Annotated in this window: 124 protein-coding genes, 1 pseudogene and 1 riboswitch (1 of these 126 running past the window's edge); of the genes and pseudogenes, 38 read left to right on the top strand and 87 right to left on the bottom strand. The window is 39.0% G+C overall.

Annotation, left to right across the window (positions count from 1 at the left end; genetic code table 11):
• From ERX29_RS02125 to ERX29_RS02085, 9 genes are all read right to left on the bottom strand, one after another.
• Positions 1-874: the 5' portion of an ABC transporter ATP-binding protein gene (locus ERX29_RS02125; protein WP_133443037.1), read on the bottom strand. It extends 284 nt beyond the left edge of the window; the window shows 874 of its 1,158 coding nt (coding positions 1-874); the start codon lies at positions 872-874; its stop codon lies beyond the left edge, outside the window.
• Positions 875-886: 12 nt separating this feature from the next.
• Positions 887-1,855: a sugar phosphate isomerase/epimerase family protein gene (locus ERX29_RS02120; protein WP_133443036.1), complete on the bottom strand. Its 969-nt coding sequence runs from the start codon at positions 1,853-1,855 to the stop codon at positions 887-889.
• Positions 1,856-1,866: 11 nt separating this feature from the next.
• Positions 1,867-2,901 carry a Gfo/Idh/MocA family protein gene (locus tag ERX29_RS02115; RefSeq protein WP_133443035.1) on the bottom strand — a complete coding sequence of 345 codons (1,035 nt, stop codon included), beginning with the start codon at positions 2,899-2,901 and terminating at the stop codon, positions 1,867-1,869.
• Between the two features lie 12 nt (positions 2,902-2,913).
• A complete protein-coding gene (locus tag ERX29_RS02110; RefSeq protein ID WP_133443034.1) occupies positions 2,914-3,936 on the bottom strand; it encodes a Gfo/Idh/MocA family protein in 1,023 nt (340 codons plus the stop codon).
• 4 nt (positions 3,937-3,940) lie between these two features.
• The gene (locus tag ERX29_RS02105; protein ID WP_133443033.1) at positions 3,941-4,657 is read right to left on the bottom strand and encodes a ThuA domain-containing protein; all 717 of its coding nucleotides are present in this window, start codon (positions 4,655-4,657) and stop codon (positions 3,941-3,943) included.
• The gene (locus tag ERX29_RS02100) at positions 4,654-5,676 is read right to left on the bottom strand and encodes a LacI family DNA-binding transcriptional regulator (protein ID WP_133443032.1); all 1,023 of its coding nucleotides are present in this window, start codon (positions 5,674-5,676) and stop codon (positions 4,654-4,656) included. The genes ERX29_RS02105 and ERX29_RS02100 overlap by 4 nt, the downstream gene beginning before the upstream one ends.
• Positions 5,677-5,684: 8 nt before the next feature.
• Positions 5,685-6,494, bottom strand: coding sequence for a carbohydrate ABC transporter permease (locus ERX29_RS02095; protein ID WP_133443031.1), 810 nt, complete (start codon positions 6,492-6,494; stop codon positions 5,685-5,687).
• Positions 6,494-7,360, bottom strand: coding sequence for a carbohydrate ABC transporter permease (locus tag ERX29_RS02090; RefSeq protein ID WP_133443030.1), 867 nt, complete (start codon positions 7,358-7,360; stop codon positions 6,494-6,496). Before ERX29_RS02090 ends, ERX29_RS02095 begins: the two co-directional genes overlap by 1 nt.
• A 73-nt stretch (positions 7,361-7,433) precedes the next feature.
• Positions 7,434-8,735, bottom strand: coding sequence for an ABC transporter substrate-binding protein (locus ERX29_RS02085; RefSeq protein WP_133443029.1), 1,302 nt, complete (start codon positions 8,733-8,735; stop codon positions 7,434-7,436).
• Between the two features lie 376 nt (positions 8,736-9,111).
• On the opposite strand from ERX29_RS02085, the gene ERX29_RS02080 reads away from it, so the two are divergent.
• Entirely contained in the window at positions 9,112-10,032 is a 921-nt protein-coding gene (locus tag ERX29_RS02080; RefSeq protein ID WP_133443028.1) for a VOC family protein, read from the top strand.
• A 75-nt stretch (positions 10,033-10,107) separates the two neighbouring features.
• On the opposite strand, the gene ERX29_RS02075 is transcribed toward ERX29_RS02080, so the two are convergent.
• On the bottom strand, positions 10,108-11,154 hold the full coding sequence (locus tag ERX29_RS02075) for a GTPase domain-containing protein (RefSeq protein WP_133443027.1): 1,047 nt from the start codon (positions 11,152-11,154) through the stop codon (positions 10,108-10,110).
• Positions 11,155-11,212: 58 nt separating this feature from the next.
• Positions 11,213-12,274 (bottom strand): acyltransferase, encoded by a 1,062-nt coding sequence (locus ERX29_RS02070; protein ID WP_243719946.1) that lies wholly within the window; start codon positions 12,272-12,274, stop codon positions 11,213-11,215.
• Positions 12,275-12,408: 134 nt separating this feature from the next.
• Between ERX29_RS02070 and ERX29_RS02065 the strand changes: the two genes are divergently transcribed.
• On the top strand, positions 12,409-13,854 hold the full coding sequence (locus ERX29_RS02065) for a YhgE/Pip domain-containing protein (RefSeq protein ID WP_165981034.1): 1,446 nt from the start codon (positions 12,409-12,411) through the stop codon (positions 13,852-13,854).
• Positions 13,855-13,926: 72 nt separating this feature from the next.
• Here the strand turns inward: ERX29_RS02065 and ERX29_RS02060 are convergent, their stop codons facing one another.
• Genes ERX29_RS02060 through ERX29_RS02050 form a run of 3 tightly spaced genes read right to left on the bottom strand, consistent with a single transcriptional unit; the run spans position 13,927 to position 16,754 of the window.
• A complete protein-coding gene (locus ERX29_RS02060) occupies positions 13,927-14,943 on the bottom strand; it encodes a FecCD family ABC transporter permease (protein ID WP_133443024.1) in 1,017 nt (338 codons plus the stop codon).
• Positions 14,940-15,938: a FecCD family ABC transporter permease gene (locus tag ERX29_RS02055; protein WP_133443023.1), complete on the bottom strand. Its 999-nt coding sequence runs from the start codon at positions 15,936-15,938 to the stop codon at positions 14,940-14,942. The genes ERX29_RS02060 and ERX29_RS02055 overlap by 4 nt, the downstream gene beginning before the upstream one ends.
• A 12-nt stretch (positions 15,939-15,950) precedes the next feature.
• Positions 15,951-16,754, bottom strand: a complete 804-nt coding sequence (locus ERX29_RS02050) for an ABC transporter ATP-binding protein (RefSeq protein ID WP_133443022.1) — start codon at positions 16,752-16,754, stop codon at positions 15,951-15,953.
• Between the two features lie 110 nt (positions 16,755-16,864).
• Here ERX29_RS02050 and ERX29_RS02045 point away from each other — a divergent pair, with 110 nt between their 5' ends.
• Positions 16,865-17,896, top strand: a complete 1,032-nt coding sequence (locus ERX29_RS02045; RefSeq protein WP_133443021.1) for an NAD(P)/FAD-dependent oxidoreductase — start codon at positions 16,865-16,867, stop codon at positions 17,894-17,896.
• 53 nt (positions 17,897-17,949) lie between these two features.
• Here ERX29_RS02045 and ERX29_RS02040 read toward each other — a convergent pair whose 3' ends face one another.
• The 4 genes from ERX29_RS02040 to ERX29_RS02025 form a co-directional block, all read right to left on the bottom strand.
• Entirely contained in the window at positions 17,950-18,684 is a 735-nt protein-coding gene (locus ERX29_RS02040; protein WP_133443020.1) for a glucosamine-6-phosphate deaminase, read from the bottom strand.
• A 12-nt stretch (positions 18,685-18,696) separates the two neighbouring features.
• Positions 18,697-19,530, bottom strand: coding sequence for a YitT family protein (locus ERX29_RS02035; RefSeq protein ID WP_133443019.1), 834 nt, complete (start codon positions 19,528-19,530; stop codon positions 18,697-18,699).
• 129 nt (positions 19,531-19,659) lie between these two features.
• Positions 19,660-20,607 (bottom strand): L-lactate dehydrogenase, encoded by a 948-nt coding sequence (locus ERX29_RS02030; RefSeq protein WP_133443018.1) that lies wholly within the window; start codon positions 20,605-20,607, stop codon positions 19,660-19,662.
• A 344-nt stretch (positions 20,608-20,951) separates the two neighbouring features.
• Positions 20,952-22,169, bottom strand: a complete 1,218-nt coding sequence (locus ERX29_RS02025) for a NupC/NupG family nucleoside CNT transporter (RefSeq protein WP_133443017.1) — start codon at positions 22,167-22,169, stop codon at positions 20,952-20,954.
• Positions 22,170-22,460: 291 nt separating this feature from the next.
• Here ERX29_RS02025 and ERX29_RS02020 point away from each other — a divergent pair, with 291 nt between their 5' ends.
• Positions 22,461-23,747, top strand: coding sequence for a DUF1958 domain-containing protein (locus ERX29_RS02020; protein WP_133443016.1), 1,287 nt, complete (start codon positions 22,461-22,463; stop codon positions 23,745-23,747).
• Positions 23,748-23,795: 48 nt separating this feature from the next.
• Here ERX29_RS02020 and ERX29_RS02015 read toward each other — a convergent pair whose 3' ends face one another.
• From ERX29_RS02015 to ERX29_RS02005, 3 genes are all read right to left on the bottom strand, one after another.
• Complete coding sequence (locus ERX29_RS02015) at positions 23,796-25,370, bottom strand: putative ABC transporter permease subunit (RefSeq protein ID WP_133443015.1); 1,575 nt, start codon at positions 25,368-25,370, stop codon at positions 23,796-23,798.
• Positions 25,367-26,119 (bottom strand): ABC transporter ATP-binding protein, encoded by a 753-nt coding sequence (locus ERX29_RS02010; RefSeq protein ID WP_243719944.1) that lies wholly within the window; start codon positions 26,117-26,119, stop codon positions 25,367-25,369. The genes ERX29_RS02015 and ERX29_RS02010 overlap by 4 nt, the downstream gene beginning before the upstream one ends.
• An 87-nt stretch (positions 26,120-26,206) precedes the next feature.
• Positions 26,207-27,421 (bottom strand): putative multidrug effflux MFS transporter TcaB, encoded by a 1,215-nt coding sequence (locus tag ERX29_RS02005; RefSeq protein ID WP_133443013.1) that lies wholly within the window; start codon positions 27,419-27,421, stop codon positions 26,207-26,209.
• Between the two features lie 113 nt (positions 27,422-27,534).
• On the opposite strand from ERX29_RS02005, the gene ERX29_RS02000 reads away from it, so the two are divergent.
• The 3 genes from ERX29_RS02000 to ERX29_RS01990 all read left to right on the top strand — a co-directional run bounded on the left by ERX29_RS02000 (position 27,535) and on the right by ERX29_RS01990 (position 30,732).
• Positions 27,535-28,992, top strand: a complete 1,458-nt coding sequence (locus ERX29_RS02000; RefSeq protein ID WP_133443012.1) for an NAD-dependent succinate-semialdehyde dehydrogenase — start codon at positions 27,535-27,537, stop codon at positions 28,990-28,992.
• 188 nt (positions 28,993-29,180) lie between these two features.
• Positions 29,181-29,564, top strand: coding sequence for a MarR family winged helix-turn-helix transcriptional regulator (locus ERX29_RS01995; RefSeq protein ID WP_165981033.1), 384 nt, complete (start codon positions 29,181-29,183; stop codon positions 29,562-29,564).
• The gene (locus ERX29_RS01990) at positions 29,548-30,732 is read left to right on the top strand and encodes an MFS transporter (protein WP_243719943.1); all 1,185 of its coding nucleotides are present in this window, start codon (positions 29,548-29,550) and stop codon (positions 30,730-30,732) included. Before ERX29_RS01995 ends, ERX29_RS01990 begins: the two co-directional genes overlap by 17 nt.
• 13 nt (positions 30,733-30,745) lie before the next feature.
• Here the strand turns inward: ERX29_RS01990 and desA are convergent, their stop codons facing one another.
• From desA to ERX29_RS01955, 7 genes are all read right to left on the bottom strand, one after another.
• On the bottom strand, positions 30,746-31,747 hold the full coding sequence (gene desA, locus ERX29_RS01985) for a Delta(5) desaturase DesA (RefSeq protein ID WP_133443010.1): 1,002 nt from the start codon (positions 31,745-31,747) through the stop codon (positions 30,746-30,748).
• A 246-nt stretch (positions 31,748-31,993) separates the two neighbouring features.
• Positions 31,994-33,007 carry a GTP 3',8-cyclase MoaA gene (gene moaA, locus ERX29_RS01980; protein WP_133443105.1) on the bottom strand — a complete coding sequence of 338 codons (1,014 nt, stop codon included), beginning with the start codon at positions 33,005-33,007 and terminating at the stop codon, positions 31,994-31,996.
• Positions 32,985-33,575, bottom strand: coding sequence for a molybdenum cofactor guanylyltransferase (gene mobA, locus ERX29_RS01975; protein ID WP_165981032.1), 591 nt, complete (start codon positions 33,573-33,575; stop codon positions 32,985-32,987). Before mobA ends, moaA begins: the two co-directional genes overlap by 23 nt.
• A complete protein-coding gene (gene moaD, locus ERX29_RS01970) occupies positions 33,572-33,805 on the bottom strand; it encodes a molybdopterin converting factor subunit 1 (protein ID WP_133443008.1) in 234 nt (77 codons plus the stop codon). Before moaD ends, mobA begins: the two co-directional genes overlap by 4 nt.
• Entirely contained in the window at positions 33,802-34,251 is a 450-nt protein-coding gene (locus tag ERX29_RS01965) for a molybdenum cofactor biosynthesis protein MoaE (RefSeq protein ID WP_133443104.1), read from the bottom strand. Before ERX29_RS01965 ends, moaD begins: the two co-directional genes overlap by 4 nt.
• The gene (gene mobB / locus ERX29_RS01960; protein WP_133443007.1) at positions 34,238-34,705 is read right to left on the bottom strand and encodes a molybdopterin-guanine dinucleotide biosynthesis protein B; all 468 of its coding nucleotides are present in this window, start codon (positions 34,703-34,705) and stop codon (positions 34,238-34,240) included. The genes ERX29_RS01965 and mobB overlap by 14 nt, the downstream gene beginning before the upstream one ends.
• Positions 34,699-35,940 (bottom strand): molybdopterin molybdotransferase MoeA, encoded by a 1,242-nt coding sequence (locus tag ERX29_RS01955; RefSeq protein WP_133443006.1) that lies wholly within the window; start codon positions 35,938-35,940, stop codon positions 34,699-34,701. Before ERX29_RS01955 ends, mobB begins: the two co-directional genes overlap by 7 nt.
• 65 nt (positions 35,941-36,005) lie before the next feature.
• Here ERX29_RS01955 and moaC point away from each other — a divergent pair, with 65 nt between their 5' ends.
• On the top strand, positions 36,006-36,482 hold the full coding sequence (gene moaC, locus ERX29_RS01950) for a cyclic pyranopterin monophosphate synthase MoaC (protein ID WP_133443005.1): 477 nt from the start codon (positions 36,006-36,008) through the stop codon (positions 36,480-36,482).
• Here moaC and ERX29_RS01945 read toward each other — a convergent pair whose 3' ends face one another.
• Complete coding sequence (locus tag ERX29_RS01945; RefSeq protein WP_133443004.1) at positions 36,483-36,968, bottom strand: MogA/MoaB family molybdenum cofactor biosynthesis protein; 486 nt, start codon at positions 36,966-36,968, stop codon at positions 36,483-36,485. It lies immediately after the preceding gene.
• Positions 36,969-36,976: 8 nt separating this feature from the next.
• Complete coding sequence (locus tag ERX29_RS01940) at positions 36,977-37,969, bottom strand: ThiF family adenylyltransferase (protein WP_133443003.1); 993 nt, start codon at positions 37,967-37,969, stop codon at positions 36,977-36,979.
• Between the two features lie 143 nt (positions 37,970-38,112).
• Here ERX29_RS01940 and fdhD point away from each other — a divergent pair, with 143 nt between their 5' ends.
• On the top strand, positions 38,113-38,901 hold the full coding sequence (fdhD, locus tag ERX29_RS01935) for a formate dehydrogenase accessory sulfurtransferase FdhD (RefSeq protein WP_133443002.1): 789 nt from the start codon (positions 38,113-38,115) through the stop codon (positions 38,899-38,901).
• Between the two features lie 24 nt (positions 38,902-38,925).
• On the opposite strand, the gene ERX29_RS01930 is transcribed toward fdhD, so the two are convergent.
• From ERX29_RS01930 to ERX29_RS01905, 6 genes are all read right to left on the bottom strand, one after another.
• The gene (locus ERX29_RS01930) at positions 38,926-39,675 is read right to left on the bottom strand and encodes a GNAT family N-acetyltransferase (protein WP_133443001.1); all 750 of its coding nucleotides are present in this window, start codon (positions 39,673-39,675) and stop codon (positions 38,926-38,928) included.
• A gap of 1 nt (position 39,676) precedes the next feature.
• Positions 39,677-39,973, bottom strand: coding sequence for a hypothetical protein (locus ERX29_RS01925; protein WP_133443000.1), 297 nt, complete (start codon positions 39,971-39,973; stop codon positions 39,677-39,679).
• Positions 39,963-40,283, bottom strand: a complete 321-nt coding sequence (locus ERX29_RS01920) for a hypothetical protein (RefSeq protein WP_133442999.1) — start codon at positions 40,281-40,283, stop codon at positions 39,963-39,965. The genes ERX29_RS01925 and ERX29_RS01920 overlap by 11 nt, the downstream gene beginning before the upstream one ends.
• Before the next feature lie 261 nt (positions 40,284-40,544).
• The gene (locus ERX29_RS01915; RefSeq protein ID WP_133442998.1) at positions 40,545-41,117 is read right to left on the bottom strand and encodes a biotin transporter BioY; all 573 of its coding nucleotides are present in this window, start codon (positions 41,115-41,117) and stop codon (positions 40,545-40,547) included.
• A gap of 119 nt (positions 41,118-41,236) precedes the next feature.
• Positions 41,237-42,169 carry an iron-hydroxamate ABC transporter substrate-binding protein gene (locus tag ERX29_RS01910; protein ID WP_133442997.1) on the bottom strand — a complete coding sequence of 311 codons (933 nt, stop codon included), beginning with the start codon at positions 42,167-42,169 and terminating at the stop codon, positions 41,237-41,239.
• Between the two features lie 126 nt (positions 42,170-42,295).
• A complete protein-coding gene (locus ERX29_RS01905; RefSeq protein ID WP_133442996.1) occupies positions 42,296-43,444 on the bottom strand; it encodes a zinc-dependent alcohol dehydrogenase in 1,149 nt (382 codons plus the stop codon).
• A gap of 169 nt (positions 43,445-43,613) precedes the next feature.
• Here ERX29_RS01905 and modA point away from each other — a divergent pair, with 169 nt between their 5' ends.
• Both modA and modB read left to right on the top strand, forming a co-directional pair.
• The gene (modA, locus tag ERX29_RS01900) at positions 43,614-44,324 is read left to right on the top strand and encodes a molybdate ABC transporter substrate-binding protein (RefSeq protein WP_133443103.1); all 711 of its coding nucleotides are present in this window, start codon (positions 43,614-43,616) and stop codon (positions 44,322-44,324) included.
• Positions 44,305-44,982, top strand: coding sequence for a molybdate ABC transporter permease subunit (gene modB, locus ERX29_RS01895; RefSeq protein WP_133442995.1), 678 nt, complete (start codon positions 44,305-44,307; stop codon positions 44,980-44,982). The genes modA and modB overlap by 20 nt, the downstream gene beginning before the upstream one ends.
• 38 nt (positions 44,983-45,020) lie before the next feature.
• Here modB and ERX29_RS01890 read toward each other — a convergent pair whose 3' ends face one another.
• Entirely contained in the window at positions 45,021-45,905 is an 885-nt protein-coding gene (locus ERX29_RS01890; protein ID WP_133442994.1) for an SDR family oxidoreductase, read from the bottom strand.
• A gap of 178 nt (positions 45,906-46,083) precedes the next feature.
• On the opposite strand from ERX29_RS01890, the gene deoD reads away from it, so the two are divergent.
• Positions 46,084-46,800: a purine-nucleoside phosphorylase gene (deoD, locus tag ERX29_RS01885; RefSeq protein WP_133442993.1), complete on the top strand. Its 717-nt coding sequence runs from the start codon at positions 46,084-46,086 to the stop codon at positions 46,798-46,800.
• Between the two features lie 63 nt (positions 46,801-46,863).
• Here the strand turns inward: deoD and ERX29_RS01880 are convergent, their stop codons facing one another.
• Complete coding sequence (locus tag ERX29_RS01880; RefSeq protein ID WP_133442992.1) at positions 46,864-47,184, bottom strand: PH domain-containing protein; 321 nt, start codon at positions 47,182-47,184, stop codon at positions 46,864-46,866.
• A gap of 174 nt (positions 47,185-47,358) precedes the next feature.
• On the opposite strand from ERX29_RS01880, the gene ERX29_RS01875 reads away from it, so the two are divergent.
• On the top strand, positions 47,359-47,964 hold the full coding sequence (locus ERX29_RS01875) for a DedA family protein (protein ID WP_133442991.1): 606 nt from the start codon (positions 47,359-47,361) through the stop codon (positions 47,962-47,964).
• A 13-nt stretch (positions 47,965-47,977) separates the two neighbouring features.
• Complete coding sequence (locus tag ERX29_RS01870) at positions 47,978-49,165, top strand: NAD(P)/FAD-dependent oxidoreductase (RefSeq protein WP_133442990.1); 1,188 nt, start codon at positions 47,978-47,980, stop codon at positions 49,163-49,165.
• A 75-nt stretch (positions 49,166-49,240) separates the two neighbouring features.
• Here ERX29_RS01870 and ERX29_RS01865 read toward each other — a convergent pair whose 3' ends face one another.
• Positions 49,241-51,241: a catalase gene (locus tag ERX29_RS01865; RefSeq protein WP_133442989.1), complete on the bottom strand. Its 2,001-nt coding sequence runs from the start codon at positions 51,239-51,241 to the stop codon at positions 49,241-49,243.
• A 147-nt stretch (positions 51,242-51,388) separates the two neighbouring features.
• A complete protein-coding gene (locus ERX29_RS01860; RefSeq protein WP_133442988.1) occupies positions 51,389-51,805 on the bottom strand; it encodes an SRPBCC domain-containing protein in 417 nt (138 codons plus the stop codon).
• 268 nt (positions 51,806-52,073) lie between these two features.
• Between ERX29_RS01860 and ERX29_RS01855 the strand changes: the two genes are divergently transcribed.
• Positions 52,074-52,856, top strand: coding sequence for a TerC family protein (locus ERX29_RS01855; RefSeq protein ID WP_133442987.1), 783 nt, complete (start codon positions 52,074-52,076; stop codon positions 52,854-52,856).
• Between the two features lie 86 nt (positions 52,857-52,942).
• Here ERX29_RS01855 and ERX29_RS01850 read toward each other — a convergent pair whose 3' ends face one another.
• Both ERX29_RS01850 and ERX29_RS01845 read right to left on the bottom strand, forming a co-directional pair.
• Positions 52,943-53,272: a hypothetical protein gene (locus ERX29_RS01850; RefSeq protein WP_133442986.1), complete on the bottom strand. Its 330-nt coding sequence runs from the start codon at positions 53,270-53,272 to the stop codon at positions 52,943-52,945.
• Positions 53,265-54,065 (bottom strand): hypothetical protein, encoded by an 801-nt coding sequence (locus ERX29_RS01845; protein ID WP_133442985.1) that lies wholly within the window; start codon positions 54,063-54,065, stop codon positions 53,265-53,267. Before ERX29_RS01845 ends, ERX29_RS01850 begins: the two co-directional genes overlap by 8 nt.
• Before the next feature lie 115 nt (positions 54,066-54,180).
• Here ERX29_RS01845 and ERX29_RS01840 point away from each other — a divergent pair, with 115 nt between their 5' ends.
• The 3 genes from ERX29_RS01840 to ERX29_RS01830 are packed head-to-tail and all read left to right on the top strand — an operon-like array spanning position 54,181 to position 56,059.
• Positions 54,181-54,792, top strand: coding sequence for a TetR/AcrR family transcriptional regulator (locus ERX29_RS01840; protein ID WP_133442984.1), 612 nt, complete (start codon positions 54,181-54,183; stop codon positions 54,790-54,792).
• Positions 54,793-54,797: 5 nt separating this feature from the next.
• Positions 54,798-55,691, top strand: a complete 894-nt coding sequence (locus ERX29_RS01835; RefSeq protein ID WP_243719940.1) for a TIGR01777 family oxidoreductase — start codon at positions 54,798-54,800, stop codon at positions 55,689-55,691.
• Entirely contained in the window at positions 55,688-56,059 is a 372-nt protein-coding gene (locus tag ERX29_RS01830; protein WP_133442983.1) for a DUF1722 domain-containing protein, read from the top strand. Before ERX29_RS01835 ends, ERX29_RS01830 begins: the two co-directional genes overlap by 4 nt.
• On the opposite strand, the gene ERX29_RS10930 is transcribed toward ERX29_RS01830, so the two are convergent.
• The 5 genes from ERX29_RS10930 to ERX29_RS01810 form a co-directional block, all read right to left on the bottom strand.
• Entirely contained in the window at positions 56,043-56,216 is a 174-nt protein-coding gene (locus tag ERX29_RS10930; protein WP_165981031.1) for a hypothetical protein, read from the bottom strand. The genes ERX29_RS01830 and ERX29_RS10930 overlap by 17 nt on opposite strands.
• 1 nt (position 56,217) lies before the next feature.
• Positions 56,218-56,898: an ABC transporter ATP-binding protein gene (locus tag ERX29_RS01825; protein WP_133442982.1), complete on the bottom strand. Its 681-nt coding sequence runs from the start codon at positions 56,896-56,898 to the stop codon at positions 56,218-56,220.
• Between the two features lie 10 nt (positions 56,899-56,908).
• Positions 56,909-57,958 carry an ABC transporter permease gene (locus tag ERX29_RS01820; protein ID WP_133442981.1) on the bottom strand — a complete coding sequence of 350 codons (1,050 nt, stop codon included), beginning with the start codon at positions 57,956-57,958 and terminating at the stop codon, positions 56,909-56,911.
• A 26-nt stretch (positions 57,959-57,984) separates the two neighbouring features.
• A complete protein-coding gene (locus ERX29_RS01815) occupies positions 57,985-59,478 on the bottom strand; it encodes an FAD-dependent oxidoreductase (RefSeq protein WP_165981030.1) in 1,494 nt (497 codons plus the stop codon).
• Between the two features lie 124 nt (positions 59,479-59,602).
• Complete coding sequence (locus ERX29_RS01810) at positions 59,603-59,884, bottom strand: hypothetical protein (protein ID WP_133442979.1); 282 nt, start codon at positions 59,882-59,884, stop codon at positions 59,603-59,605.
• Between the two features lie 384 nt (positions 59,885-60,268).
• Here ERX29_RS01810 and ERX29_RS01805 point away from each other — a divergent pair, with 384 nt between their 5' ends.
• Together ERX29_RS01805 and ERX29_RS01800 are read left to right on the top strand one after the other, a co-directional pair.
• The gene (locus ERX29_RS01805; protein WP_133442978.1) at positions 60,269-61,606 is read left to right on the top strand and encodes a sodium-dependent transporter; all 1,338 of its coding nucleotides are present in this window, start codon (positions 60,269-60,271) and stop codon (positions 61,604-61,606) included.
• Between the two features lie 64 nt (positions 61,607-61,670).
• A complete protein-coding gene (locus tag ERX29_RS01800; RefSeq protein ID WP_133442977.1) occupies positions 61,671-62,498 on the top strand; it encodes a YitT family protein in 828 nt (275 codons plus the stop codon).
• 123 nt (positions 62,499-62,621) lie between these two features.
• On the opposite strand, the gene lepB is transcribed toward ERX29_RS01800, so the two are convergent.
• The 9 genes and pseudogenes from lepB to ERX29_RS01755 all read right to left on the bottom strand — a co-directional run bounded on the left by lepB (position 62,622) and on the right by ERX29_RS01755 (position 69,424).
• Positions 62,622-63,200: a signal peptidase I gene (gene lepB / locus ERX29_RS01795; RefSeq protein ID WP_133442976.1), complete on the bottom strand. Its 579-nt coding sequence runs from the start codon at positions 63,198-63,200 to the stop codon at positions 62,622-62,624.
• Positions 63,201-63,273: 73 nt separating this feature from the next.
• A pseudogene (locus tag ERX29_RS01790) lies at positions 63,274-63,591 on the bottom strand (Na+/H+ antiporter subunit G); the annotation flags it as partial.
• On the bottom strand, positions 63,569-63,853 hold the full coding sequence (locus ERX29_RS01785; RefSeq protein ID WP_133442974.1) for a Na(+)/H(+) antiporter subunit F1: 285 nt from the start codon (positions 63,851-63,853) through the stop codon (positions 63,569-63,571). The pseudogene ERX29_RS01790 and the gene ERX29_RS01785, both read right to left, overlap by 23 nt.
• Positions 63,850-64,335, bottom strand: a complete 486-nt coding sequence (locus ERX29_RS01780) for a Na+/H+ antiporter subunit E (protein WP_133442973.1) — start codon at positions 64,333-64,335, stop codon at positions 63,850-63,852. The genes ERX29_RS01785 and ERX29_RS01780 overlap by 4 nt, the downstream gene beginning before the upstream one ends.
• Positions 64,335-65,786 carry a proton-conducting transporter transmembrane domain-containing protein gene (locus ERX29_RS01775; RefSeq protein WP_165981029.1) on the bottom strand — a complete coding sequence of 484 codons (1,452 nt, stop codon included), beginning with the start codon at positions 65,784-65,786 and terminating at the stop codon, positions 64,335-64,337. The genes ERX29_RS01780 and ERX29_RS01775 overlap by 1 nt, the downstream gene beginning before the upstream one ends.
• The gene (locus ERX29_RS01770; protein WP_133442971.1) at positions 65,779-66,111 is read right to left on the bottom strand and encodes a Na(+)/H(+) antiporter subunit C; all 333 of its coding nucleotides are present in this window, start codon (positions 66,109-66,111) and stop codon (positions 65,779-65,781) included. The genes ERX29_RS01775 and ERX29_RS01770 overlap by 8 nt, the downstream gene beginning before the upstream one ends.
• Positions 66,108-66,533, bottom strand: a complete 426-nt coding sequence (locus ERX29_RS01765; protein ID WP_133442970.1) for a monovalent cation/H+ antiporter subunit B — start codon at positions 66,531-66,533, stop codon at positions 66,108-66,110. The genes ERX29_RS01770 and ERX29_RS01765 overlap by 4 nt, the downstream gene beginning before the upstream one ends.
• A complete protein-coding gene (gene mbhE / locus ERX29_RS01760; RefSeq protein WP_133442969.1) occupies positions 66,520-68,871 on the bottom strand; it encodes a hydrogen gas-evolving membrane-bound hydrogenase subunit E in 2,352 nt (783 codons plus the stop codon). The genes ERX29_RS01765 and mbhE overlap by 14 nt, the downstream gene beginning before the upstream one ends.
• A gap of 16 nt (positions 68,872-68,887) precedes the next feature.
• The gene (locus tag ERX29_RS01755; RefSeq protein ID WP_133442968.1) at positions 68,888-69,424 is read right to left on the bottom strand and encodes a tyrosine-type recombinase/integrase; all 537 of its coding nucleotides are present in this window, start codon (positions 69,422-69,424) and stop codon (positions 68,888-68,890) included.
• Positions 69,425-69,563: 139 nt separating this feature from the next.
• Here ERX29_RS01755 and ERX29_RS01750 point away from each other — a divergent pair, with 139 nt between their 5' ends.
• On the top strand, positions 69,564-70,118 hold the full coding sequence (locus ERX29_RS01750; protein WP_133442967.1) for a GXWXG domain-containing protein: 555 nt from the start codon (positions 69,564-69,566) through the stop codon (positions 70,116-70,118).
• Here ERX29_RS01750 and ERX29_RS01745 read toward each other — a convergent pair.
• Both ERX29_RS01745 and ERX29_RS01740 read right to left on the bottom strand, forming a co-directional pair.
• A complete protein-coding gene (locus ERX29_RS01745; protein ID WP_165981028.1) occupies positions 70,115-70,960 on the bottom strand; it encodes an alpha/beta hydrolase in 846 nt (281 codons plus the stop codon). The genes ERX29_RS01750 and ERX29_RS01745 overlap by 4 nt on opposite strands.
• Positions 70,961-71,003: 43 nt before the next feature.
• Positions 71,004-71,480, bottom strand: a complete 477-nt coding sequence (locus ERX29_RS01740) for a pyrimidine dimer DNA glycosylase/endonuclease V (RefSeq protein WP_133442965.1) — start codon at positions 71,478-71,480, stop codon at positions 71,004-71,006.
• Between the two features lie 188 nt (positions 71,481-71,668).
• Between ERX29_RS01740 and ERX29_RS01735 the strand changes: the two genes are divergently transcribed.
• On the top strand, positions 71,669-72,157 hold the full coding sequence (locus ERX29_RS01735) for a pyridoxamine 5'-phosphate oxidase family protein (protein ID WP_133442964.1): 489 nt from the start codon (positions 71,669-71,671) through the stop codon (positions 72,155-72,157).
• A 54-nt stretch (positions 72,158-72,211) separates the two neighbouring features.
• Here the strand turns inward: ERX29_RS01735 and ERX29_RS01730 are convergent, their stop codons facing one another.
• The 7 genes from ERX29_RS01730 to ERX29_RS01700 are packed head-to-tail and all read right to left on the bottom strand — an operon-like array spanning position 72,212 to position 79,561.
• A complete protein-coding gene (locus tag ERX29_RS01730; RefSeq protein ID WP_165981027.1) occupies positions 72,212-73,036 on the bottom strand; it encodes an alpha/beta fold hydrolase in 825 nt (274 codons plus the stop codon).
• Between the two features lie 15 nt (positions 73,037-73,051).
• Complete coding sequence (locus tag ERX29_RS01725) at positions 73,052-74,137, bottom strand: glycosyltransferase family 2 protein (RefSeq protein ID WP_133442962.1); 1,086 nt, start codon at positions 74,135-74,137, stop codon at positions 73,052-73,054.
• A complete protein-coding gene (locus ERX29_RS01720; RefSeq protein WP_133442961.1) occupies positions 74,138-75,622 on the bottom strand; it encodes a phytoene desaturase family protein in 1,485 nt (494 codons plus the stop codon).
• Between the two features lie 8 nt (positions 75,623-75,630).
• Positions 75,631-76,497: a phytoene/squalene synthase family protein gene (locus ERX29_RS01715; RefSeq protein ID WP_133442960.1), complete on the bottom strand. Its 867-nt coding sequence runs from the start codon at positions 76,495-76,497 to the stop codon at positions 75,631-75,633.
• Positions 76,498-76,502: 5 nt separating this feature from the next.
• Positions 76,503-78,008: a phytoene desaturase family protein gene (locus tag ERX29_RS01710; RefSeq protein WP_341777592.1), complete on the bottom strand. Its 1,506-nt coding sequence runs from the start codon at positions 78,006-78,008 to the stop codon at positions 76,503-76,505.
• An 11-nt stretch (positions 78,009-78,019) separates the two neighbouring features.
• On the bottom strand, positions 78,020-79,060 hold the full coding sequence (gene fni / locus ERX29_RS01705; protein ID WP_133442959.1) for a type 2 isopentenyl-diphosphate Delta-isomerase: 1,041 nt from the start codon (positions 79,058-79,060) through the stop codon (positions 78,020-78,022).
• An 18-nt stretch (positions 79,061-79,078) separates the two neighbouring features.
• Complete coding sequence (locus tag ERX29_RS01700; protein WP_133442958.1) at positions 79,079-79,561, bottom strand: glycosyl-4,4'-diaponeurosporenoate acyltransferase CrtO family protein; 483 nt, start codon at positions 79,559-79,561, stop codon at positions 79,079-79,081.
• A gap of 216 nt (positions 79,562-79,777) precedes the next feature.
• Here ERX29_RS01700 and ERX29_RS01695 point away from each other — a divergent pair, with 216 nt between their 5' ends.
• The 4 genes from ERX29_RS01695 to kynA all read left to right on the top strand — a co-directional run bounded on the left by ERX29_RS01695 (position 79,778) and on the right by kynA (position 84,079).
• A complete protein-coding gene (locus ERX29_RS01695) occupies positions 79,778-81,211 on the top strand; it encodes a protein adenylyltransferase SelO (protein WP_133442957.1) in 1,434 nt (477 codons plus the stop codon).
• A 126-nt stretch (positions 81,212-81,337) separates the two neighbouring features.
• Positions 81,338-82,609, top strand: a complete 1,272-nt coding sequence (kynU, locus tag ERX29_RS01690; RefSeq protein ID WP_207999146.1) for a kynureninase — start codon at positions 81,338-81,340, stop codon at positions 82,607-82,609.
• Positions 82,609-83,244 (top strand): arylformamidase, encoded by a 636-nt coding sequence (gene kynB / locus ERX29_RS01685; RefSeq protein ID WP_133442955.1) that lies wholly within the window; start codon positions 82,609-82,611, stop codon positions 83,242-83,244. The genes kynU and kynB overlap by 1 nt, the downstream gene beginning before the upstream one ends.
• On the top strand, positions 83,237-84,079 hold the full coding sequence (gene kynA, locus ERX29_RS01680) for a tryptophan 2,3-dioxygenase (protein WP_133442954.1): 843 nt from the start codon (positions 83,237-83,239) through the stop codon (positions 84,077-84,079). The genes kynB and kynA overlap by 8 nt, the downstream gene beginning before the upstream one ends.
• 65 nt (positions 84,080-84,144) lie before the next feature.
• Here kynA and ERX29_RS01675 read toward each other — a convergent pair whose 3' ends face one another.
• From ERX29_RS01675 to ERX29_RS01650, 6 genes are all read right to left on the bottom strand, one after another.
• Complete coding sequence (locus ERX29_RS01675) at positions 84,145-84,441, bottom strand: hypothetical protein (RefSeq protein ID WP_133442953.1); 297 nt, start codon at positions 84,439-84,441, stop codon at positions 84,145-84,147.
• Between the two features lie 74 nt (positions 84,442-84,515).
• Positions 84,516-84,615: riboswitch (SAM riboswitch) on the bottom strand.
• Between the two features lie 55 nt (positions 84,616-84,670).
• Complete coding sequence (locus ERX29_RS01670; protein ID WP_133442952.1) at positions 84,671-85,306, bottom strand: FMN-dependent NADH-azoreductase; 636 nt, start codon at positions 85,304-85,306, stop codon at positions 84,671-84,673.
• A 262-nt stretch (positions 85,307-85,568) separates the two neighbouring features.
• Positions 85,569-85,940 carry an iron chaperone gene (locus ERX29_RS01665; RefSeq protein WP_133442951.1) on the bottom strand — a complete coding sequence of 124 codons (372 nt, stop codon included), beginning with the start codon at positions 85,938-85,940 and terminating at the stop codon, positions 85,569-85,571.
• A gap of 22 nt (positions 85,941-85,962) precedes the next feature.
• Positions 85,963-86,823, bottom strand: coding sequence for a PPK2 family polyphosphate kinase (locus ERX29_RS01660; RefSeq protein WP_133442950.1), 861 nt, complete (start codon positions 86,821-86,823; stop codon positions 85,963-85,965).
• A gap of 95 nt (positions 86,824-86,918) precedes the next feature.
• Positions 86,919-87,722 (bottom strand): metallophosphoesterase, encoded by an 804-nt coding sequence (locus tag ERX29_RS01655; RefSeq protein WP_133442949.1) that lies wholly within the window; start codon positions 87,720-87,722, stop codon positions 86,919-86,921.
• Between the two features lie 24 nt (positions 87,723-87,746).
• Positions 87,747-89,039, bottom strand: coding sequence for an MFS transporter (locus tag ERX29_RS01650; RefSeq protein WP_133442948.1), 1,293 nt, complete (start codon positions 89,037-89,039; stop codon positions 87,747-87,749).
• 146 nt (positions 89,040-89,185) lie between these two features.
• Between ERX29_RS01650 and ERX29_RS01645 the strand changes: the two genes are divergently transcribed.
• From ERX29_RS01645 to mprF, 3 genes are read left to right on the top strand one after another with little or no spacing between them, the layout of a single operon-like run.
• On the top strand, positions 89,186-89,812 hold the full coding sequence (locus tag ERX29_RS01645) for a C39 family peptidase (protein ID WP_133442947.1): 627 nt from the start codon (positions 89,186-89,188) through the stop codon (positions 89,810-89,812).
• A gap of 3 nt (positions 89,813-89,815) precedes the next feature.
• Positions 89,816-90,226 (top strand): hypothetical protein, encoded by a 411-nt coding sequence (locus tag ERX29_RS11060; RefSeq protein ID WP_243719939.1) that lies wholly within the window; start codon positions 89,816-89,818, stop codon positions 90,224-90,226.
• Positions 90,227-90,238: 12 nt separating this feature from the next.
• A complete protein-coding gene (gene mprF / locus ERX29_RS01640; RefSeq protein WP_341777599.1) occupies positions 90,239-92,350 on the top strand; it encodes a bifunctional lysylphosphatidylglycerol flippase/synthetase MprF in 2,112 nt (703 codons plus the stop codon).
• Positions 92,351-92,359: 9 nt separating this feature from the next.
• Here the strand turns inward: mprF and ERX29_RS01635 are convergent, their stop codons facing one another.
• The 4 genes from ERX29_RS01635 to ERX29_RS01620 form a co-directional block, all read right to left on the bottom strand.
• On the bottom strand, positions 92,360-93,136 hold the full coding sequence (locus tag ERX29_RS01635; RefSeq protein WP_243719935.1) for a cytochrome c oxidase assembly protein: 777 nt from the start codon (positions 93,134-93,136) through the stop codon (positions 92,360-92,362).
• A 12-nt stretch (positions 93,137-93,148) separates the two neighbouring features.
• Entirely contained in the window at positions 93,149-93,622 is a 474-nt protein-coding gene (locus ERX29_RS01630; protein ID WP_133442946.1) for a DUF2243 domain-containing protein, read from the bottom strand.
• Positions 93,623-93,664: 42 nt separating this feature from the next.
• A complete protein-coding gene (locus ERX29_RS01625; RefSeq protein WP_133442945.1) occupies positions 93,665-95,275 on the bottom strand; it encodes a M20/M25/M40 family metallo-hydrolase in 1,611 nt (536 codons plus the stop codon).
• Positions 95,276-95,370: 95 nt separating this feature from the next.
• On the bottom strand, positions 95,371-95,967 hold the full coding sequence (locus tag ERX29_RS01620; protein WP_133442944.1) for a YdeI/OmpD-associated family protein: 597 nt from the start codon (positions 95,965-95,967) through the stop codon (positions 95,371-95,373).
• Positions 95,968-96,124: 157 nt separating this feature from the next.
• On the opposite strand from ERX29_RS01620, the gene ERX29_RS01615 reads away from it, so the two are divergent.
• Positions 96,125-96,463 (top strand): PH domain-containing protein, encoded by a 339-nt coding sequence (locus ERX29_RS01615; RefSeq protein ID WP_133442943.1) that lies wholly within the window; start codon positions 96,125-96,127, stop codon positions 96,461-96,463.
• A gap of 110 nt (positions 96,464-96,573) precedes the next feature.
• Here the strand turns inward: ERX29_RS01615 and ERX29_RS01610 are convergent, their stop codons facing one another.
• Both ERX29_RS01610 and ERX29_RS01605 read right to left on the bottom strand, forming a co-directional pair.
• Positions 96,574-97,905, bottom strand: coding sequence for an MBL fold metallo-hydrolase (locus tag ERX29_RS01610; protein ID WP_133442942.1), 1,332 nt, complete (start codon positions 97,903-97,905; stop codon positions 96,574-96,576).
• Positions 97,906-97,929: 24 nt separating this feature from the next.
• Positions 97,930-98,976, bottom strand: a complete 1,047-nt coding sequence (locus tag ERX29_RS01605; RefSeq protein WP_133442941.1) for a DsrE/DsrF/DrsH-like family protein — start codon at positions 98,974-98,976, stop codon at positions 97,930-97,932.
• 146 nt (positions 98,977-99,122) lie between these two features.
• Here ERX29_RS01605 and ERX29_RS01600 point away from each other — a divergent pair, with 146 nt between their 5' ends.
• From ERX29_RS01600 to ERX29_RS01590, 3 genes are read left to right on the top strand one after another with little or no spacing between them, the layout of a single operon-like run.
• Positions 99,123-99,383 (top strand): metal-sensitive transcriptional regulator, encoded by a 261-nt coding sequence (locus tag ERX29_RS01600; protein WP_133443099.1) that lies wholly within the window; start codon positions 99,123-99,125, stop codon positions 99,381-99,383.
• 39 nt (positions 99,384-99,422) lie between these two features.
• Positions 99,423-100,193: a sulfite exporter TauE/SafE family protein gene (locus tag ERX29_RS01595; RefSeq protein ID WP_133442940.1), complete on the top strand. Its 771-nt coding sequence runs from the start codon at positions 99,423-99,425 to the stop codon at positions 100,191-100,193.
• Between the two features lie 60 nt (positions 100,194-100,253).
• The gene (locus ERX29_RS01590) at positions 100,254-100,745 is read left to right on the top strand and encodes a CHAP domain-containing protein (protein WP_133442939.1); all 492 of its coding nucleotides are present in this window, start codon (positions 100,254-100,256) and stop codon (positions 100,743-100,745) included.
• 63 nt (positions 100,746-100,808) lie between these two features.
• On the opposite strand, the gene ERX29_RS01585 is transcribed toward ERX29_RS01590, so the two are convergent.
• Positions 100,809-102,059, bottom strand: coding sequence for an aminoacyltransferase (locus ERX29_RS01585; RefSeq protein ID WP_133442938.1), 1,251 nt, complete (start codon positions 102,057-102,059; stop codon positions 100,809-100,811).
• Positions 102,060-102,253: 194 nt separating this feature from the next.
• On the opposite strand from ERX29_RS01585, the gene ERX29_RS01580 reads away from it, so the two are divergent.
• Entirely contained in the window at positions 102,254-102,730 is a 477-nt protein-coding gene (locus tag ERX29_RS01580; RefSeq protein WP_133442937.1) for a GNAT family N-acetyltransferase, read from the top strand.
• Positions 102,731-102,761: 31 nt separating this feature from the next.
• Here the strand turns inward: ERX29_RS01580 and ERX29_RS01575 are convergent, their stop codons facing one another.
• From ERX29_RS01575 to ERX29_RS01540, 8 genes are all read right to left on the bottom strand, one after another.
• A complete protein-coding gene (locus ERX29_RS01575) occupies positions 102,762-104,141 on the bottom strand; it encodes an amino acid permease (RefSeq protein ID WP_133442936.1) in 1,380 nt (459 codons plus the stop codon).
• A 211-nt stretch (positions 104,142-104,352) separates the two neighbouring features.
• Entirely contained in the window at positions 104,353-105,900 is a 1,548-nt protein-coding gene (locus ERX29_RS01570; protein WP_133442935.1) for a solute symporter family protein, read from the bottom strand.
• Positions 105,897-106,205: a DUF485 domain-containing protein gene (locus ERX29_RS01565; protein WP_133442934.1), complete on the bottom strand. Its 309-nt coding sequence runs from the start codon at positions 106,203-106,205 to the stop codon at positions 105,897-105,899. Before ERX29_RS01565 ends, ERX29_RS01570 begins: the two co-directional genes overlap by 4 nt.
• Before the next feature lie 133 nt (positions 106,206-106,338).
• Complete coding sequence (locus ERX29_RS01560) at positions 106,339-107,046, bottom strand: DNA alkylation repair protein (protein WP_133442933.1); 708 nt, start codon at positions 107,044-107,046, stop codon at positions 106,339-106,341.
• A gap of 15 nt (positions 107,047-107,061) precedes the next feature.
• On the bottom strand, positions 107,062-107,838 hold the full coding sequence (locus tag ERX29_RS01555) for a prephenate dehydratase (RefSeq protein ID WP_165981026.1): 777 nt from the start codon (positions 107,836-107,838) through the stop codon (positions 107,062-107,064).
• Between the two features lie 94 nt (positions 107,839-107,932).
• Positions 107,933-109,501: an alanine/glycine:cation symporter family protein gene (locus ERX29_RS01550; RefSeq protein WP_133442931.1), complete on the bottom strand. Its 1,569-nt coding sequence runs from the start codon at positions 109,499-109,501 to the stop codon at positions 107,933-107,935.
• Between the two features lie 341 nt (positions 109,502-109,842).
• Complete coding sequence (locus ERX29_RS01545) at positions 109,843-110,658, bottom strand: NmrA/HSCARG family protein (protein WP_133442930.1); 816 nt, start codon at positions 110,656-110,658, stop codon at positions 109,843-109,845.
• Between the two features lie 13 nt (positions 110,659-110,671).
• Positions 110,672-110,956: a DUF2316 family protein gene (locus ERX29_RS01540; protein WP_133442929.1), complete on the bottom strand. Its 285-nt coding sequence runs from the start codon at positions 110,954-110,956 to the stop codon at positions 110,672-110,674.
• 95 nt (positions 110,957-111,051) lie between these two features.
• Between ERX29_RS01540 and ERX29_RS01535 the strand changes: the two genes are divergently transcribed.
• The 4 genes from ERX29_RS01535 (at position 111,052) to ERX29_RS01520 (ending at position 114,760) form a co-directional block, all read left to right on the top strand.
• Complete coding sequence (locus tag ERX29_RS01535; protein ID WP_133442928.1) at positions 111,052-111,588, top strand: TetR/AcrR family transcriptional regulator; 537 nt, start codon at positions 111,052-111,054, stop codon at positions 111,586-111,588.
• 24 nt (positions 111,589-111,612) lie between these two features.
• Complete coding sequence (locus ERX29_RS01530; protein ID WP_133442927.1) at positions 111,613-112,314, top strand: SDR family NAD(P)-dependent oxidoreductase; 702 nt, start codon at positions 111,613-111,615, stop codon at positions 112,312-112,314.
• 36 nt (positions 112,315-112,350) lie between these two features.
• Complete coding sequence (locus ERX29_RS01525) at positions 112,351-113,184, top strand: alpha/beta fold hydrolase (protein WP_133442926.1); 834 nt, start codon at positions 112,351-112,353, stop codon at positions 113,182-113,184.
• A gap of 220 nt (positions 113,185-113,404) precedes the next feature.
• Positions 113,405-114,760, top strand: a complete 1,356-nt coding sequence (locus tag ERX29_RS01520) for an alanine/glycine:cation symporter family protein (protein WP_133442925.1) — start codon at positions 113,405-113,407, stop codon at positions 114,758-114,760.
• 132 nt (positions 114,761-114,892) lie between these two features.
• Here ERX29_RS01520 and ERX29_RS01515 read toward each other — a convergent pair.
• Positions 114,893-115,343 (bottom strand): transposase (locus tag ERX29_RS01515; RefSeq protein WP_207999144.1); only part of this gene is annotated, 451 nt, incomplete at its 5' end.

The following is a 115,343-nucleotide window of genomic DNA, read 5'->3' as shown; positions in this document are numbered from 1 at the left end:
GTTCATCATGTATATCTTCCGGGCGAATACCAAACTTGATATCTTTCCCTACGTATCCTTTATTTTTCAATGAACGCATAATACCTTCAGGCACATCGAATTCATAGTTACCTACAAAAATAGATTTTTCTGATAATTTTGCGTTAAAGATATTCATAGGTGGCGAGCCGATAAATTCAGCTACGAAAATATTTTCCGGGAAATCATAAACTTCTTTCGGTGTCCCTACCTGCATAATATCGCCGTCTTTTAATACAACGATACGAGTAGCCATCGTCAATGCTTCTGTCTGGTCATGCGTTACATAAATTGTCGTCGTCTGCAGACGATTATGTAATTTAGAAATTTCAGCACGCATCTGCACACGCAGCTTAGCATCGAGATTTGATAAAGGTTCATCCATCAGGAAGACTTTCGCTTCGCGAACAATGGCACGACCTAAAGCTACACGTTGACGCTGACCACCTGATAATGCTTTCGGTTTACGTTTTAAATAATCAGTCAGTCCTAATATTTCAGCCGCTTCTTCAACACGGCGCTTAATTTCATCTTTTGGTGTTTTCCGTAATTTAAGACCGAATGCCATATTATCATATACAGTCATATGCGGATATAGCGCATAGTTCTGGAATACCATCGCGATATCACGATTTTTAGGTGCAACGTCATTCATTCGAACACCATCGATAGTAAACTCACCATCAGTGATATCTTCTAGACCGGCGATCATCCGTAATGTCGTAGACTTACCACAGCCTGATGGACCGACAAATACGATAAATTCCTTGTCGTGAATATGAAGATTGAAGTCTTTAACAACCGTATTGCCACCTTCGTAAGTCTTTTTAATGTGATCTAATTTAATCTCTGCCATTGTATTTCCTCCTTATACCCACCACATATCAGTCGGTGTATGTTTGATGATGACCTGTTTCAAATTACGAACTGCTGTCTGAAATCCTTCTTCGATAGACATCAATGGATCTTCGTGCTCAATGCTGACGATATAATCATAATCATATGTTCTTAATGCACTCATCATCGCTGTCCATTCTTTCAGATCATGACCACAGCCCACACTTCTGAATGTCCAGCTTCTTGTTTTGACGTTACTATAAGGCTGCATATCAAGCAGTCCGTACATATTGACATTATCCTGATCTATAAATGTATCTTTAGCATGAAAATGATGAATCGCATTGTGTTCACCAAGAATTTTAATTGCAGCTACCGGATCAATACCTTGCCACCACATATGACTCGGATCGAGGTTAGCGCCGATGTATTCATTTGTCGCTTCCCTTAATTTCAGCAGTGTATACGGTGAATGAACAAGGAAACCACCGTGCAGCTCAAGACCGATTTTTACATCATGTTCTTTTGCAAGTTCTGCAATCTCTTTCCAGTAAGGAATTAATTTCTGTTCCCATTGCCAGTCATAAATATCCTTATATTCATTCGGCCACGGTGCTACCGGCCAGTTAGGCAGTTTTGCATCTAGCGAATCACCTGCTGTACCGCTGAAGCAGTTGACGACAGGCACCTTCATCAGACTCGCGAGTTTAATTGTTTTACGTAGTATTATATCTGATTCTTCTCTAAAGGCTGTTTCAGGTGAAATAGGGTTACCATGGCAGCTGAATGATGAAATGAAGAGCCCTCTTTCTGCAAAAGCTTTCAAATAAGCTTCTCGTGCACTTTCATCTGACAGTAGACCATCAAGGTCGATATGCTTATCTCCAGGATAGCATCCCGTGCCTACTTCAACGGCTTCTACACCTGAGGCTTGAACATAATCAAGCATCTCCTCAAATGATTTATCATTGAATAAAGGATTGAATACACCTAATTTCATCGTACGTCCTCCTAGATTAATATTGCCTTATTATTTGATGCGCTTAAATATACTGCTTCAATGATGCGTGAAACTTCTCTTGCTTCAGTAGATTTGACACGGAGCGGTGTATGATGAATGATGGACGATAAGAAGTTCTCTGTCTGTAAATATTCAAATGGATGTTCTACTTGAATATAATCGATATTAAGTGTCGTCATCAATGTATCATCCGCTTGATTCACTTTCATTTCAAAGACGTTCAGACCGCCTTTAGTTCCCGAGATGCTGATATGCTCTTCATCGCTTTCAACATTAGCGGCCCAGCTTGTTTCAAACAGCATCGTGATATTATTTTCAAATCTTATAAAAGCTGTGACATGATCATCAACTTCAAATGTTTCGGGATTAAATGATCCCCATTCATTGACTGGATTCGGCATACGGCTCAGTTGATTGTACGTCTGAGCGGATACTTCAATAGGTTTTCTGCTGCCGACAAGCCACATGGCAAGATCGAGGAGATGACAGCCGTAATCAATTAATGCGCCGCCGCCTTGCAGCTCCTTATTAGTAAACACACCCCATCCAGGGACTTTACGTCGCCTCATCGCTTTGACACGAATGACAAGAGGCTCACCAATGATGCCTTTGTTGATAATCTTCTTCGCTGCGATGGCTTCCTTCATAAAACGGTAATGGTAAGCGATATGAAGTCTGCCTTTACTATTTCTCTCGGCCTCAATCATTGCATCACACTCTTCAGTCGTCAATGCCATCGGTTTTTCGCACAACACAGATTTATCATGATTCAAAGCTTCAATCGCAAACGGCGCATGAAATTTATTCGGTGTCGTAATGACTACAGCATCCACCTGTTCAAGCATCTCCTGGTAATTTTTAGCGACATGTGGAATACCGAACTGATTAGCAACAATCATCGCCCGTTCTGTATTAATATCATGAACATGAGTGATTTCGACATTATCAAATTCTTTAAATGCAGGAATATGACGTTCTGTAGCGATTCCACCGACGCCAACAATTCCGATTCGGACTTTACTCATGATGTCTGCTCCTTAGATTCGAGTTATTGTGTTTGTTTCTGCTGATTCAATCGCTTTCATGATAACGTTAAGAGAAGCCATGCCTTCTTCGCCATCACAAATAGGTGTTGTATCTTCTGTAATTGACTGAATGAATGCATCGATTGTATGAGAGTTGATCTGTCCGCCTTCATCATTCGTCTGCATTTCGCCTAGCTGCTGTTTGTCTGCTTCACCATCAGCATTAATGAAAATATAGCTGTATTCAGGATCTGCATTTAATTTAAGGACGCCTTTTTCACTATAGATAACTGTGCTGTTATCTTCTTCTCCATTATACGCCCACGATGCGCTTAATGTCCCGATAATACCACTTTCAGTTTTTAGAATTAACACAGCATTATCATCTACTGTCGCATTAGCTTTTGCTGATGTTTCAATCATTGCACCTACTTCTTTAAACTCTTCTCCAAGAATGTAGCGCATTAAGTCTGCTTTATGAACTCCAAGATCTCCCATCGCACCAATAAATGCACGTTTTTTATCAAAGAACCAGCTGTCAGGACCGTCAACACTCCAGCCTTCGGGTCCAGGATGTCCAAACGTCGTTTTGAATGAATAGATCTTCCCAAGTTGTCCGCTTTCTACTACTTGTTTTGCTGCTTGATGAGCTTCGTTGATTCGCTGGTTATGGCCGATCATCAGCTTAGTACCACTTGCCTTAGCTGCCGCGATCATCTGTTCAGCATCTTCAAGTGACGTTGCCATCGGTTTTTCACATAAAACATGCTTACCTGCTTTTAAGGCGGCAATCGTCATTTCTGCATGCAGATAGTTAGGGGTGCAGATGCTTACTGCTTCAACCGCTTCATCTGCAAGCAGCGCGTGATAATCACTATAGCTGCTGCCTCCAAATTCTGCAGCCAGTTCATCACTTCGCTCCTGTACAATATCACAGTATGCAACAATTTCAGCACTGCTGTTTTCCTGATATTCCGGAATGTGACGATGTGTTGAAATACTACCGCATCCAATGATGCCTACTTTAATAGTCATATGTTTACTCCTTTTCAGAAATAGATTCTAGCGGTTGATAGTTACCGTAAGTCGGATAGTTATTCGTGCTCGGTTTTGCCCAGTGCACTGCATTATTAATCACACGCTGCACATTCTTATCATAATACGTCGGATAAGTTTCATGACCAGGTCGGAAGTAGAAAATTTTCCCGTTGCCACGTTTAAATGTCGCACCTGACCGGAACACTTCTCCTCCTTCAAACCAGCTGATGAACACTAATTCTTCCGGAGCAGGAATATCAAAATGCTCTCCGTACATTTCTTCTTTAGGTAATTCAAAGAACTCAGGCAGTCCTTCTGCAATCGGATGGCCAGGCATGACAGTCCATATACGTTCTTTATCATCAGCTTCACGCCACTTCAGATCGCAGCCCGTACCCATCAGACGTTTGAATATCTTTGAGAAGTGACCGGAATGCAGAACGACAAGACCCATCCCTTCAAGCACACGTTTCTGGACACGATCGACGATTACATCATTCACTTCGTCATGTGCTTTATGACCCCACCATATAAGTACATCCGTCTGATTCAAAACATCTTCTGTCAGACCATGCTCGGGTTCGTCCAGTGTTGCTGTCGTGACTTCTGCATTTTCAATAAAAGATGCAATCTGTTCATGTATCCCTTCAGGATATATATCTCTGACAATATCAGATTCTTTCTCGTGTCTGAATTCGTTCCATACAGTTACTTTCACAGCACTCTCTCCTTTAAAGGTTTTGTTGATGAGCGTTCAATAATAGAAGTCGGTATAATAATATTTTTTTTAATCATATCAGGATTGTGCAAGTATTCTATCAAACTATTACCCGCTTCAGCTCCAAGTGATTCAGGATAAATATTGACGACTGTCTGCGGAGGACATGCAGCTTCATTGAAGTATGAATCATTAAACGTTGCAGTCTGGATATCATCAGGTACTTTCAGCTGCTGCTGATACAATTCACTCAGCACATTTAAATTCATCATACTGTCAGATGTAATAATAGCAGTCGGAGAAGGTTCAAGCGTTCTTATTTCAGCAATAATATGTTTGACTTCTTCTGTTCCGGCTGCCCCTTCAAATACTCTTGGAATAAGACCTGCTTTCAGACAAGCTCTTTCATAACCCTGCACTCGATCTTCGTTGACTGCATACGATGCATTTTCAGCGATGAAGACAATTGTGTTATGACCGAGTTCTATCATATGATCTGTTAATTGATAAGCTGCCATGATATTATCATTATCAATATAGATTTCATTCGATAGCGGGCTTAATTTCTTGCCAAGTATAACAAACGGAAAGTTGATAGACTGCAAATAGTTGATGACTTTATCATTGCTTTTTGAATATAGTAATATGAATCCGTCAACTGAATTACTTTTTACTAACTGCTTTACTTCAGTCAGCAATTCTTCTTCGTTCATACTGGTTGATATTACTGTTGAGTAATGATTGTCTTTGCAGATTTTAGAAATACTCATCAATACATCAGTGAAAAAAGGATTCTGCGTCATTTCTTTAGACGCTGTCTTGAGCAGCAGACCAATCGTATGTGACTGCTGCGTGACAAGACGTCTGGCGGAAACGTTCGGAATATACCCCAGTTCTACCATAACCTTACGAACCTTATCACGTGTCTTCTCACTGATTGCAGGATGATTGCTGATAACTCTTGATACTGTGGAAGGTGCAACACCAGCACGTTTCGCCACATCTTTGATCGTAATCATTTTCTCACCTACTTAACAGCACCTTCAGAAACACCTTTAATAATTTGTTTCTGTGCAAAGAAATAGCCTATGATGACTGGAATAATTGAAATCGTTAAACCTGCAAGTGCTAAGTGCCATTGTTTCGTATACTGTCCAAAGAACAGGAATAACTTCAGTGGAATCGTCTCTTGTCCTGGTCCAAGAACTAAGTTAGGTAACAGGAAGTCGTTCCAAATCCAGATCACATTTAAAATACCGACCGTAACAGAAATTGATTTTAGCAGCGGGAAAATTACATGCCAGTAAATCTGCCATTTACTTGCACCGTCAATCATCGCAGCCTCATCAAGTGACTTTGAAATCCCTTGCAGTGAACCATGATATAAGAAAATAGATAGGCTTGCACCAAATCCTAAATACATGAAAATAAGTCCCCATCTATTCAAGCTTTCTAAATCACCGAATATTTTAACAAGCGGAATCATTACTGATTGAAATGGGATAAGCATCGCAGCGACAAACAAGAAGAATATCGCATTAGACACTTTACCTTTATTACGACTGAGCGCATAAGCCGCCATACTTGAAAAAATTATTATCAAAGCAACACTCAGCACAGTGACAATCAATGAGTTAAGAAAAGTCTGCATGAAATTCAATTGCTCAAAAGCATCTATAAAGTTCTGGAAAGACCATTCTTTAGGTAATCCCAATGTATCATCAAAAATTTGAAGCTTTGTTTTAAAGGAATTGACAATCATTAAATAAAACGGAGACAGCCAGAGCAAACCAATGACAAGCCCAATAATTTCAAATAACAGCCATTTACTCTTCATTACATCTCCACCTCACGTTTCTTATTGTAATAAACCTGTACTAAACTAATGAGCATAACAATCAGGAAGAACACTACTGCTTTAGCCTGTGCTGAACCCATCAAGTTCATTTTAAATGCTGTATCTACGATATCCATCGCAACCATTTTAGTTGAGTTACCTGGGCCACCGTTTGTCAATGATAAGTTTTGATCGTACACTTTGAACGCGCCGGATAACGTCAGAAACATACTGACAGTGAATGCTGGAGCAACTAACGGAAATGTAATGTTTTTAAACTTCTGCCATGAATTCGCTCCATCAATTTCAGCAGCTTCCAGTAAATCTTCCGGTACATTTTCCAAATAGGCAATGTAAATAATCATAATATAACCAGCCATCTGCCAAGTTGACAGAATGACCATTCCCCAGAAACCTGTTGTTGTATCACTCAACCAGCCCTGCATCCATTCGGAACCAATTGCCTCACCAATCGTTGCAAACACTTTAGTGAAAATAAACTGCCAGATGAATCCGAGAATTAAACCCCCGATTAAGTTTGGCATGAAGAATACAGTTCGTAATACGTTTTTAGATTTGATTTTACTCGTAACGAGTAAAGCAAGTCCTAGACCAATTAAGTTGATGATGATGACTGCTGCAATAGAATACTTGAATGTAAACCAGAGTGCATGTTTGAAACTGTCATCTTTCAATAAGTTCATATAGTTATCGAAACCGATAAAATCAGGAACTAATGTTGTATCCCCGTTCCAGTTGGTAAATGAATAATAGATTCCATAGAGGAACGGTATAATGATAACCATGAACAATGCGACAAGGACCGGCATAAGCATGAGCCAGAACGCTAAACTTTTTGTTTTCACTGTATAACTCCTCACTTTTTAAAAAAAGGGATAGACATTCTCAAATATTCGAATGTTTATCCCCTTTGTTCTATTATTTACGAGCTTTTTCCCAGGCATCCTGAGATTTTTTGATTGCTTCATCAAAAGTCAGTTTACCTGTTAAATAATCCTGCAGGTAAGCACCTAAAGCATCATCAGTATAACCAGTCGGATATCCTTTGAATACCCATGCAGTTGTTTTTCCTTCTTCTGAATACTTGTAGATTTCTTTTGATAGTGGATCTGCGATTTTAGATGTATCGTAGTCTTTGTATGCTGGAATGAATTTGAAGTCTTCCATTACAATGTTTTTACCTTCGTCTGAAGTATATAACCAGTCAAGGAAGTCTTTTGCTGCTTTTTGAACTTTTTCATCAGATTTCTTGTTGACTGCCCAGTTATTTGCAACCCCTACTGGAATTGTCAATTCTTTTGAATCTGTTGGTACTGCAATTAATCCTACTTTTTCAGCAATTTCAGGATTAACACTTTCTATAGTTGGATATGCCCAGTTACCTTGCTGAATCATTGCTACTTTGCCTGTAGAGAATAACTCTTCTACTTGTTGAGAGTAATCAAGAGATGCTACAGGTTTTTTAGAATATTCGTTTTGAATGTCTAAATACTGTTTAAATAAATCTTTGTTTTTGAAAGGTAATGTTTTTGCATCTGCTGCTTTTTGAATATCATTGTCAAAGTCAGAAGCTAAGAACATGCTCGCACCGTGATCAGCTAATACCCATTTTTCTTTACCAGGTAAAGCATATACTGCTGTTAATCCTAATTTATCTTTTTGTGAATCGATTTTTTTAGAAACTTCTTCTAAATCATCAAGTGTTTTAATATCTTCTGCTTTAACGCCTGCTTTTTCAAAGATATCTTTGTTGTAAATTAAACCATAACCTTCCTGGTTCATCGGAATACCATAAGTTTTTCCGTCTTTTTGAACCGGCGACAGTAATGATTCATCGACTACATTTTTAGTTGCTTTCATATCTGATAGATCAGCTAAACGACTTGCATGCTGTTTTAAATCTTCAGGACCACCAATGTTAAAAATATCAGGCTCATTTTTAGAAGCAATTTTAGCTTTCAGCGCTTGGCCATAGTCATTACCGCCGCCGACTGTTTCAACATTGATTTTTACATTTGGATGTTCTTCCATGTATTTTTTTGCAGTGTCTTCAAACTGTTGTTTGAACTCTACTTTAAATTGGAAGATGTTCACTGTAACCGCGTCTTCACTTTTTCCTTTTGACGCTGTGCCGCCACCTGAACCTGAGTTACCACAGGCTGCAAGAATTGATGCAAAAAATAAAACGAATACTAACATCAAACTTGAATGTTTTTTCATATTCTTTTCTCCTTTAGAATTGTTTTAGAAAGCGTTTTCAATAACGATTTTATTTTATCACAGTATTTTTTCCACTGTCAACAACTTTTTGCAAACGATTGCATTAAAATTGCACTTGTTATTTAAAGCGATATTAAAACATGTTTGTTTGCTTACATCTATAATCCATGCAAACGTTTTGACAATCGACTGATAGTTGCTTAAATAAAAAAGGAAACTGCTCATTCAGCTTCCTTTTAATCGATTCATTTGATTAACTACCTTCATATATTATAATTAGTATATCAAGTCTCAATAAATATACTATTCTTAGTCTCGATGCTGTTCTGATCACTGTTGCCAGTTTTAACAACTTAGTTAGAAAAGAGGAATGATAATGAAGATCAATGGACATCATCACATCTCGATGTATACAAAAGATGTACAGGCTAATAAAGATTTTTATACTCAAGTACTGGGACTACGTTTAGTAGAAAAATCAGTGAATCAGGATAACCCTTCTATGTATCATTTCTTCTATGGAGATGAAGAAGGTTCTCCAGGCACTCTACTTAGCTTCTTTGAAATACCGCAATCAGGACAGACGCGTAAAGGAACTAACAGTATTTATCGTCTGTCTCTACTTGTGCCTTCGATCGAAGCAATTGATTATTTCGAACAGCGTTTGACAGATTATCATATTATCAGCAAACGTATTAATTACGCCGGTCAGTCAGCATTATCATTCGAAGATATCGATCAGCTTGAAATAGTCCTGATTGATAATAATCAGCAAAATTATCCGTCTTTCTGGAAAAAGAATAGTTACAGCGATGTTCCAGAAACTTATCAAATACTTGGAATGGGGCCGGTCGAACTCCGCCTTTCAAAACCAGAATCAACTATCCAATTCCTAACAGATGTGTTGGGTTATCATCATAAAGACGAACATACTGTCACACTTGATAATACTGGATTGTACAGTGACTTCATCATCAAACATCAAGATGGGGATTCTGTCCGCCCAGGACGCGGCTATATCCACCATATAGCAGTTGATATACCTGACGATGCAGCACTTGAAGACATTCAGGCTATATTGAGTCTGCAGCCTGGCAATAACTCTGGTATTATTGACCGTTATTTCTTTAAAGCACTCTATTATAGACAAAACACCATTCTGTATGAATTTGCAACTTCAAGGCCAGGATTTATGGTTGATACTACTAAAGAGCATCTAGGTATGGAATTGAACCTTCCTAATTTCTTAGAAGAAAAACGTGCTGAAATCGAACATAATTTACCGCCGTTAAAATAAAATCATTTAATTGTCACTAAAAGACTGTAGACTCATCTCTGAAGGAGACGAGTCTACAGTCTTTTAGGAAGCTGCTTATTCAGCTTCCTCTTGAGATGATTTTATAATATTTCTTGCGATATCTTTAATTTCACTAATATAATTCGTTAATCCTTGGAGCATAGGGAATGCGTTTACAGCACCTGATTCAAGCAATGCTCCTATTCCTGTCGTAACAGGGTTGAGTGTTTTCAACTTAAACGCCGTCCGTAGCAACTGAGCAATCTTTGCAATTTCCTTTAAAGTGGATACTTTTTCTTTCGTTTCTTCATTATCAAACTTATCCATATGGTTCTGAATCGTCGGCCATTCTTTGTTATGAATCATTATGTCGTCTTCCTGAAGTTTGAAATGGTTCAAAATCGTTCGTTCGAGTGACTGATAATTTTTCTTCATAACGATTTCCTTGAAACTCGGTGTGAATAGTTTTGGCAGCAGCGAATTTGTCTTATAATTTAAAAAGCTTTCAAGCATTTCTTCAGTTTTATATTTCTCGTTATAATCTTGTTGCTGCCTCTCAAATAATTCAGCTATTTCCTGTTTAATGAGTTCGATTCCTTCATTCGTCAGTGTACTGATGAAAAAATAGGACAATGGATTTTTTATATAAGGTTTCAATGTCACTTTCAACTCAGTATCTTTATCCCGTTTCAGATCGTCTACGCTATCTTGATTTGTTATATCCACTAACGCATCTGTTTTATTATAGGCGAAGATGATATGCTTTTCATTTTTAGCCAGATACTTAAACAGTTCTATATCCGCCTCTTTTATCTTGCTTTCAAAAACATAGACAAAATCATTGATTCCGCTTTGCTGAATTAACTTCTTATAATGAGCAGCAGTTACTTCTTCAGTTCCTACACCTGGAAAGTCTACGAGAGTGCCATACGTATTGAATGAATAATCTTTAGTTTCAAGAGTCGCATCCGTATGGACAGATGTATGCGCGCCTGCATTCTTAACTAAAGCATTGATGAGACTGCTTTTACCGGCATCCGGCTGACCAATAACTCCTATTTTATGATCAGACCGATTAGCTACAAATCGTTGATATGATGTCACTAACGGATGAATTTCCATGTCCTCACTCCATCGCTTTTTTTGTCTTTATTCCCATTAATATAGCGTTCCACACTCATTATCTCACATAAAATGAATGCTTGATGAGTTCCTGTCTGTTTATAGTGATGCGTTTTGACACTGGAAAGACATAGTAGCTTTTTGGAATCGTAACAATGATTTCAGTGACGGCTAACGTACATAGAATGACAAGTATATAATGAATGAACATAAAATCCGGATTCCAGAATGATGCCGGCAGAATATTCCCCATTACACCGATGACGAGTAGATGAACTAAATAAATGCCCATTGAACGGTCACCAATGTATTCCAGTATACTTTTCCATCTATCGTTTGCTTTTACATGGAAGAGTGACATGAAAAATGCAGTAAACACGGGTACAAACAACAAATTTGCGACACGATCTGATTGATAGAGATGAGGTAGCTTCATCTCTGCCAGCATTAAAATAATACTGACTAGCACTGCGATACTAAGACTGCTGAAGTGTTGGCTGCACCATATTTTAACTTTATCCATATGCAATGCCATAAAGCCACCCATAAAAAAGTAGGCTAGCCAGTTCAGTAAAAATGCACGATGCAAGAACAAGTCAAATGGTTGATCATTTCTTATTAAATACCATCCAGCAGTGAAAGCCGTAGTGATTAATGTGACGACTAATATATTGTTTCTATTAATGAACTTCGTAATCAACGGAAAAAGTAAATAAAATTGAATGACAACAACCATAAAATAAAGGTGAACATAGCCTTCTCCTAGAAAAATATAACGCATCATATCTTTCATCTGAAAAGATTGCGCATGAGTCAGTTTCACTAAAATAAGGTATATTATTGTCCAGAATAAATAGGGGATCACTATTTTATCGAAGCGGGTCTTATAAAATGTTTTAATGTTTAATTTTTTATTTTTTGAAGAGTTAAATAGCAATAAACCGCTGATTAATGCAAAGATAGGGGTTCCTACCCGGGCCAGCTGATTGATGAGCAGAGTAAATAAAGTTGGAGAATTCAAGTGTTCTATTGGATATGCAAGTGTTACATGCGTTAAGATAACCAAAAGGCATGCAATCGCCCTGACAAAAGAAATTTCTGGAAAGTAAGTTTTTTTCATAGAATTAAACCTTTCTTTCATGAAAAAATTTTTATACAGTATCCATTACAACAAAAAAAACAATTAAAATCAAATCATTTTCCATGCCTTTTGGAAAAACATTATACCATTGGAATAAAAAGGAGGACCAACAATTGTTCAAAGATTTAAAGTATATTGTCAGTAAAAAGTTTCTGTTAATCGCGTTATCCGTCTTATTATTCCTTCCTATTATTTATAGTGCAGTATTCATTTATTCAATGTGGGATCCGTACGGGCAGACCCGGGATCTTCCTATTGCTGTCGTCAATGAGGACAACGGTGCAAAAATTCAGGGAAATAATGAAAACTTAGGTGAACAGGTTGTCAACAAACTGAAGAAAAATGACAACTTCAAGTGGACTTTTGTTGACAGAGAGAGCGCTTCAAGAGGAATTACAGAAGGGAAGTACTTCGCTGTTATTCGTCTTCCTGAAGATTTTTCAGAACATGCCGGTACGATGCTTGAAGATAACCCGGAACAAGTGACTATTTTAGTTAAGAAAAACCCGGGTTACAGTTATTCCGGCCAGAGCATCGGGGATAAAAGTGCTCAGGCAGTGAAAGAAAATGTGTCCCTCGCTATTCGAGAACTTTACTTGAAGAAAATCTTCAAGTCAGTAAATGATATGGAACAGAACTCGGAAAAACTTTCCCGCAACTTAAAGAATATGCAAGAGAGCGAACGACAGCTTGCTGACGGAAATAACGAAGTGACAAATGGGCTGGAAACTTTGCAGGCTGTACTTCCTTCTCCGCAAAATCAGAGTGTCATTCAACTGACTGAAGGCTCAAAACGAATCACTTCCGGATTAACATCACTTGCTTCAGGGACTGACCAAATGACTGCACAGCTTGATAATAGTGTTAAACAGCTGGAAACGCGCTCATTTCAGAAAATCAATGCTGAAACAATCAGTGATCCTGTGAAACTAACTGAAAATGACGTCACTCAAGTAGAAAACTACGGGCAAAGTTTTGCACCATATGTTCTGAGCTTAAGTCTCTACGTCGGCGCCATTGCATTTGTCTCCATCTATCCCGTCGATAAACGAATCGGCATACGAGAACGCGCACACAGCTGGTGGGCAAGTAAATCACTGCTTATTGCAGGCTACGGATTGTTGCAAGGGTTACTGCTCGCGCTATTCACCATTTTCGTCATGAAGATAGAAATTGATAATACAATGCACTTTACACTGACTCTCATCCTATGGTCTCTTACAGCGATGTTTATCGTTTGCTTCCTGACTGCTGCGTTCAGCAATATCGGCAAATTCCTTGCTATTATCATTCTGATTTTACAGCTCGGGTCAAGTGAAGGAACGTTCCCTATTCAGCTGACCAGCCCGTTCTTTCAAACACTGCATGTATTTTCACCGATGACTTATGTCATTAAAGCACTTAGAGAATCAATATTCGGCTTTGAAGGAAATGTGCCATTTACAACTTCTATTACTATTATTGCTTCCATCGGGCTATTGATGCTTGGGCTGCTGTACATCAGCTATATTGTTAAGAACAGAATTCCGTGGTTGTATAAAGCAAGTGAAATCAAATAAATAACGCGAATGGAATTTTTCAGTTCCATTCGCGTTATTTATATTTGAACCAACTATCTGTATTGAGTTGAGCTAAAATTGCGTCTTCCTGCTCATCAAATATAAGAAGTAAGGAGCACCGATAATACTTACGATGATTCCTGCCGGTATACCTTGAGGCTGAAGCAGCACTCTACCAAGCGTATCAGAAAGCGCCAGCAATATTGCACCGATCAGCAGTGCAAGAGGCATAAACAGCTGATGTCTTGGTCCAACCATACTTCTTGCAATATGTGGACCGAGAAGCCCGATGAACCCAATCCCTCCGCTTACTGCAACAGCACTAGAACTCAGAAGAACAGCGAGCAGCACTATGATGATATTCTGTCTTCCTACATTGATACCGACACCACGCGATATATGATCATGTGTGTTCAATATATTAAGGATATTCGCTCGCATAAATACAAACGGAACGATTATCAGAATTATAATTCCCAGCATCATTGCAAAAGGCCATGTATCTCCCCAAATACTTCCCGCAAACCATGTGGATACAAACTCAATCTGGTCCTTGTTAAATGTAGTCGTCATCATAATAGATGCACCGCTAAGTGCTGTAGCCAATCCGACACCCATCAGAACCATCCGGACCGGATTGATCCCTTCCAGTTTTTTATAGCTCAGAACAAATATGATCAGTGCCGTTAACACACCACCAAGTAAACTGAATAACGGTAATGTGTAGATGAATGTAGTACTGTCTACCGGGATGAACATAATAAGAAATACGATGGCAAAACCACTGCCGGCGTTAATTCCGATAATTCCAGGATCAGCGAGTGGATTCTTCGTAATGCTTTGCAGAAGCCCTCCGCTCAGCGCCAGCGCAGCACCACTTAATATAGTGACAAGCAGCCGCGGCATACGAAATTCATAAAGAATCATCTGCTCAGTTGACGTTCCCTGACCCAATAATGTTCTGAAAAACTCAGTGAAGCTCATTTTAAAATCACCAGTCGTCATACTGAGCGCCATTACACCGAGCAGTAGAATCGATAAGATGATGAAATAAATATTTTGACGTCTTTTTTTATGTGCTTCTATCATAAGATTTTACCGTCCCTTCTTACTAGGTAGATAAAGAATGGGACACCGACCAGAGATATAATGGCGCCTAGCGGGTTTTCACCGGTCATTCGAGCAACAATGTCAGCTATAACGATGAATGTTCCGCCGATCAGCGCTGAAAAAGGAATGATCAGACGGTAATCGGTGCCAACTATAAAACGAGCAATATGAGGAACCATCAGACCGACAAACGCGAGTGATCCTACTAACGCAACAGCAACACCGGCAAGGATCATCGTCAGAATTGAGAATACTGTTCTAATAACACCTGTATTCACTCCTAATCCTTGTGCCATTTCTTCTCCAAGACTGAGAGCGGTGAGTTGTCTTGCACCTATTGTAGTAATAAGCAGCACACTTATAATGACCGGTGCCGCATAAAAGATTTGCTGCCACGTTGTGCCGGCAACACCGCCGGCTATAAAAAATGTAATACTTTGATTAATTTTAAAGAACAATGCAATGCCATCAGCAAGAGCAGTGAGTAAGGCAGTGACAGCGGCCCCAGCTAATATAATACGCATCGTATTAAAGCCGCCGCGTCGCGACATACCGATCAACATGACAATCGAGCCTCCAATAACAGCACCGATGAAACCAGCAATCATCAGAGCCAGAAAATTCGCTCCAGAGTTAATAGCAAGGAGAATACTGATCACCATTGAAGCGCCTGCATTCAATCCAAGAAGTGATGGATCAGCAAGGGCGTTCTTTGTAACTCCTTGCATAATCGCACCGCTGCATGCTAGAGCCATACCAACAAGTACTGCTGCAATTTCCCGGGGAATACGAATATCCCTGATAATGTTATGACTCTCAATATTACGGTAGTTGAACAGTGCGTTATAAACCTCCTGCAATGAATAATTTTCACTGCCAAGACAGAATGACAGGATCAGTAATAGCAGCAGGACTGCAAGCAGGATAACACCCCATAATTTTATTGGTAACTTTCTTCTATTATTCAGCTTCATTGATGGGACTCCTTAAATCCGTGTGTAATGCTTACAAAGTAAATCATAAGTAACGAGCATAGGTTTTCCGGTTCTAGGGTCTGTGCTCAGTTCAGCATCAATATTAAAGACTTCTTCAAGTACTTCGTTAGTCAATACATCCGTAATGGCACCTTGAGTCACAATTTTACCTTTTTTCATCGCGATGATATGGTCAGAAAATCTGACTGCCTGATTGATATCATGAAGCACCATAATAATAGTCGTGCCGCGTTCTTTATTCAATGATTGAACCAGTTCGAGAATTTCAAGTTGATGGGAGATATCAAGATAAGTGGTCGGTTCATCAAGAAAAATGATCTCTGTTTCTTGAGCGAGCGCCATAGCAATCCAGACTCGCTGCCTTTGACCGCCGCTTAATCCGTTGACAGGTCGATATCTGAATTCATATGTCCCAGTAGAACGCAAGGCCCAGTCAATCGTCTGTTTGTCTTCTTTCGTCAATCTGCCAAAGCCCTTCTGGTACGGGAAACGACCGTAACTTACAAGCTCACTCACTGTTAATCCATCAGCCACAACAGGTGACTGAGGGAGAATTGCAATCTTTTTTGCCACTTCCTTAGTGGAAGATTGATGGATGTTTGTGCCATCGAGCATGACTTGTCCGTGTTTTACTTCTATAATACGTGACAGTGCTTTTAATAAAGTTGATTTTCCGCACCCATTCGGACCGATAATAGAAGTAATTTTATGATCAGCAATATCGACGCTCAAACCTCTGATAATCTCATGGTCATCATAGCTTACCGTAATATTATCTCCTCTTAATCTCCCCATAAATATCCTTCTTTCACAATTTTGTAAATGATAATCATTATCAATGCATTCATTTTATAGTATAATATATATCAAATCAAGATAACTTACCTTTAAAGGAGCTATTTCCTATGAACAATATATTGGATGTCACAGTAATTGGCGGCGGTCCAGCAGGTCTTTACTCAGCGTTCTATGCAGGATTACGAGGAATGAAAGTGCGCATTATTGAATATCATGACAAGCTCGGCGGCAAGGTTAATCTGTACCCTGAGAAATTCATATGGGATATCGGCGGTATTGCGCCAAAACCTGCAGCAATGATTGCACCGGAAATGATTATGCAGGGTCTGACTTTTAACCCGGAAGTCAATTTGAATGAAAAAGTCGTGAATATTATTAAACACGGACATCAGCACTTCGAAGTCGTTACAGAGAAGACGAGCTTCTACTCCAGAGCCGTGATTATAGCAGTCGGCAGCGGAATCATCTCGCCGATGAAACTTGCGATTGAAGGCTGTGAACGTTATGAAGTGAATAACCTTCACTACGTCGTGCCATCATTGAAGCGCTTCGAACACAAACGTGTATTAATTTCTGGCGGCGGTAATGCAGCAGTAGACTGGGCTTATGAAATTGCGCCATTTGCGAAAAGTGTTCATATTCTGTGTCGCAAAGACGATTTCAAAGGGCACGAGGAAATGGTCCGCAAATTAGACGACCGCGGCGTGAATAAAGTGATGAGTCATTCCATTAGTTCACTGCAGGCAACAGATGATCATATAGAATCCGTAATCATTGAACATTGCCGGACGCGAGAAAAATCCGAATTGTTCATTGACGATGTGATTATCAATCATGGTTTCCATATGGAATGCGATATGCTGGATAACTGTGACGTCAAATTAGAACGTAAAGATAATTTCTATATTAAAGGAAATGCAGATTCATCAACTAATGTTGAAGGAGTATACGCAGTCGGAGATATTTTATCTCATGACAGTAAAGTTCAGTTAATCGCAGGCTGTTTCCATGATGCAGCAAATGCGGCGAATCTGGCAAAAACTTATATCAATCCTGAGGCACAGGAAGCTGGAACTGTATCAAGCCATAACGAAGTATTCAATGAAAAAAATGAAGAACTCATGCAGATGTTCACATAAAAGATATCAACCGGTCGGCAATACAGATTGCCGACCGGTTTTCATTAATATCCTTATCTTTTAATTAACCTCGCAGTAGCATTGTCCATAACAATCTCTACATTTTTATGAGTCAGCAGACTGCTCGCGGGTATAAGTTCATCAGGTGCTTTCATACTGTATAGTTTAGCCATGATCTCTGCTTTCTTCTCCCCTAATGCGAGTAGAATGATACGTTCTGAAGATAGGATGGTATCAATTCCCATAGAAATAGCTTTTGTCGGTACTTCTTCCTCATCTTCAAAATAACGTGAATTCGCTGCTATCGTCGTTTCTGTCAAATCAACGAGTCTTGTTTTACTATTGAACGGCGTGCCAGGTTCATTGAAACCGATATGCCCGTTCTCCCCTATTCCGAGCAGCTGAATATGAAGCGGTCCTTTTTCTCTAATTGCCTGGTCGTAAGCTTCATTATCTTCTTCAACATCAATTTCGTCATTATCCGGCAGATGAAACTGTGATTCTTTCATCCCTATTTTATCGAATAAATGCTGTTTCATATAAGTCATATAGCTATTTGGATCGTTTTTATCAAGCATAAAGTACTCGTCCAGATTAAATGTTTCAAGACAGCTGATATCCGTATGATTCACTTGCAATAATTCAACCAGCTTAAGATAGACGTCTTTCATTGTACCACCCGTTGCCAGTCCAAGAAGTGTACACTTGTTGTAATGTATTTCTTTAAACATCTCGATTGCTACGTAATGACTCGCATCCTGTCTGCTGCCTAAATTAATGAATCTCATAACTGCCTCCTTTTAATCTTCTGGTATAAAGCCGTTTCCGAGCACATCCCGCACATCATGGACAACAACAAAGGCCTCTGCATCTATTTTTCGGATCATGCGTTTTGCCCGGGTAAGCTGTATTTTATTAATAACGCAGTATAGTACATCTGTTTCTCTCTTTGTATAATACCCTTTACCGTTAAGCAAAGTCACACCCCGACCGATATCTTCGTCCAGCATTTTAGCAATGGGTTCAGGATTCTGTGAAATAATAGTGACGGCTTTCTTAGGGTTCAGACCTTCGATCATGAAATCCATCGCTTTTGTCCCGATGTAAAGTCCAAGTGTTGTCAGCAGAGCTTTTTCGACCGGAATAACTGTGAGGGAAATCACTACGACTATCAGATCAAAAAACAATAGGGCATAAGACGTGCTGACGTCTAGATATTTATGAGCTATACGCGCGAGAATAGTCGTCCCGGCAGTTGTGCCTCCGACGATAACAATCAGTCCGATACCGATACCTACCAAAAATCCTCCGAATACAGTGCTGACAAGCACTTCATCCAGATGAAGCTGCCAGCTTTCTGTTACTTTCAGGAATACTGCAAGAGTGATAACCGCGACAATAGTAAGAACCATTGAGCGCTTAGAAAGAAATTTATAGCCGACTACAAGCAATACTAAGTTCATCAGCAAAGTAGTCCAGGCCGGGGACCAGCCAAATGCATATAATAATGTCAGTGATAATCCCGTGACGCCCCCTTCCCCGAGATGGGCAGGTATAATAAATGTATTCACTCCTATTGAAAAGATAAAACAACCTAGTATGACAATCATGACAGTTTTAAATGAAATGTTCATAATACTCCTCTCTCTTGATCAATTAATATAGTTTTTATTTTAATAAATAGTCAATCTATGACTTCTTCATTATAAAAAAGGTGCCGGCTAAAAGCCAACACCTTCTGTTTTATTATCTTTAAGTCATTGTCAATTAAAGAATGACGATTGAATGCCTTTTAATGTATCAACAGAATGATCAAACTTTTGTTGTTCTTCTTCTGATAAAGGCGATTCAATGATTTGTCTGATACCGTTTCTGTTAATCACTGCCGGCACACCGATATAAACATCGTCATGACTATATTGACCATCCAGTTTAGCTGATACAGTGAGAACAACATCCTGGTTATTTAAGATTGCTTTAGTGATACGCATCAACCCCATCGCTACACCGTAATAAGTGGCACCTTTAGCTTCAATGATATCATAAGCTGCATGACGGACACGATTAAAGATATCATCCATACAGTCTTCTTTTTCGGGCTGTTCTTTCAACAAATCTTTAAGTGAAATGCCTGCAATGTTCGCACCGCTCCACACAGCAAGCTCTGAGTCGCCATGTTCACCAATGATATTGGCATGAACACTTGAAGGTGCGACATTGAACTCTTCACTAAGTAAGTATCTGAAACGCGCCGTATCAAGTATAGTGCCGGAACCAATTACACGATCATATGGCAGCCCTGAAAATTTCCAAGTTGCGTAAGTTAATATATCAACCGGGTTAGTAGCGACAATGAAAATACCGTCAAAACCTGACGTCATAATCTCATCAATAATAGATTTGAAAATCTTCATATTTTTGCTCACTAAATCCAGTCGTGTTTCACCCGGTTTCTGAGCAGCACCTGCACATAGCACAACAATCGAAGCATCATGGCAGTCTGCATACGTTCCAGCATAAATCTTCATAGGATTTGGAGCATAAAGCAACCCATGATTTAAATCCATCACATCACCGCGTGCTTTTTCAGTATTGAGATCGATAATGACGAATTCATCACATAGCCCTTGATTCAAGACAGAAAATGCAAAGCTTGAACCGACAGCCCCATTACCGACGAGCACTACTTTATTTCCTTTAATATTTTTCATTATAAAGACTCCCTTAAACCTATATTATAAAATATCGTATTAAGTTGTTATATACTTCACAATTTAATTATAAATTTTTCCATTTATGAAAGCAATAAATTTGTGATTTATTTCACAAATATTTCAACAATCAATTCAAAAAAAAACTGGTTCTAAAAAGAACCAGTTCCGTTTCATTCAGCGGCTACATTTTTCTTCGGCAATAATGCGCGTTGTAACTTACGTCTTAGATCTCTAAGCGTCCGAGTTTTCATGAAAAAGCCCCCTTTTTCATCTATCTCTATCAGTTACATTTTACCACTTTATTGTTAATATTTCATCAATTTAATTTAAGTCTTTGTAAATTACCAGCTGAATAATCCAACAAATGCAGCTGATAACAAGGATACTAAAATACCTGCAAGCAGCATCATTGGCACATATTTACTAATGAAGTCAGAAGTCTTTTCATCGACAATACCTTTTAATGTCCCAATAATCATACCGACAGTTGAGAAGTTAGCAAACGAAATCAAGAATGTGACAAGAACAGCTGTCATATGTGGAGAAAATGTTTTCAGTGAATCCTTAATCCCTAACATAACAACGAATTCGTTAGTAATGATTTTCGTCGCCATATGACCGCCGACTACCTTCGCCTCATTCCATGGAAGTCCAAGCAGCATGGCAAACGGTGCCATATAGAAGCCGAGAATATCAGCGAGACGTACTTTTTCGTGTGTGAAGCGATCCAGTAATGAGAGCAACATATCAACAAAGTGTGCCAGTGCAACGAATGCAATCAAGAACGCGATGATGATTAAAACTAATTTACCTGCACCGAGTACTGAGTCTCCGAGGAATGAGAAGAATGGCTGACGTTTTTCCTCTTTAATCTCAACTACATAATCTTCTTCCGGTGCTAACTTCACAGGATTAAGAATTGTACTGATGATAATCGCATTGATGATGTTAAGTGGAATCGCTGTTAATACAAGCTCACCCGGCACCATCGTGACATAAGCACCGACGATTGACCCCGAAATACAGCTCATTGACATTAAAGCGATTGTCAGTACACGCGCGGCATTCATTTCTCGAACTTGCGCTTGAGACACTGCCAGTGCTTCTGTATTTCCGAGCACCATCATCTCCACTGAGAAGAATGATTCAAATTTCGGCTGACCTGTAACCTTACCGATTAACCAGCCCATCCATTTGATGATGAACGGCAGCACACCGATATACATTAAAATATCAAACAATGGTACGACGAATAATATAGGAAGTAATGCAGATACAGCCATATCCATTTTGCCTGGACCAGGTGCAGTCCAGCTACCGAACGGCATGCCGATACCGACATAAGCAGCCTGCAGCATCCAGCTGAAACCATCTGCTACCCATTTAACTGCATCTCGTCCCCATGGAAACTGCGTGAAAAACCATGCCAAAAATAAGTTGACAACAAGCATAATAACAACAGATTTCCAGTCGATATTCTTTTTGTCGCGTGAAAATAAATAAGCTACTAGAATAAAAACAAAAATACCTAAAACATTAAGTAATAAATAGAGATTCATAATTTCCACCTTTACATTTTTTGAGTGTAGAAAGATTATAGCATTATAAAAGTTTAAATGGATATATATTTTTTCAAAAAAACGAACAATATTTTAAAAAATTAAGTAAATATCATTTAAAAATCGAATGATATGATTAATAACACCGCTTACATTACTATAACATACAGTATTAATCAGAATTAAGTGTTATCCTTATTTAGCAGTGTCATTTCAATAATGATACAAATACTGTGTATATGTTAATATAAGTAGATATCATCGATCATCCATAGTAAAGAGGAAATTAAAATGAAAACTATTTTTACAAAATTTCTGTTCATACTGATACTGAGCCAGCTCCTTATCACACCGGTTTATGCTAAGTCTCCAGTAGAAATTGCTAATCAGCAAGGTTACAATCTTGATTCAAAGTATAATCCTCAAGGGACTATCGTGATTGCCGCTAAAAATGGTCAGGTTCTTTATGCAGATCACCCAGATACAAAGTGGCCGCCTGCATCTATGTCCAAATTAATGACACTGTACTTGGTCTTTAAAGCAATGGATGAAGGAAAGTTTGACTTAAACACTAAAGTAACGGTGAACGATAAGTTTTATGGAATTTCTAAACTGCCGATGCTCAGTAATAATCACTTCAGAAAAGGATCAGTTTATACCGTAGACGAACTCCTGCACATTATGCTGACAGCATCATCAAATTCAGCAACGTTCATGTTGTCATCGTTAGTTAAAAAAGATGATTCTGACTTTGTAGACTTAATGAACAGCACCGCTACAGAGCTCGAGATGAAGAATACATACTATTACAATCCAGCCGGTCCTCCTAATAATCTGCTGCTGCAGTACAAACCGAAGCGCTATCAGAAAGATGATGACAATATTTCTACAGCACGCGATTATGCCATACTAGGACAGCACATCGTCAATGAATTCCCAGAAGTGCTGGAATACACTAAACAATTGAATGTCACTGTTAAAAAGGGAACCCCTGATGAAGAAACTTTTGGAACGTATAACCATTCATTAGAAGGGGCAAAACTTGGTTACAAAGGAGTAGACGGTCTGAAAACAGGGTCCAGCGATACAGCGGGATTTGATACTACAATTACCGGCAAACAAAATGGAATGCGTATCGTGCAGGTAATCATGGGAGTTGAAGACTGGTACGATTTGCCGGCAGAATTCAATCGCAATAAAATTGCAAATGCTATTATGGACGATGTCTATAGTCAGTATAGTTATAAGAAAGTTCTAAATAAAGGTCGCTATCAGCACGGTGATAGAGAATACTATATACATAATGACTTGTATGATGTAGTAAAAAAAGGAACTACGGGGAAACTTAACTTTGAGAACGGTAAAGCTTCCTATCAGTATGATCGAAAGTTTGTCACGTCTGACAGTACTTCAGCGAGTGTTACTTATGAAGATTACAGGCAGTATCAAATCAAGAAATTTATCGACGATCATTTCGTCTGGATTGTAATTAGTATTACCTTATCCATCATTCTCGGAGTTCTTCTCATGCTGTACTATTTCAAACCGAATATGTTCACTAACTTATGGGAACAATAAATAAACCCAGACATCCTTTCAACAAGCCAAGGATGTCTGGGTTTATTTTTAATCTACATATTTGACATCTAGGCCGAACTCATAGCTTTCGCACGCTTTCTTCATCATCGTCTTGTAGAAGAAAAATCCTGCTACTGCCATAATCACAGTGAATATTAAGAAACGGATGTTGAGTGGTAAATTAAAGATGCCAAGCAATGTCTGCATAATAACAACAAACAATATAATACCCCCTACACAAAACAGCATGAGAAATGATGTTCCCATCCCTACTCTTTTACTTGGTGTCTTCTTACTTATCTGTGGTTCTTTCGTGCCAAAGTAAATTCCAAGAGGCGTAAGTGCAAAAGAAGTAATCACGCACAGAATCACTCCGTATATAATATGCAACGGTTCAGCTTTTACTACAATACCAAAAATGATGATGGGGATAGCGAAACAAAATGCTGATCCGACCGACACAAGTTTCCACTTAGCATTCACCACATCTTTAAAATTAATAGGCAGACTGTAGAGAATATCCTGCTGTTCTGCATCTTTAGCAGTCAACCGAGCTGCAATCATAGTTGCTACATAACTTGTTCCACCAATGGCCAGACCAATCAACAGCACGCCTATCGACAGCTCAGAAATCGCTCGAAGCTCCTGAACACCACCACTCTGCATGATGATAAAAACAACGTAAGGGACGGGGATGATGATTTGCGGTAGAATTGCTGAGATTTCCTTGAAATCTCTGACAATAAGTTTAAAATCTTTCTTCATCAATGATCGTTCAGCTGTATCGATACCTTCCTGAACTTTAGGTGAGCGAACTTTAGTCGAAGATTCCACTGTGAAATCCTGCTGTCCGTATCGCATTAAAAGCTGGGTGAGTAAGTAAAATAATAAGACACCGAGCAGCAGAACTCCGACTGCAATGCATACGTCAATAGTAGAATGCTGTTTTTTAATCACAGCGTCTGACACCCAGTTGAATGGAAGATAATCTGTTAACGGTGTTAACTTTTTGCCGATCGAATTCGCCGGCCCTATAATGATAAAATAAAACAGGGCGCCTGCTATCCCTAAAAGTCCGGTCATTATTTCGTTAATTTTGTTTTTCGGCAGTACCTTTGTCAGTAAGAAGATAAAGCAGAAGGTTAAAGAAAGATAAAAAAGAATAAATCCTAATAAACTGACCATTACTAATATACCAATTGTCATACTCTGATAATCTTTATAAAGAAGTATTGAAATTGTCAGTCCGATTAGTAGATAGACCCATAAGACTGATGATAGAAAAAGCTTAATCATCTTCACTAAAAAAATCTGATGAATACTTATCGGTAATAACAGCAGCTGTTTAATGTCATTTGCTATAAAGAAGTCCTTAATAATAATGGTGACCGTACTAATGAATACGATTATCCCGCCGTACAAAAAGATATAGCTTAAGAAGGTTCTCTGAAAATCCAGCGATTGATTAGCGAAACCGAATGATAGCACAGAAATTATTAGAGGCACTCCAATGATTGCTATAAAGACATAGGCAAGGATCGTCCATAATTTAGTCGTATCAGACAAACCTTTGAATGAATTTATAAGGCTCTGCCACTCCATCTTCAACATCGCAAAAATCATATAGAGACTCCCTTGGTCAGTTCCAGGAAAACATCTTCAAGTGTGGCATCCGGCAGGTGACTCATTTCCTGCAGCTCACTTAAATTACCTTCCACCTTAATACTGCCATTGTATACGATAGCAATACGGTCAGCCATCTGCTCAGCTATTTCCAGTATATGTGTCGTTAAAAAAACCGTCTTCCCTTGATCACACTGCATTCTTAAATAATTTTTTAAATTGCGAGTACTAAGTGGATCCAATCCTACTGTGGGTTCATCAAGAAAAATAATATCAGGGTCATGCATCAGGCTGGCTACCAGCACAATCTTTTGTTTCATTCCATGTGAGTATCCTTCTATCAACTGTCCGGTCTTTCCTTCAAGATCAAACAGTTGGAGTAGTTCATCTCTTTTAGAAAGATAATAATCTTGGTCCATCTTAAAAATAGAAGCAATGAAATTCAAATATTCATCTCCCGTCAGCTTTCCTAACGTGTGAGGAGTATCTGGAATAAAGCTGAATCGTTCCTTTAATTCTAAAGCATGCCGTTCAAAATCCATGCCGAACATCTTAACTGAACCAGAGTCAGGCTTTAACAATCCGATTAACATTTTGATGGTTGTCGACTTTCCTGAACCATTTGGTCCTAAAAAGGCAAATAATTCTCCGTAGTCTACCTTCAAGTCAATGTTCCGTACCGCTGCTGTTCCATTAAAAGACTTCCCAAGACTATGTGCTTCGATTGCATAATTATAGCGCTCGTCCAACCCGCTTCCCCCTCTTACCATATTAAGATAAGTTTATCCTAACAGTTAAAAACTGTAAATATCATCGCATAATAAAAATAGGGAGGGTTATTTATCCGATTCAAGAGCGAAACGATTTAATACGAAGATCCTCAGAAGCTGAGCGATAACGCTTACTGTTATGATAATGATCAAAAACGGTATAAAACTATCTTCGCCCATCAATCCGACTAATGGAGACAATAATCCGCCTATTAAAAATTGCGTGAGTCCAAGTATTGCTGAAGCACTGCCCGCACCTTGCTGCTGTACTTGCATTGCCAATGAAAATCCCGTTGTCCCGATCATACTGACTGGTGCAATCAGCAGAAAAAATGATACGAAAAGCAACCACACTGGAAGATGGAGTAGCAGCACTATGGCTGTCATTATCATTCCAATAAATTGTATATTCTGTCCCAGTTTCAAAATTCTCAGCTCAGATATACGATCAACGAGACGAGAAGTTATTTGACTAAAAAGGATAAGACCTACTCCATTTACTGCAAACATCAGACTGAACTGCTGAGCAGAAATATGATAGATTTCCTGGGTGATAAACGGTGATCCTGCTATATAGCTGAACAATACTCCATAAGTTAATGCTTGAAGTGCAAGTAAGATGAGGAATTTGTGGTTACTCAGCAATGCTTTGAAATCATAAAAAATAGATGTAAAATCTGCGTTCTTAAGACTCGATTTCGGGAGACTTTCCTTTAAGAATAAAATGCTCATTACAAACATGAGGATGCCATAACCAGCCAGGATGTAAAACACTGTCTGCCACACTGAAAAGCTCAAAATCAAACCACCGATAATCGGTGCAAGTATCGGTGCAAGTCCATTGACAAGCATCAACATACTCATGAACTTTGTTAAGTCTTTCCCTTTATACAGATCTGCTGAAATTGCCCGCGCAATCACTGCTCCTGCTCCACCGGCAAAACCTTGAAAAAATCTGAAGAGAGTAAGTAATTCCACCGTTGATGCAATGGCACACAATAAAGACATTAAGGCATAAACTATCAATACGATAAGCAATGGTCCTTTTCGTCCTGTTACATCAGTGATAGGTCCGACAAACAATTGTCCGACAGCAAGACCAATCATGCATGCTGTCAAGCTCAGTTGAATACTTGAAGTCGTTGCTCCAAAGTCATCTGCCACACTGGGCAGAGCAGGCAGATACATATCTAGTGATAACGGACCAAAAGCAGCAAGCAGTCCAAGCACAATGACTAGCTTCCATTGAGTTTTTGTGTGATTAGAATAAGAATTCATCATGCTTAGCTCCTTTACTGCATTATACAATAAATAGTTACTAAGCTGATTGTTTGTTTGATGAATTTCTATAAGGGAAAATATAATTAACAAACAAATGGAAGAAGGGTCATTAAATGAGTGAAGTAATTAACAAAGTTCATACACAATTATTCATAGACGGTCAGTGGATGGATGGAGATAACCAAGAAACTAAAGAAGTCATCAATCCTGCGACTGGCGAAGTTATAGCCCATACTGCCCAGGCAGGAGAAACAGAAACAACACGTGCGATTGAAGCAGCGAGCATTGCCTTCAAAGAATGGAGTAGCTTAGAATTAAAGGACCGTGTCAGCATTTTACGAAAAGCGGCAGATTTAATTGAAGAAAACGCCGATTATATCGCTGAAGTCATGACAACCGAACAAGGCAAACCTCTTGCTGAAGCTAGACTGGAAGTCATCGATGGTGCTGAAACATTCAGATGGAATGCTGAGGAAGCGAGAAGGCTTTATGGCGATACGATTCCAGCTCCGAACGCCCATCATTACGAGATTATGTATCAGCCAATAGGTGTTGTTGCAGCTATCACTCCGTGGAACTTCCCATCAGGTATGGTGACACGTAAAATCGCACCAGCACTTGCAGCTGGTAACACTGTAGTATTGAAGCCCTCAGGTGATACGCCACTGACGGCAATTGCCATATTTGAACAGCTGGAACAAGCAGGTTTCCCTGCCGGAGCAGTTAATTTAGTGATGGGCAGCTCAGAAGTCATCGGTAAGACAATGACAGATTCAGATACGGTTAGAAAGCTGACGTTTACCGGATCAACGCCAATCGGTAAAGAGCTGTATAAACAATCTGCAGCTACACTGAAAAAACTTTCACTAGAATTAGGCGGTCACGCACCGTTCATCATTCATTCAGATGCTGATGTCAAAGCAAGTATCGAAGGATTGATAGGTGCAAAGTTCCGCAACAACGGCCAAGTGTGTATCGCGCCTAACCGAGTGTTCGTTCATGAAGAGATTAAAGAAGAATTTATGGCTCAGTTGAAGACTGCTGTCTTGAATCTTAAAGTCGGCAATGGTCTTGAAAAGGATACAAAAGTTGGTCCTCTAATCCGTGAAGATGCCATCGACAAGATTAAAAAGCAGCTTGACGATGCAATGGATAAAGGTGCTAAAGTGATCACGGGTGGTGGACGTCTGACAGATGGTGACTATGCAAAAGGTTTCTTCTTCCAGCCAACAGTCATCGATCATGTCGATCAATCCATGAATATATTCTATGAAGAAACATTCGGTCCTGTTGTTCCTATCATTTCGTTTAACGATTTGGATCAAGTGATCGAAATGGCTAATGATACAGAATTCGGCCTGGCGTCATATGCTTACGCTTCTTCTGCAAAAGCTATTTATCAGCTGTCTACTCAACTGGAATATGGTATGGTCGGTATTAATGAAGTGAAAATCTCAAACCCGGAAACACCATTCGGTGGTGTCAAACATTCTGGATTCGGTCGAGAGAACAGCCACCTCGGATTAAAAGAATATGTCGTAGAAAAATTTATTAATACACATTATATTTAATAATATTCAATGGATAGGAAACGTCGGGGCAAATGCCCAGGCGTTTTTTTATTCATAAAATTTCAGTTGAAATTAAATTCTGCAAATGATATAGTTAGTTTTGCTAACTAACTATATTGGAGGTTAATATGAAAACCCAGTTATTTTTTGAGGTCCTCCTTGACTTAAGGCGTACTTATGTCAGCGAAATGGACAAGATCGTAAATCACTACCAGTTATCTTCTGCTCAGTGGTTTATCTTTAAAACTATTGCTCAGACTGCTCCTACAACACTGGTTGAAGTTGCAAAGATCCGGGCTATTGAAAAACCGACAGCGACTAAAATTATCCACCGCTTAGTAGAACTTAACCTTATTCAAACAGCTGAAGGTAAAGATAAACGCGAGAAAATACTTTCTCTAACCCCTCACGGAAATACCATTTACGAAGATATACAGCAGCAGGTCTCAAGCACACAGCAAAAATCTCTGTCGAATATCAACGTGCCGGTTGAAGAACTGACAGAACAGCTTGTCAGCATTACTCAATATTATAAGAATAGGAGGGACGACCGTTTTGGACAAACAGATTAATGAACCATTATGGACAAAAAACTTTATATTAGTCTCTTTAACTAACTTCATCATAATGCTATCCATGTATTTACTACTGGTAACTATCGGAGGATACGCCGTCTCAGAATATCATGTATCAACAAGTCTGGCCGGTCTTGTATCAGGCATTTTCATTGTCGGCAGTTTATTTGGTCGCTTCTGGGCGGGAAAATATATCGATATTCTAGGTCAGAAGAAGATTCTTGTCATTGGAGGAATCATCTTCACTGCAACAACCGCCCTATATTTTCTGTCATCCAATCTGCCTTTATTACTCGCAGCTAGATTTTTAAACGGTATCGGCAGTGGTATCGCTTCTACGGCAACTGGGACTATCGCTGCATTTATCACACCTGTCGACCGCCGTGGCGAAGGAATCAGCTATTTCAGTATGAGTACTGTATTATCTACAGCAATAGGACCATTTCTGGGAATGTTTCTGCTGCAGTTCATTACCTATCAGCAGCTATTTATCATCTGTTTTATTATTGCAGTAGTAGCGCTGAGTTTTATTCCTTTGATTAAAATTGCACCGCATATTGAACCTGTAAAATCCAATATGCCGAAAGGATTTCATCTCGGTGACTTTATCGATAAGAATGCACTTCCTATCGGTATTGTTGTATTAATCACGTGTACCGCCTATTCCAGCGTTTTGAGTTTTATCTCCTTTTTTACTAAAGAGAACAACTTAGTCACAGCAGGAAGTTTCTTTTTCCTTGTTTATGCCATCACTGTCCTGATTTCCCGTCCAATCACTGGTCGAATGATGGATACTAAGGGAACTAACGTTGTGATGATTCCTTCATTCATAAGTTTCATCATTGGGCTTGCACTGCTCAGCATCACACATAATGCCTTGCTGTTATGGATCAGCGCGGTGTTCATCGGTTTTGGTTATGGTAACTTCCAGTCTATTGCTCAGGCGACAGCGGTCAAAGTCACGGAACCTCATAAAATCGGCCTTGCGACCTCAACATTCTTCATCTGTCTTGATTTTGCTCTTGGCTTTGGGCCTTACGTTCTCGGAGCAGTTATTCCTACGACAGGTATGCACGGCCTTTATGGTGTAATGAGTTTTGTTGTAGTGATCGGCTTAATTGCATATATATTTTTACACGGAAAAAAAGCACATCTTTATCGATAAGATGTGCTTTCTGCTATTTTGCGAATCGTCTATTGAATTCGCTGAATGTAATAAATCCTTTATTTTCTTCATCATATAATTTGTACTTTAATGATTTCAGACTTTCTCTTATACCGATTGTCGTTGCATGATGTAACGGCGGTGTTTCATTATGTGCCTGTTCAAGAAGATAATTTGGAATTCTCGGACTTAAATGATGTACATGGTGGAAACCAATGTTTCCTGTCAGCCACTGGAATAATTTTGGCAGACGGTAGTAAGAACTTCCTTCTACAGCTGCTTTAACATAATCCCACTGTGTTTCGTCCTCAAAATAAGAGTCTTCAAATGTATGCTGAATATAGAACAGCCAAATCCCTAATAATCCACCTACAAATAATACTGGAGCCATCACGCTGAAGAAACGCCCAGGTCCAAGCAGATAGATAAGCAGACCATATACTACAATAACAGCAATATTATGAATATATGTGTTATTACGTTCTTTCGCTTTTGCGCCCTTCGCATTCATACGATTAGAAATAAAGAGCAGATAAATCGGTCCAAGCACAAACATGACGAACGGGTGTCTGTAAGCACGGTAGATAAAACGCTGCATCGGCGTTGCTTCTCTATATTCTTCAATGGTCATCATCCAGATATCGCCTGTTCCTTTTTTGTCGAGATTACCACTTGTTGCATGATGGGTAATATGCTCACGACGCCACTTTTCATAAGGAAATAATGTCAGAAATCCTGAAATATTACCGAGAATTTTATTTGCTTTCTTATCTTTGAAAAAAGAACCATGACAACAGTCGTGGAAGATAATGAAACTTCTGATGAGGAAAAATGCACCGACTGTTCCACATAAGATAGACAGCCACGGTGAGATCTCGTATACAATGAATCCTGTAACAATCAGAAGAATGTATGGAACCAAAGTATTAATGATCTGCATGACACTAATTTGTAATTCTGATTTTTCAAACGGCTTGACTGACTTTCTTAACTGTAATTTCTTATCTCTATCCATTGGTCACCTCTAAAAATTAATATATGAAACCGTTAAACTACCATGAATTGATAATTATTATTTGTTAATAGTATCTAGTCATAATTTCATTATACCCGATTTTCTCAATAATAACAGTGGCGTTTAATAGTATATTTAACAGTATTTTTATTAATATTATCAGTATATAATAATTTTATATGGTCAATGTATGAAATAAACATATTCTTTTATTTTTCTGTATATTAAGATAATAAAAAAGAGGCATCAGCCTCCGATATAATTCATATTTATTTTTTTCCGTTGTCTATTATTCACTGTTTCAGCCGTTCTTTCATCTGAATAACGGTCGTCTCTCTCTTGCCAGATTTTAATAATCTGCGATTTCAGTTCTTCATCAGTAACACCTTGACGAACAAACGATTTCAAATCAAAACCACTGCCCGCAAATAAACAGCCGTAAATTTTACCGTCAGAACTTAATCTGACCCTCGTGCAGCTGGAGCAGAATGATTCTGATACACTAGTGATAAAGCCAATTTTTGTGCCGTTATCATGTTCGTAGTACTTAGCTACTTCACCAAAATATTTTGGCAATACTGGTTTAATTATGTAATGCTGCTCTATCAATTGAATCATTTCTGACTTTGTGACTACTTGATCAAAGTTCCAGCCATTGTCATTACCCACATCCATAAATTCAATAAATCTTAGCGTTATCTGCTGTTCTTTGAAATATTCTGTCATTGCCAGCAGTTGATGATCATTCATGCCTTTTTGGACGACCATATTGACTTTAATTTGAAAACCCAGACGTTTCGCGTAGTCAATCTGCTCAATAATAGCATCTGCTTTTACGCCGCGGCCATTCACTTCTTCAAATACATGATCCAGCGCGTCAAGGCTGATATTCAATCGTCTCAGCCCGGCATTGTATAATGCCTGTCCATGTTTTTTCAGCAGCAATCCATTCGTAGTCATCCCGATGTCTTCAATCCCCGGAATATCATTTAACGCTTTGATCAATTGCGGCAAGTCACGTCTTAACAGCGGTTCCCCGCCCGTAATTCTGATTTTCTTTACACCAAGCTGCGCATATTGGTCAGCAATTCTAATCAGTTCCTCAAATGTCAGCAATTCATCCTTCGCTAAAAACAGAAAATCATCTCCGAAAATTTCTTTCGGCATACAATAAGCGCATCTGAAGTTACAACGGTCAGTGACAGAAATCCGAAGATCCCGGATTGGCCGCCCTAGTTTATCTGTTATTTGTGCGGTCATCAAGTTCGCCTGCTTTCTTTGCAGCCAGATCTCCCGGCGTATTAATGTTCGCATACCAGTTACCCGGTACTTGAGTCACATTGACATACTTAGTGTCTTCAGTAAATAAGTTTCGTATGGCAAGCCTCTTCTCATCAAGCAGCCGATGTATCGTCGGTTTTAAATCATTCGGATATATTCCAATTGTCCCGTGGATCTGTATATTGTCCTTATATACCGTCAGATTCCCCTTATATTCTCCTGCTAGAACATTGATTGCGGCTGTAGTGATATAGGGGGTGTCCACTGAGATAACCATATAGGCATCAGCAGGACACGTTTCCATCACAGCATATATACCTGCTAATGGACCATGATTTATATAACAGTCATGATCAATAATGACAGGATATCCTTCAAAATGGTCAGCAATTGTTGTATTAGAACTGATGACGATGCGGCTGAATTGTTCACTCGCTTCCATCACTCGTGCTATTCGTCGATAAAACGGCTGTCCGTCAAGTTTGTGGAAGGCTTTCTGACTACCGAACCTTCGTGATTCTCCTCCAGCTAATATAATACCTATCAACCACCACTCACCGGTGGAATCAATGCCACAACATCCTGATTGGTAATAGTCTCTGAATCATTGACGACTTCTTCATTCACTGCAATCTGAAACTTCTCTCCTTGCAGAAAAGGATACGTTTCATTTAAATGCTTTCTGAATTCATCTACTGTCAGTTCATTGCCAAAAGAAAAGTTGTCCTGATCACGGTTGACCAGTTCTTTAATGTGTGCAAAATAGAGTACTTTCATGAATGGTCCTCCTTATATGATGAATGGCCGCCTTTTTGTCCACCTATCCATTGTTCGCCGTCTTTCCATATTTCCTTCTTCCAAATAGGGACAATTTCCTTAATACGTTCGATGGCGTATTCATTTGCTGCATAACTGTCTTTCCGGTGTGGTGAAGAGACAGCAATAACGACTGCTATATCTGAAATCTGTAAAATACCTAATCTATGAGCAATTGCTGTTACAGTACCAGGCCACTTCTCACTGATTTCTTCACCTATCTGTTCCAGTTTCTTCTCAGCCATAGGAATATATCCTTCATACTCAAGATACTCTGTCTTTACCCCTTTTGTCCATTCACGAACGATACCCGTAAAGACACATACTGCTCCCTGGTTTGGATTAACGGTATATTTCCTATAAGTTTCCGGTTCAAGCGGAGTTGTTACTACTTCAAATGGTTTCATCATTAATCAGTCCCTGTATGATTTCTGTATAATTTATATGAGTAAGGTCAGCAGTATGTATTATTTTGATGATATGCTTTAAACCTGACAATTCTTTATCGCTTTCATTTCGTAGGAGAACAATTTTTGGATAATCTGCCCGTTTGTATCCTTCCACTAAGATGAGGTCAGGATCGGTCGATACTTCTTTAATCAGATCATCTAGTGTCTGTTCACGGGATGTCATCAGCTTATGAATATACTGATAGCCTTGAATAATACTTTCATCAGCTCCGCCTGCCATATAAGTCAAATGATCTCTTTCGAGTGGAATATCAATTTCATTGCCTGAATTGTCCCCATGATGTTTTATCACTGCTATTTGTAATCCAAGCTGTTTTGCTGCGCCTATCAACTGGTTGATCACAGTCGTTTTCCCGCTTTTTTTATAGCCGACGACCTGAAGGATTACCATGTCGTGACGTCCGTCAGTCTAGTGATAATGACTTTTACTCGATCGCCTGATTTAAATCCTCGCGTTCCACCTGGCAGCATTATCATACTATTGCTCCTGGCAATCGCAATCACAGCATTGCTTTTATTGAATCCGGCTGGTCTGACAGTCCGATTGATGAGGTCAAGTTCTGCACGTATAAAGCGAGTAAATGGATTAGCTTTCAGAAAATCTTCTGTCAGTTTTACTTCAATAATCGGTGCATAACATTGAGAGGCACCAATCATTTTCTTAATAACCGGTTTAGCAAACAACTCAAACCCCGTATAACATGCTGATGGATTCCCCGAGAGCCCAAAGAGCAGCTGACTGCCCAGTGCTGCGACAGTCGTGACACTGCCGGGACGCATCGCCACTTTATTGAACAAGATATCGGCTTTCAATGCATTATATATTTTAGGCATATAATCGTAGTCGCCTACTGATACACCGCCTGTCGTAATAATGATGTCATGACTTTGGAGCGCTTCTCTCATAATAGCAAGCAGATGTTCATAGTCATCTGCTGTGACTTGATAAATCGTCGGTTTAATACCAAGATCAGCAAGCTGCCCTGCAATCATCGGACCGTTAGAGTTACGGATTTTCCCGGGTAGTAACGGTTCATCAATTGAAGTCAACTCTGTACCTGTAGAAATTAGTGCGACGTCAGGTTTCTTTCTGACATTAACCATACTATATGAAAATGTAGCGAGTACTGCCTGTACACCTGGTGTAATCAACGTGCCAGCTGACAGAACCAACTCGCCCTGCCTGCACTCTTCTCCTTGAACTGAGATATTTTCGCCTGGTGAGAAAGATTTTCTAAGAGTGAAGCCTTCCGCTGTTTCAACTGTCTGTTCGAGCATAACGACAGCATCTGCGCCTTGCGGGATGGGAGCACCGGTCATGATTCGCACCGCTTCATTCTGCTGCAGCGCTTCGCGACTCACTGCTCCTGCTCCGATATGGTCAATCATACGGAAACTGATCCGGTTGTCTCCACTGGCTCCTGCTGTATCTGCACTTCTCACTGCATAGCCATCATAAGGTGATTTATTGAACATTGGAATATCATAAGTTGCAATTGTATCTTCTGCTGTATAGAAGTTAAGGCTATCTGCAAGTGGTACTGTAATGATAGGTGCAGATTGTGTGTGTGCCATACAGCGGGCGATTGCTTCATCGACAGGTAAAGGGGTTCTTTTATCAAGCATCGTCATCCTTCTTTCTCATTTAGCGTAGGTCCTTTATACTGATTATAAAGGAAAGGGTGAAGTGAATGAATCATTTGACACATTTTAACGATGAAGGTCATGCACGGATGGTAGATGTTTCCGATAAAAATGTAACTGCTCGCACTGCTGTGGCTGCAAGTTCTATCGAAGTCAACGACGTGATATATGACCAGATCGTCAATCAGTCCAATCGTAAAGGAGACGTCCTTGCTGTAGCACAAGTAGCAGGTATTATGGCCGCAAAGGATACGTCTCGTATTATACCGATGTGCCACCCGCTGGCACTGAGCGGCATCGATATCAGTTTCCGTTGGGAGAAGAGTGAAAAATACGTGCTGCATATTGAATGCACTGTTAAGACTAAAGGACTAACTGGAGTTGAAATGGAAGCTCTGACCGGTGCTTCTGTCACTGCCCTGACAGTTTATGATATGACGAAAGCAGTCGATAAAGGAATGATTATCGGTCCGACTTATCTTGTCCATAAATCGGGTGGCAAAAACGGCGATTTTAACCGTTGATTATTTATTAAGCTCATTCACAATGTGGAAGATTTCCTGAGTGATGAGCTTTTTCATTGCAAGATTAACTGCACCGACTGATCCTGGAATACAAAATAAGACTTTGTTATCTATAGTTCCGCAAAAAGCACGTGATAACATCGATTTTGTTCCGACGTCTTCTGTAAAACTCAAATATCTGAACAGTTCACCGAATCCATCCAGCTCTTTATCGACCAGTGGTCTGACTGCTTCAATAGTCACATCACGCTGAGCGACGCCAGTACCTCCGGTCGTGATGACTGCATCCACGTCAGGAAACATCTGTGTGACTGCTTGCTGAATAATCGTGACGTCATCAATGACGATGTCATAATGTTTGATGATAATATTGTTATTTTTAAGATGGTCAATCACTGCCTGACCACCTTTATCAGTTTCTTTAGTTCGTGTGTCACTAATAGTCAGAACGCCAGCTGAAACAGCTCTGTCTGTACGATGATGCATCGTTTCACCTACCCGAATAATTGATGATATACTACTTTAGCCTCGTTGATGGACTTGACATCATGAATGAGCAGACGCCCGCCCGGAAACCACATGAAACGCTTAGAGTTAAATGAGAAACGGATAAAATAAGATGTCTTCTGAAATTCGATGTGCCGGTTATTCAAAAACTGTTCAAGTTCCAGCTGCTTCTCAGTTACCTTTCGAAACTGCACAGTATCCCGGCCGCAGAGCATTGTTTCGTGTTGATGGTCAGAAAGATAAGGGAAAATCGGAAGACTGCACGTCGGACAGTCTGACTTTTTTGTCCGGCTAAACTTAAGAGCTGTCTGTTCATAGTTCCAAACCTCTCCGAATATTAGTTTTGACTCGAACAATTCTTCTGTCAGCAGTTTCAAGGCATACATCGACTGAAAGCTCGCCGCCATGCTTACGGCGGGTTCAATGATGCCAACTGTATCGCAAGTGCGATTCATGACCGGCAGACTTCCTAACGCACAGTTGAAACACGGTGTTGTACCTGGAATAAAAGCACATGCTGCATAAGTCGCTTCAACACACGCTCCGTAAATCCATGGAATTCCGGTTTTATAGCTGAAATCATTAATGACTTGACGCGTATCAAAGTTATCTGTACCATCGATGAGCACGTCACATGTCATGAAATAATCATGCAGGACTGCTGAATCGCAGTGATCGATATAAGTCTCTATCGTGACATCAGATCTAATCTGCTCAAGCTGCCGCTTTGCTGCCACCACTTTCGGCAGTGATAGCAGCGCGTCCTCCTCAGTAAACAACGTCTGCCGCTGCAAGTTGGATAACTCCACATAATCACGGTCAATAATAACCAGTTGTCTGACTCCCGCTCTTACAAGCGTACTTGCAGTATGAGTCCCTAGTGCTCCCATACCGACGATTCCTACTTTTTTCGACTCAATTAGCGACTGACCCATCTGTCCGATTTTATTGAATTTTTCCTGTCTGTCATAACGATTCATTGGTCTTCCTCAATTTCCTGTAATTAATGCTGTCAAAGCTGATCAAACTCTTGTCTGTCATAGTCCATTCTACTCTTTCTATAAAACCTTTCAATATATATGATAATGGTACTGAGGTATACTAAGGCAAAGGGGGGGCCCGTATGAAAGAAGAAATTGCTGGACAGCAGTCCATCATTAAATATCATCATAATAAATTCCATTCGTATCATGATGTAATCGCTACAGAATTTCCGTTGACACTATATGTTAACCGTCAGGAATTTGCAACAATTGTGTGCAGCCCGACAAACCTTGAAGAACTTGTCCTCGGCTTTCTTGCATCAGAAGGTGTCATCCGTCGGCATGCTGATATTCAGACTATTCAGCTTGATGACAGCAAGGGGTTCTGTCATATAACCTTGACGAAAGAAATCAATCATGACAATAGTCATTATTCCAAACGCATGATCAGTTCATGCTGTGGTAAAAGCCGTGAATTTTACTTTGTCAGTGATGCCGCTGCTGCCAAAGTCTCTATGACTGACAAAACGGTTAGAGCAGGAGATATCATCCGTATGATGGAACAGCTGCAGGATAAAAGTACGAATTTTAAACAGACAGGCGGTCTACATAACGCAGCAATCAGTGATGGTAATGATTTTTATATTCATCGGTCTGATATCGGTAGACATAACGCACTTGATAAATTGTATGGATATTGTATAAAAGAGCATATCTCGATTCGTGACAAAGTATTAATTTTCTCAGGACGCATTTCCTCGGAAATATTGATTAAAGCTTCAAAAATAGGAGTCGGAATCATTCTGTCAAAATCCGCTCCGACCGATCTTGCTATTAAGCTTGCTCACGATTTAAATATCACAGCAGTCGGCTTTATCAGAAATGAGTCATTCAATATATACAGTCATCCTGATAGAATCATCAAATAAACCCTTACTAAATTAGCAAGGGTTTCATTCCACTTTTAAAAATTCATAGCGTTCACTGACTTTCTCGTAGCCTTGTTTCTGATACATTTCACGTGCTGTGTCATTACCATCTGTCACCAATATAACAGGACGTTCTCCTGCTCGTTTCCAGACAAACTGCTGCAGCATGCTTCCAATGCCTCGACTCCGGAAAACCTTTCTTACATAAAAATCATCAAGTTCTACAGTACGTTCATTAAGAATCGCTTCAAGCTTCCCTGCCGGTTCACCGTCCATATAAGCAATCAGCTGAATCACAGTCGGGTCAATTAAGTCCCGAGTATGAGTCGTGCGTTTTAATTCTACAAATTCTTCCCCATACTCTATTTCACTTTCACGGCATACGACTAGAAAATCGTTAAACGCTTTTCCCCGCTCTAATACTTCAATGATTTCAACGCTAGAATTATCCTGCGCCTTCAATTGACTCGTATCAGCCCTATAGAGTTCCATCTTCTCTAACGAAAAGCCATATTCTTTTCCAAAGCTGATCAGTTCATCAGAAGGTTTTACATTTTCAGGAAATATAAACAGAAGATGTTTCTGTCCTCTCTGCAGATGGAACAACTTCTGCATTTCAATATCTGCTTTAAACTGTTCGAGAGTTGGCACTTCCTTGTAAGCATAATAATTAGCATAATATTTGATGAGCTGTGACGATGTATGATAATGAATCAATCTTTCATTTTCTGCATGTCGTTCTGCATCGAGCTTTGTATCGTTAAACGTCAGCATGTTACCCTCCTGTAAGTTCCAAAGTTCCGGATAATTTCAGTTCTCTTCCTGAAGTCACGCGATATTCAATAATGTTTCCAGTTTGATGATAATCAAGTGCGATATCTTCCCCTACAAGAACAGGCTTTTTAAATGTACTGTGATTGCTTTTCAGCAGAGGCAGTTCAAGGCTTTGAATAATATAATGAACAAGAAGATTCCCTGGAATAACAGTAGCATCACTCTGATGAATACTGTTATCATCTTGCAAAAGCTTAGTAAAAGCAAGTACCTGTTCTTTAGTGATTTCAATTTTCATCAAGTACCTCCTGCACAAACGTAGATTGAATCCTCGCTCTAACAATCGGTCCGTCATAATAAATCATTTCATATGTATATTGAAGAAATTGTTTTATTTTACGGCTGTCTTTCAAAGTTATTTTAACATTGTATTCTTTATCTGGCTTTACTTTATTGTCTGATACAAGTTGTTTTGTATGGTATATGACACCTTTAAACGTCCTTGATATATCACTTAGAAACCATGCTTTCGGCAGCAAAGTATCAGGCACTGCATTTTCATGAAGCAAAAACTTTGAGATTTCTTCTGATGTAAAGCAGATCTTCACCATTTCCACTCTTAGCCCACGCTTTCAAATAATGTTGAAATACCTGTTCTTCATTTAAAACAGCACGTTCATTTGCACATCTTATTACATCTCTTACCATTGTAAGTATATAAAAAAATTGTATTAATAATCTACTTTAACGGGAAATTATGTTAATCAATATGCTTTATTCAACAACTGGTCATTCTAATATAATTTTAAAAAACAAAAAGGACATGTTCCACGAAGGACACATCCTTATAATATGATTCCATTATCTACTCAGCGACTGCCATAAGTCATACCTGGTTCAATATAGCGTCTGACAGAAGGAACAGCACGCAGCTTTACAGCAACAAACGCTGCTACAAGAGATTTTAAAAGGTCTCCCGGAATAAAGACTAACACAGATTTATAAGCAGTCATTAATGGCATACCAAGATTAAATGCCATGAAAGTGCCGCCGATTAAATTACATAAAAATGCACCGATTAACCCATTCACTAAAAAGACTTGCCATACATTCATATGCTGGAAACGTTTCTCTGTTAGCCAGCCGATTAAGTAAGCGATTAATGGAAATGAAAATAAATAACCGCCGCTTGGACCGAAAAAGAGTGCTAGTCCACCACGTCCTCCCGATAATACTGGAAGTCCGCACGCAGCTAAAACAGTAAATAACAAGACGCTTAACCCACCGAGTTTTCTCCCTAACAGACAGCCCGCTAATATAATCCCCAAGTTCTGAAATGTAAATGGTACACCGATTGCAGGAACTGGAATCGCCGGTAACATACCAAGCACTGCAATAACAGCAGCAAACATTGCCACAATCACCATATCTTTTGTTTTCACTAAAAATACCCCTTTCTTCGACTAATATGATTATAGCAATATTGTTAACCTAAATAAATAAAAAGTTTACATTACAAAAAGCACCTATCTTTTTTAAGATAAGTGCTCTCAGCTGCTCACTATTTTTCTATTTTCATCAATTCTTTTTTCAGCACTTCTCGCTGGTGTTCAAGTGAAATCGGATCATTGAACCAGAAATCTTCTGAATCATATTGAATGACCCGGTCATTTTTTACAGCGTCTAAGTTCTTCCATACATTTGATTCAACAATACTGTTAGAAATTTTACCAGTATCACTTGAAATCAATAATATATCACCTGAATACTTACCAATCTGCTCCGCTGAAATTTCTTTCCAGCCTGTCGGTTTAACATCTTTTGTTACTGCTTCCGGCATTTTCAGACCAAATGCCTGATAGATAATCTCAGAACCACGTCCCCAGTTATCACCGTAAACATATATCTTTTTCTGGAAAACCTGATAGATTGATACGGTTTTATCTGCACCAATCTTCTCTTTAATTTCTTTTCCGTCTTCAGCAGTTTTTTCTTTCCACTGATCAACAAATGCTTTTGCTTCTTTTTCCTTACCTACAATCTGACCCAGTTCTTCATGAATATCCAGATAACCGTGTTTTGCATAACTTATCGGAATCGTAGGCGCAATTTTTGCGTATTTCGAATTGTTCTTATCTGTATCAAAAGAAATAATCAGATCAGGCTTTAATTCAACAATTTTTTCTACATCGCCAGCTCCAAGCTGTGTCACACCTTTTAACTTCGGCTTTAAAATATCAGATTGGAAAGCATACGCGTCAACACCGACTGGTTTTACACCTAACTCAAGAAGATTGCCTGTATAGCTTGCACTCATCAATACTACACGTTTTGGATTCTCAGGAATTTTGATTGTTTTCCCATTATCCAATTTATAATTAACTTTACTTGATTCACTACTTTTAGTATCTTCTGCTTTCTTCTCAGAAGATGTATTTCCACAAGCAGCCAGCATCAGTAAGCAGGCAATCAATAGTACGAACCATTTTTTCATTGTTCTCCTCCTAATTGAGATTCATTCTCATTTATAATACCTTCTCATCATACTAGGAAAAAAACGCCTTCGCAACTATTTTTTGAATTTCTAAAAAACCGGCTCAATGAGCCGGTTCAGTCGTTATTATGGTTTCAATACTACTTTGATGTTATTATCTTTCTTCTTATCAAAGATCTCATATGCTTCTGGAGCATCGTCAAGTGACATCGTATGTGTAATGATGTCTGTCGGATCGAACACGCCGTCTCGAATCATTTCATATAACTTAGGCATTAGATGGATGACAGGTGCCTGACCTGTCTTCACTTGAACGTTACGGTTGAAGATCAATGGTAACGGAAAGTTAGCTGCCGGCGTCGCATAAACACCTGTCAGCTGGATCGTACCAAATTTACGTACAGCTTCTGCTGCTGTTTCTATCGGACTGATTGTTCCACGTTGTGGCGTCACTAAGTTTGTCGCACGTTCTGTGATTGTCACTTGACCGTCCATACCGACACAGTCAATGACGACATCTGCGCCGCCTTTAGTTTCCTCACGAAGCAGCTTGCCGATTTCTTTTTCTTTATCGAAATTCACTACTTCAACTGGATTCGTTCTAATTGCATGTTCAAGTCGGTGTTCTACATTATCGACACCGATAACACGTTCTGCACCTTTTAACTTAGCGAACTTCTGAGCCATCAGACCGATTGGACCACAGCCGAGAATAATAACTGTATCCCCGGGTTTGACGCCTGCATTTTCAACACTCCAGTAGGCAGTCGGGACAACATCTGAAAGAAATAAGACCTGTTCATCTTTCATATCACTGTCCGGTACTACAAATGATGAAAAATCAGCGAATGGTACTTTTAAATATTCTGCTTGGCCACCCCAGTGGTTACCATGCATTTTACCGAAACCGAATAGTCCGCCATTATCCATCTTCCAATTTGCCTGTTCTTCGTTTGAATTATCACATTGAGATTCCATTTCATTCACGCAGTAGAAGCATTCACCACAGCCGATGTTAAAAGGAATGACGACACGGTCACCTTTTTTTAGTTTCGTTACTTCACTGCCAACTTCTTCTACAATTCCCATCGGTTCATGTCCGATAACGAATCCTGGATCCATCATCAGGTCGCCTTGATGATATAAATGCAAGTCAGAACCGCAAATACCTGTTGCTGTAATTTTAATAATCGCATCTGTCGGCGCTTCAATAATCGGGTCTTTTACTTGTTTCACTTCCATTTTCTTTTTACCTTGGAAAGTTACTGCTCTCATTCTAAACACCCCTTTTATAAATTGTCACACTATTCATTAATAACCCATTTCCCTTTCATTAAACCCTTCTTCACCATAAAGAAGGAAGTTACCTGCTTTAATCAATGAAAATTTATTGTATACTGATACAAGAACAGGAGGGATTATTTTGAGACTTTTAATCGCTTTTATGTGCATTGTACTGCTTACAGGCTGCGATTCACAAAAGACAACCGTCACAGTTTCTGCTGCTGCCAGCTTGAAAGATGCGCTCGGTGATATTGAAAAGTATTACGAAAAATCTCATCCTAATATTGATATCGTTTATAACTTCGGCGCTTCGGGCACTCTCAGCAATCAAATAAAAGCAGGCGCCCCGGTAGATTTATTCTTCTCAGCTTCTGTAAAGGATATGAATAAACTGATTAAAAATAGTGATATCAGCAAAGAAAATACAGCATCACTCCTAAAAAACAGACTGGTCCTCATTTCTAAAAAGAAACACATCAGTCCTGTTCATCTAACGGATTCAAACATAAAAAGAATTGCTATTGGTACACCTGAAACAGTTCCAGCAGGCATATACGCAAAGTCTGCCATAAATAAGCTTCAGCTTTGGTCAAAGGTGAAAAATAAAATAATCTATACAAAAGATGTCCGTCAAGTGCTGACTTACGTTGAGTCAGGTAATGTGGATGCCGGCATCGTTTATTACACAGATGCTTTACCCACATCTTTAGAAACTTGTGCTATCAGTAATCAATTGCATGAACCAATCACTTATCCGTTAGGAATAGTGAGTTCCGCAAAAGATTTGAAAGCAACACAAGATTTCTACCATTATCTGCAAAATAATCAATCAAAAAAGGTGTATAGAAGTTATGGATTTACTGTTGAGTGATACTTTCTTATCACCTGTCATTCTCTCATTGAAAGTGGCAGGTACCGCTACTGTAATCAGTTTTATTATCGGAAGCATCCTTGCCTTTTTGCTGAACAAGAAGACATTTCCGGGGAAATCCATTATTGAGACAACCATCATGCTGCCGATGGTACTGCCGCCTACTGTAGTCGGATTTATACTATTGTTTCTACTTGGACGAGATGGCGTAATAGGTCTGCTGATTTATCAATTATTACATACAACAATACTATTCAGTATTTACGGGGCTGTTATTGCATCAACTGTCGTCGCTATCCCGTTAATGTATCAGTCACTCAAAATTGGCATTGACAACGTGAGCAGCGAAGTGATTGATGCAGCCCAAATGGATGGTGCCAGCAACTTCAACATTTACAAATCGATTATAGTTCCACTATCAAAAAATGCCCTTGTTACCGGTATTTTATTTTCATTCGCCAGAGCACTCGGTGAGTTCGGTGCCACATTAATTGTTGCCGGTAATATTCCGGGAATTACTCAGACGTTACCTACTGCAATATATGTCGCGATAGAAAATAATGAACTGCTGCTCGCGGGCAGCTGGGTCGGCATCATGATTCTGCTGTCGTTTGTGCTCATGCTCGTCATACAGATCATTAGAAAAAAGGACAAATAAAAAAGGCTGGACTATAGTGTCTCAGCCTTGTCCGTATATCAATTGATCTCAACGCCACCTGTTACACCATATACTTGACCAGTAACATAACTTGCATTGTCTGATGCCAGGAATACATAGACATCAGATAATTCAACCGGCTGTCCTGCACGCTGTAAAGTGACTTTCTGGCCAAATTCAGGGATTTTTTCCTGTGGCTGTCCACCTGAAATCTGCAGCGCCGTCCAGATCGGTCCAGGAGCTATTGAGTTAACACGAATTCCCTGTTCCCCCAACTGAGAAGCCAGAGATTTTGTAATAGACACTATTGCTGTTTTTGTTGCTGCATAATCCAGTAAGTTTTTACTTGGATTATAAGCCTGTACAGACGAAGTGGTAATGATAGATGCTCCTTTTTCAAGATGCGGAAGCGCAGCTTGCACAGTCCATACTAATGAGAATACATTAGTTTCGAATGTTGAACGTAATTGATGAGTAGATAAATCTTCTACTTTTTCTACAGCTGTCTGCTCACCGGCAACGCTGCATAAAATATCGATTCCTCCTAGTTCTTCGACGGCTGTTTCTACCATTTCCTTATTGAATTCTTCATTCCGCAGATCTCCGGGAATTAATACAGCTTTCTGCCCAGCCGCTTCGATGACAGCTTTCACTTCCTGTGCATCCGCTTCTTCTACAGGAAGGTAATTGATAGCGACATCTGCCCCTTCTTTAGCATAAGCAATAGCTGCAGCACGTCCGATACCGGAATCTCCTCCTGTCACTAGCGCACGTTTCCCTTTTAATTTACCTGTTCCTGTATATGATTCCTCGCCGCAGTCTGGTATGGGTTTCATTTTCTGTTGTAATCCTGGTGCTTCCTGTTCCTGTTTCTCGAATTTACCTGGATAATATGCATTTAACGGATCTTGATTGTTACTCATGATCGATCACTCCAATTTTAATATGATTTCTTTACTCTAGTAGTTATTGCACCAATTCAAGTTTTTAAACATAAGCACATTGTCTCGTCTGCTAACGAGTTCATCTTTTTTTGTAATCTCATACATAGTTATATATACTAAGATTGAAATGATAAATATTAACTAAAGGAGAATCATTATGACTCAGTCTACACCTCACATAAAGCCTGAAAATAATCCAATCGCAGAAACTATTTTATTACCTGGTGACCCACTGCGCGCAAAATTCATTGCAGACACTTACTTAGAAGACGTTGTCCAGTTCAACGAAGTACGCAATATGTTCGGTTACACAGGAACTTATAAAGGTAAACGTATTTCTGTCATGGGAACAGGTATGGGCATACCGTCAATCGGCATTTACTCTTATGAGCTGATTCATACATTCGGCGTCAAAAATTTAATCCGTGTCGGTTCATGCGGTGCGATGCAGGAAGGCATCAATGTCTATGACGTGATTATTGCTCAAGGTGCTTCTACTGATTCTAATTATGTGGCACAATACGGATTACCTGGTCACTTTGCACCGATTGCTGACTACAGCCTGCTTGCTCGTGCCAAACAATTAGCAGACGAAAAAGGGGTACCTAATCACGTGGGTAACGTCCTTTCATCAGACATCTTCTACAATGCAAACGCGCAGGCAACTGACAAATGGCGTTCAATGGGCATTCTTGCAGTTGAGATGGAATCTGCAGGTCTTTATATGAATGCAGCATATGCCGGCGGCGATGTAAGAGCACTCGGTATTTTCACAGTAAGCGATCATTTACTGACACACGAAGAAACAACACCAGAAGAACGTCAGACTTCATTCACTAAAATGATGGAAATCGCGCTTGAAATTGTTGAATAGAATTTTGTGAAAAATGAGAAACAGCCTTTAAATGACATCTTGTCATTTGAAGGCTGTTTTATTTTATTTAATATGTTCATTAACAAAGTCGGCGAATACTTGTGCTGTTCCATTACCGATGTCTCTCATCTTGATTTTACCGATTGAAAATTCAACGATTACCGCATCATCTTCTACCTCAACACCTTTGATTTCATCATAACTCATCACACGCTGGTAAGGCTGACCGTTCATATCGACGATCATGAAGAAACGTTTATTGGTCGGCATATATTCTCCAGTAAATTCCGTCTGGTCTCCCATCTGAAATTCTATCGTTCCTACTACGCCTGGCCCTCTTTTTTCTGATGGGCTTAACTCATTCTCATTGAATAATTCTGACATGACTGACTCCTCCTTTTATTATCAATATTTATACCCTCTCCTAAAAAATTATAGCAAACTCGGTCTGTCATCTTAAACTTTAATAAATAACAGCTATAATAATTTAATAATCTATGCGGATTACATTAAGATTTAGGGTAGATATACTATAAAATTATTAAAAGGAGTTATGATATGCAGCAGTGGATTATGCACATTATGGAACAATTCGGTTATTTCGGTGTGTTTCTATTGATTCTGCTTGAAAATGTCTTTCCCCCTATTCCATCTGAAGTTATTCTGACATTCGGTGGATTCATGGTGACGAAATCTGATTCTCTCTCTTATATTGGCATGCTTGCTGCTTCAACACTCGGAGCTCTTGCGGGTGCCATCATACTATACTATGTGGGAAAAGTTTTAGGCTTACATCGCATCGAACGTCTCGTCGATAAATATGGCAGAATTTTACGTCTTAAAAAAGAAGATGTTCATCAATCCAATAACTGGTTTTCTAAATATGGAGGTGTCGCTGTTTTTCTATGCCGCTTCATCCCTGTAGTACGCAGTCTCATTTCCATTCCTGCAGGTTTAAATCACATGAATTTGTTATCATTCATCATTTATACGACACTTGGTACTCTTATATGGAACGGTGTACTGATTTATTTAGGTGTTAAACTTGGTGAAAACTGGCAGCAAGTGCTTCATGTATTTGATACTTACTCCAATGTTCTATATATCACTACCGGCATTGCTATTATTGGCGGAATCATCTATTTAAGAAAACGAAAAGCATAGAGGAGGAAACACTATGAAACAGCATTATAAAGTGATTATATTAGGCGGCGGTTCAGGTGGTATTTCCGTTGCAGCCAGGTTACTGAAGAAATCACGTTTGAAAAACAAATTACTTATTGTCGACCATGCAGATTACCACGCTTATCAACCTGCATGGCCACTAGTTGGCAGCGGCGCTGACCGTAAAGAACATAGCCGTAAAAAGATGCAGCGCGTCGTTCCAAATGGCGCAATATTGACGCAACAGAAAGTGACAGGTATTCAACCTCTCGAAAAGATTATCACACTTGATCATAATTTAAGAGTGACTTATGACTATTTAGTGATCGCACTCGGTATTCAGCAGGACTATGACAAAATTGAAGGCCTGACAGAAACACTCGGTAAAAATCACGTCAGCACTAACTATCTATACGACTATGTCGATTACACATATGAGTCACTGCAGCAAGTAACAGATGGCAATGTCATCGTTACTAAACCAAACACACCGATTAAAGGCGGTGTCGCTCCTGAAAATTCGCTTTTTACATTTAAGGATTTCTTTAAGCAGCATGACAGAACTCAAATTAATCTTATGCTGAAGTCCGGCAATCACACGCTCTTCCCAGTAGAGAAATATCGTCAGAAACTGGAGGAACTGCTGACTAAAAAGCATATTAGTTATGATTTGAACGAAGAGCTGGTCAAAGTTGACGGACCTCGTCAAACAGCGGCCTTCTTCAATTATAAGACCGGTGTCAGAAACGAAGTCCCGTTCTCCATGCTGCTAGTCACTCCACCGATGAGCGCACCGGACATCATTAAACAATCAACCCTTGTTGATGAAGCAGGGTGGCTCGACGTCAATCCATATACATTGCAGCATGTCAGACATCAGAATATTTTTGGCATTGGTGACTGCACGAATCTGCCGACTGTGAAAATGGGAGCCGCTGTAAGAAAACAAGCGCCTGTCCTTGCCAAAAATTTAGTGTCACAGATGAAAGGAAGAAAACTAAAAGCGCGTTATAACGGAATGACCGCCTGCCCGATTGCTACTGAATATGGTGAGGCGATCATGGCTGAATTTGGTTATGATCTCCAGCCAAAAGAATCTATGCCGATCGATCAGGCAAAAACAAGCCACTTCCTCTATTTCGTGAAAAAGAAAATGATTCCACTCATGTACTGGCAAGGCATGCTGAAAGGAAGAAGTTAACATAATGTTAAAAGACCTGAGATAGAATTTCAAAATTCTATCTCAGGTCTTTTGTTTTAATATTTTATCTACGAATTAAAGTACACGGTCCCAATGTCGCTGAACGACTAATAAGTTCAAATATGATTCTGCAGTGCTGACTTCGATAATGCCCGGCTGATCTTTCTTTACGGATGTCGTGTCAATCAGCGGTGCTACTCTGCTGCTGTAACCAACTGTCTTATAATGACGGTTTGCGGCTTCAATAAAATCTTTTAACGGCGGCGCAAGTGGTGCTTCTGCATCGAGCACTAATAGACCATCAAATAACGTTGAATGGACTGTATCAAATGTCTCTGTTACCTTGAGACCTTCAGATAGTTTGACGGGTCGATTCGCTATTAATTTGTAGTTCACTTTATGAGCTGCAAAATCTTTGATTAATGTCTCTACTTCTACAACGTCTGAATTTTCAGTGACCACTACTGCTACTGATAATGTATCTAACTTCTTAACTGTATTTTCCATGCTGACTGCTGGAGATGCTTTATCTGTTTTCACTTCTTCATCAGCAGCTGGCACTTCTGCGCCTACTCGTAGCGCTACTTCTTCAGCCAGCTTCTTATCTACTTTGTTCAAATTGTTGACTGCATTCTGTTTGACGAAGTCGAGTTTACACTTGCCGATTTCAAAGCTGAAGCCATCTGTTAAATGCTTCCGTTCTGCTTCGGTCAAACTATTCAAAAACATCTTCGCTTGAGAATAGAAGTCTTTAAAACTTTCACTTCGAGCTCGCACTTTATGCGCATCAATGCGTTCATGATAGCTTTCAAATCCACCGTCTTCAACTGGTGTTGTATGTGGATTATTATTGTTGATACCATTTCTATGATAGCTTGTCATCCCTTTATGAATCTGGTGCTGATGAAGCCCGTCACGCTGGTTATTTGCAAATGGACAGACCGGCGCATTGATCGGAATCTGATGGAAGTTCGGACCGCCTAAACGCAGAATCTGAGTATCCGTGTAAGAAAACAGACGACCTTGCAGCAATGGGTCATTACTGAAATCAATACCAGGCACAATGTGAGCCGGGCTGAACATGACCTGCTCAGTTTCAGCAAAGACATTATCAACATTACGATTTAACGTCATTTTACCGACGATCTTTACAGGCACTTCTTCTTCCGGCCAGATTTTAGTCGGATCCAGAATATCAAAATCAAAGTTAAACTCATCTTCTTCCGATAAAATCTGAAGACCTAGCTCCCATTCAGGATAGTCTCCTTTTTCTATTGATTCATATAAATCTTCACGGTTGAAGTCGATATTTTTACCTGCGATAATCTGCGCTTCGTCCCAGACAAGTGAATGTGTGCCGAGCTTCGGTTTCCAGTGGAATTTAACAAAATGGGACTTTCCTTCTTTATTGACCAGACGGAATGTATGCACACCGAATCCTTCCATTGTCCGGAAGCTCTTAGGAAGTGCACGGTCGCTCATCGTCCACATGGTCATATGAGTCGATTCCGGGTTCTGTGCAAAGAAATCCCAGTAAGTATCGTGCGCTGTTCCTGCCTGCGGAATTTCATTATGCGGTTCAGGTTTAACAGCGTGAACTAAATCAGGAAATTTAATCGCATCTTGAATGAAGAATACTGGAATATTATTCCCGACCAAATCATAGTTTCCTTCTTCAGTATAGAATTTTGTTGCAAATCCACGCACATCCCGTACTGTTTCAGGAGAACCTTTCGATCCTGCCACGGTAGAAAAACGAACAAACACCGGTGTTTTCTTAGAGGTGTCATTTAAAAACTTAGCTTTAGTATATTGTTCAAGTGGTTCATATAATTCAAATTCGCCATGAGCTCCGTATCCACGTGCATGAACAATTCTTTCAGGAATACGTTCATGGTCAAAGTGCGTCATCTTTTCTCTGAAGTGAAAGTCTTCCAGCAAAGTCGGACCACGGTCACCTGCTTTTAAAGAAAATTCATCTTCTGCCATCTTAAGCCCTTGATTTGTAGTCAGTGCCGCTTCTTGTGTAGTGTCAACTGTTACTGATTCTAACTGTTTATCTTTTTCATTAGCCATTAGTAAAGTTCCCCTTGTCATTTTATTTTCTTATACTGCTTTATGGTCATTCCATAACAGAAACAAATGTCATTCACATTCAAATTTTACCCATTAAGCCTGATAAGAAACATAGATAAGGCAGCAACTTTCTCTTCACCCTGTATATTATTTTGATAAATGTCCTTTTAAATCTGTAACGCCGTGCTCTATATATGCTTTTAAGCAACTAAGCATATACACCCAGCCCTCTTTTTGGTCCATCAGACGTGCCGCATCATCCGGTAAACCTAATTCTGTAATATCAACTCGAGTGACATCTGTCATTTCGATGAACTCTATTACTACTCGGTTTCCGTTGCCGCCAGCCGGCCATTCAAATTCTATCAAGCGGTTACTTTGCAGCTGAACAATATCTATATCAAACGCAGCAGCATACTCCGGATAAGTCACGTGAACGGTTTTCCCCTCTGCCCATTGCTCACTGCTATTAAACCAGAAGTTACTGATTCTATCCGGGTTTATCAGTGCCTCGTATAGAGTTTGAGAAGAAGCGTGTATCGTCATTTTTGTAGTTAAATCCATAGTAAGTTCTCCTTTGGTTTTGAACGTATTGGTTTTTATAGCTCGTATTAATTTAATTACCTTAGTACTTATGTTACAATAAGTTTAAATGAATACCTAAGACTTATGTCGAAGGGGAGTAGCTCATAAGGTGCCCACCTTGTATAATTCCGTCATTACGAAGTTCATGCTTCCGGAATTGTAGAACTTACGTTTAGCGAGACCTTTGCCAATTCTATTTGGCATGGGTCTTTTTTATTCATAAATTTCTAATTAAAGGAGGATTCTTATGGATCCGAGTATCATTATATCCTATGCATGGGTTATTTTAGTTTTAGTTTTACTGGAAGGTTTACTTGCAGCAGATAATGCTATCGTTATGGCAGTGATGGTCAAGCATCTGCCTGAAGACCAGCGTAAACGAGCATTGTTCTACGGCTTGGTCGGGGCTTTTGTTTTCCGTCTAGCTTCTCTTTTCATGATCACATTGCTGGTCCACATCTGGCAAGTACAGGCGTTAGGCGCTGCTTACCTGTTATTTATGTCTGCTAAAAACTTATATGTGTACTTTAAGAAAAAAAGCCATCCGGATGATGTTCATACACCTGATATCGCTGAAGAAAAAGCTGAGAAAAACGGCAGTGGCTTCTGGATGACCGTGCTGAAGGTTGAACTCGCAGATATCGCCTTCGCTATTGATTCAATGCTGGCTGCCATTGCAATTGCTGTTACACTTCCTGAGATAGGTGGTCAAATCGGCGGAATCAATGCCGGGCAGTTTGCTGTCATGTTTGTTGGCGGTATGCTCGGCGTGATTTTAATGAGATTTGCAGCTAATTACTTTGTTAAAGTCCTTGAACAATATCCGGGTCTTGAAGCAGCTGCGTTCGCTATTGTCGGCTGGATAGGAATTAAATTGGTCGTGCTTGTACTGGCTCACGATAAAATCCATATCCTTCCTCATGCCTTCCCTCATTCATGGCAGTGGCAAGTAATTTTCTGGGCAGTGCTGCTTGCGATACTTGCAGTCGGAATCTTCACAAGTAGACGTAGTAAAGTAAAAAAATCTTAAAAACTAATTGTTAGTTAATCAAATAATGACAAACAAAGCCGAATGAAGTGTTATACTTCATCCGGCTTTGTTTGGAATTTCTTTAGTCATTTTAACGTTACAAAATATTGTTCTGATTCATCATCATATATTATGTCAATAGCTGCAATCTGCTGGTCTAACGGAACTGGGGTTATCGGCTGCTTTGAATCAGTCATAATAAGTGCTCTTGTAAAAGGATAATCATCTTCAAATGACAACTGATAACTTGCATTCGGCTCACTTAACACTCGCTGTATCGGCTGAATGATTTCCGTTTCTATCAGTGAAGAATTCTGAACCTGCGGATCTAAATATCGATTAAAGTCATGCCTGTCTCCTGCGAGACATGCCTGAACTACATCGTTTACTATTTTTTCCAACTTATTTCTATTCATTTCTCATTTCCTCCTGCTCTTTTAATTTACGTTCATATGAGATTCGGTACATGAAATGTCTAAGTTGCAGTATTTCATCACTTTCAAGTGGCTTTAAATGACTGCCTATTTGCAAAACATCGAAATAAGGCACTCCTTCTTCAATGCGTTCTTTAAGATGAATAGAACCAATTTGATGTATTTTTCCATTACGTCTAATACACTCAATTGATGCTGGTACATCATAGCGTTCTGCATATAGCACAATTTTGTCTGCGGTAAACTTCACATGGAATCTTACAAAATCTCCTTGCTCTGTTTTAAAATAATGCAGGTTATTATATTTTCTGAATTTACGATATGTTATGAGAGGAAAATGGATTAAAAATTTACCCAAGTGATGATTAAAGTTTTCAGTCTTAAGAATTTTTCTCCAGAGATTTATTTTAACCTGCCAGTCAGAAGGTTCTTTAAGTGCGACTGCATATGTTCCGATGCTTACCATTGAATCAGCTTTGATCCATGGAAAGTAAGGAAATGTTACGAATACAAGATCAACCGGGGTCCCATTACCTGCTAAATGAATTGACAGACCTTTGATAGAAACACTCCATGCCGGATATTTTGTACTTGGCGGTGCATCTGATAGCCTTACCACTCCTTCAGTCATATGTCCAAGCAGTCTTCTACCTTCATCGTTAAGATTTACTTCTGATCTATAATTTATGCCGCGTGCATGCGCTCGTTTCTTCCCTTTATCTGTGACGCCAAGTTTCTCAATTGACCGAATTACTTTAAATGCCTGGTTTTTCATTAAGCAGTCCTCCCTGTTAATGATTTATACCCGATAAATAAACAAAACACTTCATTTACAAAATGTTTTATTATTTCCAATATTAAAGGTAAAATTTAATTAGTAATAGTTGAATATGAGAGCGACAGAAAGGAAGCAACTGATGGCATTGAACAATAAACCTTTTCATAAAACAAAACAGCATCTTATCGATGTCATGAATGACATGCTCCGACATGCCACTATTGAAGATATTACGATAAAAGCACTCGTCCAGGAGGCCGATGTGACACGTTCTACCTTTTATACATATTACTCAGATAAGTATGCTTTATTCGAAGATTTAATTGCACAATGTAACAGACAGATTTACTTTGCCCTTAGATATGTTCCTGCTCATTTTTCTTCATTAGAAGTCAGAAAGCGAATATATGATAATACATGGCAAGTACTGACTACTATTTACAGCTATAAACATATCTTCTCTCAGATCAATCCTGAAATTCGTGTCAAAATACTAGAACAGGAGATTCATTCATTTAAACCGCTGTTGGTTCAGCAGTTTAAATATTTGAAAGTAAATGCTTCAGTGGATGCTGACATCTTAGCCACTTTCTATCTTTCAGGTATCATCTCTACATATAACTTATGGATAGCAAATAATTTCAGTATGCCTATCGAAGAACTATGTGAACAAGTCACTGATTTAACAATGACTATTTATTCTGGATACATAGATAAGGAGTAATTCATATGATTAAAACAGCAGTAATTTCCGGAGGCAGCGGTTTAGTAGGCAAAGCACTGACTAAAAAACTGATTGCTGACGATTTCCATGTCGTTATACTTTCACGGTCTTATCACGACAACGAAGAGAACATTTCCTATATCAACTGGGATAAAGAGGGATGGGAACAGCAGATGCCAAAAGCTGATCTGCTTATTAATTTAGCAGGTGCTTCCTTAAACAAGCGCTGGACTAAAGAATATAAAAAGGAAATTTTAAAAAGCCGTTTAGGTTCTACTAAAAAACTGCGTTATTACCTCGAGCAGTCAGGTGATAAGCCATACTTTGTTAATGCCAGCGCTGTCGGCTACTATCCTACAACTAAACATCTGACATTTACGGAGAGAGATGTTTTTACGCCTCATAATTTTCTGTCAGAAGTTGTCTGTCGGTGGGAAAATGAGACGAATGCCATCAAAGAAATGGGTATTGAAGTTGCCTGCTGTCGATTTGGTGTCATTCTGTCAAATGAAGGCGGTGCACTCCCTGTCATGGCGAAACCGTATCAGTTTGGTATCGGTGGTAATATAGCTGACGGCAGACAAGTACTGTCATGGATTCACATTGACGATTTAACTAAAGCCGTACTCTACATTTATGAACATCGGTTAACAGGTATATTTAATTTCACTGCACCAGTTCCTGCGACTCAAAGCGATTTTGGCCGTGCATTAGGCAAAGCGATTCACCGTCCTCATTGGACAGCAGTCCCGAGGCCAGTGATGAACGCAGTTCTTGGCGATCAGGCAGTCATGGTGACTGAAGGACAGCGCGTATTACCGGAAAGATTGCTGACAGAAGGATTTACATTTGATTATCCAGAAATTCAGTCTGCACTGAATGAGATTTATTCGAAATGACAACTGAACGTCAGCAGCTGGAAAAATATTGGCGCGAAGAAAAGTATTTAGTCATGTATCATAGCCAGACCAGTTACGAAGCTATAAGAGCTTTATTGAAAGGTCAGCCAAGCTATGCAGCACTTGACAACTTGATTAATCAGGCAAAAGCGGTGACTCCGACTACTGGTTCGAAAATCAATGCTTATCAACATATATGGGGTTATTTCAAGAAGCGAGCGACAGCTGAAGAAAAAGAACGCACGTTTATGCTTCTCGAACAGCTTGATACAGCAGAATCAGAGCTCACGCAGCATCTATATATGCTGGCAGAAAAATATACTGTCCAATATTTACTGGACAGCACGTTGTTTAAAGATAACGCTTGATCAATTCTTCTACTTCATGTTTCCAGAAGAAGCGGTCGAGCTTGTTTTTGTGGACGACTTGGATAAGATCGTTTGTCAGCCAGAGCGATAATATATGCGGAGGTACACCCATCTCATATATTTCACTCGCTGTGACAAATGCTTCCCGGTGTGACATATTAATTCCTTTCTTTATCTAATAAATTAAGATAACCATCTTTCATTTCATACACTTTATCAAAATATTGAGTCAATCTCGTATCATGAGTTACGACAATAGCTGCTTTATCCATGGATTTCACTTCACGTCGAATTAATTCGATGACAGCAAATGCTTTTTCACTGTCAAGACTTGCTGTTGGTTCGTCAGCTAAGATAAGAGAAGGATTTGTATAGATAGCTTTTAATATTGCGACACGTTGGCGCTGACCGCCGGACAATTCGCTCGGATATTGGTTCATTACGTCATGAAGACCCAGCGTATTAAGTTTTTCATTAAGTTCCGCCTTAGATAAATGATTACTGTTGACTTTGTCCAGCAGCTTCAGCTGATCTTTTACTTTAAGAAATGGAACTAAGTTTGAAGCTTGAAGAATAAAGCCAATTTCTTTCAGACGTGTTTTAGAGCGCTTATTTTCATTAAAGCTCTCTGTACTTGTTTGATTGATGACCACTTCTCCCGTACTGGGACTTTGCAGTAACCCTGCAATTGTCAGGAAAGTACTCTTTCCAGAGCCGGAAGGCCCAATGACAGCAACCATTTCTCCCCGCTGCAGATAGAAATCCGTCGGTTTCAGCGCTTCGACGTATGTATTACCTTTGCCGAAACTTCGGCTGACACCTTGCAACTCTAATACCATTTTATCCCTCCTAGCCGATCTGTTTCAACGGATCTACTTTTCTTACCGAATTGATGGAGAATAATCCTCCGATGAGAGCAGTAATAATAAGTGTGATGCCGTATATAGCAATCATTTTCCAATCAAACATAATCGGTACCACCGGCGGCAGAAATGAAGCAGTCAGCACTGTGAGACCGAGCGCAAACAATACAGCAATAACTGCCAGTATCAATGTCTGGAATAGTACAGAACGTGCAAGAAATGCATTGCTGATGCCCTGGGCTTTCAACAAACCATATATCGGAGCTTTCTGTATAGTGATGACATAGAGAAAGATCCCGATAATAAATGCAGAAATCGCAAATAGGAAATAGCTCATGAAGTCGAGCGTCAATTTCTGCTCTGTATAACCTGGTAATTTCTTGATAAATGATTCTGTTCCAACAACTTGAAGATCATCGTCCAGTGCTACATTCATATAATTGGAATCTTTGACGACAAATGCATTCACTTTGTCCTTCGTACGATTATTAGTTAACATATCAACTGTTTTGCCACTGCCATAAAGTATAGGTGCCGCATTATATTTAGAACGGTCAGTAAAACCTGTAATGGTCAGTGTGTCATCTGTTCCCGCCAGATCAAGTGTATCTCCTACTTTATAGCCTTTTTCTTTCAGTGTATCGTCAGCTACCACATCAAAGGTATCTATGAACATATCGCCTTCTATGATATTAGGTTTTAAAAATTCATCCTTACTAATGCCAAACAGCAGTGCATTCTGCTTAACATCACCTTTTGAGACAATGACAGCAGTATTTTTTATTCCTGCTTTCTTGTTGAATTCTCCATCTATCTCATCAGCAGCAATCATCGATTGGGCAAGGTTTTGATTGGATTCTTCAGTAATGACAATGGCATCACCATTCCATTTATCCAAGGCTTCCCGGTTCATATTCATCAGACCATTGGATAGTCCTGATACAAGAAAAAGTAAGTAGCCTACCAGTACAAGTACACCGATAATTAAACTGAATTTAAGTTTGTTATATATTACTTCTTTCCAGGCAAGAAACATTCTATGCCTCCTTCCTGTAATCTATACTACTGCTGAGTCAAATCAGTAGAGGCTGGTCCATGCAGGACTTTGCCGTCACAATCGAATCTTGAACCATGGCAGGCACAATCCCATGTTTTTTCACCGTTATTAAAGCTAAGGACACATCCCATATGAGTGCAGAATGGACTGACCGCATGTTCTGTTCCTTCGTCATCTTTATAAACTGCTTCAAATTTTCCATCTGTCAAGAAAATTCCTGCTTCATCTGTATGGAGCGCATCTCGGTCTGTCCGGTAATCTTTGACTGCCTTTGTCTGTCCTTTTATAGCACTGAAGGCTTTCTTAGCTGTTGCTTTTATCTGACTGCTCAGTGTGTCTATACGACTTGGTTTCAACAATTCTTCATATTTATTAGATTGACCCATCAGCAAATCCCGGAGCACCAGACTACCAACACCAGCAGTAGCCATGCCGAATTTATTAAATCCGGTGATGACAAAAATACGGTCATCATTTTTGCTGTAACGGCCAATTAACGGCATTTTGTCAGCTGTCATCATATCCTGGGCAGACCATTTATCTTCAATGTGATCGACGTTAAACAGTGCTTTTGCGTCATAAGCAAGACGTTCATAACCGACTTCAACATCATCCTTTGCACCCGTCACATGATTTTCGCCGCCTACTAGTAACCCCAGTCCATCTTCAGTAATATAGTGTCTTAGTGAACGTTCAGGAATGTCTGCCACTTGAAACATGGCATAGGGAATCGGCGTATGATCTTTGACTGCCACAATATAAGACCTTTCTATTTCAAGGTGAAAGAGTAAGTTATGCTTAATATTTACAATTGGGTAATGTGTTGCACAAATCAATTGATTAAATGATACTTCCTGACCACTTTCTGTTTCAACTGTATTACCATCAATTTTCTTTACCATCGTCTCTTCAAAAAAGGTGACGCCGAGATCCACACAGACTTCAACCATGCCGGCTAAAAATTTTAAAGGGTGGAACTGCGCCTGATCATACATTTCAAGACCCATCGTCGTTTCAAATGGAAGTCCCATATCTTTTTCATGAAGATCGCCATTAATACCTAATTTTTGATATGCCTCGTATTCTTTTCTGATTTTCTTTTCACTTTCGCCGATAGTGACTTGAATACTAGATAACGTTTCCATGTCACAATCTATATTATACTCATCAGCAAGATTTCTTATGACATTTATACCATCTGTCTGTGCTTCATAATAAAGTCGTGCTTCTTCTTCACTACGCTGTTTAATAAAGTTCTGATACAGTAAATGATGCTGGGCAGTAATTTTAGCTGTAGTACCAGCAGTAGTTCCCTGTGACAAGTGCCGACCTTCCAGCACTGTCACTTCTCGTCCTGCTTTAGCAAGCTGATAAGCGGCTAGAATGCTTGCAATACCCCCGCCGATAATAAGTACATCTGTTTGTAAATCCTGAGTGAGCTGCGGAAACTGGTTAAATTGTGATGATTTTGTCCAATACGATATATTTTCTTTTTTCACGTTCATTCCCCCTCAAGTATATTCTTTTAGTATATACCCTTATTACGGTAAGTCACCCGGCTAAAATAAAAAAAGTACCCCAGCATTAATTTTCATTCTCACTTTTGGGGGTACAACAAAGTCATTAATTAAATTGGTTGTTTGACACATGCTGATTTAATGCGGCACTACCATAAAACGTCAGACCTAGTTCATATATATAGCGTTCATTATTTTTTAAAGTATTATGATAAGAAAGATAGCATTTATCTGTTAAATGTTCAAAATGAAAAATAAAAACTTCTTCTGAAACATCTGAAAATTGATTGACGGTTAGATTTTGTAATTGTTCCAATGACAATTGATTGGTTTTGTGAAGATTGACCGTCTGGAGAATAAAAAGCAGCAGTTCTCTATTCAATTCCATAATTACACCTCACTTGTATGTTTTTAAAAACATTTTAATGAATTATACATACATTCTGTAATTTTATCAACTAATTTCAAACTGATATACATTAAATAATAATATCCTTGACGAAAATTTTCATTATTGCTAATATGAAAACAATTCTAACAAAAGAGGTAGAGACCAATGATTAAGTCATTATACACTCAACTCAATAAAGGTTGGCAGCTGTCATAATGCTTATATTTATGCTCGTCATAGATATAAGTCATCTATGACGGCTTCTTGATCTTGTGAGGCCGGAAGTATTAGTTGCCCGGTCTTTTTTGTATCTAAATTGACCCGGCATTTAATGTCCGGGTCTTTTTTGTTTGAATAATCATTTAGAAAAGAGGCAGGACAATGGAAACACAATCACAATGGGGTTCAAAGTTAGGATTCATTCTTGCAAGTGCAGGGTCAGCAATCGGACTCGGAGCAATGTGGAAATTCCCGTATGTCATGGCAGATAACGGTGGTGCTGCCTTCTTAGTTATCTTTATCCTCTTCACGATGCTGATCGGGTTTCCATTACTCCTATCAGAATTCGTCATCGGTCGTCACAGTAAGACTTACAGTACGAGAAGTTTTGGTCATTTGACAGGGAACCGTGTACATAATTTAATCGGTCATCTCGGCAACATAGGTGTTTTTATTTTACTTAGCTTTTACAGCGTCATCGGCGGCTGGATATTGATCTACATCATTCGTACTTTATTCGCTCTAGTGACCGGCGGAAAGCAGCAGGATTATGAAGGCGTATTCGGCAGCTTGATCAGTAATCCGCTCTACGCTTTAGGTGGACAGGCGCTCTTTATCGGATTAACCGCTCTGATTGTCGCTAAAGGGATACAAAATGGTATTGAACGTGCTTCAAAAATAATGATGCCTTTGTTATTTGTGGCCTTCATCATTGTCATTATTCGTTCATTGACTTTAGAACATGCCATGACAGGCGTCAGTTACTTTCTAAAACCGGATTTTTCAAAGCTATCAGCAGACAGTATATTGTTTGCACTGGGTCAGTCATTCTTTTCCTTATCAGTAGGTTTCGGTGGTATGCTGACTTATGCATCTTACCTTGATAAGAAAACAGATCTGACTCAGTCAGGACTTTCTGTTGTTCTGCTCAATATTTTAATAACTATCCTAGCGGGGCTTGCTATATTTCCGGCAACTGCCTCACTCGGAATAGAAGCTGCACAAGGACCGGGGCTATTGTTCATCGTGCTGCCTTACGTCTTTGATCAGCTGCCACTTGGACAACTATTCTATTTAATTTTTTTACTGCTATTTTTCTTTGCGACCATTACTTCATCCATATCGCTGCTTGAAATCAATGTATCGAATGCAACGAAGAATGATAACAATAAACGCGTCAAAGCTGTCATATTACTGTCAATCGGTGTTTTTGCATTAGGTATTCCATCTGCTTTATCATCTGGTCTGCTCAGCAACACAAAGTTTCTAGCGGGTACATTCTTTGATAATATGGATTACCTAGTTTCAAATATCATGCTGCCCCTCGGTGCTTTCCTGTTCTCCATTTTTACTGGATACTTACTTGATCGACAAATAGCGCATAGTGAACTAGTGACGAAGCCTTATCAGGAGCCGCTGTTTAAAATTTGGATTTTTCTATTGAAATTTATTATACCTTTAGTCATTATCGGTGTATTTCTATCACTGATTCTTAAATAAATTGTCAGAAATCTAAAAGCTACAACTCTTGGTATAATATAAGAAAACAGTTGAGGTAACTTTGATGAATTCAGTCGTACTTAAATACATTATCACGGTCGCAGGCTCACTTATCATCGCTATCAGCTTTAATATGTTCCTCCTGCCCCACGGTGTATTAAGCAGCGGTATCAGTGGTCTTGCACTGCTGTTCCATATCCTTTTCAAAGTCGATACAGGATTACTTAACATATTGTTAAATCTGCCACTTCTTATACTAGGTTATATGAAACTACAGAAATCGATGATGCGGAATACTATTTTCTGCGTCATTATGGTATCAGTCTTTCTATCGCTTGTCCCCGTTGTTCAAGTATCTGATAACCCTCTGCTTGATGTCGTCTTTGGTGGCATGCTGCTAGGTGTAGGTATTGGAATCATCTTGAAATTTTCAGGAACGACCGGTGGTATGGATATTATCGCTATTATTATTTCACAGCGCAGCAACGTGCCGATCGGCTTAATATTAACTTTGCTGAACGGTATCATCGTCTTAAGTTCAGGTTATTTCTTCGACTGGGGCATTGCTTTACTGACTTTACTGTCTATTTTCATATCAGGCAAAGCAATTGATACGATTTACACCTCTCATATTAAATTAACAGTCAATATTGTCACAACACAAGGAGAAGCGATTAAAGACGCATTGATTGAAAATATTTACCGGGGTATGACTTTGATGGATGCACAGGGCGGCTACTCCAATGAACCAAGACAAGTCATCATGATGGTATTAACCCGGTATGAACTAAAAGACGTGATTCAAATCTGTAAGAATATAGACCCTGACTGTTTCATCAATGTCTATGAAACAACTGAAGTGCATGGTAACTTCGCACATAATCATTTATAAAATAAACAGCAGGGAAACATCACAGAAATATGATGAATAGAAATTCTTTTAAAATTCAAGAGCTTTAAACATTAACTTCAATCTTCGATATTTGATAGAAGGTTGAGATTTGTTTAAAGCTCTTTATTTTTCAATATTGCTCAGTTGATCAGCTTCAAAATTCGTTTTTATTTCTCTAAAAGGATAATAACGAAGTACCACTTTACCTACGATTTGTTCTTCATTTACAAATCCAAATTCTTCACTATCAAAACTATTCAATCTATTATCACCAAGTACAAATATTTTTCCTTCGGGAACAGCTTTAGCTTTTGTACTTTCCAAAGTTTCAATATTAAAATCAGGCGTTAAATTCTCAAACATTTTACTTTTCTTGTTTTCTTCTAAATAATTTTCCTCAACTGGCTGGTCATTTATATAAAGAATATCATTTTTATAGGAGATTTTATCTCCAGCCTGACCAATGACCCGTTTAATATAGTCATGTTTCTTATCATGATGAAGTACGATGACATCTCCACGCTTTATATGACCTAACTCTTTAGAAATTTTACTCACAACGACCCTATCATCATTTCTAAAAGTCGGATCCATTGATTCTCCTTTGACATTATAGGAAATACCTAAAAATTGTCTGATAACAATGATGAGAATCATTGCCACTATGATAGCAACGAACCATTCTCTGAGCTCTTTTTTCATGATCTATCCCCTTATTTCAAAATTTATTAAAATGATCATTGATTTACGAATTCAAATCTTCTATTTTCCTCTTATCTCCCTTTACATAAACTTCTACACCTGAGTGATACGCGGCTCTAGTAATGAGATGACCGGCAACCGGGCTGGTCAAATATAGAAAGGCAATTCCGAGAATCAATCTGACGCTGAAGTAATTATCATTGACTAAAAAGTAGATAAGCACTCCGGATAATGTCAGCAGTACACCTAAAGTAGAATTTTTTGTTGCTGCGTGGCTTCGCGTATAGACGTCTTTAAATCGCACTAGTCCTATAGCGCTGATCAGTGCCATAATGCTGCCAAGCAGTATAATCAATGCTGCAATTAAATTAACGATGTCGTTTACGTTCAAAGATCACACCTCTTTCTATAAACCGTGATGTTGCAATCGTGCTGATAAATGCAAGAACTCCTATAATGAGAATCGCCTCTAAGTAACTCTTCGTACCATATATTACACTCATTATTGCGACAGATGACATTATAATTACACCTATTGTATCAAAAGCAACAACCCGGTCAGGAAGTGATGGTCCTTTAATCATCCTAAATAATGCAAGGCACATTGCAACTCCGTATATAACTAGTGCGACTTTAATAATTATCATAATCATGTGTATGCAACCTCCAATATGAGACGCTCGTAATTTCTGATCGATTTAACAAGTTTTTGATTTTCAAGAGAATCCTGATTCAGTGCGTGGATGAGCAGTTTAGAATTATCTTCTGAAATTCTAAGAACGACTGACCCTGGCGTCAAAATAATGAGGAGCGTCAATATAGTAACCTGCCAATTTTCTTTCAATTCTGTTTCATAAGTGACAAGACCAGGATGAATATCTCCTGAATTGAAAAGAATATAACGACTGGTCGTCAAGCTCGATGTAATCAGCTCATAATTAAATAGCGCGAACAGCTTAACTATCACCCAGAATTTATATAAATAAAACTTACCACCAAAAAACTGATGAATGAAAAATACGATGATAAGTCCTATTAGATAGCCCCTCAGGAAAGTAGACCAATAAAAACGGTCCTGATCTCCAAACAACGTCCAAAGTATCGCAATAAGAATATTAAGAAGAAATTGGGCCATTACTTTTTGCCTCCTGACATCATAGTATCTGTATATATATCATTATCAATGGTTTGGACCAATTCTATTAATGGGTTTGCAAAGAAGGATATACAAAGTGAAAGTATTAGTAATGATATCATAGCAACATACTGATGAGTATGTATCTTGTCAACAGCTTTATCAGCAGATGGCTCTCCTAAAAATACTTTAATGAACATTCTAAGCAATGTGTATAAACTTATGATGCTCGTGACGATCATAATCATCGTACTAATGTAAAGACCGCTCATAAGACCTGCCTGTACTATCATTAACTTCCCAGGAAATCCTCCAAATGGCGGTACACCTCCAATGGTTAATGTAACGATGAAGAATAAAATACCGAGTACAGGAAATGACTTGATCAATCCTTTATTTTCTTTGATCTTCTTTACATGCAGCTGATGAATGATAGTTCCTGCAACGAGAAAGAGCAGCGCCTTGATCAACATATCATTAAGCAGATACAGGACTGCACCGCTTAATCCGGTGTCACTATCAGTAGCAAGACCGAATATGATAATACCAATGGATAATATAATCTGATAACAGATCATATATTTTATATCGCGATATGCCAGTACTCCAATACAGCCGATGATCATAGTAATAATACTCATATAGAGAATTAATTGATGCGTCACTGCTGAATGCACAGAAAAGATGACCGTAAAAATTCTGAGCAATGCATAAACTCCGACTTTAGTCAGCAGTGCTGAAAAAATCGCTGAATTTTCTGTTGATAAAACAGCATATGACTTGGGCAGCCACATGAAAAGCAGCAAAGCTGATTTCAAACTGAAGACCAAAAGATACAGTAAAGCAATGATGATCGCATAATCAGTCATGCCGACACTTGCAACCCGCTCAGATAACTGTGCGAAATTAAGAGTACCGTACGTCCGGTAAGTCAGCCCTATAGCAATCAGAAAAACCCAAGAACCGACAATATTAATAACAACATAGGGAATACTTGCTTTCAACTGGACCGTTCTATTACCAATCGCCAGCAGAACAAATGAAGCAAGCAGCATGACTTCAAACTGGACGAATAAATTAAATATATCTGAAGTCAAAAATGAGCCATTAACACCGACCAGCAAAAATAAAATAAATGGTAGTTTCACATTTTCCTGGAGAGGTCTGTGATAGCCATAGAGCAGAACAAGGGCAGTTACAAGAAGACTGATTGAAGATAAAGACAGACTCAGTACATCTCCTGCAAATTGAATACCGTAAGGCGGTTTCCATCCACCGAAATTGATAACCAGCGTACCATTAACTGCCGAATAGTATGTTAAGTAAAGTGACAGGATACTTGAAATCGTTAAAACTATAATAGTGATTAACCGTTGGTAATGCGGATAAATGAAGAGTATAATTCCGGTCAGCAATGGAACGATAAGTGGTATGAGCAATAAATTATTCATCATCATACCCCCCTAATGCATCAATATGATTGTCATTCGTTTTTCTATACATCCGGTAAACAAGCACAAGTAAAAATGCTGTAATGGCAAAGCTGATAACAATGGCGGTTAGAATGAGTGCTTGCGGCAGTGCATCCACGTATTCTTTACCATTACCAATAATCGGGACATCTTTGCCGGCACGGCTCATTGACAACAGAAACAAATTGGCAGCATGACTAATGATGCTTGTCCCTATGACAATTCTTATAAGGTTCTTGGACAACATGAGATAAACACCGACAAATGTAATCATCCCTACTACAATAATAATTAATCCGTTCAATCTACATCACCACTAATCGTTAATAATATCGTCATAACAACCCCAAGTACTGTCAGCAGAATACCAAATTCAAATAGCGTGACGGTTGACAAGTGAAAATCACCAAGTAAAGAAACATTGAAGTGCCCGTCATACTGCGTTAAAAAGTCATCTCCATAGAATAGAGGAATAAATAAGGTAGTGATGGAGATCAAGCTGCCAAAAATGACTAATAAGTTAAAGTTAAAGGGCAGTGCCTCTTTAATCCGCTCGGCATCAAACGTCAGAAACATTAATATAAATCCTGACGCAAACACAAGACCACCGATAAATCCTCCGCCAGGTTCATTATGACCGTTGAAGAAAATATAAAAACCAAATGTCAGAATGATGACAATGACGACTTTTGATATGGTTTCCAGCAGCACATCATTTTCTCTCAAGTTCTCTTCCTCCTCTTTTTGGCCGTCTAATCAAAGTAAATATGCCGAGCCCTGTTATCAATAGAACGACTCCTTCAAGCAGCGTATCGAACGCTCTGAAATCTCCGAGAATCGCATTGACGATGTTTTTTCCGCCTGCTAGTTCATAAGCATTTTCGTAATATTTTGAGATAGATTCAAACAGTTCGTAATCACCTGACATAAGCAATAATGTCATGACAAGTATACTGACCCCTGCCGCAATCGATATACTGACTATTTTATTCAAACGACTTTTCCGTTCTGCTTCGAGATCCGGCAGATGATAAAAACATGTAAGGAACAATACTGTGGTGATAGTCTCAATAACAAGCTGTGTCAATGCAAGATCTGGCGCATGCATGTAAATATAAATCACTGACACACCATAACCCACTGCACCGGTTAATATAGTCGCAGTCATTCGAGATTGTACGAATATCAGTGCACATAGCGCTGCTACAATAAATAGCGTCAGAATAATGCTGTATAAAGATGGCCACTGCCATTCAAATATAGTAAATTCATTAATCAGCACATATAATGTAAGCGGCAGAGTAATGATTAAAATAACGGCGAACAAAATCATTAAATAATGATTAAGACGGTCAGACATTATTCTTTTAATCACTAAATGACTGACAGCATCCCCTCGCAGCAAAGTTTCTCTGTAAAAAACATTTAACAATATTTCTTTACGTTTCGGATAGATTTTTTTGTATAAATTTGTCATAAACAGCAAAGTACCGATGATAAAGACAGTGAGTGTCATCCAGAGCGGCAGATTAAAACCATGCCATGCTGATATCGGTTTTATCATCCCTTCAGTGTCATAGCTGAGAATAGAATTTATAGCGGGAGTGATTAGATGCTTCAACACAACGTTTGGAATAAAGAACAACATGATGACAAGTATGCTTAAGATTAGAGGAGCGACTGTTAAATTTCTGGCTTCTCCATCAACTTCCCTGATATGACGTTCACCAAAAAAAGTGCGAGCAATCATGACAATGCTGTATAGAAATGTTCCTATACTTGCAATAACACCTAATGCAATTAACAACCAAGCATAGGGCATGCCGTCTGTTCTCGAATCACTTAATACTGTAAAGAATAATTCCTTACTTAAAAATCCATTAAGAAGCGGTATGCCTGCCATTGATGCTGCTGCTATCGTCATGACTATAAATGTGATTGGCAGTACTTTTCTCAATCCGCCAAGTTTGTTCAAATCACGTGTATGAGCTGCATGATCTACAATGCCAGTTCCCATAAATAAAGCTGCTTTGAACACCGCATGGTTAATGATGTGCAGCAAACAAGCTGTCAACGAGAGTACAACGAGTTCATGATGAAGCGACTCTTTAACATCAAATGATGCCAGACCAATCATCGAAACAATCATACCGAGCTGGCTGATCGTTGAATATGCAAGTAATCCTTTTAAGTCAGTCTGTCTGACTGCAAAGATACTGCCGACAAGCATTGTTATTAAACCGTTGAGTATCAGCACCCATTGAAAAAGTGGTTCGCCGCTGAATATAGGAAGAAAACGCAGCAGCAAATAAATACCCGCTTTGACCATCGTAGCCGAATGCAGAAAAGCACTTACAGGTGTCGGTGCTTCCATAGCATCAGGAAGCCATATATGAAAAGGGAACTGAGCAGATTTTGTAAGTGCACCAAGCAGAATCATAACCATTGCGAAGTAGAATAAGTTTCCTTTGACAATATGTCCGCTTAAGCGAATGAGCTCATCAATCTGATTGGTACCTGTCAACACATAAAGGGCAATAAACCCGAGGAGCATCATCATGCCACCAAATACGGTAATCAAAAAGGACTTTAATGCGCCTTCCCGGGATTTATCTTTCTTGTACCAGAAACTGATGAGTAGAAATGATGAAATACTTGTCATTTCCCAGAAAATATAAAGGATAATTGTATTGTTGGCTAAAACGACACCATACATCGCTAACATAAAAAGCATCAAAAATGAATAAAATCGAGGTAAGTTTTCTTTTTTGGACATATAAAAGATAGAATAAAAAATGACTAGTAGTCCGATGACTGAAATTAAAGTGAAAAAGATAAGGCTAAGTCCATCCAGTCGGAACGACCAGTTGATGTCAAGCTTTGATATCCATGTGACATGAGAATTGAACTCGACTTTTGATCCTATAGCATAAATAGCTAATAGTGTTCCAATAAGCGGATAAATAAGAGCAATGAAACCTGTATGCAATGAATGAATGTAATCTTTTAATAGCCAGAATGCGGGTATAATAAGCAGGCCGAGCAGTAAAAATAAAATGAGCATAAGTCACGTCCTTACTTCATAGATTTAACCGTAGTTCTCCTGTAGTCGGAGGTTCTATTTCAATAAATTTATATGTATCATATTTAGACTGATGTCCCAGTAAATTTTGAAGAGCATAAATATCCATGTGGTGCATGTAGGCATGAAAAGCAAATGTCTTTTTTAATGACTGAATACCGATATGAGTATCAATTTGAAGAGCTGTGACAGCTTCATGTATAATCCGGTAAACCTGCTGTCTTGTCAATGGCTGCTTTGTCTTGATTGATTGAAAGAGGTAATCATCCGGGCTGAGATGCTGCTTCTGTATAAAACCTAAAAGATCATTACAAATATAATCCGGAAGAGATATTTCGTAATTCTGCACATGAAACGTCTTCAATTGTTCGTTCCTAACAACATCCTTTACCCGTAACGTGACAATTTCATTTAATTTAAACGGCAAATTGATGCTGATAACAAAAAATAAATAATCCCGACAATTTGACTGTAGAAAATATGATTTCAACGAATCAATCACTTTCTGATCTTTAATCGGACTTACACTTAACATTTATTCGCCTCCCCATGTTACTAATTTATAATATCATATAATTAAGTAACATTAAAAAAATATGCTCCCTTCTTATATTTTGTGACTGAGTTGTTTTTGAAACAGGGAATAATGAGTAAAACGAAGGAGTGTGAGAAATATGGAACTTAACAAATTGATCAACAGAAAATGGTCGCAGGAAGATATTAAGACTTATTTTGATAGTCTAGATTCAGTCTCTATCGAAATGATGCATGGACTATGGCGCGGCGAAGAAGTAAATACACCGCATCCGATGACCGGCTTACTGAAGAAAGCGAACTGGTACGGCAAATATTTTGAAGACAAAAATAATGTCACGCCGATTGTCATGCAGGATAAAAACGGCGAGTTATTCGCTGCAAATCCCGGTATGTTATCCTTAAAAGCACCTATCAAACTCGTGAAATTACTGCCTAAAGTCTTTTTTAACGTCGGTGTCACATTAATCAAGCCGATATTTAAAACTCATTCGCCGAAAGCACGTTTAAGACTGATGGATTACAATGGTACTGCAACTGCTGCGATGATTTATGACCAGAAACCTCTGATCGATTATTTAAAGAAAATTGATGACGATACTGTTCTCGGTATGGTTGATGAAACTGTAATTTCGAAACATCTGACGCATTATTTCATACTGATTCGTGATCGCTCCGACTGGCGTCCGTTTTAATTCTGGTGGTGAAAAAACGTCAGCGTTTCTATCATACAGTTCTGTGCTGTGCGCCGCTTCAGATCAAGCTGAAAATTATGCAGTGACATGACGTCGCGGTGTCCATATTCTCTGTAAACAAATGGTACATGATTTCTATAGAATGTCCGTAAAATCATCGGCTGTTTGCCGACTAGCAGGTCATTGACACTGTTTGCTATAAAAACGGGCGGAAAATCAGTTGTTACATAAACATCAAAATTTAACAACTCTCGCAATTCCAAATAATCTTCACCGATATAGTCATTTAACAGACGTTTTAAATACCAGAGCACCGGAGAACGACTGGTTTTACTGATTCTCTCTATCGGATCGAAGATACCACAATTAAGTGCGAGTGCTTTGAACTCAAGTTCAGGCAGTTTCATTTCATATTTAGATGCATAGCTAGTATTTGTCATCATGACAGTATACTGACTTAATAACTGTGCCCCGGCAGAATCTCCAATGCCGTATAATTTAGTAAGATCAAGCTTCAAGCAGTCAGCATGCTGTTTGATAAAATGAAGAACATCATTTAAATCTTCAAGCGCTGCCGGGTACTTATACTTCGGTGCTAAGCGATAATCATAATTAATAACTGCAAAGCCCATGCTGGCAAGCGTCATGCAGTAGTTACGATATACTTCTCTATCTCCATATACCCAGCCGCCCCCGTGCACGTTAATGATAACAGCATAACGGTCCATAATATTTTCAGGGTAATAGATATCAAGCTGTTGATTGTCTTTATACGTTATATCTTTAAGCACGCTGACTTCTTCAGGTGCTGTTTCAGAATGACTCCTTATCTTGTCCAGCATGCCAAAGATTAATCGGAATCCCGTTGAATAAATAGACATTTTTTCACCTGCCCATTAAGTTGACGCCGCATCTTGGCGCAATAGTGTCATCCAGCCATTTCTGATAAAGCAGCTCACGATATAGCTGATAGACGCTGTCACCATATACTTTATCATCACCGTACACATAATATGGCGGGATTTTATTATCATTAAACTGCTTGTAATTGTTATGAATCATTTCAGTCAGACGGATGACATCATCTCTAAATGCTTCGTTTCTCCTGCCACCTCTTCGCTGATGTTCCATGTCACAAGCATGAAGAAAGTGCAGGGCATCCGGTAAATATGGATGACCGTTATTATAAATATGTTTCACTACAGGATGAGATAAATAACGCGTGTTGCCTTCAATAATTTCCATCTTGGCAAGACAGACTCGTATAATCTGATACAGTTCAAGCACCTGCTTAGATAACCGTCTGTTATCAAGATATAAGGCTGATTGCTCATGGCTTTCATATGGTCTGAAAATCTGCATGGATTCACCTGCTTTATTTAATATTTCATAGTGCTAAAACAATTGACTAACATATCTTTTACCCTCTTTTTCAGTCTACAAAAACGAATTTACTTTATTTAAAAATAAAGTAAATTCTTACTGCTTATCATTTGTAATCATTATTTTATTTTAGTAATCTGAGGCTAATTACACATGGAGGTGCGATGATGTCAGAACAACTATCACATGAAGAGAAAAGAGAACGCCTATACGAAATCATCAAGAAGAATGATACAGCGATGATGACAACACTGTCAGGAGACAAGCTTGTTTCACGTCCGATGGCTTATCAGGAAGCGGAAGAAGATGGTAACCTTTGGTTTATTACAATGCGCGATACTGAGAAGGCAGATGAATTACTTGCTGACCCTCGAGTGAACGTTGCTTTTTCAAAAGAAGGCTATGTCTCTATTTCAGGAACCGCTCAATTAGTTGATGATTTAGAACTGAAGAAAAAATACTGGAATAAAGCGATGGAAGCTTTCCTTGATACGACATATGATGATCCAAATGTTGTATTGATCCGAGTAGAAGCAGAATCTGCAGAATACTGGGGCACAGACCAGAAGGCAAAAACATTCGTTGAAGGTCTTAAAAAATTAGTGAGTACAGACAGAAGCAACGATTCTGAAACGAATCAGACTTTAGACTTATAAAAGAGCCATTAAAAGCGCCTTGACTGTTTAACAGCCAGGGCGCTTTTAATATTTCTATTGTTTATAGCTTTGATGAAAATCTTCAATAATATCTACTAATTGTTCAGGGCAGGTTACCGGCAGCCAGTGACCCTGCTGTTTGATGATTTTGCAAGAGAAGGGTTGGTTGACATAGTAACTGGAATTGATCATCTGTTCTTTCGTTAACGCAGGGTCATTTTCTCCGATGATTCCTAGCACAGGTACTTTTACATCAGGCGTGCGCATCATTGTTCCATTGAAGTTGGCACGGTACCAGTTAAACCCGGCAGTTAACCTGCCAGAGCGAGTCATGTCATGCAGCCATTGACGTTTTAAGCGGTCTGATTCACTTGCCATTTTACGCAGCACAAAGTAGTTTCCCATGCTGAACACTTTTTCAGCGATTCCTTTTTGTAAGAAAAGACCAACATATGATCCTTTGAACAACTGCTTAATCGTTCCTCTTCGGAAGTAAGATTTCGGATGTCCCACACTCAATGCCACATAATTTTCTACGACTGTCGGATAATGCGCGCTGAAATACCAGCCGAGTATAGCACCCCAGTCATGTCCGATGATTTTTACTTTCTGAATATCGAGCGCGGTCAATAGGTCAAACAAGTCTTTAGCTGATAGTTCAAGCTTATAATCTTCTACATGCTCAAGCACCTCAGTCTCTCCGTAACCTCTTAAGTCAGGAGCAATGACGCGGTATCCTCGCGCAGTCAGTAACGGTATCATCCGTTCCCAGAGCTTTGCTGAATCCGGAAAGCCGTGCAGGAGCAGAACAGGCTCTCCTGCTCCTTCGTCGATTATATGATAGTCGACTCCGTTTAAGTTTATATTATACTGATTCAAGCGTGTCAGTCCTTTCTAAAATTTAATATGACGTCCCTTCCATTTCACTTCTTTACGAATATACGTATCAAATGCTGAGCGCATGAATACATACATGAAAAAGAGAAACGTCATTGGAAATAACAACGCTGTTAAGATATTAAAATTTCCTGTTCTTCTAGAAATTACATAGAAATAACTCGAGTAAATTAAATAACTAAATATAGCTGTTATTAAGTGCCCAGGTCCTGTCACTAGTCCCCATATAATAAAGAGCGGCAATGTCACTGATGCTGTCATCCACAAAACGATTAATGTCATCACAGCTGGCAATGTCTCAGTAGCGCCCGTAGCGAAGTGTTTTGCCCACCCTGACATCATAAAACGTAAGCCGCGAGGATACATTCTGAAATTCAGCGTTCCCTGGCCGAGCAGCAGCGTGACAGACAGCTGATGTTGATGGAAGTTATGTGCAAGCGCAAATCCTTCGATGATTTCACCACTCGCTTCTTTGTGCCCGCCTGTCTTAATATAATCTTCTCTTGAGCAGAGAATAAACGGTCCGAATGCACCTGTATTCTGCTTCGGTCTGATGACAGAGAAAATATTCATACCGGTAATCGTCAGAATATTGAATAGTACTGATAATTGCTCATACCACATTTTTGTGACATGGTAAGGCTGAATCGCCAGAAGACCTTCTTTATAAGTCGCTGTAATCTTGGCAAGTGACGATTTGTCATTAAACCAAGTGTCAGCGTCCATAAATATGAGTATGTTTCCTCGTGCATAACGCGCCCCATCATAGCATGCCGCGGTCTTGCCTTTCCAGTCGGACTGATTATCGAAATGAATCACATGAGCACCAAACTGTTCAGCAATGACAGCTGTGTTGTCAGTGGACCCGTCATCAACAATAATGACATCAAGCGGTCTCATCGTCTGCATCTGTATAGATTGAAGTAACGTCGGCAGGTTGTCTTCTTCATCTCGGGCCGGAATGATCACGCTGACTGATTGCTGCAATTGAGTGTTAACTTCTTCGACAACAGGATGTCGCATATACATTAAGTAACCGCATACTAAAGACAGCAGCGTCAATATGACAAATACGATTAGCATTTATCGTTCACGCTCTGCTATCATCTTACCGACCTGCTGACCGCTGAGTGTCACCATCGGCATACCGCCGCCCGGATTCACAGTACCACCGACAAAGTAAAGGTTGTCGAAATGATCACTATGCTTCGGATGCTTAAAGCCGTTGTTTTTCTTACGGTCAGATAGTGTCCCGTATATTGCGCCGCGGTCAGAGCCATATATGCGTTCAATATCAGCAGGAAGCCATAAGTCTTCTGTCACAATATGCTGCCTAAGATCAGTGAGGCCCATCTTCTCGAGTTTAATTAAGACTCGTTCACGTAAATTTGCATAGTCCTGCACTGTGAAGTCCTTGTCCTGCAGATGTGGAATATGTGGAAGGATTTTAATGTTTTCATGTCCTGTCGGTGCCTGCCCAGGATCTGTCTTATTCGTGTTAACGAGATAGATGGTCGGGTCATCCGGCAGTACTTTATCATGGAAGACTTGACGATAATTGCGTTTCGAATCGTTTGAAAAAAAGAAGTTGTGGTGCGAGAGTTGCGGATATTCTTTCTTCACACCGATATGCATGACCAGGCCTGAGCTTGTCGGTTCAAACTTCTTTTTTAGCTTCTTAATATTTTTTGGAGGCATGTCAAGTAGCTGCTCGTATAGCGGTATGACTTCCATATTGGACACGAAGTAATCCGCTGTCACTGTTGTGTCATCACTTAAAATAATCGATTCAATAGCATTTTGAGTCTGATTCATATGAACGACTTCAATGCCTGTATGGATCTTGACCCCTATGTCGCGTGCGAGCTGCGTGATTCCTTCTGCTAACTTATGCATACCCCCGGAGACATACCATGCACCCTGCTCATGCTGCATGTGAATCATCATATTTAGGACAGCTGGCGCGTCATAAGACGAGGAACCAACATATTTAATAAAATAGCCTAGCATATCCCTGAATTCAGTATTACCTATGTATTTGTTGATAGCCTGCTGCATTGTACTGAAATAGTCAAATCCTTTTAGAGCATTTAATGGCCCATGATGTTTAATCAGGGGAATCTTCTTATCTATGCCGAGCGCAAAATAACTGTCTTTTGTCAGTTCATGGATTCTACCGGCATAATTCAGAAAGTTCTGATACTCATCCATGTCCTGGTTCGACAAATAAGGGTTTTCATCTGCCATCACTTGTAAGTCACCATACAGATTATATATATGACCAGATGGAAAAAAGGAGCGCCACTCAAGAGGAAGTCTGACAATTTCCACATAGTCCGCCATGTTTTTACTGCTTCTTTCAAATAGCGTTTCAAATATATAAGGCATGGTTAATATGGACGGTCCAAGATCAAATCCGAACCCATCCTGCTCCAGTCGATTGAGTTTCCCACCGATATGGTGATTCCGTTCATAAAGTGACACGTCAAAGCCTTGCTGCACTAATGTAATAGCTGCTGATATGCCCCCGAGTCCACCACCGATGACTACTGCTTTTTTCATTGTCATCCTCCTCCTTACAAGCCAGTCAGATAGTTCATAGCCTGGTGCCTGATCATCAATTTCCTTGCTGTTGATACTTTGTTTCTATCAGTGAGACAATTATAATTATTTGCTCTTACTTCATCTAATATAGCTCGGTAGACCATTGCTGATAATAACAGCGGCAGCTGCCCTTCTTTTTTATAAAGATTGATTGAGCTATAAAAATTGTCGTAAATTCCTTCAGCGTAACCGGCCAAATATTCCCACATCTCTATGAATGCAGGTTCAGACTGCCGTTCTTCAATCGCTTTAATGCAGCCGTACTTTTCCATTATTTCAACAGGTATATAGATTCTTCGATGATATGAATAATCTTCTCCTATATCCCGAAGAATATTAGTAATCTGCATAGCGACACCCAGCTGTTCAGCATCTCTTTTTAATTGTTCGCTGTTGTTGTCAGAAAGTATAGGGAGCAGCATACGTCCTACAGAACCCGCAACCTGAGTACTATACCACTTTAAATCCTCAAGCGTTTCCGGCTGTTTAAACATAATATCATGCTCCTGCCCACTAATCTGCCAGTTGAACATTTCGAGGTCAAGCGTATAACGGGAGTGCACGTCGCGTAGTGCACGCCACATCGGATGATTGATTTCATAACCATTCGCAAAATCACTCAAGTCTTTTTTCAGTTGATTTAAACCTGAAATGCTCATCGCAGCGCTTTCTGACTCATCGACGATATCATCAGCCATCCGACAGAATGCGTAGACTGCATAGACCGCATTAGCATCATCTACCGGCAGTTCTTTGAACGCATAATAGAATGATTTTGAATGTTGTTTTATGATGTTCCTGCAGTATTCATAATCTTTGTTTAGCGTATAGTGATCCATTGTAATCACTTCCTGTAATTTTTATCGTCAAGCATGAGTTCTTCAGCTGCAATTTTTGATGACAGCAGCACGATAGGAACACCTGCTCCTGGATGTGTACTGCTACCTGTGAAATAGAGATTCTCACAAGCGACAGCCTTACTTTGTGGTCTTAAATGGTTACTTTGAAACAATGTCGGCTGAAGACCGAATGTCGCACCATTATAGGCATTAAACCGGTTATTGAAATCAACAGGAGTCACCCGTGTTTCTGTTACTATCTCCTCTCTGATGTTCTCCATGCCAGGCAGCTGCTCAAGTTTTGATAACATCTTTTCTCTATAGTAACTTTCTGTTTCCACGTTCCATTCATATTGTGCTGTTTTAAGTTCTGATATCGGCATCAGGATATATAGACCGTCCTTACCTTCCGGAGCAAGTGTCGGATCAAGTTTAGAGGCGATATACATATAAAGTGATGGGTCTTCTATTGTTGTTCCATCAAAAATCTGCTTGATATTTTTATCTAAATTGTCAGAAAAGACAAAGTTATGAACATTATTGATTTCTTCGTATTTTTTATTCATTCCAAGATACATGACAAAACATGAACATGAATAATCCATCTCATCAATTTTTTTATCTGTATATTTTCCTTTTGCTTCCTGATTTTTGACAAGATGTTTTGTGGCATAAGGAAAGTCAGCGTTGCACATCACGTAATCAGCACTGAACATACCTAACGGCGTCTTAATACCTACAGCCTGCTTGTTATGGATAATAATTTCATCGACGGGTACGTTGTAATGAATGACTCCTCCTAGTTCTTCAAATAATTCAGCCATTCCTTTAGCCATCGTGTACATGCCGCCTTTAATGAACCAAATGCCATAAAGAAATTCAATCATCGGAATGATTGTATATAGCGACGGGCTTTTCGCCGGGGAGACACCGATATATAGCGTCTGGAAGCTGATCATGTCGCGCATTCTTTTATCTTTAATATACTTATTCATCGTATTTTCAGCGTTTCCAAGTGTCTTTAATTTTAATCCTTGATTAAGCATATTCAAGTTATAGAAATCCCGTTTATTTCTAAACGGCCGCTGAAGAAAATGATTTTTCGCGATATTGAATCTGCCATATAAATCACTGATATAGCGTAGGAATCCTTCAGCATCCTTTTCATCGACAGCTTCAAATAACGCTGTCAACTGTACAAGGTCGTTTGAAACATCCAGCTTTTCCGTACCTTGCTTAAAATAACCACTGTACATCGGACTCAGCTGCTGCATAGGGATGTAATCATCAGGGTTACGCCCAGCGATTTCAAATATTTCTTTATATAAGTCAGGCATCATGACAATCGTTGGTCCAAGATCAAACGAGTAACCTTCTCTTGTAATACGATGCATCTTCCCGCCTGGCAATGCTTCTTTCTCAAAGATTTCAACATCATAGCCTGCGTTCTGCAGCCGAATAGCGCAAGCAAGACCTGCAACACCGGCACCTATTACTATTACTTTAGTCATATCCATTCTCCTCACTTCAGATTGCGCTGCTCCTGCCATGAAATTAATCCTGGACTGAGCACTATAGGTTTATCTTGGAGTTCCTGTAATGTTGATGCACCAAGCATGGTCGCAATTATTTTTAGCTGTTCTTTAAAAGACTCTACATATTCAATCGTACCTTCAATTCCTTGATCTTCAATAAGCAGCAACATGTTTCTTGACATACCTACGGCTTTTGCACCGAGAGCGTAACATTTAATGGCATCCAGTGGATGACGGATACCTCCGCTTGCCAGCACGTCAAGTTCTGGAAACGGCTTTGCTTCCAGAAGAGAAACGGCAGTCGACTGGCCCCATTCTTTTAAGTAGCTCATGTCCTTTAGACTTCTACGTTCATTTTCCACATGAATGAAATCCGTTCCACCGCGTCCGCTGACATCGACAATTTCCACACCAATATCCATCAACTGACTAAAAGTCTCCTGGCTCATACCAAACCCAACTTCCTTGACAATGACAGGGACGGAAGATCGTGTTACAATTTTTTCTATTGTAGAGAGCCATGTTGAAAATTGACGACTTCCTTCCGGCATAACCAGTTCCTGCGGCACGTTAACGTGTATTTGCAGCGCATCTGCCTGAATCATATCTATCGCTTGAAGCGCCAAATCAACATCGACGTCAGCTCCGACATTACCGAATATCATACCGTTCGGATTTTGCTGACGAACGACCATATAAGAATGAGCAAGCGCAGTATCTTTCAATGCAGCATGCATTGAACCTACAGCCATCGTAATATGTGTTTCACGTGCAACAATCGCTAATTTTTCATTAATTTCAGCTGCACGCTTACTTCCACCTGTCATTGCATTAATGTAAAAAGGGTGATTAACTTTAAGGTTTCCGATAGTAGTGGAAAGATTCACTTCATCTATATTTAAGCTTGGAATTGATTGATGAATAAAACGAATTTCATCGAATGCAGAACGAGGAGAATCAGGATGATCTATAGCCAGCTGAATATGGTCATCTTTCCGCTGCTCTCTTTTGTTTTTTTCATAACTCATCTTGTATCATCTCCTAAATTAAGTGGTCAGACTACGTTTATTTTTTTTAATAAAGACTTTTTCAAGCCTTGGTCTGTTGTATCGTTGAGCAATAATAAAAGGGAAATTACTGACGATTCCAAACATAATGTTTAATACAGCAGCCCATCTAGGATTCCATAGAAAAAATAAGAAGCTGAAGCAAATAGTGAACCAGTGCGTCATCTCTGCCCTACGCATTTCAATGAGAAACGTTTCAAATGTAGTGTTTTGATGATTCGGAAGATGCGATTTATTATGACCACTTTTAATAAATAACGTGCCATCCGGTAATTTATGCTTCCAAGTCTTTACCCGAAATAGTCTGTTCCATACTTCACCCCCGCATTCCCATTTAAAATCTTTAAAGAATGGCTTTGCTTTAATAAAAAATTCAGTGGGAACTTTACTCATCATCAGTGAGTTTGCTAAATTAATTGTTCCCCATGCGACGGCATTAAGAAGCACTAGTTTTCTCCACATCATCATCATTTCCTTTCCATTAGAAATAAAACAGCAAGCAAAAATTTATTTAAATATTTTCGGGCATTCATAGTCTGTTTATTATAAATTATCTTTATTTTAACATTTTACGATACAATTCCATATAAATCGGTAGATGTCATGAGCCTTTTACTCACTCATACTGAGTACGGATGTTAAACTGATAACATATCAATATGACAAGGAGAATATCATATGAGTAGTAATCAATGGAAATTTGACAATACTTATCTCGCGCTTCCTGATGACCTCTATACCCGTGAACAGCTTAATCCAGTCAGCAAACCAAAAATTGTAGCAAAAAATACACAACTTGCTGATGAACTGGGTCTTGATATATCAATTTTTGAATCGGCACAATTGTTTGGCGGCAATTCGTTGCCTGAAGGAGCAGAACCTATTGCACAGGCTTACGCCGGCCATCAGTTTGGTCAGTTTTCCATGCTTGGCGACGGTCGTGTCCTGCTTCTTGGCGAACATATCACACCTCATGGTAAACGCTATGATATTCAATTGAAAGGTTCAGGCCGAACTCCGTATTCACGTATGGGAGATGGAAGGTCACCGCTTGGGCCGATGCTTAGAGAGTATATCATCAGCGAAGCGATGCATGCTCTGGCTATACCATCAACAAGAAGTCTTGCCGTCACTGCAACTGGTGATCAGGTTCGCCGCGAGACATCAATGCTTGGCGGTATTCTGACAAGAGTAGCAGCAAGCCATATACGCGTGGGAACTTTCGAATATGCTGCAAGATTAGAAGATGATACTATCATCAGAAAACTTGCAGACTATACCATTAATCGACATTATCCACAGTCGAATAATAAAGATAATAAATACCTTGCTCTGCTTGATAAAGTTATCGATGTTCAAGCGTCTTTAATCGCTAAATGGCAGGCTGTCGGATTCATTCATGGTGTAATGAACACAGACAACATGACTATCAGCGGTGAAACCATTGATTACGGACCGTGTGCTTTCATGGATTCCTTCAATCCTGCTACTGTCTTCAGCTCAATTGATGTACAAGGTCGTTATCAATTTCAAAATCAGCCCGGTATCGGATTATGGAACTTATCGCGTTTCGCTGAGACATTGATTTCTCTCATAGATTCAGATGAAGAAAAAGCAATCAGCCTCGCTAAAGGTTCATTAAAACAATATGAAACGTGTTACATTTCTTATTACCTGGATTATATGGCACAGAAACTCGGCATTCATGAACGTCAGGAAAATGATGACCAGCTGATGATTGATTTTCTTAATTTGCTGGAACTACATGAACTGGATTATACGGCCACATTTCGTTTATTATCAGAGAATAAAGTAGAACAGATGACGATACGCAATGAAGAAACATTTACGAACTGGTATCAGCGCTGGCAGAAGCGTATTAGAACTGAAGATCAACCGTATCAGCTGATGAAATCAGTGAATCCTGTTGTTATTCCTCGTAATCACCTCGTAGAAGAAGCACTGAAAGAAGCGACGGATGACGATGACTATACCAAATTCAATAAACTCCTTAAAGTCGTTACAGACCCTTATAATGAATCTCACGCTGAAAAATACATGTGCGGTCCTGATCCATCACAACAAGTGCTGCAGACATTCTGCGGGACATAGAATTTATATTTTCAATAGAAACCCTCATACTTTCATGTATGAGGGTTTCTTTTTTAAATAAAAAGAAAACGTTTTCTCTTGAACTTCGATGATTTACTTATACAATAAAATAAAGGGGATGAGTTGATGACAAAAATTACTCGGGAATATTTACAGCAGTTAGACGAGAAAGATGGTCTCGCTAAGTTCCGAAATGAATTCTATTTGAATGACCAGGTTATTTATTTAAACGGCAATTCACTTGGATTATTGAGCCGCCGTGCAGAAGCTTCACTTAATGAAGTCATGGAAATGTGGAAGCAGTATGGGATTGACGGATGGATGAAAGGGAAACGCCCATGGTTTTACTTCACCGATGAATTGTCAGAATTGATGGCACCGCTTGTCGGTGCGGCTCCTGAGGAAGTATGTGTGACTGGCTCAACGACGACTAATATTCATCAGATGATAGCAACGCTTTATCAGCCGACTAAGGAACGTTATAAAATTCTGGCGGATGAACTTAACTTTCCATCCGATATTTATGCTTTAAAATCACAGCTCGCATTGAAAGGTTATCATGAGGATGCGTTAGTGCAAGTACAATCACGTGACGGTCAAACTTTACTGACGGATGATATTATTGCTCAGATGACTGACGATATCGCATTGATATTACTGCCAAGCGTGCTTTACCGCAGCGGGCAAGTACTTGATATGAAGACTTTGACAGAAGAAGCACATAGGCGAGGCATCGTCATAGGTTTTGACTTGTGCCATTCAATCGGCTCTTTGCCGCACGAACTGAATGCATGGGATGTTGATTTCGCTGTATGGTGTACGTATAAACATTTAAACGGAGGACCGGGCAGCATCGGGGGATTGTACATCAATGAAAAGCATCATGTACATGCGCCTGGTCTTGCAGGCTGGTTCGGTTCTGACAAAAACAAGCAATTTGATATGGAGCATGACTTTTCTCAGGCAATCGATGCCGGTGCCTACCAGATTGGTACACCGCATATGCTGAGTGCTGCACCGCTGATTGGAGCGCTCGAAATGATGAATGAGGCGACGATTGATGCGGTACGCGCTAAATCTCTGCTGATGACCGATTTACTGATTGAGCTGGTGACTGAACATTTAGTGCCGCTCGGTTTTATTATCACTACACCGCTCGATCATCATGCACGTGGAGGTCATTTATATATTGAACACGATGAAGCTGCCCGTATCACAAAAGCGATGAAGGCTGAAGGAATCATTCCAGATTTCCGTGCGCCTAAAGGAATCCGCTTATCTCCTGTGGCCTTATATAATACATTTACCGAACTATATGACACAGTGTCTATTATCAAGTCGATTATGACAGAAGAAAAGTATAGGGAATATAAAAATGAACGAGAGGTTGTGGCGTAATGAGCTGGATAGATATTTCACAACCTTTAACGAATGATATTGCTCACTGGCCGGAAGATCAGCCATTTGTCTATGAGACGACAATCACTAAGGAAAATTCCGGTTCTGTCAATATCGGCAGAATCACAACAAGTACTCATATCGGAACACATGTCGACGCACCGTTCCACTACGATTCAAGCGGCAGACGAATTCTCGATCTTGATATCAATCGCTATATCGGCGACTGCCAAGTGATAGATTTAAGTGAATTTGATACTCTTTCAGCTGAAGCATTTAAAAACAAGCTGACCAAACCGGCTGAACGTGTGCTGATTAAAACGTCATTACGTAACAACCCAAAATATTTCCCGGAAAATGTTCCTGGTATTACGTCTGACGGTGCTGATTATTTGAACACACTCGGAGTTAAACTTGTCGGTGTTGATACGCCGTCAGTCGATGATATTTCAAGCAAAGACTTACAAGGACATCACGCGCTCTATCATCATGACATCTATATTCTGGAGAATGTCATGCTGGATTCAATAGAGCCTGGTAATTATGAGCTGATTGCTCTGCCTTTAGCCATAGCTGAAGCTGATGGAAGTCCTGTACGTGCTGTCATCAGACGTAAGGAGGTATCTCATGGCTAATCATCACCAAGCATTTGAGAATGAAAAGAATATTCATACCGACTTTAAAAAAGACATGACTTACAGCAGTTATCTTGGACTCGATACGCTTCTGTCAAGTCATCATCCACTTAGCGATCATCATGACGAGATGCTGTTCATTACCGTGCATCATGTGAGCGAAGTATGGATGAAACAGATGTTACATGAATTGAAAGCTGCTGTAATCAATATCCAGAACGATCAATTGGGTGAGGCTTTCAAAAAACTCGCACGCGTGTCACAGATTCAGCAGCAGATTAAAAACGTCTGGGATGTACTGGCGACTTTAACGCCGAGTGAATATTTGGAATTCCGCGATCATCTCGGTCATTCATCAGGTTTTCAGTCATATCAAAACCGATTGATAGAATTTTATCTTGGTTATAAGACAGATTATATATTGAAAATCTATGTGCATGAGCCGGACATACATGCCCAGCTGCTCGAAGCCTATCATGCTCCAAGCCTTTACGATGCAGCAATTCAGGCACTACATCGTCAAGGGTTTAAAATAGATTCAGCTGTTCTAGACCGTGACCCATCAATCACACATGAAGTAAATGAGAGTGTAAAAGAAGCGTGGAAAGAAGTCTATCGTAATAGCAATGAATACTGGCAGCTTTATGAACTGGCAGAAGAACTCGTCGATATTGAAGATCTGTTCCAGCAATGGCGCTTCAGACATATGAAAACTGTTGAACGTATTATCGGCTTTAAGATGGGGACAGGCGGCTCTCAAGGGGTCAATTACTTGAAAAAAGTACTGGATCAGTATTTCTTCCCTGAACTCTGGCAGCTCAGAACTGAATTATAGACAAAGCACCTTGGTTCCTTTAAATAGGATCCAAGGTGCTTTGTTTGGATAAGTATTTAATATAATTATAACCGCTGTATTGTCTTATAAATTTTAACTTCTACTGTATAACCGTCCATCTCAAATTTTAATTCTTTAGCGTCATTAACTTCTGGTTCTTCAACTGTTTTTGATGCATCAGTTGTTTTCTCGGTCTGGCGATTACGATAAAAATCCAACTTTCTTACACTTTGTTCTACTTCTTCCAGCTCTTTTCGCAGACGATTTCTGTCGTTTGCTCTTAACATTGAACTTGCATAGTTTGTCGGCGTGTATGATTCCACCAGTTCTAAATCTGCTAAAATATCTGCTCTTGTTCTCATCTTTTTTGCCTCCTAAATTTTAGTTACAAAAAATAGCTCATCTTAAAATCAAGAAGAGCTATCGTTAGAGAATCTTCTTATCTTCCAAGATATACTTGTTGGAATTAGCACAGTGCGTAAGCCTGTTGCTGAGGTTTCATAGGGCCAAGTCCCTCCACCTGCTCTGAATAAGATACGAGCTATTAATTTGTAAATCTATTATACTAAAGAATTTTGAAAATCGCTAGTATTAAAACGTTTGACCTAATTCTTTACCACGTTTCATACCGTCCGCTTTGATTTCCTCCGCTTTTTCAGGGTTTGCGTTATGTCCTTCTATTATAAGTTCTTCATAAGTCGGAACACCCATAAATGACATAATCGTTTTCAAGTAGCGGTTGCCCATTTCCATTTCTGCTGCCGGTCCTTCTGTATAATATCCGCCGCGTGCCTGGATATGCAGTGCTTTTTTGTCTGTCAACAACCCTACAGCACCTTCAGCTGTATATTTGAATGCTTTGCCTGCTACTGCTACTGCATCAATATAAGCTTTCATGACTGCCGGGAACGAGAAGTTCCAGAATGGTGTAACAAAAACATACTTATCAGCAGCAGCAAACTGATCGCTAAGTTCATTCAGACGATTGACTTTCTGCTGTTCTGTTTCTGATAATTTATTAAATTCTTCTCCGGATTGTAACTTACCCCATCCTGAGAAAACATCTTTATCAATTAATGGAATGAATGTATCATATAAGTCGATATGGACAACTTCGTGATCTGGATTAGTCGCTTTATAGCTATTTATAAATGATTGTCCTGCTGCCATTGAGAATGATGTCGTTTCGTCGTTCGGGTGTGCTGTAATGTATAAAACTTGAGTCATGATGTAACCTACCTTTATATATTTATTATATTTGATATAATTATTATACTTATTTACAATTTAAATGCAAGTCTTTAATTTTAAAAATAACTCAAAGTGTAAAAATTACTATGATAATAGATAGTATAATGATGATTCCAACCATATTCTGGCATTTAGTAATGACTATTTGCTCGAAAATTATTTTTCAGGAATTTAGCTCCGTAAATATGCGCGAACAAAAAAGCAGCTTCCACTTGTTATCAAATGTAAGCTGCTTTTATTATTTTCTCCAGAAGGTTTTGCATTCTTTCTTATCTTCCATATTAAAATCGATGATAGCTCTCAGTAGATCATAGTTTACTTCGTCTGAAAACTTTATACGAAATAGACCATTCGTCTGACTGTAACCTGCCTCTTGAATCGCATCTTTAAACTGTTCCATTGTTTTATATTCAGGAGCTATAGAGATATGTTGCTTTGCGGTACTGAATCCGATGATATAAGTACCGTGATGCGTAAACATCGGCTGATTCCATTTCAGCTCCTCCTGAAGGTCAGGATAACTATCTTCTACCCAGTTTAATATATCAGACACTCTGTCCTTCTGATAATTATCTTCAATTTTATTAAGAAACTCTTCAAATACGCTCATCTATCTGTCCCCTTAATTTCAATCATTCCTGTTCAAGCTGTTTTATATATTTATCCAGTTCTTCTTTATCTTCTCCACCTATTTCAGGAAACTTTGGATTAATTTCTTTTAATAGTTCAATCATCACTTTAGAAACGATACTTCTGCTATGCCATTCATCATCTGCCGGCATAATATACCAGGGACTGTATTCTGTCGAAGTTTCCTGTAGCATTTCTTCAAATATCTGCTGATACGTATCCCAATGCTCCCGCTCTTTGACATCGTTAAATGAAAATTCCCAGTTTTTCTCAGGATTCTTCATGCGTTCCAGCAGTCGTTCTCGCTGCTTATCTTTCGACATATTGAAAAAGAATTTAACAACGTAAAAGCCATTTTCATGCAGATATCGTTCATAATCATTGATTTGTCTGTATCTTAGTTTCCAGACATCCTCTTTCTCAACATATTCAGGCATTTCTATATCTTTCACTAAGTCATGGACACGCGTCACTATGACTTCTTCATAATACGACCGATTAAGTATAGCAATTTCTCCACGCGCCGGTAGTCCATCATGGAGTCGCCACATATAGTCATGCTTACTTTCTTCTTCAGACGGCTTTTTAAAAGAAGTTGTTTTTAAACCTTGTGCATTTAAATTCGAGAAAATATAGCTGATTGTCTCGTCTTTACCAGCAGCATCTAATGCCTGCAGTACGACGAGGATACCGTTCTCCTCTTCAGCATGTAATTTTAAATGCAGCTCCTTCAACTCCGCTACAAGTTCCGGAATGATCTCATCTCTGATATAATCATTGTCTTGCTGCTTACCCTCACTTGCTGGATAGTCAGCAAGTTTAATTGCTTTGTTAACTGGTACTTGATAGGCATTATTAGTCATACAAAAACCTCCCTGCATTTACCAGTAATATTCCTTAATACATAGGACGTAAACATCGACTACTGTGAAGAACGGAGTATCTAAAAGAAAGCCTTCTATATTTCAATCACATGAAGTGCACTTGCAATTTCAGTCGCGAGATTCTTTGAGCGCCATTGCCTTGTATAACCGAGACAGGCGCAAATATAAGTGATACCGTCTTCTACAAGCATCTTTCTAAAATGAATATGACCCATAATGCTGTATTTAATAGAGTACTGTTTATATAACTGATCAAAATCAGATGTCCCGATATAGGCATTGTAAAAATCAAAAATCCGATGCGGCATTGGTACTGTGAATTTCTTATGTGTAACGATATGGGTCATCAAAATAATATGACGGTCACCTACTTGTTCCATGTCTTTACGAACTGCTTCTGCGAATGTTTTAGACACTCTCTGATCATTAAGACGCCAGTCAACATAGAATTTATCCTGCCAGGTGCTGCCTTTAAATTTACCGGATTCCAGTTTCTCACGACTAAATTCTGATGCTGCATAACTATAATCATACCAGCCGCTGTGACCGATCACTGCCCAGTCTTCATTAATAATATACGGTCGTTCAATCAAACATTCCGGCTGTTTTTTGAAATATTCAAAAATCTCAAGCGTCTTTTTATCATTGTCCCAGTAATCGTGATTCCCTGGAACAAACAGCACGTCTATACCAATCTTGTCTTTCAACGTCTTAATGAAGTGATAAGACATTTTATAATCATTGGAAATATCCCCTGCGAGCAGTAGCAAGTCAATGTTCTGTGATTTTACTTCCGCTGACAGCACATCAATATAGACTTCAAAAGACCGCTTCGTATCACGGTCTATATGCAAATCAGAAATTATTCCTATTTTCATTATAATAACCTCTTTGTTTCTTGATTACTTTTCTACTGCTTTAATGACTTTGAAATGTAAAATAAATGCGACCAGTGCCATTACGAATAAAGAGAGTATCGCCACTCTGCTTGCTAATGGTCCGTAATCACTGAGCGCCCACGTGATTGTTCCATATATAAAGGGTCCTAACACAGCAGATAGTCTGCCGCTCATTGAGAACAAGCCAAAAAACTGACCTTCATGACCTTCAGGAGACAGTTCAATAATCAGCGTCCGTGAAATGACCCAGATCGATCCCATCGCAATGCCAAACAGAATTGCACAAAGGTAGAACCATTCTTTCGCTAAAGGAAGGCTGGCAACAATTAATGCAATCATCAAGATTAAAGCGACCCACTGCAGTGCTTTAACTGAACCGATCTTTTTAGAAATATATCCGAACATAAAGGCACCGATAATACTAAAAACAGTTGCCATCATAAAAATTCCGATGAAAGCACTGCTTGAAAAACCGACAACGGTTGTTGCATAAGGCTGCATCATACTAATAGCAGTTGCCAGTGCATCATTCAAGAAAAAATAGACGATAAGAAATAAATAGATGGCCGGTTCATTCTTTGCTATTTTAAATGTTTCAATTACTTCTTTATACCCTGTAAACAATGAAGAAGTCTGTGATTTAAAAGTTGTTTTCTTTACGCCGTCTCTGCCATATAGAAAAATAGGAATACTGAAAAAGAGAAACATCAATGCTGTCGGTATAAAGGTTTCACCGGGATGATCAGTACCAACAAGCCACATGACGCTTAATATTCCGACCAGTGTGCCGAGATAGCCGAGTGCCACACCGAATCCAGAAATAATCGCATGGTCTTCTTTCGGTGCGAGCTTGCTCATCATGGCATCATAAAAAACCAGACCTGAATTATAACTAAATTTAGCAATTGTAAAAAGAATGATGATCAATAGAAACGATAACGGGACACCTAGTACTTTCTGGTTAAGTTCTGATTGATAGGCCAAACCCATCAGCATCGTACACGCAAAAACTAATAGACTGAACAAGATGATCCATTTTTTCTTTTTGTTCGTCCGATCAATGTAGACACCATAAATCGGACTTAAGACAATCAGCAGAAGTGCCGCTGTACTTGCTGAGTAGGCGATCCATGTAGAAGCGAGCTGCTCTGTCACCGGATCTTTACCGAGCTGTTCGGTAACAAACTGAGGAAAGAATAATGTAATGATATTCGCGCTGAAAATCGTGTTACTGAAATCATATAATGCCCAGCTCAATACAGGTATTGACAACATCAGTCTAATATCACGTTTCATGTGGAACTCCCTTCCGTCATTGTTATATTCATTTATATTATAACTGAATCTGTCACTGGAACGTAGTTTAACCTTCATTGCACTTCACGACGAATCAATCTATACTGGAGAGTATTAATCAACGTATCTGAAAGGAGCGACTATTCATAGATCCATTACTTCTACCGGTTCAACCGATCAGCCAGTTATTCCCGAAACCTATAATCATGGGTTGTGAAGGAGTTGCAGCGGCTATGCTCCTCCAATATAATCAGCATTTCATCAGTGCAGACAAACTGATGAAATATTGGCCAAGACATCCAAACAATCCAGAACTCGGTTACGTTGGACATCCCTTTTTTATTAAGCCGAATGTTCATCAGACGATATTTCCTCAAGCGCTCGTACCTTATCTTAAGCAGTACGACGAACATATCATTGATGGTACAGGTCAGTCACTAAAGAATCTTGAACAGGTGATTAATTCGGGGCAGCCTGTCGTTATTTACCATACACATCTTGGAGTCAGACCTTTAAGACGCACATTTAAAACTAGCAGCGGACTAAAAAACTGGGTATCTAATATACATGTAACATTGCTGATTGGCTATGATGAATATCATTACTATTTCATCGATCCATTATGGATGCATTTTAAGACATTGCTTGCTCCAGCTTTATGGCCCTCCCATCATCAAATTCATAAGATGAATAAGAAGCGACTCATACGAAGCTATGATGCTCCCGGCCGAATGTGCTTATATCGCAATATTAATCAAACGTTTACGAGGTAATTTATGCATTTAAACAGTAAAACATTAAAAATGCCTTTACAGATTTCTGCTGTCAGTTTAATTGTTATCATTGTCAGTATTATGCTAGTCAGAGAGCTATCAACGATTGATTTCAGACATACGATTATTGCTTTTCGTTCCATGTCGACGAGGTCGTTTGTTACACTCATTCTTCTAGGGCTCTTATCAGTCCTTGTCTTAACGCTTTATGACTTTGCTCTTGTCAGGGCGCTAAACATCAAGTCTTCTCTTAAACAGACGGCTGCTACCAGCTATATTATTAACGCGCTTAATAATCTGATTGGATTCGGGGGATTTATAGGTGCCAGCTTAAGGTTCTTTACTTATCAACCGTATGTTTCAGACAAAAAACAATTATCTAAAGCTATTACTTTACTATTGATGTCGATGTAAAGCGGACTTAGCCTGCTGTGTCTGTTTATTATACTCGGCTTTGTCGACATCTCATCTTTAATTCATCGAACGAACCGGAGTCAATATGTCATTTATGCCGCCAGTCTTTATGTACTCATTTATTTAATCATCTCGGTGATGAAACCTGCTATACCAGATAAGCGTTTGATCGGTCTGCAGTTTGCTGCTATCTCTGCGCTCGACTGGCTAAGTGTCATCACGTTATTTTATGTCATTCTGCAAGAATTGCATGTAACCATCAGTTTTACTGCATTAATGGGCATCTTTGTTCTTGCTGCTCTATCGGGTATTGTCAGCATGATTCCCGGAGGCTTCGGGGCTTTTGATCTTGTGATGCTAATAAGTCTTAAATCTTACGGCATTCCTGAAGATCAAGCATTACTTGCCTTGTTACTTTATAGAGCTGTTTATTATTTCTTTCCGTTTCTGGTAGCTCTTATGTTGTCCATAATCGTCTATAAAGAGCCTGCGAAATCTTATCTAGAAGATAATAAACTCATTAGTTCTGCAGCTGAAACGACATTTTTCTTTAAAGCACTGCAAAAAGAGATGCCTTATCAAATGCAGGATATCCTGCTCTCATTTTTTTGTATCATTACAAGCGTCATTTACTATTTCAATCATTTTCTCATTGTCTATGATGCTATATATACGAATGCTTATACGTATCATTCTATTATTATCGTCTTTCATATCACTGCAAGCCTCGTACTGCTCATCTGTTCAAATGGAGTGATGCATAGTACAAGACGCGGTATATTGATGAGTATTTTTTCGACGTTGATACTGATTGGAACCACTGCCCTATCTTACGGAACCATCATTTCATATACTTGGCTCGCGTTATTGACGCTAATGCTGGGATTCAAGTACAGCCATTCCAAATATATTAAACGGAGTATTACCCCAATGGCTGTCATTATAAGCCTCGGAGTGATCGCATCGATACTTTTGGTTAATCAGTGGCTGACTGTTAACCTGCTTGATCTATACAGTTCAAAAGTAAATAACTTTGATCAGACATTACTGAGTGCGCTGAGTTGGTTTGCTATACTGCTCTATTTGCTTGCCGGGAGCCTCATAACTTGTTATTACGAAAAAAAATATAACTGTACATTGGCGAGTGCTGTTGACCCGGAAAACATTCAGTCCATCATCTCACAATATGGGGGAAACTATGTCAGCCACCTCGCATTCAGCGGAGATAAATTATTTTTTGTTAATGAAAGTGAAAGTGCCTTTCTGATGTATCGTAAAACTTTGAATGCCTGCATTGTGCTCGGAGACCCTATTGGTGATAGAGAATCATTCAGAGCACTGCTTAACGATTTTTATGATCAGGCGACGTTTCTTGGTCATGATATTGTCTTCTACCAGGTACAGCAGCAGTATATTTCATTATTCCATGAATACGGTAACACATTTTTTAAATTGGGAGAAGAAGCGCTGATTGATTTATCAACCTTTACATTGAGCGGTAAGAAACAGCGGGCATTTCGAGCGACTATGAATAAAGCAGAAAAAGAAGGTTATACATTCCATATCATCGAATCACCGTTATCTGAAGACTTATATTTACAGTTACAGCATGTTAGTGACAAGTGGCTCGGTGATAAAGAAGAAATGAGTTTTTCAGTGGGTTCCTTTACACATGATTATCTTAATCAAGCACCTGTCGCTGTTATATCGAATGATAAAGGGATCGCAGGATTCTGCTCATTGATGCCAACCTATTATCAGCAGACATTATCTGTGGATTTAATACGATGGAATCCAGAGGTTGAGATGCCGATGATGGATGTTTTATATTTAAATATGCTGCAGTACGCTCAGCAGGAGGGGTATTCCTACTTCAATATGGGCATGGCGACATTATCGAATGTCGGCCGAAACAAACATGCATTTTTCAGAGAAAAAATAGCAGGGAACGTCTTTGAGCATTTCAATCATCGTTATAGCTTTCAAGGTTTAAGAAAATACAAAGAAAAATATAATCCTTTATGGCAGAGCCGCTATCTTGCTTACCGTAAATATACATCTCTTACATGGAACCTCATACGCGTCAGTCTAACCATTAATAAAACCTTGAAAAAAGAGCATTGAGCTCATTTTTCAAGGTTTTATTATATTTCTGGGTCTTACCGCTTTATACCAGTCGAGACATAGCAGAAAAATCAGCATGTAATCAATAACACCACCGCCATAGTACATGACTTGTGCACCGATTTCCGCATCAAACCGGTCTACACCTGCCGGCGGATATGGATACAGTGACTTGGATAGAATTTGATGAATACCAAGTGCCAGTATCAGCACAATAGCCCGATATCTGAAACTATAGCGATGTGAAATCGGATCGATATAAATGATTGCTGCTGTAAACAAATAGCCAGCTAAAAATACATGAAAATGTATCAGCAGATAAATCAGCAGTGATTCATGCATCATCTGGTAAAGAGGTGTGCGGTATAAGAGCCACAATCCCCCAACATTCAGCACTGCAGCCGTGACAGGATGAGTGATTATTCTAAAATAGCTAGTCGATAATAATTTTGTGACTTGCCTTGCATGGTGTACTTTTAAACTTCGGAGCAGTAATGTCATAGGTGCAGCTAACAATAACAATAACGGTGACAGCATGCCAAGCATCAGATGTCCATACATGTGAAGAACAAAGCTTTGATGCATATGCTCAGCAAGCGGACCAACAACAACACACGCTGCTATAATGATACCGGCCACCCATAGCACCGCTCTGTAAATCGGCCACTTTCGTAATCGAGACTGCTGATTTGAACGCATCATCAGATGAAGATAGCAAATAATTAATGCGCCTGCAGCCGATAAAATCAACAGTGAAACAGGTAACGGCATCATACTATGATTCATTGAATGATGCATTTACTTACCTTGCTTCAGCGCACTTCTTGATAATAAAAATCCAGTAATAATCAGCAGCACGGCGATTATCAACCAGATGATATCGTAGACAATCAGATTGTCGACATATCTGATCTGATGAATCCCAAACAACTTATGATTGACTGTTCCATCAAACAGCTGAAATGTTCCCATTCCCATGAGCATATGACTAATCCAGAATTTCCAGTCCATCAGATGACGGCGTCTGAAATCAGCCAGCAGGAATAAACCAAAAATCATGGCGAAGCCGGCCATTGAGTTTAAAAATCCGTCTGATACAAGTCCAATGTCAGGTGTTGATTTATCATAGAAATGATGCCAGTGCAAGAGTTGATGAAATACCGTTTCATCGAGAAAAGCGACAAGGCCGAATCCAAAGAGAAACCCCGACCATCGACTCTGCTTTGTATAGGCAGACGACAACGGCTCACTGTAAAATTCACTCAAAGTTATCCCTCCCGTCTTTTTATACGAGACTCTTACCCTAATACCCAGTTATTGAACCTTCACAAGAAAGTGTTCTTTAATCAATGTTTCAAGCAATACTGGTAATTCTTCAAATGCATTTTTCTTATTGATACGCTCTGTTACTTTATGCGCGTCCTTGCCTATTGGTCCACAGTTGAAGACAGGAGCATTATTGTCACGAATATCGGCAAATGGAATATGATATGTCTCTTTAAATGACGGAGTATTATTCTCGTAAATTGCATCACTCGTGCTATCAGCATCATACTTTGCGTAACTTAAATCGCTGATACCATTGAAGTAATGCAGACGCTTACTTTCGCGTTTAAATTCTCTCATAGAAGTGTCATTAACAGTAGCAACTAATGATTCAATCAGCGGCTCAAATGAAGAATTGACAGCCGGATAATACGGTGGTGCAAAGAATGTGACAACAGCTGGCGTAATCGATTTGCACAAGGTCATCAAGTGGTCAACGACATGGATATTCTGAAGATATAGTTCTGGATAAGCAGTAAGCACACTGTTTATTTCCTCTTCTATACGCGCTTTACCGAATTGATTAACTGCTTCTTTCACGAATTCCTCGTATGTCAGCACAGGAATTTCAACGAGATAATCGACTTCTTCTGCTGTCATAATCTGATTGTAATGTTCTTCGCAGTTCTTAACTGCATCAGCCACAATAGTATTAAAAGTTGTAAACACATCAGCAGCTGTCTGTTTAAATAAAAAGACATTGAACAGTGCTGCTGAACGGAATGGTGTCTGAACGTCATAATAATCCTTCAGATCTTTATTCATCAGTGATACAGGAAGTGGTGTTACTTCATCTTCAAAGTATTCCTTGAACTGCATATTGAATTCCATGGCCTGGTTGATGTAACTCAACATAAAGTTCGAACTAATGCCGCTCATCGGAGTTCCAACATGCGTTTCTCTGCCGTAACATAATACAGCAGGCATAATTTTACCGATGGATCCAGAATAGACATAATGGGCAGGATCAGTCGACCGCTGCTGGAAGGTTGGCTCACTGTTCAAATGCAGTTCGATTTCCAATTCTTCAGCCTGACGAAGTTGATTCAGACAAGTCATCGCCGTACGCATGCCTAGTGAGTTCACTTCTTCGTCAGGTACTGTCAGAAGAATGAGATTGACATCCCATGACTCTATAATAGCTTTTTCAATGATTGATAGATGCAGCATTAATCCAGGTTTCATATCCATAGAGCCACGACCAAAATAATACTCACTGCTGTTCAAATCTTCTATTGCAGATTGATCTAAATAAGAAGCATCTTTACTGAACGCCTCAGTCACAGCATCCATGTCAAAAGCAATCTCCTGGTAATCACTGAAATCTTCAATACCAACTGTATCGTAATGGCTAATCAGTATAATCGTCTTCTTTGATATGGGTGCTTTGTAATAACCGAGTAAAGAATTTCTGCCATCTCCTGTCGGTGAAAGAATGATTTGGTTGTTGTTCTGCTTGAAGTAATCAAGCTGAAGCAGCAAATCTTTCACTAAATGCGGAAATGATTTTTCTCCTTCTGAACGTGTAATACTATGATGCTTTACTAACTGTTTAAGCAAAGCTTCTCTATCTGCTGGTTTCTGCCATAAATATTCCACTGGTAATACCTCCTAGTAATAATAATGTAAAGGTTTTCATACTATTATTATCACAGCGCCGTCAACATCTCAATAAGAATAATAAATGGATGCTTTTATCTGTCATTTAATCCTTTACCTTCTAAGATTTTAGAAGTATACTTTTCGAGCCTCGCTGTTCTAGTGGAAGATTGCTTTGCCTGAGAAATATTCATGATATAAGCACGTTGACGACCAGGAGTTAGTTGATAAAATGCTTCCTCAAGTTCAGCATCTTCTTTAAATTTAACAGTCATTTCTTCGGGTAATTCATAGCTTTCATGTGGTTTCATTTCAATTTTTCGGCCACTCTTTTCGATTTCAATGGCATTCATTATATACGTTTTAATCGTCTCTCTGTGGTCAGTAACATCTGAAGTAGTTGTAAAGCGAAGTTGTCTGGCAGCCTGCACATTTTCAGTCTGTTGAATAAGAATCTTTTCAGAATCATCCATCAATACGCCTTTATGGAACAATAGTGCCGCGTAGTCCTTAAACCCATGAATCAGTACTACATTTTTACCGTTCAAAGTATAGCATGGATGCATCCATTTAAAGTCCTCATTAAGTTCTGTCTCTTTAATAATACTACGCAGCTCGTTGTATAACGCTTTCCACTGGCTTTCCTTATTAAAGAACTTGTCAATTTTGATATGATTGTCGTTTTCAGTCATCGTTTCTCTCCAATAGTTATTTTTTACACATTATAATCAGCTTAAAGTGTAGTCCGTTAATTTTCAAGTTGATAATGATGATATTTCATAACTCGCTCAATTCTTTTAAACAGCGATTAAATACTGTAAAATAAAGGTATTATAAGGAGGCGGTTTAATGTCAGTAGAAACGTCAACAAGTTTGAGGCCCGATGAACAGATCATTTTCAAAACTGAAGGGGCTATGCAGTATGGAGATGATTTATATACGTCTTATCCAGGATTCATTACTTTGACGAATCAACGGATATTCTGGTCAGCAGTCGGATTATTGAAAGGCAAAGAAGTCGAAAATTCATTTGAGTTAAACGATATTAAAACTGTCAAATTTGGTTCTATGATTATCAACCATCGACTCGTCATCTATTTAAAGAACGGCGACAGTCATCTAATCAATCAAATTGATAAAAAAGCTGGAAGAGAATTTGTGAATAAGGTGAATCAATTACTATTGTAAATAGACTAGAATATAAAAAAACTTTCTTCAAAGTCCTTTCACACGGAAGCTTCCGGTCGGAATCGCCGTGTGAGAGTTTCGAAGAAAGCTTTTTTCTTTTAATCTCTTTATTAACGAATTGCACTATATCCGTCTTTTATATTGATCACATGGTCATAACCTTGTTTTTTCAATACGCTTATTGCAATAGCACTTCTAACGCCTGACTGGCAATGAACATAAATTGTCTGATCTTTCTCATAAGGAACTGTTTCATTTAAGAGTTTCCCGTAATGAAGATGTGCTGCTTCATCAAAATGTGAATCATTCCATTCCTGATCGGTTCTGACATCTAGAATATTAATCTTCTTATCAAGCGATTTAAACACTTCTGGCTCGATCTGTTCGTATCTTTTTCCTCTTATTTTATTTGTTGGCATATACCCTGATACACGATCAAAACCGATTAATTTAAGTTCTGCTGCTGCCTTTTGTACTTCTTCATAATCACCTATAAACTGCAGTTCCATATCATAATCCAAATACCAACCGACGAATCCGATAAATTTTTTATTGTAAGGTATATTTATTCCATTACTCATATTCTCAGAAAATAGTTCTTTTTGTCTGAGGTCAATCGTTAATGCTAATGAATTTAGTTTTGAAATAGGAGCAATTATATCATTGTTATAGAGATTAACACCATCACGGTTAATGTGTTTCATTTCTTTAAAATAGTAAGGTGGCTCAGGTTGCTCACTTATCAATGCATCAATAAATTGATCTTCATCATTATATTGAAACGCCCAGTTGTTCTCTTTTTCGTAACCAAGTGTTGACATTGGAACAGCACCAAGCGATTTTCCACATGCACTTCCTGCACCATGTCCTGGCCAAATTTGTAGATAATCCGGCAAATTTTTTATTTTACCAATAGATGCAAACATTTGTTTTGCCCCAAGTGCTGTTGTATTTTTCATTCCTGCGGCTGTTTCCAGTAAATCGGGACGCCCGACGTCACCGACAAACATGAAGTCTCCAGTAAATAAACCCATTGGTGCTTTTGAATGATGATCTGTCAGCAGAAAACTGATGCTTTCAGGTGTATGGCCAGGCGTATGAATGACTTCCAGTTTAACATTTCCGATTTTTATTACATAGCCATCTGTTAAAGTTACTGCTTGGTCTGGTAATTGCTTGTACTTCCAGTCATCGCCACCATGCCCCGAAACAAAAGCTTGAGCATTTAATATTACAGCTGCTTCTCTTAAACCTGAAGCAAAATCGGCATGAATATGTGTCTCAGTTACATAGTTAATTGACAAGTTCTCTTTTTCTGCTGCTTCTATATAAGGTGTCAAATCTCTAAGCGGATCAATAAGGATAGCCTCACCCGTTTTTTGACATCCCACTAAATAAGACATTTGTGCTAAAGGTTGATTAAAAAATGATTTAAAATACATAATATCCCTCCTGATTCTTTATTTTTATATAAATAAATTTAAGTTGGCACGTTCTGTGTCGCCCAGATAAGTAGCTACTCCACCATATGAAACGTCGTCAATCAACTCTTCTTTTGTCACTGACATAATATCCATGCTCATCGTGCATGCGACCATTTTTACACCCATAGACTGTGCTTTCGCAATCATAATTTCCAGTGAGTCTACTTTCTTTTCATTCATAACGTAACGAATCATACGGGATCCTATACCACCCATGTTCATTTTAGAAATAGGCAGCTTTCCGGCATGTTTCGGCATCATATATGAAAAAACTTTATCAAGACCTTTTTTATTTGTTTTCACATCTTGTTTTTTTATGACATTTAGCCCCCAGAAAGTGAAGAACATGGTTACTTCTTTCCCATAGGAAGCAGCACCAGTCGCAATGATAAATGATGCGAGTGCTTTGTCTAAGTCTCCACTGAATACAACCATTGTGGCCCCATCTTTAGTCTCAACGAGCTTTGGCTGATTAATATTTCCTTTTTCAATTACTGCCTTCACCTTATTATTCTCTATCTCATTACTGATTACACGATTTCCAGTAGCTGTAGCCCATGCTTCAATGTCTGAGCAGAAACCTGTATCAGTGACATGAATCTCAAGCTGCTCGCCGTCTTGCATATCATCGATATTTTCTTTGACTTTTAAAATAGGACCTGGGCATTGCATGCCACTTGCTTCAATAAACTTCCTATTGTCTTTAATGGTCCGATTACTATTTATAACGAGCGGCTCTGAAGAATGATATGATTTGTAACCCCCTTCGAGATTTACAACATTGTACCCATGATTTTGCAGCAGTTCTGCTGCCTTTGCACCTCGTTTACCTACTTGACAGTAAACTGCTATAGGTTCATTTTTATCAATCTGAGCTAATTCATTTTCTAGATTTCCAAGAGGGATATTCTTTGCGCCTTTAATAGCACCTAATTCAACTTCAAAAGGTTCGCGTACATCAATCAGCTGTCCTTTAAATTTATCTATTTCATTGCAGTTAATCCGTTTTATGGTTTTATTGTCTTTCATTTTTTCCTCCTTCAATATACCTATAGGGGTATATTATTATAGTTATAATGATTTGTCAAATACCCCTCACGGTATTTTTATTGACTATAATACCTCCGTGGGTATATATTGAATATACAAAACCAATGAAAGAAGGAAAGAATACGATGAAATACGATAAAAATGCGATCAATCGGATTAAACGCTTGCAGGGTCAATTAAATGGAATTCTTAAAATGATGGAAGACGGTAAAGACTGTCGGGACGTTGTCACTCAGCTAAGTGCCTCACGCAGCAGCGTTGAACGTTTAATTGGACTGATTGTCAGTGAGAATTTATCAGAGTGTGTCAGAGAGAATGTCAAAAATAATGAGTCAACAGATGAACTTGTGAAAGATGCAGTCAATTTGTTGATTAAAAGCAGGTAGCAGTATGAAAATGAAAGAAATGATCGGGCGGAACTTGTAATGATAGTGACAGTTATTCTATTATTATCAATTATTGGAGCAATAGGAGCATTTCTATCAGGACTTGTCGGGATTGGCGGCGCTATTATCATTTATCCAATGATAATTTTTATACCTCCACTGTTCGGAATAGATACGATTTCTGCTCATACGGCTTCCGGACTCACAGCAGCGCAAGTTTTTTTCAGTACGATGAGCGGGAGTTTCAGTCAGCGAAAAAGTTCTGACTTAAATCGTTCTATCATCATTCCGATGGGATCAGGTATTTTACTCGGAAGTCTGTTAGGTGCTTATAGCGGCTCGCTCTTTGATGAAGTTGTTATCAACAGCGTTTATACATGCTTAGCAGTACTCGCTGTAGTACTTATGTTCTGGAAAGTTAAACCAGAAGATACAAACTATCAGCATAACTCTATACTATTATTTATTGTTGCCTTACTGATTGGTTATGTCTCTGGCATTGTAGGTGCGGGAGGTGCATTTATTTTAGTGCCTGTGCTGTTAGCTGTTTTTAAAGCGCCTTTTAGAACAGTAGTAACAAGTAGCATTGTAATCGCCTTTATCTCATCGTCAGGAACCTTTCTGATGAAGTCAATAACAGGAGAAGTAGATTTTATCATGATGCTCCCACTCATTATTTCAAGTCTGCTCTTCGCTCCAATAGGAACCCGAGTCTCGAAGAAAACGAACCCGCAAATCCTCCGATACATTCTAGCAGCACTTATTGCATCCGCATCCATTAAAATGTTGATGGAAATAATAATCAAATAACTATGCAACTTAGAGCATATTTGTATACTTAATAGTAGGAATAACATTGGAGTGATATCAATGAAAAAAATAATCACTGTTTTATTTGTGATAACTTTAAGTGTTTTAGGAGCGATGCTGATTGATAAAGAACGTGTCATTAAACCGTTTGACCAGATTAAACATATTGTTAAACCAGATCCGATGGTTGTGAATACGTATGATGACGGTCAATGTACGTACTATGTCTTTGAACAGGTGAAGAAACAGGGTAATAAAATAGAACGCAGCTGGTGGGATGCTAAATACTGGGCAGATCGCGCGAAAGAAGACGGCTACACAGTCAATCATACACCGAAACCAGGTTCAATCATGCAGTCATCACGTGGGTCTCTTGGACATGTATCATTTATCGAGAAAATAAACAGTGATGGCTCCTTTGTAGTCTCTGAAATGAACTACAGTAAGCCTTACGAAGTTACAGAGCGAACAATTCATCCAGTCAATACTAAACGCTACCTCTATATTCACCCGAAAGTAAACCCTTATGCTGAAAAATTAAATGCAGCATAGATAAAAGCCCTGGATATTTTTTAATTAGATATTGTCCAGGGCTTTTAATATATGAAATTCAATTTAATGATTTCTTCTTTTATTCAACATCTGGTAAACCTTATATTGAATAGGTTTAATCGGTTTAATAAAATCTCCGACTAGCTCTTCTACTATTCCATTGAATCCCTTTTTAAATAAAATAACACCTCTATCTTCCGCCTTTTCACTAAAATCACCAGAAATACCGTAAAAGTTATAGCGTGGTATGTTATGATCAACCGCAAACTGAATCATTTCCCATTGTATACGATAAGAACCCATAAATCGGTTGAATTCAGGATTAGAACCACTTGATAAATATATTACTTCATGCCTGTTATAGACAAATACTGCAGCAGCCAGGTTAAGTTCAGAACCATGCTGTTCTTTCAGTTCACCTGCTTCTTTTATTTTCTTTTTCGTACTCGTTACATTCACTTCAGCATCATTGAGCTTATTATGCTGTTTTTTTGAGTTCGGATGATGAGCAATATTCTGATTAAGTTTTTTGACTTCATCCTGGTACTTTTGTAGCCCAGCGGTAAGGTTTTCAATATAATCATCCAGATTAATATAAGCAAGCTTAATCATGCTATTATCTTTGTACATCTCCTGGAATGATCTGAAGTAAGCTTCGTCTCTGAATGTAAATCCATGTTTATCTTCAGCCATGTGAAATAATTCGTAGAAAATCCCTAACTCATCTTTAGCCAAGTTTCGTACTTTCACATCCATCTCATCAGTCATTCTGATGTTACGTCTCGCTGTATAGTCCATCGCTGCCAGCAGTTCTTCTTTGGAGCGGTTTCTGACATTCAACACTGATTGAAAGCGGACTTGGCTCTGTGCTGAATACCCAGTAGTGAAGCCTTGATGGTTATAACCTAGTCTCTTCATTGTGATGAACAATTCACTGTCATCAAATTCCTCCAGTACTTCACCATTATGATTCCGAAGAGTAGATAAAACAAATGGATCAACTAGCACAAATACACAGTTCGGCTTCTTCAAATAATTTGTTAAGTTCTGAAAAAAGAATTTTACTAATTCTTTATCTCTATAGTCCATTACTGGACCTCTATGTGTATAGCAGTATTTATAAATTTTAAGAATCTGAGCTTCTGTGAGTAGACATGCTGCCATCATTTTTCCTGTTTCGTTTTTTACACCTAATAGATGGACACCACCAGTGGCTGCACGGTAGTCATAGTGTTCACGGGACTGAGTATATTGAGAAAAGTGTTCATTTACAAATACATCGTATTCATCACGCCTGAGTCGGACAAATTCCATTCTCATCACCTCATTATATATTTGGTATAACATACCCTTTTCTTTAGGGTAAAGTCCAGTAACTATATAATGAATAATTGGTCTAAAAGAATAAAATTTCAGCATGATATGCTATAATTTCTTTAATTATTAAATAGCTAGTACTTACCATTCTTAATAATAAATCATTATTACCCGGGAAAAGAGGGAGAACTATGATCATTAGACCGATTGAAGCAGAAGATAATGAGGCAATTAAACGTTTGATTAAAACATCTTTAGAAGACTTGGAATTGAATATTCCTGGAACTGCTTATTTTGACTCTAGTCTGAACGACCTTTATTCAAGTTATCATAGCCAGCAAAATGCTGAATACTGGGTAGCTGTCGATGATGAAACAATTGTTGGTGGTATTGGTATAGCACCGTTTGATGAGACGACTCATACGTGCGAACTTCAGAAGTTGTATGTGGCTGAATCTGCTCAAGGTCAAGGCATCAGCAGACTGCTGATGGATGCTGCGCTTGAATTTGCCAGTCATTATTACAAGTATTGTTACCTCGAAACAACAGACACGCTGGACGTTGCTTGTAAGCTTTATTATAAGTATGGATTTAAGCTGCTCGAGCAACCACTTAACACTACTGAGCATACAGCGATGAATCAGTGGTTTCTGAAGAAACTCCATTAAAAAAAGACTGAGAAATTTCTCAGTCTTTTTGTTATCTCACTTTTTCTGTTTTGTGATAGCCCTTAATAAAGAAATATGCTGCGACTATTCCAAGGAAAATGAATCCAATAATAACGGATACACGAGTGTCATTATTAATCAGCATACCGATCAATACCATGACAAGGAACGCAATTGTTAAATAGTTGGTAACAGGTGCACCAGGCATTTTGAACGGATGATTTTTCACTTGTTCAGGGTGTTTCTTTCTGAACTGGATATGGCTGATTAAGATCATGAACCACGGAATCATGCCAGGCAGGATAGATGCACTATAGACATAGACGAATATATTGGCTGATCCTTCAATGAACATCGGCAGTACAACATTTAAGATCACACCGACAAAGATACCGATAGAAATCGCAAGTACTGCATAGACCGGCACACCGTTCTTCATTACTTTTGAGAAGATGCGTGGCATTTTCCCTTCCTGCGATAATGTATAGACCATACGACTTGAACTGAAGATACCCGAATTACAGCCTGACATTGCTGCAGTAATCACAACAAAGTTAATAATTGCGGCTGCGGCTGTAATCCCTACTTTAGCAAATGTAGCTACAAAAGGACTGCCGACAGTTCCTAACTCATCCCAAGGATAGACAGTGACAATTACAAATATTGCTCCGATATAGAAAATAAGAATACGCCATACGATACTGTTAACAGCTTTTGTAATATTTTTCTGCGGATCTTTTGTTTCTCCCGCTGTAATCCCGATTAATTCAACCCCCTGGTATGCACCAACTACAAGGGATAATGCAAAGAAGAGACCTGTCCAGCCGTTCGGCATAAAGCCCCCATGCTTAGTTAAATTATCAAATCCGATTGCATGTCCACCATTTCCTAGTCCAAAGAAAATTAAACCGAAACCTGCAATAATCATCAATATAATAGTAATGACTTTAATCATAGCAAACCAGAATTCAAACTCACCAAATGCTTTTACAGAAATCATGTTTGCTGCAGCGAGTGTGACAATTACGATGACTCCAGGAATCCAAGTCGGTAATTCCGGCCACCAGAACTGCATATACTGACCGACTGCGATGACTTCGCTCATTCCTACCACTACCCACTGGAATATATTACTCCAGGCAGTCATGTAACCCGCGACAGGATGAATATAGTCACTTGCATAATTTGCAAAAGACCCAGTGGTCGGATAAAGGTATACTAATTCACCCATTGCACGCATAATAAAAAATAAAAACAGACCTGCGATAAGATATGCGAAGATTGCAGACGGTCCTGCCCATTTAATCGTACTTGAAGCACCCATAAATAATCCGACCCCAATTGTTCCACCGAGAGCGATCATCTGAACTTGACGTGAACTGAGACCTCTATGTAATTGATTATCTTCCATCTAATTATTTCCTTCTTTCTTTAATTGATCATCTTTACTGTTCAATACCACTTCTCTATTATACATAAAATTTACAAAAATGAAACAAATACTTGAAAGCGTTTACGCTTTAAGGCAATAAAAGATAAAAAAATTTTTTATATGGCTAAGTGAAGTAAAAAGGATCTCTTTGATAGTTTCAAAGAGATCCCTTATTTCAGTTAACATTTTATTAGTGCGTGACATCAGAAGTAGAAATACCGGTAATAGATTTTACCTGCACTTCTTCAAATTTCTTCTCAGATTCCCGCTTGCCCAGGAACGTTCCTAGAAACCCTGCAAGAAAACCAGCAGGTACTGAGATAATAGCTGGATTTGCCAGCGGGAAGATAGGGTTTGCTGTAATAAATGCAGTCCCGGCCGGATTCATAACATTCGGACTTAAGATTACAAGAATAAGAGAAGTCAGTAATCCGACTACAATCGCTGCAATAGCGCCTTGTGTATTAAATCGTTTCCAGAATATTGTATAGACAATAACTGGTAGATTAGCACTGGCTGCGACGCAAAAAGCAAGTGATACAAGAAAGGCAACGTTCAAGTTCTGTGCGAATAACGCAAGCACGATAGATAATGCTGCAACTGCAACAGAAGCAATCTTTGCAGCCCTCATCTGTTCCTGGTCACTGATGTTTCCTTTTTTAATGACTTGACCGTAAATGTCATGCGCAAATGCTGACGCACCTGATAATACGAGTCCGGCGACAACTGCCAGAATCGTTGCGAAAGCAACTGCGGACACAAATGACATTAACAAGTCACCGCCAAGTTTTTCAGCAAGCAGCGGTGCCGCCATATTACCAGCTGGATTGGCTGCGATGATTTCTTCCCTTGATAACAGGCTTGCTGCACCGAATCCAAGGAAGATTGTCAGGATATAGAAGATACCGATAATCCATGTTGCCCACATAACAGATGAGCGGGCAGTCTTCGCATCTTTAACTGTAAAGAAGCGCATTAAAATATGCGGCAATCCCGCTGTACCGAATAATAAAGCGATGATCAATGAAATATTATCCAGCGGTGATTTCCCTTGAGAACCCGGGTTAATAAAATCACTCTTCAATTCAGGAGATTTAATATCATTCATAGCGCCGAACATATTTGAAATACTAAAATTAAAATGTTTCAGCACAAGGAACGAAATAATAACTGTACCAATCATCAGAAGAAACGCTTTGACCATCTGTACCCAGCTGGTCGCTGTCATTCCACCGAACAATACATAAATCGTCATCATAATACCGACTAAAATAACTGCCAGTGTATAAGGAATATCAAATAACAGCTGAATGAGAGCACCAGCACCGACGAGCTGTGCCAGCATGTAGAAAATAACGATAGTAATAGAGGAAACAGCAGCAGTTGCTCTTACTTTCTTCAATTCAAAGCGCGCCGCAATCATATCAGCAAGCGTATATTTTCCAAGGTTACGTAATGGTTCAGCAACGATATATAGTACAACGAGGTATGCTGTCAGATAACCGATGCTATAGAAGAAACCATCGAATCCCCAGAGTGCGATTGCCCCGGCAATACCTAAGAAACTCGCTGCTGACAAATAGTCTCCTGCAATTGCCAGTCCATTCTGCCAGCCGGTCAGCCCACCACCTGCTGTATAGAAATCTTTAGCCGAGTTCGTTCGTTTTGATGCAAAGTATGTAATTAATAACGTCAAACTGACAAAAAATAAAAACATTAAGACGACTGTCGTATTCATTGATTATGGCCTCCTTTGTACTTAACTATAATCTTCTCAGAGGCCATATCGAAACTCCGTGCTTTATTCATGTATACAGTAACAAGTGTCCACACCATAATAAATAGCAGTAACGCATAGATCCAAGCCCAGGAAATATTCCAGAAGGCGATATGATTTAAGAACGTGGTGTACCCTGTTAAAATCGGAAATAATAAAGTCGCAATGATGAAGAAAATAGTAATAGGAAAAATAAAACGATTACGCTTCGCTTTTAATTCTTTAAATTCATTATCATGTGCAATTCTGTCATAGTCATAATTCATTAGCCCATCCCCCTAATATGTAAAATAATGAATATAGACTCAGTTTATTCATTTGTCAGAATATTGTCAATATTATTTTGATAACGTTTTCATTTATTGAGTCAACTATATTTCTCAAGTCGCTAATTTGACTTCAGCATCTGACATATCTTCGCTTAAAGCCATGCTGTCCTCTATCATCTGCTTTTTTAATAGTTTCAGAAGGATTCAGCATTCCTGGTTTTTTATCTCTACGTTCAATTTTTATAATTCCTATCTCATCTGCTGTAGTAATCGCTTTTTCACGCATTGGTTCATATGAAATAGCAACTGTAGAAACAAAGTTACTCATGGAAGATTTCGCTCTGTCAGGCGATGTATTTATTAAACTTTCCGCCTTGTCCAGTAACTTTGAAATCTTTTTCTCATCAAAGTGCTCATTCTTTAAATGTCCAAGCATCCAGCAATATGCACTCCACCCTGCTGACATTTTCAATTCATCACCAGATTCAATCCATTCGTCCGCAACCTCCTGACCAATAGGAGATTCAGATAATGTCACAGCTACTACAAAATCTGAAATCATATAAAAGTAAGCCTCATCGATCCAGCGGTTAAAGTCTGATTTAGTCATTGCTTTTGGATCAGCAATGACACCTGCAAAATACATAGCGTCATAATTTCCGGTTGCGTATAATTCTTCTGCGAGCGGCTGATTGATTTTAATTTCTCGTTTCAATGGTTTCATCGCACCTGTTGCGACACCATATAACGGTTCATGAGCCCCGTTCGATAAATATCTTTTCTTCATGCGTTCATTGCCGAGTGCTTCTAATTTTTCCATAACTACATTCAAGTTCATCTTATTCACCTTTCTTTAAAATGCGCCGATTGTTCTTACAGAAATCTGCATCGCATCAAATATTTTTAACACTTGTTTATAATCCTGAGAAGTTATATCGATACGACATTGAATCAAAAAGTGGTAGTATCCGAATTGCTGCTTAGTCGGTCTCGATTCAATCCATGATAAATTAATGTTATATAAATTAAAGACATTCAGTATATTAGCGAGAAGTCCGGGCTTATCAACTTGTGGTGTCAGCAGCAATAGTACCTGATTCGTCGGATGAATACTTTTTTGATGCGACAACACTAAGAATCGTGTCTGATTAAACGGGTAATCTTCAACATGACTTTTTACAACTGAAAAATCTGTCGTACTTTGATGGGGAATGATGGCGACTGTTTCCCCATCAATATAATTTAAACTATCAAGTGATGAATCCGCATGTTTCACATTCAGCTGATGTTCTGTTATAAAATGCTTTGTCTGACTGATAATCGGGGCAATTGATACGACAGATGAAATATTATTCATCGACTCAGTTAACCCTACTACATCAAATGCGACATCTAAGTAAACTTCACTGATAACATGCAGTTGATTTTCAATCAGTTCATCGGCAATTAAATTGATAGTCCCTTCGATGGCATTTTCAATCGGTACAATAGCCTGACTGGTTGTATTCTGATTGACCTGATCCACCACATCATACAGTGACTGACACGGAATAAGCTCTGCTTCGGATTGATATTTCATTGCCGCCTGATAACTGAACGTTCCTTTCGGTCCTAAATAATAAAGTATCATATTCATTCATCCTTTTTTCCAAAATAAAAACGTCTGCAATTGATTTAACCATACCCTCATACATGAGAGTTGTCCAATCAACTGCAGACGACTGTTATTTCTCTAAACCTTCCTGTCTTAACCGTTCAGGGTAATCTTCCAGCCAGAACTTCGCATTCGGTAATTCCGCTGGATCTGGACGATAGACCGCATTTCTTCCTGAACCAAGTGCTTTTTTCTGTGCTTCATAATCTTTGAGTGCTTTAAGTGCCGGTTTATGAAGAATCCAGATGGCAATAACATTCAGCCATGCCATTAAACCTACCCCTAAGTCACCGAGGTTCCAGGCAAGTTCAGCTGTTTTAACAGCTCCATATACTGTTGCTGCAATCAATAACGTACGAGCAATATTGAATCCAATGTTTGTAGCTTTCTTACTCTGCCCGCGCATTAAATAAGATACATTGGTTTCTGCTATATATGAATATGCGAGAATCGTCGTAAAGGCGAAGAAGAATAATGCAATAGCAACGAAGTATGAACCGAAACCAGAGAAGCTAGGGTCAAATTTATAGCCATCGCCCTGGAATGCTTTATCTACCCCGGCCTGGACGTACATGGCAGTACCAGAATAATCCTTTGTACCGTCAGCTGACTCGACATAAATGCCCCCATCCTTAATTAAATGTGGAGCACCGCTACTATCTGTTGTTCCGTCTGTCGTATTATATGTGCCTGCAAGTAATATAATCAATGCTGTTGCTGTACATACAAATAATGTATCAACATAAACAGAGAATGCTTGGACTAAGCCTTGTTTTGCTGGATGTGATACTTCTGCTGCAGCTGCTGCGTGAGGACCAGTACCTTGACCTGCTTCATTAGAATAAAGACCACGTTTAACACCAATTTCAATCATAGCCCCGAAAATACCGCCGAATGCCGCTTCCATATTGAACGCCGATTTGAAGATTAAAGCGAACAATCCAGGCACTTTATCGATATTCATCACAAGAATGATGAGCGCCATTAAAATATAGAGAATTGCCATGAAAGGCACTACTGCTGTTGCAACGTTTGCAATCCATCTAACGCCACCGAAGATAATAATTGCTAATACGACAGCAAGAATAATTGCAATAATCCAGCTGTTGACTCCAAAGGCATTTTTCATCGAGTTAGCAATTGCATTAGCTTGAACACCTGGTAATAAAAGACTTGTAGATAATATAGTGACTACTGCAAAGACTAGCCCGTAAATTTTTCCGAATTTACCTTTAATACCGTCTTCAATATAGTATGCAGGACCTCCACGATATTCGCCTTTTTCCTGTCGTTTATATATCTGACCTAATGTCGATTCGATAAATGCAGAGCTGGCACCTAAAAATGCCGTCGCCCACATCCAGAATACGGCACCGGGGCCACCGATAAAGATAGCAGTGGAAACACCGACAATGTTACCAGTACCTACACGACCTGCAAGTGATAAAGCAATTGCCTGAAAACTTGAGATCCCAGCAGGTGATTTTTCCCCTTGAAACATCAACCTTATCATTTCACCGATATGTCTGACTTGGAAAAACCTCATCATTAAAGAAAAAAGTATACCTGTAAGCAATAATCCATAAACTAACGGCTTACTCCAGACTAAATCCAACAGCCAGCTTACTAAACCTTCCATTTATTTCATCCCCTTTTTGTTTAAAGCAATAGTGTATATAGTATTGTTTTATATTATATATATACAATATCTTTTTAACAATACAATATTTCAATTATTCAGAATATTAATAAATTATATTCATCCATACATAAAAAATCTACTAATGCTCGATGGCAACTTCTTTCGTAAACCCGAATCAAATGTCGGAAATCTAACTTTATTAGTTTTATATAATTTATAGAGTATATTTTTATGCATCATATGCACAATTAAAATAATTTTAAGAGTAAATCATTGATGACAAAAAAACACTTAATCTGAGTTACAGACTAAATGCTCAATAAATAAGCGATATTTTTTTAAAGGCAATTATCTTCAAACTCTGCTGTCAGCCATTTTTCGAGCGTCAGACGATTCTGTATTAATAAATCCATCTGATTAAAATCTATGATATATCCTTTTTCTTCTAACCAGGCTCTTTCAGCTGTGGCACTGTTAAATGATCCTTCAATAACAGCTGCTCTATCGAACACACTGCTAAAGGTTTCAACTACTTCCTTCAAGGTCAGTTCATCAGCTGCAATTTCAAGAACTTGTTCATTATATTGAATAGGATTATTGAATACTTCCGCTACGACGCCTGCAATATCTATTGATGAAATCATTGAAAACTTAACATCAGGATTAATAAATTCTGGAATTTTAATCGTATTACCAGTGACATCCACAATTCGTTTAAAGTTATCCATAAAGAATGATGGCTGGATGATTGTATGATTTAATCCCGAAGACTTCAGTACATTCTCAATTTCAGCAAGTGCTGCAAAGTGAGGACTAGCCCGGTTTCGATTGACGCCTCCAGCGGTACTACATACGAAGTGTTGAACAGCTTGCTCTTTTGCTGCCTGAATAATCATTTTTCCTTGTCTCACTTCTTCTTCAACATCTTCAAGTATCGGCTGCAGGCTGTACACTCCGTCCTGTTTCGCCATTGCTTGCAACAAGTCATTATAACTGCTTAACTGTCCTTCGTATATTTCAAGAGCAGCGTGATCAATCTTTATCTTTTTCCTGTCACGAGTAAACGCGCGCACATGAAAACCCTCTTCCACCAGCTGTTTAACAACAGCACTGCCTTGTTTCCCTGTTGAACCGATTACTAATATTTTGTTGATTTTTAACCCCTCCTCATTTTAAAAACCAGTAATCTTCTTTCTGTCCTTTAAGATATGAATAGTCTGCAGGTATCTCGCCTTGAGCGATGATTTCCGCATTAATAACATCTCTAGTATCCCACACAAGATGAATAAACATCATAAGGTCCCCGTAGGATTCCATATTAAGTACATGCTCTAATTCCGGAACTTGAATGTTCATACGCTCCGCCAGCTGTTCTTTTGATAGTCCTGACTTCAGAAAATTTTCTTTCATTTCAATACTCGTTACTTGCAGTTGTTTTTTATTTAAAGACATGGTCATCACCTATCATTTGAGTTTTATAAAATTCTCATATATAATAAACGGATAGTTATCCACTTGTCAAATTTAAATAAAGAAAGGAGATAGATTTGAGAAAAGATGCATTAGAAAACCGACGTAAAATTGAAGAAAAGGCGGTGAAGCTATTTAACACATATGGCGTTGAGTCGGTGAGCATGAATCGTATTTCCCAGGAATTAAATATCGGCATGGGGACCCTTTATCGTAACTTTTCTGATAAAGCAGCTCTGTGCTATCAGCTGATAGAAAATGATTTCGTTCTGCTTTTCGAACAGTTTGATGTTGTTCAGCAGAATCGTCAAATATCGGGAAATGACAAACGGATTTTCTATATTGATCATTTTCTGGAGTTCAAGGAAAAACATATCGAAATGTTAAACTGCATTGAGCAGCAGGAACAAAAAAGTGATTTTCGCAGTTCAGAAATGTATCAGAAACTTCATCATTATTTCTGTAATCTTTATGATGCGACTGATGAGCTGCGTGTCTTTAAGGCCGATATGCTGTTAAACGCTATGACTACACACAGTTATCATTACCAGAAAGAACAGCGCAGACTTTCAAATGAAACTTTTAGAATGTATTTAATCACTTTATTTTCATAACTAATAGAAATGAGGCAGTGAACCATGAGAATTGCATTGATTACAGGTGGTAATAAAGGTTTAGGGTTTGAAACAGCAAAAGAGCTAATCAGTCAAGGATATAAAGTATATATCGGCTCTCGCAGTTCGGAACGTGGTCAGGAAGCAGCAGCGGAACTTGGATGTAGTTGTGTCCAGCTGGATGTGACTGATGAACAATCAGTTCAACAGGCAGCACAATTCATTCAAGAAAAAGAAGGCAGACTTGATATTCTGATCAATAACGCCGGAATTTCAGGCGGATTCACAACAACTCGTGATATGACAATGGATATTGTCAAAGAAGTCTATAATACTAATGTATTCGGTATTGTCAGAATGATGACTTCCTTCGTTCCTTTACTCGAACAGTCAGAACAGCCGGTTGTTGTGAATGTCAGCAGTGGTCTCGGTTCTTTCGGTATGGTGACCAATCCTGAAACGATGGAATCTAAAGTCAATTCACTGGCTTACTGCTCTTCAAAATCTGCCGTGTCTATGCTGACGCTCCAATATGCGAAAGGATTGCCTGACATGAAGATTAACGCAGCAGATCCAGGAGCAACAAACACTGATCTAGTCGGCGATGCAAGCAACAATGCAAAACCTGCGTCTGAAGGTGTTATTCCTATCGTCAGACTGGCAACGATTGATGCTAATGGTCCGACCGGAACATTTGAAGATGGAAACGGCATCATACCTTGGTAAGTAAAGATAGTAATTAACTGATAGGAGGAATAGACAATGCCATCATTACCATTAGAAGGTACAAATTTGAACTACCATAAAATCGGAACAGGTCCTGTTCTTATATTAATTCCAGGAGCAAACGGTACAGGTGATATTTTTCTTCCGTTCGCCAAGGAACTGAGCAATAACTTCACTGTAGTCGCAGTAGACCGCCGTGGATACGGGGAAAGTGTTTTAACATCACCACTTCCATCTTCAGCTGCTGATCCACATGATTCATACCGCGTCAAACGCGATGCTGCAGATATCGCCGCACTGGCGAATGAATTAAGTGATGAACCTGTTTATGTGCTCGGAACGAGCTCAGGCGCTATTGTTGCAATGCATGTTTTAAAAGATTATCCGAATATCGTTAAAAAGATCGCTTTTCATGAACCGCCAATCAATACGTTCCTACCTGATAAGCAATACCGGCAGGACAAAAATGACGAAATCGTTAATATCGCTTTAACAGACAGTCTTCCTGCCGCGATGAAAGTATTCGGCGAGACGCTTCATATCGCTCCCATTGATGCGAAAATGATGGGCGCTCCCGCTGCTACTCCTGAAGAAAATGAGAAACGTTACGCTTCGATGATGGATTGGGTGCAATATGAAATTGTTCAATATACAACCTCTGATATCACAGTTGAAGATTTGAAGAACTATAAAGAGCGCATCACCTTGCTCAACGGCACTGACTCAAGAGGATCGTTCCCGCAAGAGGTCAACTTCTATTTAGAAAAAGAAGCTGGTTTGAAATTGGTTGATATTCCTGGAGGTCATTTAGGCTATGCTCAAAAACCAGAAGGATTTGCTGACGTCATAAAAAAAATATGGGAATCATAAAAAACTGAGACTTATTTCACAATAGAAATAAGTCTCAGTTTTTTTGATGCGAGTTTCTGCTCTTGTGCTGTTGTACTCTTTTATACTTTGCTATTCCTAATTTTCAAGCAATCATTTAACTATCGTTTACTGATTTTACAAAATATTATTTTTGTTGTTTGAATTGAAGAATTGAATGAAGTAGTCTATAAGTAAAGTATTAAATAAAAGGGGGACTATCATGGATAAAATTGTGAGTTTCACTAACTGGTTATGGGGATATCCGTTGATTACTTTATTAGCACTTTCCAGTTTGTATTTAACAATTTATTTAAGATTTATTCAATTCAGGCATTTCTTTTACATACTTAAACAGACATTCGGTAGCTTCAACAAAACACCAAAGGGCGAAGGGACCATTACTCCAAGGCAGGCTCTGGCCTCTGCATTATCCGCTACAGTCGGAGCCGCAAACATTGTCGGCGTGCCGACAGCTATTATGATGGGTGGTCCTGGAGCCGTCTTCTGGATGATGGTCATTGCGTTTCTCGGCATGGCACTGAAATTTGCAGAAAATACATTAGGACTTCATTACCGGGAGAAAAATGCACGCGGTGAATTTGTCGGTGGTCCAACGTATTATATGAAAAAAGGATTCAAAAATAAGAAAATCGGCAGTATATTTGCTTTTACCTTTGCTTTTGCTCTAATGGTAGAAATTGTACCAAGTGTGATGGTACAAGGTCACTCAGCGTCAACAGCAGTGGAGGATACATTTAATATTAATGCGGGTATCATCGGCATTATCCTTGCGATTGCTACAGCGCTTGTCGTATTTGGTGGTGTTAAACGGATTGCATCCTTCACTGAATTACTTGTCCCTGTTATGGTAGGACTTTATCTCATTATGGGGTTTTTAATAATCATTATGAATATTCAGCACCTACCAAGCGTTATTGCACTTGTTGTTGAAAGTGCCTTTAATCCACAGGCTGCACTGGGTGGTACATTTGGAGCAGCACTTGCAACCTCCGTACGCTGGGGCTTTGCACGAGGTATTTATTCTAACGAAGCAGGACTCGGTACATCACCTATTGCTCACGCAGCTGCAAAAACCGATCATCCCGTTCGCCAAGCTTTCTGGGGAATCAGTGAAATTATTGTTGATACATTAATTATTTGCAGTACTACGGCATTTGTTGTGCTTGTATCAGACGTCTGGAAAGACAGTGATGCAAAAGAACAATCCGCTGCATTAACATCCCGGGCATTTGAAGATGCCTTTGGTTCACTTGGAAGTATGGTCGTATCTATTTCTATGGTATTCTTTGTTTTCTCAACACTCATTGTCATCGTATTTTATGGTTCACGGATGGCAGAGTTCTTATTTGGAATGACTGCAGGGACCATTGCTAAAGTGATTTATATCATTTCTATTGCAGCTGGCGCATTTGGAATTGGAACACAGCTGTGGAACTTGCTCGATCTTGCACTGGCATTCATATTAATTCCAAATATTATTGCTATTCTTATTTTATCACCACAAGTGAAACAGTTGATGAAAGAGTTCTTTAAAGATTATAGACCATTGGATTAATTAAAAAGACCGCAATTTCTGACGAGTGTCACTGTGAAGTGAAACTATAAAATAAGACCTTAAATTAGAGATACAAAAGCTTGAGACACTCAAATCTATGTCTCAAGGGGTGTGTCAAGTTAAGTGTGTAAGTTACTCCATATACTTAACCACTCTGTCCTTAATCTGTTCATGAAGAAGAAGCTGGTTCATGACTAATGACCAGTTGGGAATAAAGCCTGCGGACCATTTCTTTTCAAGTTCCTTGGTTCTGATGAACAAGAGTTTCAGGAGGGCATTCTCGTTAGGGAATGCTCCTTTTTTAGTTACCTTACGGTAACTTGAATGGATACTCTCAACTGCGTTTGTGGTGTACATGATCTTACGTATACCGCTGCCATAGTCAAAAAGCTGTTCGACATGTGAAAAGTGTCTCACCCAGACATCCACTGCACCAGGATAATGAGACCACTGCTGCTTAAATGATTCAAATGCCGTCAGGCAGGACTTGATAGAAGGAGCACCATAGACTTTCTTCAGGGATGCGGTAAAGGCCTTATAATCCTTACTCGGCACATACTTGATGGCGTTTCTAATCAGATGC

It is taken from the genome of Macrococcus lamae, assembly GCF_004359545.1.
Classification (GTDB): Bacteria; Bacillota; Bacilli; order Staphylococcales; family Staphylococcaceae; genus Macrococcus; species Macrococcus lamae.
Note: the sequence above shows the minus strand (reverse complement) of the source record. Positions and strands in the feature narration are given on the sequence as shown.

Excerpts from the sequence above, each read along its gene's own strand:
- ERX29_RS02120 (WP_133443036.1), bottom strand. The coding sequence starts at position 1,855 with ATGAAATTAGGTGTATTCAATCCTTTATTCAATGATAAATCATTTGAG.
- ERX29_RS02115 (WP_133443035.1), bottom strand. The coding sequence starts at position 2,901 with ATGAGTAAAGTCCGAATCGGAATTGTTGGCGTCGGTGGAATCGCTACA.
- ERX29_RS02110 (WP_133443034.1), bottom strand. The coding sequence starts at position 3,936 with ATGACTATTAAAGTAGGCATCATTGGATGCGGTAGTATTTCAACACAT.
- ERX29_RS02100 (WP_133443032.1), bottom strand. The coding sequence starts at position 5,676 with ATGATTACGATCAAAGATGTGGCGAAACGTGCTGGTGTTGCACCTTCC.
- ERX29_RS02095 (WP_133443031.1), bottom strand. The coding sequence starts at position 6,494 with ATGAAGAGTAAATGGCTGTTATTTGAAATTATTGGGCTTGTCATTGGT.
- ERX29_RS02085 (WP_133443029.1), bottom strand. The coding sequence starts at position 8,735 with ATGAAAAAACATTCAAGTTTGATGTTAGTATTCGTTTTATTTTTTGCA.
- ERX29_RS02080 (WP_133443028.1), top strand. The coding sequence starts at position 9,112 with ATGAAGATCAATGGACATCATCACATCTCGATGTATACAAAAGATGTA.
- ERX29_RS02075 (WP_133443027.1), bottom strand. The coding sequence starts at position 11,154 with ATGGAAATTCATCCGTTAGTGACATCATATCAACGATTTGTAGCTAAT.
- ERX29_RS02070 (WP_243719946.1), bottom strand. The coding sequence starts at position 12,274 with ATGAAAAAAACTTACTTTCCAGAAATTTCTTTTGTCAGGGCGATTGCA.
- ERX29_RS02060 (WP_133443024.1), bottom strand. The coding sequence starts at position 14,943 with ATGATAGAAGCACATAAAAAAAGACGTCAAAATATTTATTTCATCATC.
- ERX29_RS02055 (WP_133443023.1), bottom strand. The coding sequence starts at position 15,938 with ATGAAGCTGAATAATAGAAGAAAGTTACCAATAAAATTATGGGGTGTT.
- ERX29_RS02050 (WP_133443022.1), bottom strand. The coding sequence starts at position 16,754 with ATGGGGAGATTAAGAGGAGATAATATTACGGTAAGCTATGATGACCAT.
- ERX29_RS02045 (WP_133443021.1), top strand. The coding sequence starts at position 16,865 with ATGAACAATATATTGGATGTCACAGTAATTGGCGGCGGTCCAGCAGGT.
- ERX29_RS02040 (WP_133443020.1), bottom strand. The coding sequence starts at position 18,684 with ATGAGATTCATTAATTTAGGCAGCAGACAGGATGCGAGTCATTACGTA.
- ERX29_RS02035 (WP_133443019.1), bottom strand. The coding sequence starts at position 19,530 with ATGAACATTTCATTTAAAACTGTCATGATTGTCATACTAGGTTGTTTT.
- ERX29_RS02030 (WP_133443018.1), bottom strand. The coding sequence starts at position 20,607 with ATGAAAAATATTAAAGGAAATAAAGTAGTGCTCGTCGGTAATGGGGCT.
- ERX29_RS02025 (WP_133443017.1), bottom strand. The coding sequence starts at position 22,169 with ATGAATCTCTATTTATTACTTAATGTTTTAGGTATTTTTGTTTTTATT.
- ERX29_RS02020 (WP_133443016.1), top strand. The coding sequence starts at position 22,461 with ATGAAAACTATTTTTACAAAATTTCTGTTCATACTGATACTGAGCCAG.
- ERX29_RS02015 (WP_133443015.1), bottom strand. The coding sequence starts at position 25,370 with ATGATTTTTGCGATGTTGAAGATGGAGTGGCAGAGCCTTATAAATTCA.
- ERX29_RS02005 (WP_133443013.1), bottom strand. The coding sequence starts at position 27,421 with ATGATGAATTCTTATTCTAATCACACAAAAACTCAATGGAAGCTAGTC.
- ERX29_RS02000 (WP_133443012.1), top strand. The coding sequence starts at position 27,535 with ATGAGTGAAGTAATTAACAAAGTTCATACACAATTATTCATAGACGGT.
- ERX29_RS01995 (WP_165981033.1), top strand. The coding sequence starts at position 29,181 with ATGGACAAGATCGTAAATCACTACCAGTTATCTTCTGCTCAGTGGTTT.
- desA (WP_133443010.1), bottom strand. The coding sequence starts at position 31,747 with ATGGATAGAGATAAGAAATTACAGTTAAGAAAGTCAGTCAAGCCGTTT.
- moaA (WP_133443105.1), bottom strand. The coding sequence starts at position 33,007 with ATGACCGCACAAATAACAGATAAACTAGGGCGGCCAATCCGGGATCTT.
- moaD (WP_133443008.1), bottom strand. The coding sequence starts at position 33,805 with ATGAAAGTACTCTATTTTGCACACATTAAAGAACTGGTCAACCGTGAT.
- ERX29_RS01965 (WP_133443104.1), bottom strand. The coding sequence starts at position 34,251 with ATGAAACCATTTGAAGTAGTAACAACTCCGCTTGAACCGGAAACTTAT.
- mobB (WP_133443007.1), bottom strand. The coding sequence starts at position 34,705 with ATGGTAATCCTTCAGGTCGTCGGCTATAAAAAAAGCGGGAAAACGACT.
- ERX29_RS01955 (WP_133443006.1), bottom strand. The coding sequence starts at position 35,940 with ATGCTTGATAAAAGAACCCCTTTACCTGTCGATGAAGCAATCGCCCGC.
- moaC (WP_133443005.1), top strand. The coding sequence starts at position 36,006 with ATGAATCATTTGACACATTTTAACGATGAAGGTCATGCACGGATGGTA.
- ERX29_RS01945 (WP_133443004.1), bottom strand. The coding sequence starts at position 36,968 with ATGCATCATCGTACAGACAGAGCTGTTTCAGCTGGCGTTCTGACTATT.
- ERX29_RS01940 (WP_133443003.1), bottom strand. The coding sequence starts at position 37,969 with ATGAATCGTTATGACAGACAGGAAAAATTCAATAAAATCGGACAGATG.
- fdhD (WP_133443002.1), top strand. The coding sequence starts at position 38,113 with ATGAAAGAAGAAATTGCTGGACAGCAGTCCATCATTAAATATCATCAT.
- ERX29_RS01930 (WP_133443001.1), bottom strand. The coding sequence starts at position 39,675 with ATGCTGACGTTTAACGATACAAAGCTCGATGCAGAACGACATGCAGAA.
- ERX29_RS01925 (WP_133443000.1), bottom strand. The coding sequence starts at position 39,973 with ATGAAAATTGAAATCACTAAAGAACAGGTACTTGCTTTTACTAAGCTT.
- ERX29_RS01910 (WP_133442997.1), bottom strand. The coding sequence starts at position 42,169 with ATGAAAAAATGGTTCGTACTATTGATTGCCTGCTTACTGATGCTGGCT.
- ERX29_RS01905 (WP_133442996.1), bottom strand. The coding sequence starts at position 43,444 with ATGAGAGCAGTAACTTTCCAAGGTAAAAAGAAAATGGAAGTGAAACAA.
- modA (WP_133443103.1), top strand. The coding sequence starts at position 43,614 with ATGTGCATTGTACTGCTTACAGGCTGCGATTCACAAAAGACAACCGTC.
- modB (WP_133442995.1), top strand. The coding sequence starts at position 44,305 with ATGGATTTACTGTTGAGTGATACTTTCTTATCACCTGTCATTCTCTCA.
- ERX29_RS01890 (WP_133442994.1), bottom strand. The coding sequence starts at position 45,905 with ATGAGTAACAATCAAGATCCGTTAAATGCATATTATCCAGGTAAATTC.
- deoD (WP_133442993.1), top strand. The coding sequence starts at position 46,084 with ATGACTCAGTCTACACCTCACATAAAGCCTGAAAATAATCCAATCGCA.
- ERX29_RS01880 (WP_133442992.1), bottom strand. The coding sequence starts at position 47,184 with ATGTCAGAATTATTCAATGAGAATGAGTTAAGCCCATCAGAAAAAAGA.
- ERX29_RS01875 (WP_133442991.1), top strand. The coding sequence starts at position 47,359 with ATGCAGCAGTGGATTATGCACATTATGGAACAATTCGGTTATTTCGGT.
- ERX29_RS01870 (WP_133442990.1), top strand. The coding sequence starts at position 47,978 with ATGAAACAGCATTATAAAGTGATTATATTAGGCGGCGGTTCAGGTGGT.
- ERX29_RS01865 (WP_133442989.1), bottom strand. The coding sequence starts at position 51,241 with ATGGCTAATGAAAAAGATAAACAGTTAGAATCAGTAACAGTTGACACT.
- ERX29_RS01860 (WP_133442988.1), bottom strand. The coding sequence starts at position 51,805 with ATGGATTTAACTACAAAAATGACGATACACGCTTCTTCTCAAACTCTA.
- ERX29_RS01855 (WP_133442987.1), top strand. The coding sequence starts at position 52,074 with ATGGATCCGAGTATCATTATATCCTATGCATGGGTTATTTTAGTTTTA.
- ERX29_RS01850 (WP_133442986.1), bottom strand. The coding sequence starts at position 53,272 with ATGAATAGAAATAAGTTGGAAAAAATAGTAAACGATGTAGTTCAGGCA.
- ERX29_RS01845 (WP_133442985.1), bottom strand. The coding sequence starts at position 54,065 with ATGAAAAACCAGGCATTTAAAGTAATTCGGTCAATTGAGAAACTTGGC.
- ERX29_RS01840 (WP_133442984.1), top strand. The coding sequence starts at position 54,181 with ATGAGAGCGACAGAAAGGAAGCAACTGATGGCATTGAACAATAAACCT.
- ERX29_RS01835 (WP_243719940.1), top strand. The coding sequence starts at position 54,798 with ATGATTAAAACAGCAGTAATTTCCGGAGGCAGCGGTTTAGTAGGCAAA.
- ERX29_RS01830 (WP_133442983.1), top strand. The coding sequence starts at position 55,688 with ATGACAACTGAACGTCAGCAGCTGGAAAAATATTGGCGCGAAGAAAAG.
- ERX29_RS10930 (WP_165981031.1), bottom strand. The coding sequence starts at position 56,216 with ATGTCACACCGGGAAGCATTTGTCACAGCGAGTGAAATATATGAGATG.
- ERX29_RS01825 (WP_133442982.1), bottom strand. The coding sequence starts at position 56,898 with ATGGTATTAGAGTTGCAAGGTGTCAGCCGAAGTTTCGGCAAAGGTAAT.
- ERX29_RS01820 (WP_133442981.1), bottom strand. The coding sequence starts at position 57,958 with ATGTTTCTTGCCTGGAAAGAAGTAATATATAACAAACTTAAATTCAGT.
- ERX29_RS01810 (WP_133442979.1), bottom strand. The coding sequence starts at position 59,884 with ATGGAATTGAATAGAGAACTGCTGCTTTTTATTCTCCAGACGGTCAAT.
- ERX29_RS01805 (WP_133442978.1), top strand. The coding sequence starts at position 60,269 with ATGGAAACACAATCACAATGGGGTTCAAAGTTAGGATTCATTCTTGCA.
- ERX29_RS01800 (WP_133442977.1), top strand. The coding sequence starts at position 61,671 with ATGAATTCAGTCGTACTTAAATACATTATCACGGTCGCAGGCTCACTT.
- lepB (WP_133442976.1), bottom strand. The coding sequence starts at position 63,200 with ATGAAAAAAGAGCTCAGAGAATGGTTCGTTGCTATCATAGTGGCAATG.
- ERX29_RS01785 (WP_133442974.1), bottom strand. The coding sequence starts at position 63,853 with ATGATTATGATAATTATTAAAGTCGCACTAGTTATATACGGAGTTGCA.
- ERX29_RS01780 (WP_133442973.1), bottom strand. The coding sequence starts at position 64,335 with ATGGCCCAATTTCTTCTTAATATTCTTATTGCGATACTTTGGACGTTG.
- ERX29_RS01775 (WP_165981029.1), bottom strand. The coding sequence starts at position 65,786 with ATGAATAATTTATTGCTCATACCACTTATCGTTCCATTGCTGACCGGA.
- mbhE (WP_133442969.1), bottom strand. The coding sequence starts at position 68,871 with ATGCTCATTTTATTTTTACTGCTCGGCCTGCTTATTATACCCGCATTC.
- ERX29_RS01755 (WP_133442968.1), bottom strand. The coding sequence starts at position 69,424 with ATGTTAAGTGTAAGTCCGATTAAAGATCAGAAAGTGATTGATTCGTTG.
- ERX29_RS01750 (WP_133442967.1), top strand. The coding sequence starts at position 69,564 with ATGGAACTTAACAAATTGATCAACAGAAAATGGTCGCAGGAAGATATT.
- ERX29_RS01745 (WP_165981028.1), bottom strand. The coding sequence starts at position 70,960 with ATGCTGGACAAGATAAGGAGTCATTCTGAAACAGCACCTGAAGAAGTC.
- ERX29_RS01740 (WP_133442965.1), bottom strand. The coding sequence starts at position 71,480 with ATGCAGATTTTCAGACCATATGAAAGCCATGAGCAATCAGCCTTATAT.
- ERX29_RS01735 (WP_133442964.1), top strand. The coding sequence starts at position 71,669 with ATGTCAGAACAACTATCACATGAAGAGAAAAGAGAACGCCTATACGAA.
- ERX29_RS01725 (WP_133442962.1), bottom strand. The coding sequence starts at position 74,137 with ATGCTAATCGTATTTGTCATATTGACGCTGCTGTCTTTAGTATGCGGT.
- ERX29_RS01720 (WP_133442961.1), bottom strand. The coding sequence starts at position 75,622 with ATGACAATGAAAAAAGCAGTAGTCATCGGTGGTGGACTCGGGGGCATA.
- ERX29_RS01715 (WP_133442960.1), bottom strand. The coding sequence starts at position 76,497 with ATGGATCACTATACGCTAAACAAAGATTATGAATACTGCAGGAACATC.
- ERX29_RS01710 (WP_341777592.1), bottom strand. The coding sequence starts at position 78,008 with ATGACTAAAGTAATAGTAATAGGTGCCGGTGTTGCAGGTCTTGCTTGC.
- fni (WP_133442959.1), bottom strand. The coding sequence starts at position 79,060 with ATGAGTTATGAAAAAAACAAAAGAGAGCAGCGGAAAGATGACCATATT.
- ERX29_RS01700 (WP_133442958.1), bottom strand. The coding sequence starts at position 79,561 with ATGTGGAGAAAACTAGTGCTTCTTAATGCCGTCGCATGGGGAACAATT.
- ERX29_RS01695 (WP_133442957.1), top strand. The coding sequence starts at position 79,778 with ATGAGTAGTAATCAATGGAAATTTGACAATACTTATCTCGCGCTTCCT.
- kynU (WP_207999146.1), top strand. The coding sequence starts at position 81,338 with ATGACAAAAATTACTCGGGAATATTTACAGCAGTTAGACGAGAAAGAT.
- kynB (WP_133442955.1), top strand. The coding sequence starts at position 82,609 with ATGAGCTGGATAGATATTTCACAACCTTTAACGAATGATATTGCTCAC.
- kynA (WP_133442954.1), top strand. The coding sequence starts at position 83,237 with ATGGCTAATCATCACCAAGCATTTGAGAATGAAAAGAATATTCATACC.
- ERX29_RS01675 (WP_133442953.1), bottom strand. The coding sequence starts at position 84,441 with ATGAGAACAAGAGCAGATATTTTAGCAGATTTAGAACTGGTGGAATCA.
- ERX29_RS01670 (WP_133442952.1), bottom strand. The coding sequence starts at position 85,306 with ATGACTCAAGTTTTATACATTACAGCACACCCGAACGACGAAACGACA.
- ERX29_RS01665 (WP_133442951.1), bottom strand. The coding sequence starts at position 85,940 with ATGAGCGTATTTGAAGAGTTTCTTAATAAAATTGAAGATAATTATCAG.
- ERX29_RS01660 (WP_133442950.1), bottom strand. The coding sequence starts at position 86,823 with ATGACTAATAATGCCTATCAAGTACCAGTTAACAAAGCAATTAAACTT.
- ERX29_RS01655 (WP_133442949.1), bottom strand. The coding sequence starts at position 87,722 with ATGAAAATAGGAATAATTTCTGATTTGCATATAGACCGTGATACGAAG.
- ERX29_RS01650 (WP_133442948.1), bottom strand. The coding sequence starts at position 89,039 with ATGAAACGTGATATTAGACTGATGTTGTCAATACCTGTATTGAGCTGG.
- ERX29_RS11060 (WP_243719939.1), top strand. The coding sequence starts at position 89,816 with ATGCATTTAAACAGTAAAACATTAAAAATGCCTTTACAGATTTCTGCT.
- ERX29_RS01635 (WP_243719935.1), bottom strand. The coding sequence starts at position 93,136 with ATGAATCATAGTATGATGCCGTTACCTGTTTCACTGTTGATTTTATCG.
- ERX29_RS01620 (WP_133442944.1), bottom strand. The coding sequence starts at position 95,967 with ATGACTGAAAACGACAATCATATCAAAATTGACAAGTTCTTTAATAAG.
- ERX29_RS01615 (WP_133442943.1), top strand. The coding sequence starts at position 96,125 with ATGTCAGTAGAAACGTCAACAAGTTTGAGGCCCGATGAACAGATCATT.
- ERX29_RS01610 (WP_133442942.1), bottom strand. The coding sequence starts at position 97,905 with ATGTATTTTAAATCATTTTTTAATCAACCTTTAGCACAAATGTCTTAT.
- ERX29_RS01605 (WP_133442941.1), bottom strand. The coding sequence starts at position 98,976 with ATGAAAGACAATAAAACCATAAAACGGATTAACTGCAATGAAATAGAT.
- ERX29_RS01600 (WP_133443099.1), top strand. The coding sequence starts at position 99,123 with ATGAAATACGATAAAAATGCGATCAATCGGATTAAACGCTTGCAGGGT.
- ERX29_RS01595 (WP_133442940.1), top strand. The coding sequence starts at position 99,423 with ATGATAGTGACAGTTATTCTATTATTATCAATTATTGGAGCAATAGGA.
- ERX29_RS01590 (WP_133442939.1), top strand. The coding sequence starts at position 100,254 with ATGAAAAAAATAATCACTGTTTTATTTGTGATAACTTTAAGTGTTTTA.
- ERX29_RS01585 (WP_133442938.1), bottom strand. The coding sequence starts at position 102,059 with ATGGAATTTGTCCGACTCAGGCGTGATGAATACGATGTATTTGTAAAT.
- ERX29_RS01580 (WP_133442937.1), top strand. The coding sequence starts at position 102,254 with ATGATCATTAGACCGATTGAAGCAGAAGATAATGAGGCAATTAAACGT.
- ERX29_RS01575 (WP_133442936.1), bottom strand. The coding sequence starts at position 104,141 with ATGGAAGATAATCAATTACATAGAGGTCTCAGTTCACGTCAAGTTCAG.
- ERX29_RS01570 (WP_133442935.1), bottom strand. The coding sequence starts at position 105,900 with ATGAATACGACAGTCGTCTTAATGTTTTTATTTTTTGTCAGTTTGACG.
- ERX29_RS01565 (WP_133442934.1), bottom strand. The coding sequence starts at position 106,205 with ATGAATTATGACTATGACAGAATTGCACATGATAATGAATTTAAAGAA.
- ERX29_RS01560 (WP_133442933.1), bottom strand. The coding sequence starts at position 107,046 with ATGAACTTGAATGTAGTTATGGAAAAATTAGAAGCACTCGGCAATGAA.
- ERX29_RS01555 (WP_165981026.1), bottom strand. The coding sequence starts at position 107,838 with ATGATACTTTATTATTTAGGACCGAAAGGAACGTTCAGTTATCAGGCG.
- ERX29_RS01550 (WP_133442931.1), bottom strand. The coding sequence starts at position 109,501 with ATGGAAGGTTTAGTAAGCTGGCTGTTGGATTTAGTCTGGAGTAAGCCG.
- ERX29_RS01540 (WP_133442929.1), bottom strand. The coding sequence starts at position 110,956 with ATGTCTTTAAATAAAAAACAACTGCAAGTAACGAGTATTGAAATGAAA.
- ERX29_RS01530 (WP_133442927.1), top strand. The coding sequence starts at position 111,613 with ATGAGAATTGCATTGATTACAGGTGGTAATAAAGGTTTAGGGTTTGAA.
- ERX29_RS01525 (WP_133442926.1), top strand. The coding sequence starts at position 112,351 with ATGCCATCATTACCATTAGAAGGTACAAATTTGAACTACCATAAAATC.
- ERX29_RS01520 (WP_133442925.1), top strand. The coding sequence starts at position 113,405 with ATGGATAAAATTGTGAGTTTCACTAACTGGTTATGGGGATATCCGTTG.